We start from the raw sequence: 114,339 nt of genomic DNA, 5'->3' as shown, positions 1-114,339 counted from the left end.
AGTCCAGACGTCGCTGTCGTGCGTGATGGCGGCTACGTCAAAGTAAAAGTCCTGGGTGCGTTCGAAACCAGGGCGGTAGTGGAATTTGCTCACACGCAGGCTGAGCTCTGGCAGGAGCCAGCTCTCCAGGTAACCGAACTCAGGGTGGTTTGCGCCCCGCGCCATGTAAAGGCCAAAGTCTGCGACGGTGTAAGTGTCGACCTTGCGCTCGAAACCTTTCGGATCGACGTTAATTGCCGTCGAAACGTTGAAGGTTTCCTGCTTCACTGGGTGTAGGTCGGTCATCTCGATAGTCCTTGTTCTAATTCACCGTGAATGAGGTGGCAGTTGGGGCGAAAACGCAGGTGTTGGTTGGTGTGCCGTGGTCGTCGGCAAGCGTTACGCCGCCGTCGAGCCAGGCAAGCACCTTGCCGGAACCCGTGTCGGCGGTGCCGGAGAGCGTCGCAGGGCCTTGTGGGTTCATCTCGCCTTTGCTCAGTTTGGTAACTCCAAAACGACCGTTGGAGGTGTTGAGCCAGTGGACGAACATGCCTTGTTGCTCATCTGCGGCAGCGGTGGTTCCGAGAGCGGTGAAAACAAAGGTCGTTTGGCCGGCTGCGGTTCCTGGTAGTGGAAGGGCAGCGGGGCCTGGGACGGCGATGGCGGTGCCGGTAGCTGCCATGGTGCCGCCGATACAGTTCGCCGAGACGGTTGGCCAAATGAATTGGTTCAGCACTGGTGCGCCCTCGGGAAGTGGGACGCCGCCCTTGCCGTCGCCTCGATAGAACGCGACCGCGGCGAGCAGCGCGTTGCGGATTTCGAGTGGCACCAATGGCTGATTGGCTGTGTCTTCCATCTGCTTCAGGATGTGCGGTGCTGGGCGACCAAGGTGGTCAATAGATCCGAAAACGGCTGCGTGCGCTGGGGAAACGACGGTAAAGCTGAGGCCTGCGGTGAGGGCTGCAGCTGCCATCTTCCTTGCAAAATTGCGCACGAAACGTCATCTCTCTTTCACAGTGGGGTACTTGATATGGCCATATCAGGCAATTACAACAAGCACTCTAGCAACATAGGTAAACTTTTGTCACTCTATTCACAAAAGTCGCAAATGCTGCACCGCGGTATTTTTGCTTTCTATCTCCCATGTCGATTCGAGCCCAGCAGGCGTTACATTCGCACTTTGACATCACAAAAGGTGCGCTAGGTGCCTGCAGAGGAGTACGCTGGAAACCCGTCATGTGTGCACCTATTAGATATCAGGGCACGCACCAAAGATTTGCAGGAGATTTTCCCCAGTGACCCATACCGAATTCCGTAACGTAGCCATCGTCGCTCACGTTGACCACGGCAAGACCACTCTCGTCAACGCTCTGCTGGAACAGTCCGGCGTTTTCGGCGACCACGGCGAAGTTACGGACCGCGTCATGGACTCCGGTGACCTGGAAAAGGAAAAGGGCATCACCATCCTTGCCAAGAACACCGCGATTCGTCGCCAGGGTGCCGGCAAAGACGGCCAGGACCTCATCATCAACGTCATCGACACCCCAGGCCACGCCGACTTCGGTGGCGAGGTCGAGCGCGCGCTGTCCATGGTTGACGGCGTGGTGCTGCTTGTCGACGCCTCCGAAGGCCCGCTCCCACAAACCCGCTTCGTTCTCGGCAAGGCACTTGCCGCAAAGATGCCGGTCATCATCTGTGTGAACAAGACCGACCGCCCAGACGCTCGCATTGACGAGGTTGTGGAAGAGTCCCAGGACCTGCTCCTGGAGCTCGCTTCCACTCTGGAAGACCCAGAGGCTGCTGAAGCTGCAGAATCTCTGCTCGACCTCCCAGTTCTGTACACCTCTGGCCGTGAGGGCAAGGCTTCCACTGAAAACCCTGGCAACGGCAACCCGCCAGCAGCTGACAACATGGACGCCCTGGTTGACGTCATTTACAACGTCCTCCCAGAGCCATCCGCAGAGCTCGACGCGCCACTGCAGGCACACGTCACCAACTTGGACTCCTCCTCCTTCCTTGGCCGCATCGGCCTCGTGCGCATCTTCAAGGGCAAGCTGAAGAAGGGCCAGCAGGTCGCTTGGATTCACTACGATTCCGAGGGCAACCAGCACGTCAAGACCGCAAAGATCGCTGAGCTGCTCCGCACCGTCGGCGTGACCCGTGTTCCAGCTGAAGAGGTAATCGCAGGCGACATTGCTGCAATCTCCGGCATCGATGAAATCATGATTGGCGACACCCTCGCCGACGTAGAGAACCCAGTAGCGCTGCCACGCATCACCGTTGACGAACCAGCAATCTCCATGACCATCGGCGTGAACACCTCCCCGATGGCCGGCCGTGGCGGTGGCGACAAGCTCACTGCCCGCGTCGTGAAGGCACGCCTGGACCAGGAGCTCATCGGTAACGTGTCCCTGCGCGTCCTGCCAACCGACCGCCCAGACGCATGGGAAGTTCAGGGCCGTGGCGAAATGGCACTGTCCATCCTCGTTGAGACCATGCGCCGCGAAGGCTTCGAGCTGACCGTTGGTAAGCCACAGGTCGTGCCAAAGATCATCGACGGCAAGACCTACGAACCATACGAGCACATGGTCATCGACACCCCAGCAGAGCACCAGGGCGCCATCACCCAGCTCATGGCTGCTCGCAAGGGCCAGATGCTGTCCATGGACAACACCGGCACCGACTGGGTCCGCATGGAATACAAGGTCCCAGCACGTGGCCTCATCGGCTTCCGCACCACCTTCATGACGGAAACCCGCGGCACCGGCATCGCCAACCACTACTCCGAGGGCTACGAGCCATGGGCCGGCGAAATCAAGGACCGCGCCACCGGTTCCCTCGTCGCTGACCGCTCCGGCCAGATCACCGCCTACGCGCTGCAGCAGCTCGCAGACCGCGGCCAATTCTTCGTCGAGCCAGGCACCGAAGCATACGAAGGCATGGTCGTGGGCGCCAACAATCGTGATGAAGACATGGACATCAACATCACGCGTGAAAAGAAGCTCACCAACATGCGCTCCGCGACGGCTGACGCAACCGTCACCCTGGCCAAGGCCCGCACCCTCTCCCTGGAAGAGGCAATGGAGTTCTGTGGCGGCGACGAGTGCGTCGAAGTTACCCCTGACATCATTCGTGTCCGCAAGGTGATCCTGAACGCCACCGAGCGTAACCGTGCTCGTTCTCGCGCAAAGCAGCTGAACAAGTAAGGAAAAACATCCCCTATTTGGACCGGATTTCTGGCAAAACGCCAGGTCGGAAGGTCTGAATGGGGGATATTTTTGTCTCCTGCGGAAATCTTTCCCCTGTTTGGGCCGGATTTGTCGGGTTTCCCCAGGATGAGTGGCCAGAATACGGGATACTTTTCATTTCCGGCGAAATCTTTCCCGTATTCAGACACAGTCACCTGGGAAAATAGTAGAAATCCTGCCCAATTACGGGAAAGATTTCGCTACGCTGGTCCGGGTGAAGCGCCAGCACCTCCTCCCAGTCGTCGGAACTGCCCTAATGTTCGCCAGCAACGGCGCTCTCTTCGCGAGCGTTCTTCCGTGGTACCCGATATTGATGAGGCAGTGGGGGCTCGGTGAGTCCTATTTCGGGCTGATTGTGGCATGCTTTGCGCTGGGGTCTTTGGCCTCGTCGGCTGTTCCGGCGCCGGTGGTGCGTCGGTTGGGGGCTGTTCCGGCGATGGCTGTGGGCACGGCAGTGATGGCTGTGGTGCTGGTGTTGGCGGGTTTTGTGTTGAGCGGTGGTTGGACACTTGCTCTGATGCTGTTGGTGTTGGGTTTTTTGGATCCGATTGTGGATGTTGCGCAGAATCTGGTGGCTGTGCGAGTGCAGGAGCGGTTGGGGCGTTCCATTATGTCGAGTGTGCATGCTTCGTGGAGTTTGGGGGCTGCGTGTGGTGGTGCGGCGGGCACTGTTGCGGTGGGCAGGATGGAGATGCCTTGGCATTTTCTCGTGGCTTCGATAGTCGCTTGTGGCATTGCTGGGCTTGGCTGCGTGTTGGTGGGGGATGTTGCTGCGGTGGATGATCCTGCCAGCGATGGTGGAGCTGGTATTTCCGGTGTGATGGCGTTGGTTGCGCCTATTGCTGTCGTTGCTATTTCTGGGACGATGGTGGAGGAAGTGGCTAATAGTTGGGCGGGTTTACTTGCTGCTGAGGTAGCTGGAATGCCTGTTGAGAAGGCTGGTGTGGCGCTCACAATCATGTTGTCGGCTCAGTGCGTGGGGCGGTTTGCCGGAGATCCGATGGTCAATAGGTGGGGGAGGATTGGCGTCGCAAAGCTCGGTGGTGCCTGCATTGCTGGTGGGGCGGCAGTTGCGGTGTTGGCACCTGGGCCGGCGTTGTTCTTGTGTGGTCTTGGGGCTGCGGGATTTGGTTGTGCGACGATCGTTCCGAGTGCGTTCACGGCTGCGGCCCAGCTGCCGGGAGTGTCTGAGGGCGCTGGTTTGACGGCGATGTCGTGGCTGATGAGGGTTGGTTTTCTGTCTGCGAGCCCGCTGATCGGTGTGGCGTCGAGTGCGACGGACGTGAGGGCGGCGTTGGTGCTGCTGTTGGTGTGCGGTGTGACGGTGATGGTGCTTGCAAAGCGTTTGGATCCGCGCGCGGGGCTCCAACGATGACCGTGGGGGCTGGTAAAACTAGACAGGTGAAGTTTCATTGGGGTCGTTCAGGAGTCGCCGGGCTGTGCGTGACAGCTTCGGTGGTGTTGTCGGGCTGCGTTGCTCAGCCTGGTCCTGCGCCGGTGGAGCCGGTGGGCAGCGCTGAGTCATCGACCGTGGTGCCCGAGGTTCCGGTGGACAAGAAGAATCGCAACGAGATTGTGGTGGGCATTGACCCGATCCGCACCGGCTTCAACCCACACCTTGCCTCCGACGACTCTGCGTTTGTGCAGTCGATGGCCCGGCTTGTGCTGCCGAGCGCATTTGTCGACGGCCAGATGAACTCCGATGTGTTGCTCAGCGCGGAGGAAATTACTCCTACTTACGGTGCTGCTCAAATGGTGCAATACCGTATCAACCCTTCGGCGCAGTGGTCCGACGGTTCACCGATCACCGGCGGTGATTTCCGCTACCTGTGGGAAAAGATGTCCACCGAAGCGGGAGTTATCGACGCTGCTGGTTATCAGGCAATTTCGGATGTCCGCAGCACCGATGGTGGCCGGGTAGTGACTGTTGTGTTTAAGAACAAGGTGGCCGATTGGAAATCACTCTTCACTAACTTGTTGCCTAGCCACCTGTTTTCGGTGGGCGGAGAGTCTTTTGACAAGGTGCTGGCCACTGATGTTCCTGCCTCGGCAGGCCGGTACATGGTGCGGTCTATTGACCGTAAGCGTGGCGTCGTTGAATTGGCGCGAAATGACCGTTTCTGGGGTGCCGATCCGGCGGACGTCGAGCTGCTCACGTTTCGAGAGGTCGGAAATTTCTCTCAAATTATTGAAATGCTGGGCAATGGCCAGTTGAGCTTCGCTCATGTCACCCCATCCGAGACGAGTGGTTTGGCGTTGTCCTTGGCTTCGGGGCTGCAGTCGCGCACTATCGACCGCAATACCCAGCTAACTGCAACGTTCAACAGTCGCACTTTGACGGATCAGAACCTGCGTGGCGCAATCGCTTCTGTCATCGATGTCCCGTCTGTGGCGAAGCTTGCGGCAGGACGCACGGCGGATGTGGCCATCGCGGAGCAACTGACCCCGGCACACGGGCATGATCTTAAGGCTGCGATCGCTGAGCAAGTGCGTCCGATCAAGGTTGCTGTAGATCCTGAAGATGAGACTGCGCGTGGAGCCGCAATCGCGATGGTGGGAATGCTGACAAAGGCGGGATTCAAGGCCGAGCTGGTGCAAAGCGATCTGGGGGATATCGTCGCCAAGAAGGTGCCTGCCGGTGAAGTCGATGTGGTGGTGTCGTGGCAACGACCAACCACGGATCCGACACCTGCGGCATCCGCTTTCGCATGCCAGGAGGGCAAACCATTGGCAAGCAACGTCTCCGGCTGGTGTGACGAGGATTTGTCCGGATTCCTGGCGGAGGCCATGGCCGGTGCACATGACAGCGAAGCCGTGCGCGAACGGATGGCAACCGTGCAGGCGCAGCATCTTTCCGTCCCAATCTTGGGGGATAGGCGAATGGATATTCTCGGCACGGGTATCGTTGCGGGGGAAAGCGATCTGAACAAGTGGCCCGTGATTGCCGATGCCTCGGTATTGGCCACCGCTTACAAATGGAAAGACGACTAAATGCAGCGAGATCTAATCGGCCTGCGGGTAGTGGCAGTGCATGCCCACCCGGATGACGAAGCATTGTGGACCGGTGGTGCGCTGGCAGGTGTGGCTATGCGCGGGGCAGACGTCACCGTGGTTACCTGCACCCTTGGGGAGCAAGGCGAAGTCATTGGGGATCCGTTTGCTCAGCTGGTCGCGGATCAAGCCGATCAACTGGGAGGGTTTCGCGTCGCTGAGCTAGCTCGCTCCCTGCACGAGCTTGGGGTGCGCGGCGAATTCCTCGGTGGCGCTGGTCGCTGGCGTGACTCAGGCATGATCGGTGACCCAGCGAACGACGACCCGCGAGCCTTCATCCATTCTGGCGAAGAAGCAGAGGCGCAACTCGCCGAGGTCTTCTCCCGCATCAAACCGCATCTCGTCATCACCTATGGTCCCGATGGTGGCTACGGCCACCCTGATCACATTCGCGCGCATGAGATTACCCACGCGGCGGCCACACAATGCGACGTCGCCCCGCAGCGCATCATGTGGGCGGTCACGTCCGCTGAGGCTCTCGCCGCAGGGCTTGCCGACATCGCCTGCATTCCGCATGCTTGGCGACGGCCAGAGGATGGAGAACTCGCGACCGTCGACCAGCACGATGTTGAGCTCATGCTCAGTGACGCAGCCGTGGCCGCAAAACTCCGTGGCATGAAATCTCATCCCACCCAGCTGTGGATCGCAGACGGCAATACCAGCGTGGTGAACCCACAAGCTGCGAGCGCAGGACTGAAGTCCACGGAGCATGCCATCGCTGTTTTCGCGCTCAGTAACCTGATTGCGCAGCCTTTGCTGAAGACAGAGCATTACCAGCTGGGCAGTGGCACGGCGATCACAGATTCGGCATCGCTCACTGCGGGGCTGACGTGGTAGAGCCACAAGGTTTCGTATACACCGACCACAGCAAAGGAGAAATCGCCTTTGGCATGATGTGGCTCTGCCTTGGCGCGCTGATCAGTGTTTTGCTGGAAGTGGTTTACCTCGGAACGTGGATCACACTTCCTAGCGGTGACCGGGTGGCATTCCCTTATCCGGTCTTGTTGGCCTTGCTGTTCAACATGGTGCTTACCAAGACGGCGCGGCTGTGGACTGACCGAATGGGGGTGTATCTGGTCCCGCTGTGCGTCTGGATCCTCGGATTCCTCACCTTGACTTTCTGGGTCAGCATCTCAGGGGATATCCTGGTGGGGTCGAATCCACGCAGCCTGATGTTGCTCGCTGCAGGGATAGTCGGGGGCCTGTGGCCCCTGATGAAGCCAGAAGTGGCAAAATAGACCCATTGAATTCTCGAACTGTGCCCTAAGGACTGAAAGAACCCAATGACTTACACCATTGCGCAACCATGCGTCGACGTTATGGACAAGGCATGTGTTGAAGAATGCCCGGTCGACTGCATCTACGAAGGCAAGCGTTCCCTCTACATCCACCCAGATGAGTGCGTTGACTGCGGCGCTTGCGAGCCAGTCTGCCCAGTGGAAGCAATCTTCTACGAAGACGACGTCCCAGACGAGTGGATCGACTACAACGAGGCAAATGCAGCGTTCTTCGATTCCTTGGGCTCCCCAGGCGGCGCGGCCAAGCTCGGCCCACAGGACTTCGACGCGGAGCTCGTCGCAAAGCTGCCACCACAGGCCTAGATAGCCATGCCCGCACGACCTCGATCCCCGTTAGGCCTCGCTCTTCCCACCTTCCCGTGGGACACATTGACCGAAGCCAAGGACACCGCAGCTGCCCATCCGGGTGGCCTGATTGACCTGTCCATTGGCACTCCGGTTGACGAGGTCGCGCCGGGAATTCAGCTGGCCTTGGCCAGCAACAGTGCCGACCCGGGCTACCCGCCGACTGATGGTTTTCCCGAGCTGCGGGAAGAGATCGTCGCGTGGCTTGATCGGCGATACGGGGTGTCCGGGTTCGAGCCGGACTATGTCCATCCTGTGGTGGGCACGAAGGAAGCCGTTGCTCTCGCACCACTTATGCTTGGCGTGGGGCAGGGGCACACGGTGGTCATCCCTGAGGTTGCCTATCCAACGTACGAAGTTGCAGCCCTGACGTCTGGGGCGAAGGTAGTGCGGGCAGATTCGCTGACCCAGTTGGGGCCGATGACCCCAACGCTCATGTTCATCAACACCCCATCGAATCCCACGGGTAAGGTGCTCGGTCTGGAACACCTGAAGAAGGTCGTGTCCTGGGCGCAGCAGCGCGGCGTCATTGTCATCTCCGACGAGTGCTACATCGGACTTGGCTGGTCGGACACCAATCCGCCGCTTTCAATCCTGGATCCGCGTGTAAATGGCGGGGACATCACGGGACTGCTTGCGCTGCATTCCCTCTCCAAGTCTTCCAACCTGGCCTCCTACCGCTTTGGTTTCTTTGCAGGCGATCCAGCACTCATCGCTGAGCTTTCCCTTGCACGCAAGCACCTGGGTCTCATGGTCCCCACCGCAGTGCAGCACGCAGCGCTTGCAGCCCTCAAGGACGATGACCAAGAGGCGATGCAAAAGCTGCGCTACGCCAAGCGACGCGTTGCGCTCATGAAAGCCCTGATCGATGCCGGTTTTAGCATCGAGGACTCTGAGGCAGGGCTGTACCTTTGGACTACCCGAGGTGAACCTGGCAGGGATACTGTAGCGTGGTTTGCCGAGCGTGGCATTCTCGTGGCTCCCGGGGAGTTTTATGGTGCGAAGGGAGCCCAGTTCGTGCGAATCTCCCTGACGGGATCGGATACCGCAATCGCTGCTGCTTGCGAGCGCCTTGGCTAATTCGCCGCTGCCTGCCAGGGAAGGAATTTCGCCACAACGAGTGGTGTTGCGGGGCACAGTCCCTGCTAGTCCCGACTTTTTTGCAGGCGCTGCGGGCGATAGCCCTTTTTCCTTTGGTGAGCGCATCCCAGCTGGAACAGTCCTCAAGAGCCCGACTCCGGCGTGGTTTCACCCGGAGATCCCCGATGAACCAGCGATCCCCTTCAACGAAGCAGTGCTCTACGAGGGTTGTGGCCTAATGATCGTGGACAAGCCACCATTTGTGCCCAGCACCCCCAACGGGCGCATCATGCGGGAGACAATTCAAACTCGGCAACGCGTGGCCCGCCACAACGATGACATCGTCGCCGTTCACCGGCTCGACCGTCTCACCTCCGGGCTGCTCGCACTCTCCACCACGCCCGAGTCGCGTGGGTTCTACCAGCAGCAATTCGCGCAGCGCATCGCACGGAAACGCTATCGAGCCCTCCTCACAGCGCCCATCGACCTATCCGACACGTGGCAATCGTTTGAAGTGCCGATGCTCAAAATCAAGGGGGAGAGGCAGGTGCGCGTCGATAAGCGCGGCAAACCCACCGTGACCAGGGCGCGCCTTATCGACGACCGCCTCATCGAACTCGAGCCGCGCACGGGGCACACCCACCAACTGCGCGTTCTTTGTGCCCACCTGGGTGCGCCGATTGCAGGAGACGATACCTATCCGGTGGACAAAGGCTTACAACTCGATAACTATTCAGAAGAGCTGAAACTGTGCGCTACCCACCTTGAGCTGCGGTTATGGGGTTCTAATGAGGTGGGTGTGTGGACTTCGTCACGTCTTTTGGAAACTGGGTTTTGGGGCGCAGGATAGTAGGATGATCCGAATACGCCCCCTGTGGGGCCTTTTTATCGTTTCATGAAAGAAAAAGAGCTACCTGTGTACGAACGCCTGATGACGAACACCCGCCAATTCATCAAATTTGGCATCGTCGGTGGTTCCGGAGTTCCCGTCAACCTGATTGTGGCTTTCCTGTCCCTCAAGTTGTCGCTGGCTATGGGCGGTCCAGATTACGACCACGCCCTCTTCGGCCTGCCAGGCACACCGTTTAACATTCGTGGCTACCACCTGTTTCAGGCGATCGCATTCTTTGTCGCCAACATCTGGAACTACCAGCTCAACCGCATGTGGACCTTCGGAAACGTGGAAAAGCGCAGCTGGCTGCGTGGTTTCTTCCCATTCCTGGCCACGGGCCTGCTGGCTTTGGTCGTTCAGATGATCGTGTCCACGCTGCTCATCAACCCGACCTCGCCGATTGCGCTGCCAGCCTTCCTGGATGACTCTTCCGGGCTGAAGAACCGCTTCTACTGGGGCCAGGCGATCTCGATTCTTGTGGCGATGCCGGTCAACTTCATCATCAACAAGCTCTGGGCGTTCCGGGCGAAGAAGCCGACGCGCATCGTGGTGGAGACGGAGCCTAGCTAGGGATCACGGGATGTAGTAATGCAGACTGCCAACTTTGACAGTCTGCATTTCCAGTTCTGCGGCTTTAGTCTTCTAGTTCGCGTTCGATTCGTCGCTCATCGCGTTTGCGCTGCCAGCCGGTAACTACTGGGTAGAGAGTAACTGCGAGGGTTAGACCGACGGCTGCGCCGATAATTCCTCCGGTGTAAGTGGAGAGATCGAATTCTTCCGGCCGCACTAGTCCGGGAAGCCATGCTGCCACGATGATGATCATGAACACCCATTCCCAGCCCCAGACGTAGCGAAAAAAGTTGATCTTTGGTCGGGCCACCGTCTTCTTTAACCAGGAATTGCCGATGATACTGCCGGCGAAGACCGGAAACAGTACCAGGTAGGACAGTCCGGCATGGCTAGCCGGAAGGCTCCAGGCGAGGACTGGCGCCAGGATGAGGATGCCGTAGGAAGACCAGAAGAATGAGAGCATTCCGGCCTTTTCTGATTGGGCTCGCTCGAATTCGTCATTGTAGAGGTCTTCATTTCGGGCGATGATGCGATCGTTGATACTCATTAGTTAGTTTCCTTCCTGTTCGCGTCCGAAGACGCGCTCGACTGTTTCACCAAGTACGTGGCAGATGTCTAACGCAAGATGTACGGAAGGGGAGTAGTTGCCCTTCTCGATGTTGGCGATCGTCTGCCGAGATACGCCCACCTTTTCCGCAAGTTCCGCCTGGGACAGCTCGTTCCAGCGACGGAGCTTCCTCACCATATTGGAGTTAAGTTCTTCTCCCATGTTGACTCCTTTCATTTTCTAAATGTAAAGAATAGTGGACATTCTGTCAAGGGGTGTGGCAAAGAAAAATCCTCCCTGGCTGAGCCAAGGAGGATTCGTAGGGTTTAGTGAGCTAGTTCAGTGGCTTCCTGCCCCAAGGCGATTCGCCCTGCACCTTTGCATTGATGATCGATGCGATGAAGAGGCCGGCGAACATGATCGCTGCAGAGGAGAGCTGGACGCGGGCAGTGGCGTCGCTAAGCATCAGCGCAGCTAGGGCAGTCAGAGCAAGCAATGTAACCCAAGTCAGGGCCGGGTATGCCCACATGCGCACCTTGAGGTCGAAGCGCTTCTCCAGTTCTGGGCGTAACCGCAGTTGAGACACCGCGATGAACGCCCAAACGATCAGCAGGGATGCGCCCGCAGAGTTCAGCATGAATCCGAGCAGCCAGCCAGTATCCAGAATGTTGAGGATAACCATCACGACGCTCAAGATGATCGCGACAACAATCGCAGGCGTAGGCACATCCGAGTGCGACGTCTTAGCGAAAATCGCCGGTGCCTCACCACGCTGCGCCAGCGAAAATAGCATGCGCGAACTTGCAAAAATCTGGGCATTAAACGCAGACAGCAGCGCGAGAACGATCACGACCTCCATCGCCATCGCAACACCCGGAATGCCGGCAAGTTCCAGCACGTGAGTGAACGGGCTGTCTGCAGCGCTCTTTGCCGCGCCTAACGACGACCATGGGAGCAAGAACGTGATGACCAAAACCGACCCCAGATAAAACACCGAAATACGGGTGATGGTGGATTTCACCGCGTTGATCAAGGAATGCTCTGGATCCTCAGACTCGGCAGCGGCAATGGCGACCACTTCAATTCCGCCAAACGCGAAAGCAACGGCCAAAATTGCAGTGGCGACGCCGCCCAGTCCATTAGGCATGAAGCCATCGGCAAGGAAGGTCGATGTGCCAACGAAGGAATGGCCAGGCAGGAGACCAAAAATAAGCAATGCGCCGACAACTAGGAAGAACACCAGGACAGCGACCTTAACGAAGGCGAACCAGAATTCAAACTCGCCGAAGGTGCGCACCCGAAGCAGATTCACCACCGCAAAGAATGCCACGAAGATCGCCGCCGGAATCCACGGTTTCACCCCAAACCAAGCGCCGACAAACGCAGAGGCGCCGGTCAGTTCTGCGCCGAGCACCGCGATCGTGGCGAGCCAGTAGATCCAGCCCTGCACGAAACCTGCCCAACGGCCGATGCCCAACTCTGCGTATTCAGAGAAACTGCCAGATGCAGGGATGACAGATCCGATCTCGCCGAGCATGCGCATAATGAGCACCGCGAGGGTGCCCGCCACAATGTAGGCGAGCAGAACTGAGGGGCCAGCAGCCTTAATGCCGACGCCGGTGCCGAGGAAGAGTCCTGCGCCGATCGTTGATCCGAGCCCCATCATGGTCAGATGGCGGACTTTGAGGCCGTTGCCAAGCGAATTCGGCATGGTGGTGCTCTCACTTTCCAAAAAAATTTTCGAGGGGTTCCCAACTAAATCTTAAGGTGAGAGGCAGGCGCTGGGGAAACCAGGGCTTGGTAAAGATGCAAAAGTGCCCCTCGGCAAAACCGAGGGGCACTGTCGAAGAAGTCTAGCTCTTCTTCCTGGTCAGGAAGCTCAAGGCGACAAGCACCAGGGTGACCACCGTGACGGAGGTGATTTGGCTGCGCGCTGAGGCGTCGAAAAGCATAAGGGCGGTAAGGCCGAGCAGGGCAGCTACGGTGATCCAAGGAAGGACCGGGAAGCCCCACATTCGGACGGAAAGTTCACCATTTGCTTCCATCTCGCGGTGCAGGCGCAGGTGGCTGAAACAGATCATCAGCCAGATGACGATCAGGCAACCGCCGACGGCGTTGAGGAGGAACTCGAGTAGACCGGCAGGGTTCCAGTACTGCAGCGCCACGGAAGCGAAGGCGAAGGCCATCGACAACAGAACTGCGTTGTTTGGGACACGCTGGGAGTTGAGCTTGGCAAAGATGCCAGGTGCGTCCTGCTTCTTAGCCAGTGAGTACACCAGGCGAGAAGTGCCATAGATCTGAGCGTTGAATGCCGACAAGAGTGCCAGGACAATGACAACTTCCATGATCATCGCGATGCCCGGGATGCCAGCCTGGCCGAGGATGATGGTGAACGGAGATTCGGCCGCGGACTTCGCGCCACTGATGCTGTCGTAAGGAAGCAGGAAGCAGATTGCGAGCACGGAACCCAGGTAGAAGAGGGAAATGCGCCAGATCACGGAACGGACGGCCGTAGCGATAGCCTCGGAAGGCTTCTCGGATTCTGCAGCAGCGATGGTCACGATCTCAATGCCACCGAAAGCGAATGCGACCGCGAGAAGGCCACCGGCGACGCCTGGAATGCCATTTGGCATAAAGCCATGCTCACCCAGGAAGTTCTTCGTGCCGACGAATTCGGTGCCTGGGATCAGGCCGAAGACCAGCAGTACAGAGATGACGAGGAAGGCGATGATGACGGCGACCTTGATGAACGCGAACCAGAATTCAAACTCGCCGAAGCCCTTGACCTGCATCAAGTTGATCACCGCGAACAGGACCACGCAGACGAGTGCGGGGATCCACGGATCAACTCCGAACCAGCCACCCATCATGGCAGCGGCGCCGGTCATTTCTGCGCCCATCACCATCACGAGCATGAACCAGTACAACCAGCCCAACGTGAATCCAGCCCAGTGGCCGAAAGCCATCTGTGCGTAAGTAGCGAAGGAGCCGGAGGCTGGGCGGGCAGCAGCCATCTCGCCGAGCATCTGCATGACAAATACGACGATGATTCCGGCGACAATGTAGGCAAGGAGGACGGCAGGGCCGGCAAGCTGAATACCGACGCCGGTGCCCAGAAACAGGCCCGCGCCGATCGCCGAGCCGAGTCCCATCATGGTCAGGTGTCGGGTCTTGAGACCGTTACCTAGTTCTTTCGAAGTGGTGTCCGCGTTTGTCATGTCTCAACTATTCCGTGTTAACCACGATTTCACCAAGCTGAGCCCAGTTAAATTCCAAAAACGGGACAAACCGTCTCATTTTTGCCACATTTTGGGGGTATGCAGACTACTGAATACGACGCGCTACCGGTTCTGAGTGGTGAGCTTCCTTGGCGATTGACCAGTTGTCCTGGCCCTCAATGCTGGATGCCGGGGCCAAAGAATCAGAGTCTGGGAAGTACAGCACGGTATCAGGCTCGACAATCAGGTTCGTTCCGATGTGGCAGTTATCGCCCAGATTCAGGCCAATAACACCAGCGGACACCCCAAAAGTGCAGTTCTTGCCAATGCGTAGCGGGCTGCGCTGGCCATCCGCATGAGTGCGACCCATGACGACGGCGCTAAGCCCCAGCTTGGTGTTTTCGTCAAGAACAACCGACGAAGACAGCCGGCCCTCAATCTTCGCAGGCCCCAGCGAACCGGAGTTAAAGGACACAAAGCCCTCGCGCAGAACGGACGTACCCTCAGCAAGGTATGCGCCCAGGCGAACACGTTCAGCCTCCGCGATGCGCACCCCCGAAGGCACCACGTAGTCAACCATGCGAGGCAGCCTATCGACGGCATAGACGTGAATCAGACCGCGAGAGCGCAAGGCGCCGCGAACGAATTCGAAGTTCGTCGGCAAGCAAGGGCCCTTATTGGTCCACACCACGGTGGACAACAATTTCAGCGTGTTGCTCATGTCCATCTTGCCGGGCTCGATGAGCCGGTGGGAGAGCAGATGGAGGCGCAGGTAGACGTCGTGGGCGTCGATCGCCGGCTGGGACAGATCACGAATCACAGTGTGGACAGCGACCTGCTCCACCATGCGATCTTCGTCCAAACCTACGAGGGACAACATGCGAGGAGTGAGGTCCTGGGCGCCCAGGCGAACGGTGCCACTTTCGGGTGCGTCGTCATCGTCAAAGTACGTCACTTCCGGAGCCTGGTACCAGGTATCCAGGATCGTTCCGTCAGAAGCAATGTTGGCAATTCCCTGCGCTTTTGCACCCATGATTGTCATAACTCCAGTTTAAAGCGTACTGGTCAGCGCAAGCATGTTCGGAGGTGATTAATACTCTTGCCCAGCAAAACACCGCAAAAACAACTAGCGTTAGAAGAGGTACCAAAGAGGCTAGTGGCCAAGTAAGGCCCATGAAAGAGGTGGATCGTGGCTCCAAGCAGGACTCCAAACGAAGAGAAGAGGCGACTGCTGCGAGGACCTGTGTTGCTGCGGCATTCCGGGCCACAGGAAAGCACCACGGACCAACGCCTGCTGGATCAGCAGCACAACATCGACTGGCTGCACACCGACCCATGGCGCGTGCTGCGCATTCAAAGCGAATTTGTTGACGGATTCGGTGCCCTCGCCGAGCTGCCCATTGCCGTGACGGTGTTCGGTTCGGCCCGCATCAAGGAGGGGCACCCTTATTACGCGTGGGGCCAGCAGATCGGTGAAAAACTCGTGGAGGCTGGCTACGCCGTGATCACCGGTGGCGGTCCGGGCCTGATGGAAGCTCCCAACCGCGGCGCATCTGAAGCTGGTGGACTCAGCGTCGGCCTCGGCATCGAGCTGCCACATGAGCAAGAACTCAACCCTTGGGTCGACCTGGGACTGAACTTCCGCTACTTTTTCGTCCGCAAGACCATGTTCCTGAAGTACTCCGAGGCATTCATCTGCCTGCCAGGCGGCTTCGGAACCCTCGACGAACTCTTCGAGGCCCTATGCATGGTCCAGACCGGCAAGATCACCAACTACCCAATTGTCCTGGTCGGCACCGAATTCTGGGGCGGCCTGGTCGACTGGATCCGCGACCGCCTCATCTCCGAGGGCATGATCTCCGAAAAGGACATCGACCTATTCAAAGTCACAGACGACGTCGACGAAGCCATCGACTTCATCGTCGAACGCCACGCCAACCTGCACCAAGAACAGGGACGCGCGACCGCGGACAAGACCGACGCCAGTGAGGTAGCAGCCGGGCTTGTCGACGGCAACTAGCATGCATCCCATTCGATCTGGATTCGCCGATCCTGCACATCCGGATTTGGCCGTGGTCATGGCAATCGTGAACCGCACGCCGGATTCCTTTTACGACAAGGGCGCGACCTACGCCGTCGACAAGGCGCTGGAGGCGGTGGAAAAGTCGGTAATCCAGGGTGCCCGCATTATCGACATCGGCGGAGTGAAGGCGGGTCCTGGCAACGAGGTAGATCCGCGGGAGGAAGCAGACCGGGTGGTGCCGTTCATCGCTGAGATCCGACATCGGTATCCCGACCTGGCAATTTCCGTCGATACCTGGCGCAGTGGTGTGGCGGACGAGGCTGTGCGCGCCGGGGCAACCCTGATCAACGACACCTGGGCTGGGCATGATCCAGAGCTGGTTGAGGTCGCGGGGCAGCACAAGGTGGGCTACGTGTGTTCCCACACTGGTGGCGCGGTGCCTCGGACTCGGCCGTACCGCGTTCATTACGACGACGTTGTCGCAGAAGTGATTGCGGAGACGACGGCACTGGCGGAGAAGGCCGCGAGTGTCGGGGTGCCGGAAAATTTGGTGTTTATCGACCCGACGCACGACTTCGGCAAGAATACTTTTCATGGCCTTGAGCTGCTCCGACGGGTGGATGAGCTGGTAGCCACGGGCTGGCCGGTACTCATGGCGCTGTCCAACAAAGACTTCGTTGGGGAAACCGTCGGGCGCGATGTTGCGGAGCGGGTGCCGGGAACACTGGCTGCTACCTCCTGGGCAGCTGCGCGCGGAGTTGCCGCGTTTCGGGCCCACCAAGTGGTGGAGACGGTGGACACCATCAGGATGACCGCTGCTATCGCCGGGAAGGTGCCACCGGCTAGAACGGTGAGGGGGTTGGTGTGACATCTCAGTTACGCTCCACCAGCGTCATCATCCCGGCTTTGAACGAAGAAGACACTGTAGCCGCGGTGGTGGAATCGGTGCTGGCAGATGAGCCGTTGGAGGTCATCGTCATCGATTCCGATTCGACCGACCGCACAGCCGTCAGGGCGCAGGCTGCGGGTGCCACGGTTCTCAATTGGCGAGATGTGCTGCCCGAGTACCAGCCTCGGACAGGAAAAGGGGAGGCTTTGTGGCGCGGGGTCGCCGCCGCTAGAGGCGACATCGTGGCATTCGTCGATGCTGACCTCATCGACCCTCGCCCCCACATCGTCCGTGACTTGGTCGAACCATTTCACGACCCGGCTATTCAACTGGTCAAAGCGCATTATCGACGCGCGCTGCACGGACAACCAACAGGCGGCGGGCGCGTCACTGAGCTCACGGCAAAACCGCTGCTGAGAATGCTGTTTCCTGAGCTCAGTGCTATCAAACAACCGTTGTCTGGTGAGTACGCGATGCGCAGAACAGCCGCTCGGACAGTGCCTTTTGCGGAAGGGTATGCGGTGGAAGTCGCGATCCTTATCGATGTGTGCGCTCGGTGGGGCATTGGGGCGATCGCCGAGACCGACTTAGGGGATCGGGCTCATCGCAACCGGCCATTGTCAGACTTGAGCGCTATGGCTGATGTCGTGGCTGCCACCATCATTTCGCGTTCTGACCGTGATAAGTATGCTGCCTTAGCACCCCACGAACGGCCCCCGCTTGCTAATATTTTCTGAAGATTCGCGTTTCTACAGTTAAAGGTCTTTTCACATGCTCACTTGGCTGCTTTACATCTCTGGCCTCATTGCCGCCGTCGCTGTGCTGACGTTGGTATTCGGTAAGACCTTGGGGCGGGGCGAGATTATGCCACCATTGGTGGACAATGTCTCCCTGCAAAAGCTGAACCGCGAGGCTGTTGCACGTCACGAATTCGAAGACTTGCGTTTTGACACTGTTGTGCGTGGCTACCGCCAGGACCAGGTTGACGCAGTAATTTCCCAGCTGGTTCAGGAGATCACTTCTCTTCGTGCAGAGGCTGCGAAAGTAACCCCAACTTCTAACGCTCAGTAATTGACTGCCCGCGCAAAGTAGGCTCCTAGCTGCGAAAATTACAAGACTTCCTGCGTCGCTCTGAAAAATTCACCTACAATGGTGTGCAAGATCAACAGCTTGCACAAAGTTAGGAGCTGACTCGCTGTGGCAGCTATGAAGCCAAGGACCGGCAACGGTCCGATGGAAGCGGTTATTGAAGGACGAAAGATCGTCATGCGCATCCCTACGGATGGTGGCGGACGGCTCGTCGTCGAGCTGAATCAAGAAGAAGCCGCTGAGCTCGGCGCTTTGCTGGTAGAAGTATCCAGCTAGATTCTTAAAAGTTAAGTTCGCACCACAACAGCTACTGTTGTGGTGCTTTTTACCACGCGGACCGAAAGGCACGAAACCGATGTTGCGCGACATTATTGACATTCTGGCCGATCCTGCAGATGGAACTGCGCTCACACTAGTCGACGACGATCGTCGCATCGTGTCTGAATCAGGTCATTCCTATGACGTCGCACGCCAGGGGTATGTGTCGCTTGTGGGTGGGGAAGGCCTCAAACACTCAGGTGATGACGCTGACATGATTGCGTCTCGCGAAACCTTCCTTTCTGGTGGCCACTTCGCGCCATTCGTGGAAGCTGTGTCCGCGAAGGTGCACCAGGCGCTCGACGAGGCCGAGGTGTCCGAGGACGCCCAACCGGTGATCGTCGAGATAGGCGCGGGAACCGGCTACTACCTGGCCCATTCACTTGATGACGTCGCAGATTCTCGTGGCGTAGGCATCGACATTTCCGTTCCTGCGGCGAAGCACTTGGCCAAATGCCACCCGCGGGTTGGGGCAGTGGTTGCCGATGCCTGGCAGCGCCTTCCGATCCGGGATGAGTCCGCTGACGTCATCACGGTGATCTTTGCACCTCGCAATCCGCAGGAATTCGCCCGCATCTTGAAGAAGAATGGCCAGGTGGTCGTCATGACGGCTCATCCTGGCCACCTGGATGAGCTGCGCGAACCATTGGGGATCATTGGAGTGGAGCCCGGAAAGATCGAACATCTGCTGGAGAAGTCCGATGGTTTCCTGGAACGCGTCGGCGAGGACGAAATCGTGGAGTTTCCAATGGAGCTCGGTAGGGACGCGATCGCCGCTCAAATTGGCATGAGCCCTTCGGCTCGCCACATTGAAGCCGAAGAACTCAAGCGCAGGCTTGCCAATCTTCCAGAGAAGATGACTGTGACTGCGAAGGCGCAGATCACAAGACTGCGCCGCGCTTAGGTTTTAGAGATCGGCCTCGCCAGGCAACTCTGGTTCGATGCCGTGAAACTTCGGGTATTCGAGTGGGAAAATCTCCGACTCTTGCTCGATCACGGCGTCACCCTTGACGGAGGAGCGGAACTCAGTAATGCGGGCCTGGCAGTAGAGCCGGCTAGCCATCGTCATCGCACCACCGTCCGCGAAGATTTCTACGGCCGAACCGTCAACGATGATGGTGATCGCGTCAGTGTCCGCTGCGATCAGTGGGCCCTCTGCCACGTGCTCACCGGTGTGATTAGGGTTCATGGAACGATCAAAGGTGAGCATGTCGCCCTGATGGGACACAACACCCGCGACGTTGCCTTGGTCGTCGATAAGCTCAACGCGCACCTCGGCGTCGGCGGGGGAGGCGTCGATGAGCGCGGTGTACATGCAGGCACGCTCGGAGGTGCGAACTGCGGTCGGCAGACCAGGTGCCGGCGTTTGGTAGATGAGGCCGTCCTGCAGGGTGGTAACGCGTGGCAGGGACAGGCAGTTGACCCACCCTTCTGTTTCGAGGCTGAGGTGCTCGCTTGGGTCGTCGTAGCGGCCGATGCCGTTCATGAGGCCAAAGATGTTGGCGGATTCGAACGTTGGGTTCGTGTTGTCTGCGAGCGAGATATTGGTGTTGCGAGGGCGTGTGAAGTCGTGTCCGAAATCGAGGCGGGTGAATGGCGTCTTCACAGTGAACTCAGCGCCGGACAGAGTGCCCACCAGGTAGCCCGAGATGTCGATGCCTTCGTGCTCAATGGTGACGAGAAGGATGTCGTAGACAATGCCGTCAACTTCATCGCGCAGGCGAATGATACGAGGGCTCACCAGGCGTTCGACAGCCTCAAGCCCGGTCGTGCCGGCAAAAGTGAGTGGCCCACGGAGATTCCATTCGCGGCGGTCATAGGAATCCAGCACCATGAGCTGCGGATGGTCCTGATCGCCCGCAACCGCGAGCATCAGCCAGCCCTTCAGCGACTCGCCACTATCCTCATCGTGATCCCAGCGAGCAACAACACAAGGGGAGCGGAAGTCGACGAAGCCGTCACGGTTTCCGACGACCTCGCCCACCCGGTGCACGTGCTTGTCGACGGCTAAAGCGTCCTCCGAGATGTCCTCAATAGTGGCGTCGATGTCCTCGATCTCAGCAACGTGGATGGAGGTGCCTTCCTCGGTGATAGAGGTGAAGTACAGTTCTGTGCTGCCACCACGCGTGCCAATGACTGCGCCGGCGCGCACTTTGATCTCGTCGCCTTCTGGAGCGATGGCGTCGTCGCAGATGTCCCAGTCGAAGGGGAATCGGTCAGCGAACTGGTGAGCCCAGCGAGCCGGGGCCCCGAGCTGAGGCTGGTACTGGTGGAAAACATGCCAATGGTCACCACTGCGAAGCACGCCGGCGGGGGCGTTGAGCACGCCTTGTTCTGCCGTGATGTGTAGTTCCGGTCGGTGGGTGAAAAAGCTCATTGACTGTCCTTCTGCTGACCTGGGAATAAGGCTCAAATGGAAGTAGGTACGCTGATTGCCCGCGAGGGGATACAACCAGCGTACCGATTTCGCTAGCGTGGGGGCGGGGCCGTCTACGCAAAGAGGGCGGAGCCAGTGGCTACGCCCTCGTCAACGCATATGTTTCCTACATCAGGGACTTGTACACGTCCACGGTCTGCTGCGCGATGGTTGCCCAGGAGAAGTCGTTGACAGCGCGGTCGCGACCGGCCTGACCCATCTTCTTGGCATTCTCGCGATCCGCGACCATCTTGTTGACGCCCTCGGCGATGCCGCGCTCGAAGCCCTCAGGATCGGATTCGTCGTAGTGGACGAGGGTACCGGTGGTGCCGTCGACAACAACCTCTGGGATGCCTCCGACATCGGAAGCAACCACAGCAGTGCCACAAGCCATAGCTTCGAGGTTCACGATGCCCAGTGGCTCGTAAATGGATGGGCACACGAAGGTGTCGGCTGCGGTGAGGATCTCCTGGATCTTGTCCTTCGGCAGGAAGTCCTGCACCCAGAAAATGCCCTCGCGCTTAGCCTGCAGCTCCTCAACCAGTGCCTTGGTCTCAGCGGCGATTTCAGGGGTGTCCGGAGCGCCGGCGCAGAGCACGAGCTGAACGCCTTCGTCGAACATGGAGGCTGCCTTGACCAAGTGGCCGACGCCCTTCTGTCGGGTGATACGACCGACGAAAGCAACGATTGGCTTGTTCGGATCAACGCCCAGCTCGCGCAGGACGGAATTCTCGGCATCGTCGAAGGTTGGGCGTGGCTGCCACAGCTGCGTATCGATGCCGTTAAGCACGATGCGAACCTTGTCCGGCTCGATGCGTGGGTAAGCGTCGAGGATGGAGTCCTTCATGCGTGCAGACACGGCGATCACTGCATCGGCGTACTCCATGGCGTTCTTCTCAGACCAGGAGGACACTTCGTAGCCACCACCGAGCTGCTCGCGCTTCCATGGGCGGTGCGGCTCCAGGGAGTGAGCGGTGGCAACGTGAGGGATGTCGTAGAGGCGGGCAGCCAGGTGGCCACCGAGGCCTGCGTACCAGGTGTGGGAGTGAACAACGTCAACGTTGTTGGCGGCGTTTGCCATGCGCAGACCCGTGGACAGGGTCTGAATGGACGCATTGGCGTCCTTCAGTTCTGGGTCAACTCCGTGAACGTACACGTTGGCTTCGTCACGAGGCGCGCCCATGCAATGCACGTCTACCTCGGTGATCTCACGCATGTAGCGGGTGAGCTCCGCAATGTGTACACCTGCGCCACCGTAGATCTCCGGTGGGTATTCCTTCGTCATCATTCCAACTCGCATACTTCCGAATGTAGCGACGAACCATTTATGGTGCAGGGCACACGAGCTTTTCGACGGGCGACGCCTCACAAACGGGGGAGGACACCCCACAAAGAGTGGCTTATGAATTTAACTCTGTTGGAGTTTCCCCAGGAAAACTGTGTGAGCTAGTGAAAAACCCTGTGGACCCCTGCAAGGTGTAACGATTGCGGTTACGTTGGAAGATGTGAGAAGCCAACCACATGTCCTAGCAATTGTTCTCGCTGGTGGCGAGGGTAAGCGTCTGTTTCCGCTGACCGCGGACCGCGCCAAGCCAGCCGTTCCATTCGGTGGAACGTACCGCCTCATCGACTTCGTACTGTCCAACCTGGTTAACGCCGGTTTCATGCAGATCTGCGTACTGACCCAGTACAAGTCGCACTCCCTCGACCGCCACATTTCCCAGTCGTGGCAGCTGTCGGGTCTGACCGGGCAGTACATCACCCCAGTTCCAGCGCAGCAGCGTTTGGGTAAGCGCTGGTACACCGGTTCTGCCGATGCGATCCTGCAGTCCCTGAACCTGATCTACGACGAAAACCCTGACTACGTCATCGTTTTCGGCGCAGACCACGTGTACCGCATGGACCCACGCCAGATGCTCGACGAACACATTGCTTCCGGTAAGTCCGTCTCCGTCGCAGGTATTCGCGTTCCTCGCGCTGAGGCCACCGCGTTTGGCTGTATCCAGTCTGATGCCGAGGGCAACATTACTGAGTTCCTGGAGAAGCCAGCAGACCCTCCGGGCACCCCTGATGACCCAGAGATGACCTACGCATCCATGGGTAACTACATCTTCACCACTGATGCGCTGATCGCAGCGCTTACCGCGGACGAAGACAACGAGGATTCGAGCCACGACATGGGTGGCGACATCATCCCTTACTTCGTCTCCCAGGGTGATGCACACGTCTACGACTTCTCCGCCAACCAGGTCCCTGGTTCCACCGACCGCGACAAGGGCTACTGGCGCGACGTAGGTACCATCGATGCCTTCTACGAGGCACACATGGACCTGATCTCTGTGCTCCCAGTGTTCAACTTGTACAACCGCCAGTGGCCAATTCACTCCACTGAGGATGGCAACTTCCCACCAGCAAAGTTCGTGCAGGGTGGCATTGCGCAGTCCTCGATGGTCGCCTCCGGCTGCATCATCTCCGGTGGCACTGTGCGAAACTCCGTCCTGTCCAACAACGTCATCGTTGAAGAAGGCGCAACAGTTGAAGGCTCCGTGCTCATGCCAGGCGTGCGCATCGGCAAGGGCGCTGTAGTTCGCCACGCAATTCTGGACAAGAACGTCGTCGTTTCTGAAGGCGAATTCATTGGTGTCGACCTGGAGCGTGACGCATCTCGCTTCACGATCTCCGCTGGTGGCGTCGTCTGTGTCGGAAAGAACCAGCGCGTCTAACTAGGTTTCTCAATACGAAAAAGCGGGCCGAGGAAACTCGGCCCGCTTTTGAAATCTTTCCCGTGAAAAGACACCTTTTCGGACGTTTCCCCAGGACACTGGGTTCAAATACGGGATGTTTTTCCTGTCGTGAGAAAACTTTCCCCTATTTAGGCAAGCCGACCTGGGAAGACCCCAGGAAACCTGTCCAATTGGGGGAAAGATTTCCTACTTCTTGGTGACGATGGTGATTCCCGCACCAAGTGGCAGACGTGTGACAATGCCGCCGTCGAAGTCGCGGAGGAAAGCATCCATGTCGCGTGCTGCGACGGTGTCGCGGTCGGTTCGCGTGGTGTCGGCCAATGTGCCGTCGAGAAGCGAATCGGCGAGCACGAGCACGCCACCGGAGGCGAGCAGTGGCCAGGCGGCGTCGAAAAAGGCGCGCTGGTCGACGGGCGTGATGTCGCCGTAGACGAACTGGTAGGAGTCGTTGGCGAGGCGGCCCATGACTTCGAGGGGGCGGGAGGGGAGGAAGCGGAAGCTGGAAGATTTGTAGCCGGCTTCTTGGAAGCAGCTTTTTGCCTGGCGCTGGTGCTCGGTTTCAGGGTCGATGCAGGTGAGGTGCCCCTTTGGGCCGAGGCCTTCGAGGAGGTAGAGTCCTACGACGCTTGCTGCGGACGTAACGACGATAGCGCCGGCCGATTCTGGCCTTGCAGCACCGGCAGCGAGGGTGCGGAGCAGTCCGCCGGTGATTGCGTCGGGGGCGCTCAAGTGGAACTCTTCGGCGTGCTGGTAAGCGGAGCCCAGTGCCGGGGAGTTCTCGGTCGTGTTGAGGATGTAGGAGCTCAAAGATTCCATCGCAGTGTCAGTCACAGTGCTTAAGTGTAGGTGGGAAAGTGCAGGTTCTGGTCCATTTACACGGCAAACCTCCCAATCTGTGACAGTTGTTATGTGCTGTGATGGGAGGGGAGATGTTGCGAAGTCGTGACCGGATTTTAGGGTCCTCTTCATCAATTGGGGAACAAAAGCTTAGGCGCGTGCGTTATAACTAGTGTCAACAACGCTAGAAAATAAGAAAACTAGCCACTGGACAGAAAGATCAGGCACAATACCTCTATGAGCTCTTTTGATTCCCCGGACCTGCACCTTGCAGAATCTGCCGAGGAACTTGCCCCTTTGACCGGCACCGCTGCATTTGATGCAGGGCGTTCGGAGATGCCGACCTGGGCGGAACTCGTTGCCGAACACGCAGACAGTGTTTATCGGCTTGCTTTCCGACTTTCTGGCAATCAGCATGACGCAGAAGACCTCACCCAGGAAACCTTCATGCGCGTATTCCGCTCAATCAAGGGCTACCAGCCGGGCACTTTTGAGGGCTGGCTGCACCGCATTACGACGAACTTATTCCTCGACATGGTCCGCCACCGGAGCAAGATTCGTATGGAAGCACTTCCTGAGGACTATGACCGTGTTCCCGGAACCGATCTGACGCCGGAGCAGGCATATTCGGTATCGAACTTGGATCCAGTGCTGCAGGCGGCGCTCGACACTCTGAGCCCAGAGTTTCGCGTTGCAGTGGTGCTCTGTGACGTTCTCGGCCTCTCCTACGACGAAATCGCAGATACTCTTGGCGTCAAACTCGGCACGGTGCGATCCCGCATTCACCGCGGGCGCTCTCAAATTCGGGAGTATCTGGAAAACGCTGCGATCACCAACGAGGACGCGCAGCTATTGATCCCGGCACATGGCTAGGATGGAACTCAAGCAGAAAGTCTGACGGCGAGATAAGGAGGTAGCAACACTCATGATTTCTCGCCCAGAAGGGCATAAGCGCAGGCCGAAGGAGTTTTCCTCCGTCGAGCACCTCAGTGCGGAAGCCGTAGCGGGGTTTGTGGACAACGAACTCCCACCCGTGGCAATGAACCGCGCGCGCATCCACCTCGTTCACTGCGCCGAATGTCGAAAAGAAGTCAATGCCCAGCGTCGGGCCGCCGAACGACTTCGCCAAATCGCCGACGAACAACTTCATGCTCCATCAACGCTGATGGCAAAACTCACCTCAATCGCCCAGACCTGCCCCGAGGGGCCCGACGCCCAAGAAGTTGCCCATCCGAGAGGCGACACGATACTGGCCAGGGTAGAAGTTTTCTATCGCGCTGTGCGCAAGAACCAAGGCAAGTAGGTCATGCGCGACATTTCCGGACCAAGGCACTAAGGTTGTAACAGTGTTTAGCAATGTTGGCTGGGGCGAAGTACTCGTCCTCCTAGTGGTCGGCCTCATCATCATCGGGCCCGAACGACTTCCCAAAGTGATCCAAGACGTTCGCGCTGCTCTTTTGGCTGCTAGAACAGCAATTAACAACGCAAAGCAAGGGCTAAACGACGAATTCGGCTCCGAATTCGACGACTTCCGCAAACCAGTGGCCGAAATCGCAGCCATCACCCGCATGGGACCGCGCGCAGCGCTCACCAAGACCCTTCTCGAAGGCGACGACTCCATCTTCGACGCCTTCGATCCAAAGAAGATCATGGCGGAAGACACCGCCGGCGAGACCGAGCGTGCACGCGCCGCACTCAAGGGAACTGATCCCCAGCAACAAACCACACCCGAAACCACAAAAGTTGAGCGGCCAGACGATGACAAGCCAGCCGCAGGTGGTTTTTCCTGGGCTGACATCACTTAAGCGTCGATAATGGCGCGGGCTGCAGCCTTGGCAAACGGGCTGACACCCAAAATGGTGTCGGCGGCCGGCCCTACCCAATCTCCGTAGCCAACAAAGTGCATCCTCGGCGCAGCAGCAAGTGCGGTGCCACTGAGCTCAATGTCATACCTCGCAAGGTGCTTCAGTGCAGGTTTAAAGCCGGTGCACCACACAACAACGTCGAGTGGCTTTTCGCTGCCATCTGGCCACACCGCTCCAGAAGGAGTGAGGCGCTCAAACATGCCGGTGGCCTGCAAGAGGCCGGTGTCCCTTGCCGCTTTTATCGGTGGCACAACAACGATGTCACCCAGTTCCGACACAGTCGGCCCTTCTTCGCCTCGGACATGCGCGCTTGCTACCTGGAACAAAGCGGCGCCGTCGTAGGAATCCGGCAGAAAACGAGGGGGCCGAAGCGTGCACCACGTCACCTCGGCCACGGACAACAAATCAGCAGCGATTTGAGCGCCGGAATTACCGCCACCAATCACAGCCACGCGCTGGCCACGGAACTGCTCAGGACCACGGTAATAGCGAGAATGCAGCTGTCGGCCGGTGAAGATTCTTTGCCCAGGCACAAAAGGTACATACGGGCGACAAGCATTGCCGGTGGCATTCACAACGAACTCTGATTCCACAGTTTCGCCAGTGCTCAGTTCAGTGATGAAGGGGCCGTTTCCCGACGTGCGTAGGGCGCGGACGGGGCGCTCGACCTTAAAGCCGTAGCGCTGCTCATAGTCCGCGAAGTAGCGAGTGATGTCCAGCGGGGCCGGATACGCATCCTTAGGTAACGCCAGTCGAAGACCAGGCAGCGAAGAAATCCCGGCAGGGGAGAACAACCGGAGGCTCGGCCAGGTGTGGAGCCAGGAACCACCTGGCTGCTCCTCTGCACAGATCTGAAGAACTGTGAGCCCGGACCGTCGAAGATAGTACCGGGTGGCAAGACCCGCCTGTCCAGCCCCAATAATGAGGACATCGATACGGCGGGTCATGTGTGGCTCCCTAAGAAATTAGTTTGGTGTAACCCCAAGGCCAAGGGTCTTTCCTGCGAGCGATTCACGGCGCTTGTGCAGCGCATCTGCAACCTGGTTGATTGCCACTGCGGTTGGGGACTCCGGCGCTGCGATGACCACTGGGACGCCGCTGTCTCCGCCTTCGCGCAGAGCCGGGTCGAGTGGAATTTCACCGAGGAGAGGGACTTCGGTGCCGGTGAGCGTCGACAAGCGCTCGGCCACCGTTGCGCCGCCACCCTCGCCGAACACGGCCATGCGAGAACCGTCAGGCAGCACCATGGCACCCATATTCTCGATAACACCCGCGATGCGCTGATGCGTTTGCAGGGAAGCGGTACCCGCGCGCTCGGCAACCTCCGCAGCCGCGTGCTGTGGTGTGGTGACCACCAGCAACTCAGCGTTCGGGAGGAGCTGGCCGACGGCAATAGCAACATCGCCGGTTCCAGGAGGCAGATCCAGCAGGAGAATATCGAGGTCGCCCCAGAAAACGTCAGCGAGGAACTGCTGGATCGCGCGCTGCAGCATTGGGCCACGCCACATCACAGGGGCATTGCCCTCGGTGAAGTGCGCGATGGAGATCATCTTCACGCCGTGCGCCTGTACCGGCATGATCATGTCGTCCACTGGAGTTGGGCGTTCGTCGGTGCCGAACAAGCCTGGGATGGAATGGCCGTAGATGTCGGCGTCAACAATGCCGACCTTCAGGCCTCGCTGTGCCAGCGCGACAGCCAGGTTGGCTGTCATGGAGGACTTGCCAACGCCACCCTTGCCAGAGGCCACCGCGAACACGCGGGTCGTGGACGATTCCTTGGCGAATGGGATCTCAGGGGTGTCCGCGTGACCGCGCAGGGAGGTGCGCAGCTCGCGTCGCTGTTCGTCAGACATAACATCGGTGGTCACTGACACAGCACCAATGCCCTCGATGTCCTTCAGTGCAGCCTCAACATTGCCCACGATCGTGTTCTTCATCGGGCAACCAGCGATAGTCAAATAGATTTCGACGGCAACATCAGCGCCGGAAATGGCCACAGATTTGACCATTCCCAGTTCGGTGATCGGCTTCCCGATCTCGGGGTCGTCAACGCGCGACAAGGCCGCGCGGACGTCAGATTCTGCAATCATGTGGTTCACAAGGGTCAATCCTACTGCTCGGGAATGGTGGCTAATCTTCAGCCTGAGGCTTATCGGCAATATCGCCGTGACGAGGCTCGGAAAGCTCGGATGCGCTGGAAGAATGCTCGCGTGCAATGCGGGCAGCGGACTCATCATCCAGTTTTGCCTCAATGCGTTTGAGCAAATCGTGGACGTCTTCGAGCTCGCGACGCAAGTAATCTCGAGTCACATTCTCGCCCAAGGAAAGTCGGACACTTGCAAGCTCGCGGGCAAGGAACTCCGTGTCTGCCTTCGTCTCTTCGGCGCGACGGCGATCCTCGGCAAGCACCAAGCGGTCTCGGTCTTCCTGGCGGTTTTGCGCCAGCAGAATGAGTGGAGCCGCATACGCCGCCTGGGTAGAAAAGGCTAGGTTGAGCAGGATAAATGGGTAAGGGTCCCAACTGAACCAGAACCCACCAATGTTCAGTGCAATCCAGATGATGACGAAAACCGTCTGCCAAAACAGGTATTCGCCGGTGCCGAAGAACCTGGCAACTTTTTCCGCAAAGGCGCCGACCGCGTCGGCATCCAGGCGGAACCAACCCTTGCGAGGCCCGATCGCAGGCGTGTCGAGCTGTGAGCGTTTGTCTGCCACGGTGCCTCCTTAAGGGGTGTTAGGTTCAGGGCGAAGTCCCAGCTCGCGCCAGTCTTCGGGGAGCAGATGGTCTAGCAGGTCGTCGACGGCGACCGCGCCGAGAAGGTGATTGTCGCTGTCTAGTACCGGTCCACAGACCAGGTTATACATTGCGAAGAATCGTGCGGCCGTTTCATGCGTGTCATCCGCGTACAGCGGTGGCAGGTCCGGATCCAGGATTCCGCCGACCAGCGAGCTAGGGGGCTCACGCAGGAGCTTTTGCAGGTGTACGCAGCCCAAGTACTTGCCGGTCGGTGTCGCTGTCGGAGGACGCACCACAAAGACCAAGGAACTCAAACTGGTGGGAAGATCCGGATTGCGTGCCATTGCGAGCGCTTCCGCCACGGTCGTCTGTGGCGTAATGATGAGTGGTTCTGGGGTCATGAGCGCGCCCACCGTGTCCGGGGAGAACGTCATCAGGCGACGAACAGGGGCCGATTCCTCGGGATCCATCAACTCGAGCAGGACGTCGGCTTTCGCATCGGGAAGCTCGCCGAGCAGGTCGGCGGCGTCGTCCGGGTCCATTTCTTCCAAGACATCGGCGGCACGCTCGATATCCAGCGATTCGATGAGCTCGGCCTGGTGGTCATCCGGCAGCTCCTGAATAATATCGGCGAGGCGCTCGTCGTCGAGTTCTTCGGCGACTTGCTGTCGCTGCAGGGTGCTCATCTCGTGCATCACGCTCGCGATATCCGCTGGGCGCATGTCATCGAAGGAGGCAATGATCTCGGTCGTGGCATCCGTCTGGCCGAAACCACCAGCGGTGACGCCTAGAACATGCGACCAGGGCACGACATGCAGGTCAGTTCGACGGCCAAACTTTGGGCGTTCCCCAAACACCGCGAGCCTCGTGATCACCCAGTCGCGAGTGCGGGTGCGCTCAAGTTCGACATCGGCAATTTCGAGGGGCTTGCCATGCAAATGGGTAAGTTCAGGATCGTCGACCTGGATTTTTGCCCCGATCAAATCCTCCCGCACCGTGGATTCGCCCGAGCGGGCTTTGAAGGCGCGCATCGACACCGAACCAGACACCAAGGTGATGTCAGTTGGGTCGATATTGGCGACGCGCAACAGCGGCACGAAAATGCGGCGCTTGTTGGTCAGCTCGACGACGAGGCCGAGGGCGCGAGACAGGTGAGAGGTGGGGCGAATACTAACGACAACATCCCGCACTCGACCAATGGGCTCAGCATCGGGGCCACGGACGATCATTCCGTTCAATCGGCCGGCGTATACGCGGGTAGTTGTACTCATATCCAGCCATTGTACGTGGTTTATGGGAACTTACCCGTGGCCTTATTCGTTGGGTAGATAGTTAGCTACGAAAGGACACCATGCAACCGCTCACTCCTGACTCGCGTCCACTTCCGACAGGCTGGCCCATCGGAAGCTTTGGCACATACGTGGAGGCACAAGCAGCCGTCGACATGCTGTCAGACACTGGCGATTTCCCCGTCTCAGAATTGACCATTGTGGGTGTCAACCTCATGGAAGTTGAGCGAGTGATGGGACGCCTCAGCTGGGGGCGTGTGCTCGCAGGTGGCGCTGCCTCGGGCGCTTGGATGGGTGTGTTCTTTGGCTTGTTGATGGGCCTATTTAGCGACCAGTGGGTGGCGCCGCTCATCGCAGGTGTGTGCATGGGCGTGTTCTTCGGCATGACGTCGGCAGCCGCCGGGTACGCCCGCACCGCAGGACGCCGAGACTTCAGCTCCCGGACCCAAATCGTGGCCGGGCGTTACGACGTCCTCTGCGCTCCCGATCATGCTCGAGCTGCTCGCGATTTGATCTCGCAGGCAAACTTGGCAGGCAAGCTTAAAGTGGATTAAAGCCACTTGTTGCGCTTAAAGAACCACCACATAGCAACGGTCGAAGCGAGCATCACGCCGAGAACAACGAAATAACCGTATTCGCTCTTCAGTTCGGGCATGTTCTCAAAGTTCATGCCGTAAATTCCGGCAATCATCGTTGGGATTGCCGCCATACCGACGATGGCCGAGAGGCGACGCATATCGGCGTTCTGCTGCATGGAAACCTTGGCAGCACCGGCGTTGATCAGGGAGGTCAGGCGCTCATCGTGCGACGCGATGAGGTCCATTGCAGAGATCTCATGGTCGAGGACGTCGACGAAGTACTTGCTGATTTGATCGGAAAGCAAGCCTTGCTGATTCGTCGTTAGGGTGCGCAGCGCTGGTGCCAGCGGATCAATGGCATGTCGCATTTCCAGAATCTCGCGCTTGAGGCGGTAGATCTGCTCAATGTCGAAGCTGGTGCCCGGCGCGAACACTTCGTTTTCCAGTTCGTCGACGTCGATCGATAGGAGGCGAGCGATGCGGATGTAGTCGTCGACAAGCACGTCGGAAATGAGCCACGCGACGGCCGACGGACCAAGGGCGCACTGCTCGGGGTCGCGCTCGAGGCGTTTCTTCAGGCCGGTGATGGTGGACTGCTCGCCGTGACGAATGGTGATGATGAAGTCAGGGCCGACAATCATCTGGACCTCGCCGGTCTCGATGATTTCCTTGGCATCGGTAACGATTGCGTCATCGGTGTATTTCACCGCACGAATGACGAAGAAGAACTGATCGCCGTAGCGGTCCACCTTGGGGCGCTGGCGCGCGCCAACGGCATCTTCGACGATGAGTTCGTGCACGTCGTAGGCCTGGGAGATGAGCATCATTTGACGCTCGTCGGGTTCGTATAGCCCGAGCCACACATAGCCAGATCCGGTGCGGCGTACTTCTTCCAGAGCTTCCCGGTAGTTGTAGGAGCCACGGACTGGCATGCCGTCACGGTAAATCACGCAACGCTCAATTGCGCGTTCCACTGGAACTCGCAGTTTTGACCCAGGCTCGGACACAACAGGCGACGGAGGAATCACAGGCCTAGGGCGCTTGGGCAATGGGAAATTGCTGGCCATTGTGAATCCTCCTTTAGGAATTGTGGGGGCGAACCCAACAGACATTACAACCCTAGCTAGGCTGCAACCAACTAGCAGCGCCAGCCACATTTCGGTAGGCAGAGGCGCACAGTAAAGTGGGATGAAAAGTGGCAGTTTTAGTTTGTGAGCAAAGGTGGGTCCGTTTGATGAAACGCAGCACGTCTCGGGGCGTTGTGGGAGCTGTGCTTTGCTTGACCACTGTGCTTGCAAGCTGCGCTGAGGAACCCCGGGGTGAGCTGCATGAATCAGACGTGGATTCGATCATGGTCTCAATTAACGGGGAGCGCTACCAACAATTGGCTGTTGGGGAAGTAGTGACGGGCGCGTTCGTGCGTAGCGGCCGGCAGGCATTCCTTGATATTGAACATAATTCTGCTCAGAAGCCTCGGATCGACCGAGTCACTAACGGCCAGGCCGATGTGGTGGTCGGTTGCACCGGTGAACTCCTGTTTTACATGGACCCGGAGCGCGCTAAAGAACTGTCCGAAAAGTACCAGGAGGACAAGAGAAAGGGACTTGACCCCAACGACGGCACGTGGCGCGACACCGTATACCAGGAGATGGTCGGTGCGCTTCCTTCCAACTTAATGGCTACTGACCCATCGAATGCCCAGGGATGCCCAAATTACGATGGTCCTGAGCTGCCTCAAAACGTCGTTCCAGTGTTTCGGGAGGTCGCGCTTAATCGCCAAGACCGAGTGATCCTGAACAAGATCACCGGTGGCATTACAACGGATGATCTCAAAACCCTGGTGGAGGGCGATCAGAGTAGGGACGCCACTCGGGTTCGGGCTGACGAATTGCTGACCAAGCTTACGTTCTAGCGTGCGGATGCATTTGGATCGAGCCTGCCCGCACGAGAGTGAACGCGAAGGTGAGCTCGACGACGAGTGAAATCACGATAGCCGGAACATAGCTGGAAAACAGTGGAATGTTGACGAAATAGGAAGCCGTCTGGACGACGCCAAAAATCGCATAGGCATAGAACAGCCATGCCAACCAGTTGGTAATCCGGCGATCGCGCTGCAAGCAGCGGGCAATGAAGAACACTGCCAGCGCCATGAGCACTTGAGCGTTGGAAAAAAGCTCGTGGAATGCTTGGTAATCAGGTTGGACGCTCATGATCGCCAACACCGAATTGGTGAAGAAACACATTGCAACGAGATTTAATACCATTTGAATTAGTGCGGACCACCGTGCCGATGTCCGAAACGATACGTACATCAGCACCGCTCCGAGGCCGTAGAGCACCCCGGCAGCTAGTCGCAGCAAAGAACTTTGAATGGAATCGTTACCTAGGAATAAGGCGCCGGATTGAGAGAAGAGATAACCGATCCAAGCAAGCCCCGCGTTAAGCAGGGGGAGGCCGGCGCTTGCACGCGACTCGGACTCATTCGCGCCCTCGATTGCGGGGCTCGCTGCTATTGACAACCTTTCTCCAAACCTGATTTTTTACTGAGGCACTACTAGTTAATCAGAAAAATATCGCTAATGCGTAAGACTAAGCTGGAGAGCATGCAGCGCTGGGTGTTACACATCGATATGGATGCTTTCTTCGCATCTGTCGAACAGCTCACCCGGCCAACTCTGCGGGGGCGCCCCGTGCTCGTGGGCGGACTGGATGGCCGTGGCGTCGTTGCAGGTGCTTCTTATGAAGCTCGTGCGTTTGGTGCTCGCAGCGCCATGCCGATGTATCAAGCCCGAGCTCTGGTGGGCTTCGGAGCTGTGACAGTTAGGCCCCGTCATGCGGTGTATAAGGTGGCGTCGCGACGCGTCTTCCAACTGGTGGGGAAGAAGGCGGGAGTGGTGGAGCAACTTTCCATCGACGAGGCGTTTCTTGAACCTGCGGAACTCGTGGGTGCAAGCGCGGACACGGTGCGGGAGTGGGCGGAGGAGCTTCGGGAGCTTATTCGTGAGGAAACTGGGCTTCCGGCTTCAATTGGTGCCGGTGCAGGCAAGCAAAGCGCAAAGATTGGTTCTGGTGAGGCGAAGCCTGACGGGGTGTTCGTGGTGGAAGCCCACATGCAGCACAAGCTTTTGGATCCGCTCCCGGTGCGCAAACTGTGGGGTATCGGGCCCGTTGCGGAATCAAAACTCCAGCAAGTGGGGGTCGTAACCATTGGGGACTTCGCAGCCTTAAGCAAAAGGGACGTCGAAATTACCTTGGGTAAGAATTATGGTGTCGCGCTGTGGGAGCTCGCCCGGGGCATCGATGAACGCCCAGTTCAGCCCCGAGCAATTGCCAAGCAGATCAGTTCGGAGCATACCTATTCTCACGATCTGACCACGGCGCAGCAGGTTGATGATGCCGTGCTCCGTTCCGCGCGAGAAGCTCACCGACGCTTGCTTCGCGACGGCCGAGGCTCGCGCACAGTAACCGTCAAGACGAAATTGGCATCCTTTGAAACTGAGTCGCGCTCGATGACCCTTTCCTATGCCACCGATGATTTCGCCACCTTGCACGCCACCGCCCGAAAACTTACTAGGTATCCAGCGGAAGTTGGGCCGATTCGCCTCATCGGAGTGTCCTTCTCCGGACTGGAAGATGAGCGCCAAGACGTGATGTTTCCTGAGCTCGACCAAAAGGTCGTAATTGAAACCAACGAAGACTTCGAGGCAGGGGTCCGATCTGCGCAAGGCCCCGATTTTACTGTTAGCTCGCAGCTAGTGACTGAGGACCAAAGCACCTGGTTTAGCACCCAGGATGTCTATCATCCGGAATTTGGGCATGGCTGGGTGCAGGGAGCTGGGCACGGGGTCGTGTCGGTGCGTTTTGAAACTCGTTCCACCCAGCGGGGCCGAACAAAGAGCTTCCCGCTGGACGATCCTCACCTTGTCCCCGCCGATCCCATCGACAGCCTCGATTGGCAGGACTGGCTGGCTACATCAACGTGGCCAGATGACGACCAGTAGCAACCGAAATGGCCAGCAAGATGCGCGCCTGCGGGGCGCGGAAGTACGTGGTTGGGAACGCACCCTTGGCATGCAGCGAGGCGCCGCCACCCACGCCACCGTAACTAGGCAGCACCTCGCCACGTGGAACCCGAGTGGTCAATGCTACGGGGATGCCGGCGTCCAGCACGTCGATAAGCCCGCTAGCAAAATCCGTGCTGACATTGCCGGAGCCCATGCCCTCGACCACGATGCCGTTAACCTTCTTCTCTCGTAGGAAGTCAAGAATGTCGCGGCCGGCGCCGGGGTAGGCATGCACGATGGGGACGTCGAGGCCACCGAGCTTTGCGACGTCCATAGGCGTCGGCCGAGTAGGTTCCTCCGGACCGTTCGTGGCAAACGCTAGCTCATCGGTAGTGTTCCACTTCGTCGCGCCGCGGGCGGGGAGTACCGCGTGGCCAAAGACAATAAGGCATCCGATGCCACGTGCGGAAGAATCGCTGGCGATAACGATCGATTCGAACAGGTTGTTCGGGCCATCAGCGTCTGGATGGTCAAAGGGCTTTTGTGCACCGGTAAAGACCACCGGGCGAGAATCATTGTGGAAGGTGTCCACCGCAATGGCTGTTTCTTCCATCGAATCGGTGCCGTGAGTGACGACCACACCGTCCACGGTGGGATCCTGAAGCACGTCCTGGACAGCGGCAACAATCTCATCGATATCGGAGAGCGTCATCGAAGAGGAATCCAACCGGGTCAGCTCCCGCACCTCAATTTCCATTGTTCCTGGAGCAAACCTGCTGGCCACCGGCCGCACGAGATCCGCACCGGAAACGGTAGGCAACAGCACTCCATTACGGTCCGCAGTGCACGCAATCGTGCCACCAGTGGTAATTACAACAACTTTCTGAGGGGCGGAAACTTCAGTCATACAACAACACTCTCACATTAAATGCTTGGGGATACTCCTGTTGCTCATGTTATTATCGTCGACGCGCCCGTTGTGAGGGCCTCTTCAGCCCACAGCATGTCCAATTGCTCGCCCTCACAAGACATCAATCAGTAGGAGTATTCCTTGAAGTTTTCGACCAAGGCCGCCGCAATCACCATGATCGCTGCCGCTCTGAGCCTTTCTGCCTGCTCCGGCGATGAGCAGCCAGCCAAGAACGAGAAGACCAACAGCGCGACCACCAAGGCAGCCCCAGGCAAGGGAGCCGCTCCAGCACAGCCATCCGCAGCTGACCTCAACGCCATCCTGGCAAAGGCAACCGACCCAGCTGCCAGCGTCGAAGAGAAGACCAAGACTGTCCAGGGCGGCGAAACCGCCCCTGAGCTCTTCGAGACCATGACTCAGTCCAAGGCCGAGTCCGGCGCCAACTTCCAGGTTGTTGACCCAATCCTTCCTGGCTACACCCCAGAATCCGTCCTGGCTACCGTCAACTTCACCATCCCAGGCCGCGAGCCACAGTCCGCTGAAAACGTTGAATTCATCAACGAGGGCGGTACCTGGAAGCTGTCTCAGTCCTGGGCCTGCACCCTGATCAAGAACACCGTTGAGCCAAGCAAGGTGCCACCGATGTGTGAGCAGCAGGCTGGAATGCCTAGCCACTAGTTTTCGGAAATCTTTCCCCTCTTTGGGCTGGTCTTCCTGGCGTTTTGCCGAGAAACAGGTCCTAAGAGGGGAAAGTTTTCTTTGGGGAGGAAAAACGACCCGTAATTGGACTAGCTCTCCTGGGGAAACGGTTGAAAATGCGTCCTAGTGGGGGAAAGATTTACTCCCGCAGCTGCAAGTTGATGTGACATCTACCTCTCCACAGTTCAAATTCTGTCTAAACGATTTAGAATCAGTGACATGAAAACAAATGAGGGAACTGTCGACCGCGCACTGCGTGGCGTTGTGGCTGTTGTCGCTGGTGCTTTGGCGGCGGTTGTCACTTCTGGTGTTACGTCGATCGTGCTGTGGGTTGTTGCAGCGATCATGGCTCTGACGGCGGTCGTGGGATTCTGCCCGCTGTACCGCATCCTCGGCGTCAATACTTGCAAGGTTAAGTAAACTGGCCTAGACCAAAACCCTCGGTGCCTGCCGCACCGAGGGTTTTTGCTATTTGAAGGTGATTCCAGAGTTGAAGTCTTGAAAGACGCGTTTGGTGGAATTGTCTTGTCCGTAGGTCACGCGAGTGGTGAGGGAAAACTTTCCGGCAGTGGGAATAGGTTTGGCGAGGTCGATGGTGAATCGACCGGTGCCTATCGAGTGAGAGTTGATCACCTTGAGCTCTCCCTGTCCGCCTTCGCCGTCTAGGGTTAGTGCGGTCACTGCTGGCCGTTCGGAGATAGTGGCGTCCAGTTCAACGATCGAGCCTTTGTGTGAGACCAATGTATAGGTGGTGCTTCGCAGCATGGTTGAGTCTCCGGCGACGCGGTTTTCTACGGTCCAGGTTGCGCCGGGAGCAACCGGGTCCGTGGGGAAGATGATGGGCTGGGCAAGCAGCTTCATTAGGTAGAGTTCGGCGATAGCGCGGCCCTGGTCGCTGGACTTTTCGGGTGCCTTCAGCTTCACTGTCTCGCTTCGACCTGAGGCTTGCGCGGTCCAACCCAACTCGAATCCTTCTGCGGAGTTCACGTCGGAAGCAAAGGCGAGGTTGGAGTGGTTTGCTTTGCTCATCTTGATGGCGACATCGCGCTTCTCGGAGCCGGTGGTGGAGGCGTTGAGGGTTGCGCTCAGGGTGTCTACGTGCGGGTTCTGTGGCGCCTCCTCGGGCAGGGTGCCGGCTTCACCGGTTCCTTGGTCGAAGCCGTCCGTGAACTCCACGGTGCTTTCTTGGTTTGCACCCGCGTCTTTGTAAGCGATGACGGCTGCTTCGCCCTCTCCCTTGGAAGTCAGCGAAACCTTCGGCGGGTCGACTGACAGTGCGACGGGCTGTTGTTCCGGCGTGGCTGGTTTGTCAGAGCCACAGGCGCTGAGCACGCCGATGGACAACGCGAGGAGCAGGGGGAGCAGCCGTGTTTTCATAACCATCAAAGGTACTAGTTCGTCCCTGATGGGCGAAACACCCCGAGGGGCAAATGGAAAATCGCACGGGGTTTAGGGAATGATAGAACTCGTGAGTGGACAGAGTAGGAGTTATGTCACGTTGATGGCCCTGGTGGCTATCGTGGCCGCAGCCATCGACCAGCTAACCAAAGCCATCATGATGGCGACCCTAGAGCCCGGGGTGCCAATGCCCATCTTTGGCGACTGGTTCCGCTTCTACCTCCTGTTTAATCCTGGTGCGGCATTTTCCATGGGAACCAATTCGACTTGGCTTTTCACCACGATTCAGATCTGTTTCGTGCTCGGAATCGCGTGGTACAGCCGAAAGGTCCCTGAAAAGTGGCAAGCCGTGGGCCTTGCCTTGATTGCTGGTGGCGCGCTTGGCAATCTCATCGACCGCCTTTTCCGCGCCCCTGGGTTCTATTTTGGACACGTCGTGGACTTCATTTCCGTGGGAAGTTTCGCGGTGTTCAACATCGCCGACTCCTGCATCACCATCGGCGTGATCTGTTTCGTACTCGGCATCATGCGAGAGGAGCGGGCACATGCGTGAATCTCGACAGCTTCCAGTTCCTGAAGGACTCGCGGGTATGCGCGTGGACGCCGCGCTGGCAAAGCTCCTCGGGCTATCCCGCACGGTGGCCGCCGACCTCGCGGAAGCGGGCGACGTGCTTATCGACGGCCGTCCGGTCGGAAAATCCGAACGCCTGACGGCTGACTCTTGGCTGGATGTCACATTGCCGGAGCCCCCGGCGCCACTGGTTCCAAAGGAGGAGCTGGTTCCGGGGATGAACATCTTGTACTCGGATGATGACGTGATCGTCGTTGATAAGCCCGTTGGCGTTGCCGCACACCCAACAGTGGGTTGGGAGGGGCCAACTGTGGTCGGCGGGTTGGCTGCCGCGGGATTTCGGATTTCGACGTCGGGGCCTCCGGAGCGCAAGGGAATCGTGCAGAGGCTTGACGTGGGTACGTCCGGGGTGATGGTCGTGGCTGCGTCCGAGCGGGGATACTCCGTGCTGAAGCGGGCGTTTCGGGACCGGACGGTGACCAAGACCTATCATGCGCTTGTGCAGGGGCATCCTGATCCGCTCACAGGAACGATTGATGCGCCAATTGGGCGGCACCCGTCCGCGGGGTGGCGGTTTGCGGTCACTACGGACGGCAAGCCTTCGGTGACGCATTACGAAACCATTGAGGCGTTTCGGGAAGCGACCCTGTTGGAGGTCCACCTGGAAACTGGCCGAACCCACCAGATTCGCGTTCACTTTTCTTCGCTGCACCACCCGTGCTGTGGCGACCCGATGTACGGTTCCGACCCTGGGCTGAGCAAGCGCATGGGACTTATCCGGCAATGGTTGCACGCCGTGAAGTTGGGCTTCCATCACCCTGCTGATGGGCGGTTCATGGAGATCGAATCCCCGTATCCAGCGGATCTACAACACGCCTTGGACGTGCTCCGCGGATGATCCGGGAAACACTAGCGGGACTCAGCTGCCTCGTGATCGCGGGTGCGCTCGTGTGGGCCTCGTTTGACCATTCCGAGGTGGCGCCACGTGTGCGCGGCGATCAGGTCGGTATGGAAGCAGGGGAGAGCTTTGCGACGTATCGGGATCGGGCAGCTGCGTCGGTAGCCGACAGCTCCGGCACAAGTTTTGCTCTCGTCACCTTGTCTGTGTCAGGCGATGTTTCGGCGTTGGATCAGCTTGATGTCAAACGGGTGTGTGCTGCGGTCTCGCTGAATCATGCGCCGGTGCCGCTGCCGGAGCCTGTGGGCGTCGACAAGCGCTCGGATGTGATTCACCGCTGGACTGACGCTGCCGTTACCTCGGTGGTCGTCTATGACGACGCTGAGGCGTTGCAGGCACTATCCACTGCGCCCGGGATTGCTGCGGTGGAGGTGCTACCGCCGGACGCGATCTGGGGCAGATTCGGCATCAGGCCTGTGAAGGTGGATTAGTCTTTCGCTGTTGCTTGCGCTGCAGCCAGATATCGGTGAGGAACACAGAAACCGACACCCAAATGATGCAGAAACCGATCCAGCGGACAGCTGCCAGATCTTCCTTCATCACGACCACCGCCCACAGCATTTGCATCGTTGGAGTCAGGTATTGCAGCATGCCGATGGTGGATAGCGGAATCATTCGAGCTGCCTTGTTGAAGAGCAACAATGGCACAGCAGTGATGATGCCCGAGGAAATCAGCAGCGCTGCGTGCCCAGGGCCTTCAGTGGTGAAGGTAGACGTGCCTTTGAGTGTGAGATAGCCGAGGTATCCCAGGGCGATCGGAAAAAGAACGAGAGTTTCTGCAGACAGAGACGCTTCAGGGGAAAGTTGGATTTTCTTCTTCAGAAGCCCGTAAATGCCGAAGGAGAACGCCAACACCAGGCCCAAGACGGGTGGCTGGCCGGAGAATAGAGCGAGGAGAAGTACTGCTGCAGCTGCGATTGTCACGCTGAGCTTTTGGAGGGGCCTGAGGCGCTCGCCGAGGAACACCATGCCAAGTAGTACGTTGACCAGCGGGTTGATGAAATAACCCAACGCCGCCTCGGCCACGTGACCCGTATTCACTGCGATGACGTAGGCCAGCCAGTTGATGGCAATAAAGAATGACGCGAGGATAACCTGAATCCATGTCGCGCGATCGGCGCGCCGCAATTCCTTGATCGTGCCCCGCACCAGGATGATGGCCAGCATGATGAAGGCCGTCCACACGATGCGGTGGGCGAGAATTTCGAGGGGCTCCGCAGGCTTTAGCAGCGGGAAGAATGCAGCAAACCCTCCCCACAGCAGGTAAGCCAGCAGCGCGTAGATCATGACGGGTGAGTTTACCCGCCCCGGGGGTTAGCTCGCCAAGCGAAGATCGTCTTCGAGGAGGGCGTCCTCAAACTCGGTGTTGAGGGTGTTGTTGGAAGTGGTGCCAAAGTAGTAGTCGGCGAACAGGTCCGCATTGCTTTCTAGCGGAGTGACAAAATTGAACATGATTTCCTCTTAGGATGGGAGGTGATTGCTTCTGTAGTCAATGTTAACCCAAATGTAACAATTAAGGAACGCTTCTTTGGCCTGGTGAGGGGTGTTTTTGGGCACGTTAAAATAGGGGAGTGAGGGCGGTAACAGCCCACGTTCGTCAGAGGCAGCCCAATTCGATAGACTCTGCACCTATGGGCAATTCTTCCTTCGTTCATCTTCACAACCACACCGAGTATTCGATGCTCGACGGAATGGCGAAGATCGACATGCTGGCCGACGAAGTACTCCGGCAGGGTATGCCGGCAGTGGGAATCACCGACCACGGCAACATGTACGGATCCGACGCCTTCTACCGCAAGATGACGGAAGTGGGAGTCAAGCCGATCATTGGCATCGAGGCCTACCTTGCGCCCGAATCTCGATTCAACAAACAGCGCATCCGGTGGGGTGAACCTCACCAGAAAGCCGACGATGTGTCTGCATCCGGCGCCTATCTGCACCAGACGATGCTTGCCGAAAACGTCGAGGGCTTGCGTAATCTCTTCTACCTGTCCTCCATGGCCTCTTATGAAGGCCAATTGGGCAAGTGGCCACGCATGGACGCAGAAATCATCGCCGAGCGCGCCTCTGGCATCATCGCCACCACCGGTTGCCCCTCCGGCGACGTCCAGACCCGCCTCCGCCTCGGACAGTTCAACGAAGCGCTGGAAGCTGCCGCTATGTGGCAGGACATTTACGGCAAGGAAAACTACTTCCTTGAGCTCATGGACCACGGGCTCGAAATTGAAAACCGCGTCCGCTCCGAACTGCTAGAAATCGGCCGCAAGCTCGACCTGCCACCGCTCGTCACCAACGACTGCCACTACGTGCTCGAGTCCCAGGCGCAAGCCCACGAGGCCATGCTCTGTGTGCAAACGGGCAAGACGCTTCACGACGAAGATAGGTTCAAATTCGACGGAACGGGCTACTACATTAAGTCGGCCGCCGAAATGCGCAAGAACTGGGATCACACCGTGCCTGGCGCCTGCGACAACACGCTGCTCATCGCGGAGCGAGTGCAGGATTACAGCGAAGTGTGGGCCGAGCACCCACACGACCGTATGCCAATCGCAGACGTCCCAGAAGGTGAGACCCCAACCTCTTGGCTGTACCACGAGGTGATGCAAGGCCTCCAGGATCGCTTCCCGGGCAAAGACGTACCTCAGGAATACATCGATCGCGCGAAGTACGAGATCGAAGTCATCGATATGAAGGGTTACCCGTCCTACTTCCTTATCGTGGCCGAACTGATCAAGCACGCCCGCTCCATCGGTATTCGTGTGGGACCTGGTCGTGGTTCTGCAGCTGGTGCACTCGTCGCATATGCGCTCACCATCACCAACATCGACCCGATCGAGCACGGACTGCTGTTCGAGCGCTTCCTCAACCCGGAACGTCCGTCCGCACCCGATATCGATATCGACTTCGACGATCGTCGTCGCGGCGAAATGATCCGTTACGCCTCTGAACGCTGGGGTGAGGACAAGATCGCCCAGGTGATCACCTTCGGTACGGTGAAGACCAAGCAGGCGCTGAAGGACTCTGCTCGCGTGCAGTTCGGTCAGCCGGGCTATCAAATCGCCGATCGCATCACCAAGGCCCTGCCTCCCGCGATCATGGCGAAGGACATTCCGCTCTCCGGTATCACTGATCCGGAGCACCCTCGCTATGGCGAGGCTGGTGAGGTCCGAAACCTCATTGAAACTGACCCGGATGTCAAAAAGATCTACGACACCGCTCGTGGCCTCGAAGGCGTCGTCAGGCAGGCGGGCGTGCACGCCTGTGCCGTCATTATGGCGTCGGTACCACTGCTCGATTGCATCCCAATGTGGAAGCGACAGCAGGACGGCGCACTCATCACCGGTTGGCCGTACCCAGCCTGTGAGGCCATCGGCCTGCTGAAGATGGACTTCCTGGGTCTGCGTAACCTCACCGTCATCGGTGATGCCCTGGAGAACATCAAACGCAACCGTGGCATCGACCTGGATCTGGAAGGCCTGACCACCGAGGACGAGGAAACCTACAAGCTGCTCGCCCGTGGCGATACCCTGGGTGTGTTCCAGCTCGATGGTGGCGGCATGCGTGAGTTGCTCAAGCGTATGGAGCCAACCGGCTTCGATGACATCGTCGCGGCACTCGCACTGTACCGACCTGGCCCGATGGGCGTGAACGCCCACCTGGACTACGCCGACCGCAAGAATGGCCGACAGGAAATCAAGCCGATCCACCCTGAGTTGGAAGAACCGCTAAAGGACATCCTGGGCGATACTTATGGTCTGATCGTGTACCAGGAGCAGATCATGCGTATTTCGCAGAAGGTCGCTAACTACACAGCTGGTCAGGCAGACGGCTTCCGTAAAGCCATGGGTAAGAAGAAGCCTGAGGTGCTGGCGAAGGAATTCGTCAACTTCGAGGCCGGCATGAAATCCAATGGCTTCTCCTCCGAAGCCATCAAGGCGCTGTGGGACACCATCGAACCGTTCGCAGCGTACGCGTTTAACAAGTCCCACGCGGCAGGCTACGGCCTGGTGTCCTTCTGGACCGCCTACCTTAAGGCAAACTACACAGCTGAATACATGGCAGCGCTGCTCACCTCGGTGTCCGACAAGAAGGACAAGTCGGCCATCTATCTTGCGGACTGCCGTCACCTCGGTCTGAAAGTTATGCCACCGGATGTCAATGAATCCGTGCTTGACTTCGTGGCAGTCGGCGAAGACATTCGCTTCGGTCTTGGCGCCGTCCGCAACGTGGGTGAAGACGTGGTGGAATCGATCGTCGCCACCCGCACTGAAAAGGGAGCGTTCAAGGACTTCTCCGATTACCTGGACAAGATCGACACCGTTCCGTGCAACAAGCGTGTGACGGAATCGCTGATCAAGGCCGGCGCCTTCGACTCCCTTGGGCATCCTAGAAAAGGCCTGATGCTGATCCATGAGGATGCCGTCGACGCCGTGATCGCCACAAAGAAGGCCGCGGATAAGGGGCAGTTTGACCTGTTCGCAGGTTTCGGGGATTCAGAGGAAGTGGAGAACTTCTTCGCGGTGCAGGTCCCGGAGGAAAACTGGGAGCGTCGCCACGAGCTCGCCCTCGAACGCGAAATGCTAGGCCTCTACGTCTCCGGGCACCCGCTCGATGGCTACGAGGAAGCCCTGGCCGAGCAAACTGATACTGCGCTCACCACCATTCTTGGTGGGGAACTGCGACACGGAGCCGAAGTGACGATCGGTGGCATCATCTCTGCCGTCGATAAGCGCTACAGCAAGAAGGACGGCTCACCGTGGGCCATCGTGACGGTGGAAGACCACAACGGCGCCTCCGTGGAGCTGCTGGTCTTCAACAAGGTGTACGCGCTCGAATCCACGAAGATCGTGGAAGACAACATCATTTTGGCCAAGGCGCATGTCTCTATTCGTGACGACCGCATGAGCCTGTTCTGCGACGCGCTCAAGCAACCGGAACTCGGGATCGGTGGCGGTGCGGGCTTGCCACTGCGCCTCGTGATGCGGACCGATCAGTGCACGATGGAGAACATCGCCAAGCTGAAGGAAGTGCTGCTGGCCAACGCAGGCGAGTCAGACGTTTATCTCAAGCTTGTCGACGGCGAGAACTCAACCACCATGGTCCTCGGCGAACACCTGCGGGTAAACCGAACCGGCAGCCTCATGGGAGACCTGAAGGCCACGATGGGGCCGGGAATCCTGGGTTAACGAATAGCTCCCCGACATATCGTCGGGGAGCTATTGCGTTGGGCTACTAGCGGCCCATTGCCTTGTTCAGCAGGGCCATCAGCTGCTGCTGCAGGCCAGGGAGCTGGAACAGTGCGCCCACTACGCCGAGAACGGCGAGGATAGCTGCAAAGATGCCGCCGGTGGAGGAACCTGCGCTAGAGCCGGAGGATCCCTCGGAGGAGCCGTTGCCGGAATCTGCAACTGGTGCGGTGATCTCGTAGACGGTGGTTGTGCCGGAGACCTCGTTGCCCACGGCCAGCAGAGGCTTGCCGTTAGGGGAGTCCTTGGCTGGGATGAAGGTCAGGCCTTCTGGGCCCAGGTCGCCAGCAGCTGGGGTGGTTGTGTCGGCGGTGAAGTCGCGGTTGTTGATGTAGGCCTCGAACTTCGCGGCGGTTGGATCAGTGATGTCGTAAACCATGATGCCGGAGACGCGCTCCAGGCCGATGAAAGCGTAAGTGCGGTCGCCGATCTTGCCGATGGTGAGGCCTTCTGGCTCTGGGCCCTTGTCGTCGGAGCGGCCGTCAGCTTCGTTTTCGGTGTGGTCGGAGTTGAATAGGACGCCTGGGATGTCCTTCAGAATGGACTCGAACTGGTCGTCGGAGTTGAAGACCAGGTTTCCGGCGGTGTCGAAGATGGAGAAGCCGCGACCACCGAAGGTGTAAAGCTCGTCGAAGGTACCGGCGTCGTTCTTGCCGAGGGAGGTGGTGACCTTCAGTCGGCCGAGGTTCTCTTCCGTCTGCAGCTCGGCGATCTGCTCTGCTGTCAGTCCTGCGAAGTCCTCAGCGAGGTCGAGCTTCTTTACGCGCTCTTCCTCAGAGTAGCCGTCCCAGTCGCGGGAGTCACCCTCGTTAGCGGTGACGAAGTAAGTCTGGCCGCCAGCGGAGTAGGTGCCGATGGAGTCAGGGAGGCGCAGGCCCTTCACCGGCGCGTTGCGCAGCTCGGTCTTGCCGTCCTTGTCGGAGAAGTCGAATGGAACCTTGGAGAAGTCAACGGTGCCCAGTGGCAGGATGTCTTCGACGGTTGCGGTGGCGATGTCAATGACGGCCACAGCGTTGTTTTCCTGCAGGGTGACGTATGCCTTGCCATCCTTAGTGGAGATGTACTCTGGCTCCAGGTTCTGCACATCGGTGCCTTCTGGGCCAAAGACGCGGACGCCTTCAGGGAGGTTGCCTTCGAAAGCGGTGAAGGTTGCGGTGCGGACCTCGGTGGCTGTGGCAACAGTCTTCGGCAGGGTGATGACAGAAACGGAGCCGTCTGGGTCGACGGAGTAGTCATCTGCTGGTTCACCTTCGTTTGCTACGAGAGCGTACTTGCCGTCCTCGGAGATGGTGACCATGTCTGGGAGGGAGCCAACTGGGAGCTGGCCCAGGATCTCGCCGGAGCCTGCTGCGTCGAAGAAAATGACGGAGCCTTCATCGGTTTTGTTGGCAGGCTCGACGGCGGCGACTGCGAGGCCGTCTTCACGCACTGCAACAGAGTTGACGGTGGTGCCTGCACCGGCAGAAACGGTGTGAAGTTCGGTCAGGGCTGCAGGGTTGGATGCGTCGAGAACAGTGATGGCTCCGGACTGGGCATTGACAACCATGAGGCGCTTGGAGGCAGCGTGGAAGGAGACGATTTCGGCTGCGGACTGCTCAAACTGGCCAGTCTCATGCGTGCCAATTGGCTTGATATCGGTGATCGTCGAATCAGCTGCAATGTGGGTGATTGGGTTAGCAACGATGGCAGCGTGTGCAGGTGTGGAAAGGACCAGCGTGGTGCTCGTGGCCAGAGCGGTAGCGATAGCGCCAAAGCGAATCTTCACGACTTCTCGACTCCAGGAAAATAAACGGACGATAACGATTGATTAGTATGGGCCCGCTACATAAAGGTGGCGTATCTACAAGGTAAACCTTGAATGAATTTCAATTTTGAGACGAAGATTTCACTATGTGGGCGTTGTGGGGCGTAGAATAAGTGCATGTCTGATCACCAAAACCTGGAAAAGTCGTTGTCACTAGCAGAGAATGCCGCCATTCGAGCAGCAGATATTCAACTCGCGCAGGCACGAATTTCCACGGTGATCGCCCCGACCCCACTGCAATATTGCCCCCGTTTGTCGGAGGCGACCGGTGCACAGGTGTACCTCAAACGAGAAGATTTACAAGACGTGCGGTCTTACAAGATCCGCGGCGCCTATAACAACATTGTTCAACTTGGCGAGGAGGAACGAGCCGCCGGAATCGTCGCCGCCTCTGCGGGAAATCACGCCCAAGGTGTTGCCTATGCCTGCCATGCGTTGGGAATCAAAGGGCGCATCTACGTCCCCGAGTCAACTCCAAAGCAAAAGCTGAGCCGCATCAAGGTGCACGGCAAAGACTCGGTCGAACTGCGTTTGGTCGGAGCCAACTTTGATGAGGCTGCAGCTGCGGCGCGCGAGGATGCAACGCAAACTGGCGCAACCATGGTCGAACCATTTGACGCGCGAGACACGATCATCGGTCAAGGCACTGTCGCGGCCGAGATCCTCTCGCAGCTCACGGCCATGGGTAAGCACCCCGACGCCGTCGTCGTACCGGTTGGCGGAGGCGGGCTACTTGCCGGAGTGATCTCTTACCTCCATGACATGTCGCCGCGCACCGCGGTCATTGGCGCAGAACCTGCAACGGCTGCATCGATGCAAGCAGCGCTGGACAACAATGGTCCCGTCACCCTTCACGACATCGATCCCTTCGTCGATGGGGCAGCAGTGAAGCGAGTCGGAGACCTGAACTACCACGTTGTAGACAAGCAGCGTTCCCGCTTGCATATGGTGGCAATCTCCGAGGGAGCAGTGTGTACGGACATGCTCGAGCTCTACCAAAACGAGGGAATCGTCGCGGAACCAGCCGGAGCGTTGAGTGTGGCGGCGCTCGGCGCGATGCCAATCACCCCTGGGCAAACCATCGTGTGCATCATCTCCGGTGGCAATAACGACGTGTTGCGCTACAACGAAATCGTGGAGCGATCACTCGTTCACCAGGGGCTCAAACACTATTTCTTGGTTAACTTCCCACAAGAACCAGGCCAGCTCCGCCACTTCCTCAATGAGGTATTGGGCCCGGACGATGACATCACTCGCTTCGAATACCTCAAGCGAAACAACCGAGACACCGGTGCCGCCTTGGTGGGCATTCAACTAGGCCGCGCCAGCGACTTACCAGAGCTCCTGGAACGCATGGAACAATCAAAAATCTATTGCCAGCAGCTGCGCCCGGGAACGCCGGAATACGACTTCCTTACCTAAGGAAGGCAAAACCCCACGGATCGAGCGTCGTCTGCTCCGCACCTACCTGTGGTGAGGTGAATGAGTAGACGAGCTCGCCACCGAAAGGCACAGTGACTGGTTCGTCTGAGAAGTTGGCCACGAAAGTGACATCACCGTGGGAGTGCGCCAGCCAGTTCTCGTCGTAGATGACGTCGAGGTGTTCCAAGTAAGGTCGGGCCAGCTTCAGCTCTTTGCGCAGACGAAGGAGGGTGCGGTACGCCTCAAAAATGTGCTGCTGCTTTTGATCGAAATCCCAATCCAGCTTTGACTTCAGGAAGGTGGCTTCCTCGCCGGGATCTGGGACCTGATTAGCATTCCAACCGCTGCGCTTGAATTCGTTCAATCGACCCTCTCGAGTCATCCGCAGCAGCTCAGGGTCGGAGTGCGACACAAAGAAGCAAAACGGCGTACGCGCGCCGAATTCCTCACCCATGAACAGCATCGGGGTAAATGGCAGGCTGTAGATTACCGCTGCCTTGAGCACCTGCTGGGTAGGGGACAAGTTCATGGAGGGGCGATCTCCAATGGCGCGGTTGCCAACCTGGTCGTGCGTCGTGGTGTACGTGACAAATTTGAAAGCCGGCACGATGGTGGTGTCCAGCCTGCGACCGTGTGTGCGGCCACGGAAGGTTGAAAACGTCTCCGCGTGAAAGAACACCTGCTTGATGGCAGCAGCCAGCACATCAGTGGTGCCGAAGTCGGAATAGTAGGCATGGTTCTCGCCGGAAACCAGCGTGTGCAGCGCATGGTGCACATCGTCAATCCACTGGCCATCGAGTCCGTAGCCCCCAGCGTCCTGCGCGCCGACGAGGCGGGGATCGTTTTGATCAGATTCGGCGATCAACGTGCGCGGAATGCCCGTGGTGGCCTCGACTTCGTTTTTCAGGAAGGTGAGCTGTTCCAGAAGGTGGATCGCGCCGGGATCCCACAGGGTCTGCACTGCATCCAGTCGGATGCCGTCAACATGAAATTCTTCAAACCACATGCGTACCGCATCGTGAATGTAGGAACGAACGGCGTCGGATCCAAAACCGCTGAGGTTGACGATGTCACCCCATGGCGTCTCGCCCGCCTGCGTGTAAGGGCCGAACATGCCGTTGTAGTTGCCCTCGGGGCCAAAGTGATTGAATACGCAGTCCATCATCACTGCCATGCCCTTGTTATGGGCCGCGTTGACGAGCTCCTTCAGACCAGTGCGGCCACCGTATCCCTCGTGCACTGCATGCCACTGGACACCGTCATATCCCCAATTTCGATCACCGGCGAAAGGCTGCACCGGCATCAATTCAATGGTCGTAACCCCAAGGTCCTTCAGGTAGTCGAGCTTGTCTATCACACCCCGGAAAGTGCCATTCGGGGTGAACGTGCCAACGTGAAGCTCGTAAATCACCTGCCCCGGGAGCACACGTCCCGTCCAGCCCTGATCCGTCCATTCGAAATGCGTCTCGCTCACGCGCGATAGGCCGTGAACGCCGTCCGGTTGTTCGGTGGTGCGAGGGTCGGGGACTACGGATGACCAGCTGTTGCCGTCGAAAAGCGAAAACCCGTAGCGCTGGCCAGGCTGCTTTTGTTTGTCGCACTCCCACCAACCATTGTCACGGGCGCGCATTTCAAAGGTAGCGCCGTCCACCTCCAGGCGGACATCGGTTGCGTTCGGGGCCCACACTTCAAAAACAGACATGACTCCCAGGCTAATGATTTTTTCACCTGGCAGCAGCGAAAGCAGCATGGAAAACTTGAAGCCATGAGCCAGGAAAAGGATGTGCTGGAGCAGCTTGAGCTTTCAAGCGAAGAAATACAAGAGCTGAGGCGACGACTAAATTCTTCTGTCGCCTCGTTCGCAGCCTACGCAACGTCCTTGCTTCAGGGGCGGGACTCCGCCACCACCACCGCTCAACAGCTGCGCGGGCTCATCGCGGAAGTGATCGCGCCGGAAGGGGCGTGGAAGCAGCGAGATCTCGCGCGGGTGGGGGAGATCGCCTCGTCTTATCGGCATCACCCCGAAAAGTTAGCTATTACGTGTCCTGATCCGGACACGAGGCTCTGGTTGGCGCGGGCGCTGCAGGTCGCGTTGGACGTTGATCGGCATCCCCATCACGGTGTGTATGCGGTGCGCGCGAACCCAACGCTGAGCGAAGCAGGGGAGATCATCGTTGTAGCCCCTGAGGACCCGCAGGTCAAGGGGTATCCGCGGGTGTTGGTATTCTAGAGCAATGATCACGAAGGTTGAGATCGCTCACCGCGATTCCGTGCCGACGGTCGTCGTCAAGCGCGAGGGCGTGGCGCAGCAGCACCTCCCTGAGCTTTTCGACGCCACCTTCGCCCGCTTCCACGCAGCAATCACCGAAGGCCTGGTGCAACCATCCGGCCCGGCTGTAGCAATGTATACGCGCATGGCGGAGACCCTCGATGTGGAAATTGGCTTTCCGGGGCAGCTGGCAGAGGCGGACCCGAATCTCACAGAGTCCTCGTTGCCCGGAGGCCTAATCGCCCGCGCAGAGTATTGGGGTGGCTACGAAGGATTGCCTCTAGCGTGGGCGGAGTTTGTCAAAGATGTAGCAGCCAAGGGACACGAGCCTGCGGGCCCTTGCTGGGAGCTCTATGTCACCCAGCCGACGCCTGATATGGATCCCGCTGCGCTGCGCACCGATCTGTGTTGCGTGGTCGCTTGAACGAGACAAGTTACCGCCGTCCCGTCGCTGGCGAGGTTTTCCGCAGCGAGCTAGAAATCAAGCGTTCCACTTTTCTGGGATTCATCACGAGGGCAACTGATGAGGCCAGCGCGCGCGAATTCGTCGCTCAGCTGAAGTCGGAATACCCCGATGCGCGTCATCACTGCAGCGCCTTCATTTACCACGTCGACGGCGCCAACCCGGTGGAGCGGTCCAGCGATGATGGCGAGCCCTCCGGAACCGCGGGTTTTCCGATGCTGGACGTGCTGCGCGGCAGTGGGCTCCGGGACATCGTCGCAGTCAGCGTGCGCTATTTTGGCGGCATCAAGCTGGGCACCGGCGGTTTGGTACGCGCCTACTCCGAATCAGTGAACTCCGCGCTTGCCGACGTGCGCAGCACGACCCGAACCCTCAGAGAGCTTTACCTGGTCAGCCTGGACCATGCCATCGCCGGGCGAATCGAGGCCGAGATTCGTGGCCACGGGTTTGACGTAGTAGACACTGCTTATGGATCAATGGTGGACTATCGCATTGGGGTGGCGCCAGGAGAGCTTCCTCGCCTCGAAGCCTTTCTTGCAGAAACCACCCGGGGCAGCGTGACACCTGCGCTTATTGGAACCCAATGGATTGAAGGTCGCTGCTAACATTGGCATCATGACGATGCAACCGTACCCTCGTAATCCCATTGAGCAACGTAAAGCTGCCGTGCGAAAGTACTCCCGCAACGGCGCGATCGCTGTCGCTTCCGGCCTTGTCGGTGGCGTCGCCCTGTGGCTGCTCGTCGATCCAATCTTCCTGGTACTCGGACTGGTCGTCGCTGTTGTGGGCGGTTTTGTGAACTACCGCCGCGTGCAAAAGATCGTTAATCACCGCGATCAGTACTAGTGGCTTCAGTTCGAATTGACGCCTGGGTATGGGCAGTCAGACTCATGAAGACCCGCTCGGCAGCCGCGGAAGCGTGCAAAGCCGGACACGTCAAGCTCAATGGCGTAGCAGTGAAACCTTCGCAGAGCATCGTCCCCGGGGATCGAGTCCGGGTGTGGGTTGACCACAAGCAATGGGATGTCGAAGTGGTGGAAACGATCAACAAACGCGTTGGCGCTCCCATTGCTCGCACCTGCTACATCGACCATTCACCACCCCCACCGCCGAAGGAAATCCTGATGTCCATGCCTCGCCGTGATCGAGGCGCAGGCCGACCTACCAAGAGAGAACGTCGCGAGATCGACAGGTTGATGGGTAGGACATAGAACTAAAAGACCTCCCTCATGCCGAAACTGGCAGGAGGGAGGTCTTTTTAAGCCCTACAAATTACAGCCCGAGACCCCAGTCAGCGGGTGGGAAGTTGATGCCGTACTCGCGGAAGAAATCTGCGATGGTCAGGGCCCAGACGTGTAGAGCATCGGCGAGCTGTGGGAATTCTTGCAGCATGGAACCCATGACGATTGTTACTCCTAGTACGTTGTGATTGTCACTACTGATGTTAAACCTAGTCTACGTCGACGGCAATGCCAGCATCGACCATGACACCGAGTCGTTTCCGTAGTCGCCCCGCGCGCTGAGATGCATGTTTGCCCAGGCCTTGGGTGCGTTCGATATGTGCGTTGCCGAAGCGCCTGAGGAGGAGGTCGTCGATAATGCGTACCTGGCCTGGGACGAATTGGTATTTCAGTGCGCCTTCGACGGCAGCGATGTCGGTGTCGTCGAGGAGATCGCGCAGTTCACTCACCGTGGTGATGCCATTGACCGCGAGGATGTCTTCGAGCCACGAGTAGTATTCGGAGCGCGACTGAGGGAAGCGTTTGCCGACGAGCATCGCCAACACACCCGGCAGGGTTTCTGCGCTGAGCTCGACATCATCACCAGTGGTGGGGGCTTCGCCCTGGATGCGCGCGATTTGGTCGAACTGTTGATCAGCGAGCTCGATGAGCCCGGCAGCCAAGGCAAAGGCCCTATCGATGCGTGGGTCGTGCACGTCGGTGCCTTTGTATCGGATGTCGTGTTCGAATTCGGCCCACGCGTGCTGCAGGACGGTGCGCACCTGCACCTCGAAAATGAGGCCACGGAACTCAGCCAAGTCTTCGGAATCATTCGGGACTTGCAAAACAAGGTGGTGCGAACCGTAGCCGAAACCACCAGCAATGCGGGTTTCCGCCGCCTTATCGACGCTCTTTAACACCGTGAACTGCTTGCCAAGAATGTCGAGCACCACCGGGATATCGGCAGAAAAGTAGGTGGTGATGCGGATGCCTACGATGTCCTTGATGTCATTCCACGGATCGGGGTAGCGAAAGTCTCCCTCCGGGGTGCGTTGCATCGCCTTGGCTTTGAGAGAGCGCCATTCCTTCACCCTGGCAACGACGCGGTCGAAGGAGACGCCAGCGTCGACGAGCATTTCTTCGATGGTGTCTCGAAAAGCGGTGGCAACAGTTGGGTGCGCACGAAGCCATTCGTGGTAGGTGGCACCCAGTTGCGGAATCCGTCTCGTTCCCATGCGTCTATGCTAGCTACGCACCAAGGTAAGCAGTGCGGTCGGCATGAGGCTGAGCAATTCCTCCAACTTCACGGTGCCTCTGAAAGTACGATCCGTGAGTTCCTCATGCCAGGTGCCTTCCGGCAGCGTGAGCGTGGTTTCGCCCCAGCCACCGCCACGTTCCAGAATGATTGGCTTTCGCGTGGCCACTGCAATGACCTGGATATCCCGTTCAGAGGTACCACGGGCCATACCCACCATGTTGGCTTCGGCTGGGCCCACTGCGTATACCGCCTGGTAATCGGCCCCCACGAAGCACTCTGGGCGTTCCTGCCTGGTGCGCAGGGCCGCATTGACTACTGCGAGCTTCTTCAGGTCGGCGTCTGCATCCTCATCCAGTCCGTGCTCCTTGAGGACCGCGAGCTTTTGGCTGCGCGCGGTGTAGTCAACGAAGCGACGGTTGTCAGGGTCCACGAGGGTATCCGTGAAGAATTCGCAGCCCTGGTAAATGTCAGGAACGCCAGCTCCGATGAGCTGCAGCATCTTACGGCCCAGGGAAATATCAGTTGCTGCAGGCGCAATGAGCTGGACGAACTCAGTGAGATGCGCAGTGACTGGGCCGTCGAACAGCGCGTCAACCCAGTGGGAGACAGAGGATTCGAACGACGCATTCGGTTCGGTCCAGGTGGTCTGGACGCCGGCCTCGCGAACGGCCTTCTGCGCATAAGCCTGGAAGCGGTCACGCAGATCGTCGGTCGGCTCGCCGTTTTCGGGCCACACGCCCAGCAGGTTCTGCAACAGGAAGTGGCCGGTCGCGCCGTCCGGCGGCGGGGTGATGGCCGTGATTCGGTTGACGAATTCCACGAATTCGCTCGGGACTTCTGAAAGCTCAATGATCCGGGCGCGGGTATCCTCGCCACGCTTGGTGTCATGGGTCGACAGCGTGGTCATCGCCTTCGGCCAGAGCAGGGCGCGTTCATTCTGGAGCAGATGGAATTCAGCGGCAGAGACACCGAATCGGCCAGGAGCACCACCGACTTCTTGAAGTGCCACGAGGCGCGAGGCCCGGTAGAACATCTTGTCTTCCACGCCCTTAGCCATCACGGCACCACAAACCTGGGCGAAACGGGTGGCAGCTTCGCCGTCGACAAGCAGCGCCGCAGCGATGATGTCCAGTGCGTCGCGGTGGGAAGGGAAGCGCTGCACCATCTGCGCAATGACGGTGGCGGTGACGCGAGAAAGCGAAATGTAGTCCGCGCGGTAAACCGGCATGAAGGCGACGAGCTCGACGATCGTGTCGATGAGCTGTTCCTCCGAGACGTGCGGGCCCGCGGTGGAGAAGTTGTCGCGGCGCATGGCGCGGGCTAGACGACGCACCTCGGCAGCCAGCTCGCTTTCCGCGACCTCGCGCTTGAGCGCATGCTCATTTGCGATCAAGGAGGCGTTATCCCACGGGGATCCGGTGTGCTGCATCGCGAGCATCGACAGCGTGTCGACGCCTTCCCGAGCAACGAAGACACCGTCGAACTCGCGCAGCGCGTCGTAGCCGGTGGTGCCGTCGACGTTCAAACGGGGATCGAGCGGCTCCTCAACGCCCACGATTTTCTCCACGATGAGCCAGCGATCTGGACCCACGACATCGCGGAGGCGATTGATATAGCTGAACGGATTGGCGAGTCCGTCCGGATGGTCAACACGAACACCATCGATCAGGTCGAGCGCCACCAACTCTCGCAACACCTGGTGGGTGTGCTCAAAGACGAGCGGATCCTCCTGGCGCAGGCCCGCGAGCTCGTTCACCGAGAAGAAGCGACGGTAGCCGATGATGCCGTCACGCCAGTACATCAGACGGTAAGACTGCGCGTCGTGCACCTGCACGGGATCCTGACCTTCGGTACCTGGCTTGATCGGGAAGATGTGATCGAAGTAGCGCAGTACCGGTTCGCCGTTGTATTCGTCGATGGTGAGCTTATCGACGTCCTCCGTCGCGCCCAGCACAGGCAGGCCCATTTTCCCGCCGGCGCCATTGTCTTCGTGCCAGTCAATGTCAAAGAAATGCTCGTATTGGGATTCTTGTCCGTGCTTGAGAACATCCCACCACCAGGCGTTGAGCTCCGGCTTTGCCACGCCAACGTGGTTGGGCACGATGTCAACGATGATGCCCAGGCCGAGCGCATGCGCCTTTTCGGCCAGGGTTTTGAACCCTTCCATCCCGCCGAACTCTGGGTTGACCGTGGTCGGGTCAATGACGTCATAGGAGTGGTTCGAGTCTGGTGAGGCAGTGAGGATCGGTGACAGGTAGACGTGGGAAATGCCGAGCTCGGCAAGGTATTCGAGCTGTTCGGCTGCCTCTGCAAAACCGAACGCGCGCCCAAATTCGTCAGCTTTTGGTCCCCTGAGCTGGAGGCGATAAGTGGCTGTAATTGGGCGTCGCATCGTGTCCGTTCGTCCTTTGTGATCTCGGCAGGTTTCGATCTAGTTCCGCATCAAGTCTAGGGAGATTTGACCAGTCGTGCCGGAAAGCGACCCCCCCATCGGCCAGGTGTGCCGACCAGTCGACTACAGGCTGATTGGGACTTCAGCCTGCGGTGCCACCAGCTCGGATGCAACCGGAAATCCCTGGTGAAAGCGTAACTGAGGGAAGAAACAGTCGGGATTGATGTCCAATCCCGTGTGATCCAGCTGATGCACGTCGATGTCGCCCTGGGTTGCCACGACCGCGTCTGGACCCAATACGTGAAAGACGGCGTCGTCGGTTCCGAATACAGTGCTGACACAATGGTGCAGCTGAGTGAAAAGGAGAGGATGTGCAAGCCACTGAGACATAACTTCGGTGCGCGTGCGGATTTGAACAGTGCGAGGCAAATCCGGCGAATGAATGTGGCGCACAAAGAAGGTTTGCGAGTCGCTATCCGAGGCCTCATCGAGCACAGCTCGGGCAGTGCGATTCCATATCTCCAACGCGGTGCCGGTCAGCTCGCCGTGACCAAGGTCAGCCTCCGGCATTCCCACAGTGCTGAAGGCGACTCGAATGTGCTCTGAAAGCGCAATGGTTGCGGGCGCAGTGGCAAAGTTGTCACAGCTGAGCGCGACAGAATCGAGCTGTGCGGTGCTGCGCAGTCGCAGAACGTAAGTAGATGGCAATTTTTCCCCCGAAAATTTCTAAAATGATCCCTCTACTTATTTAGACTGCACCAGCCCCGCAAAAGGTTCCATTTGGGAGGAAAGATTTTCTAAAATGGTGGCTGCTCATCCAGTCCTAGGGCAGCATACAGCTGCTGTTCATCCCACAGGGAGATGTCCTGGCCCTTCTCGATGAGCTCCTCAGCACGCTTTTGTTTCGACGTCTTCGACGCCCACGGACCGCACACCAAAATGGTGGTCTTCTTAGTCACGCTCTTACCGACCGTCGCGCCCTTATCAGCCATCCGTTGCCACAGGTCGCCCTTCTCATAAGGTGCGAAATCGCCCGTCAAAGTGACATTCTGGCCAAACAACGGATTGGCCGGATCCGCGTCCCGGTTGGGATCGGGAATCACCTCAGGGGTGGCCACGCGGGCCCAAGGCGCCGACTGCGCGCGCCGGGGCTTCTCGACGCTCACAGGCGTCTCCACTACAGGCTGAGCAGTTCCCGGGGCACTCGAATCACCGAACTTCTTGCGCTGCAGCGCAATGCCCGCGCCACTGCGGTCGCGAAGAACGGGGTAGACGCGGCTCGGCTCGAGCGTGCCCATGGTGAACCCTCGTGAATAGCAAAACTCGCGAAAACTTCCCGTGTAGGACGCACGCCGTGCCAGCGCAACGGCGATACCGCCACAGGCGGCGGCGTCGGCCGTCGCATCGTGGTGCTTCGACAGCTCTACGCCGAGGCCTGCCGAAACCGTGGGAAGCTTGTTGTTTTCAAAGCCCAGCTGTGCCGCACGGGCCATGAGGAGAGTGCAGCCGAAGTGCATGGTTGGAGCTTCGATGCCACAAGCGGCGCAGGCGCGGGACAGCGCCGTGAAATCAAACTGCGCGTTGTGCGCGACCAGTGGGGAGTCGCCGACGAACTCGACAAACGCTGCGAGGCGTTCCGGAAAATCCGGGGCGTCGGTGACGTCTTCAGCGGTGATGCCGTGGATGGCAACGTTGTCCGGATCGAAGGTTTCCAGGCCTGGTGGCGGGGATACAAGCCAGGAAATTTCGTCGGTGGCGACGCCGTCGACAAAGCGAACGGCGCCCATCTGGCAGATGGAACCCCAATCTGCGTTCGCGGTTTCTACGTCAAAGGCAACAAAGCTCAGACCTGGAATCGGCACCTCAGCTGTGTCGGTGGGGGCTTCGCCACGGCGGGCCGCTTCAATTGCAGCAACGAGCTGCTGGGCCTGTTCGGCTTGCCCTGGTGCGAAATCGATGGTGAGGCCTGGGCCGTCGAAAAGCACGAAGCCGGGAATAACCGGCGTGGGGGCCTGGTGGCGGACATCGGTGATGTCGGCGATGGCAATCGAGTGAGACCGGTGACGCAGCGCTTCCATCAAGGGGGAGTATCGAATGTCCACGCTGGTTGTCGTTACGTTGACGTGGGCACCGTGCGCTGCAATCACTGGGGCATCACTCTTTGCTTGGGTCGTAGAGTCGGGAAGCTACCGCGATTCTACTTGGCTGCGCCTTCTTCAGAGGAATCAGCTGCCTGTGCTGGCGGGGTCATCTGCTTGAGCAGCATTGCGCTACGGGCAGGGACCACAAGGTGGCCAGCAGCTGAGTAGATTTCCTCGTCCGCTGGGATGCCGGTCTCGTCGGTCGTGTCGATTTGGAGCTTCCAGCTGCCACCGAGGCTCGCATCTGGGAGAGTGAAATCGATGTCCTCGTGGTAGGCGTTAAAGCACAGCAGGTAGGAGTCATCTGTGACGCGCTGGCCACGCTCATCCGGCTCTGCAATGGCGTTGCCATTGAGGTAGACCATGATTGACTTGCCAGCGGTGAATCCCCAGTCGCTTTGGGTCATGAGGCGACCTTCTGGGTTCAGCCACGCAATATCGCGATCTTCCATGTCCTCGCCCAGCGGGCCACCCGCGAGGAAGCGACGGCGACGGAAAACTGGGTGATCACGACGAATTTCGAGGAGGCGACGCGTAAATGCCACCAAGTCCTTGTTCTCTTCGACGAACTCCCAGTCCATCCAGGAAATCTCGGAGTCCTGGCAGTAGACGTTGTTGTTTCCACCCTGGGTGCGGGAGAGCTCGTCACCGTGGGCGATCATCGGGGTGCCCTGGGAAAGCAGAAGAGTGGTGAGGAAGTTGCGCTGCTGCTGGCGGCGGAGCTTCTTGATGTCCTCGTCGTCGGTAGGGCCTTCAACGCCACAGTTCCAGGAACGGTTGTGGGACTCGCCGTCGCGGCCGTCCTCGCCGTTGGCCATGTTGTGTTTTTCGTTGTAGCTGACCAAGTCATTGAGGGTGAAGCCGTCGTGAGCGGTGACGAAGTTGATGGACGCGGTTGGGCGACGACCGTTGTTGGCGTAGAGGTCGGAGGAACCAGTCAGGCGGGAAGCAAACTCACCGAGGGTTGCTGGCTCGCCGCGCCAGAAGTCGCGGACGGTGTCGCGGTACTTACCGTTCCACTCGGTCCACAGTGGTGGGAAGTTGCCCACCTGGTAGCCACCTTCGCCGATGTCCCACGGCTCGGCGATGAGCTTGACCTGGGAGACGATTGGGTCCTGTTGCACGAGGTCGAAGAACGCAGATAGGCGGTCGACATCGTGCAGTTCGCGGGCCAGGGTGGAGGCGAGGTCGAAGCGGAAGCCGTCGACATGCATTTCAGACACCCAGTAGCGCAGGGAGTCCATGATCAGCTGCAGGGAGTGCGGGTGGCGGACGTTCAGGGAGTTACCGGTGCCGGTGTAGTCCATGTAGTGGCGCTTGTCGCCTTCTACCAAACGGTAGTAGGCGGCATTGTCGATGCCACGGAAAGCAATGGTTGGGCCCAGGTGGTTGCCCTCAGCGGTGTGGTTGTAAACCACGTCGAGGATGACCTCAATGCCGGCCTCGTGGAAGGCTCGCACCATCCCCTTGAATTCGGATACGGCGCCTCCCGGCTTCGTGGCGGCAGCATAGTCCTGATGCGGGGCGAAGAAGCCGAAGGTGTTGTAACCCCAGTAGTTGCGAAGGCCAAGCTCGCGCAGGCGATCGTCCTGCAGGAACTGGTGTACCGGCATGAGCTCGATGGCGGTGATACCAAGGTCTTTGAGGTAATTGATGATCGCTGGGTGAGCAAGACCCGCGTAGGTACCACGAAGCTCCTCCGGCACGTCTGGGTGCGTCATGGTCATGCCCTTGACGTGTGCCTCATAGATGACGGTCTCGTGGTACGGCGTCTTAGGGGCGCGGTCATTGGCCCAGTCGAAGAACGGGTTGATGACCACTGACCGCATGGTGTGCATCAGGGAGTCTTCTTCATTGCGGCCATCCGGATTATCCGGATCCGTGATGTCATAGGAGAACAGCGATGGGTGACCATCAAACTCGCCGTCAAAGGCCTTGGCGTAAGGGTCAACCAGCAGCTTCGAAGGATCACAGCGGTGGCCGTTTGCCGGATCGTAAGGGCCGTACACGCGGTAGCCATAGCGCTGGCCAGGCTGGACACCAGGTAGGTAGCAGTGCCAAATGTGGGCGTCCACCTCTTCGAGCTCGATTCGCTCCTCGTTTTGCTCGCGATCGATGAGGCAGAGTTCAACTTTTTCAGCGACGTCAGAAAACAGAGCGAAGTTGGTGCCCGCTCCGTCGTAGGTGGAACCGAGAGGGTAAGCCTCTCCTGGCCAGATCTGACGGGTGCTTTCCTGAGGTGTTGTCATGACAGATACTCTACTGAACGTTTGCCCAGTGCACCTGACATGATCAACTCCAGACCCGCGGTGAACACGCGTTCTTCCTGATCTTCAGTGGTGCCTTCTTGGTCGAGTGCTACGGCGAGTTGACGGCGCGATTGCTCCTGGAGTGTGGCTCCGACACAGAAGTTGATGAGGGTGCTTGCAGTCAATTCAGCTAAGTCCGCTGGCAGATCTTTGTCCGCTAGGGCGTCGATAAGCCCGGTGGTGATGCGCGGGGTGATGTCGCCGACCGGCAGCGCAGCGGAGACCACTTCGGCGCCGTCGCGGTGGTCGTTCATGGCGGTGCGGAAGACGCGGCACAGCTCTTGTGCTGAGGGCTTTTCGACGGCAATTGCTTGCCACACTGGGGTGAGGATTTCCTCGGCAATAGCTTCGATGAGCGACTGCTTGTTGGGAATATGCCAATACAGGGCGCCCGGCACGACGTCGAGGTGTTTGGCCAGGCGACGCATGGTCATATCCGCGAGCCCGTAGGTGTCGAGGATGTCGATCGCTGCGCCGATGATGCTTTCACGAGTTAACTGCACGGTTTCTAGAATAGATGGCGTCTTCTGTGGTGGTGGGAGCAAAATCGCCCTACACTACTGATACTTAATGTCCATCAGACAAGGAGATAAGCGGACAATGAAGAATCAAACGGCGCTGCGTCGTACAGGTGCTGCGATTGTGGTGGCCTCGGTACTGGTTGTTTCTGGCTGTGGTTCCAAGGAGGAGTCGAAGCCGGCTGCAACGTCTGCGCCTTCAAGCAGCTCGGCAGCAAAGTCGAGTGCTGCGCCTTCATCGCAGTCTTCGGCTGCGCCGTCTTCATCCTCCAGTGCATCCTCTGCTTCAAAGGCCGAGTCTTCTTCGCAGTCGAAGCCAGCTGCAGCAGCTCCTGTGCCAGGCGGCTTGCCACAGGCTCCAGTGAAGTCCAATGTGGAGCCAGCCGCTCAGGGTCGTCCGGGAACTCCAGAAGAGATTCAGGCGATCACCGAGCGAGTGAAGAAGCAGGAATCTGCAACGACGATTCACCAGTACATCAATACTTTCGTGGACAGCATGTGTACTGAGGTACTCAACCAGCAGGGTGGCGCTGCAGCCTTCAACCTGGCTGGTATTCCAGATGCTCCGCTGACTGTCATGCCTGACTACGCAGCAACGGCCACCAAGGTCACCGATGTTACGAATGTCCTGGTGGAGGGTGATCGTGCGACCGCAAGCATCACCACCGTGACTGGCGCGGGTGAGTCCGCTACCAACACCATGGCATTCCGCAACGAGCAGGGTACCTGGAAGATTTGTAGCTAGGGGTTTGGGCGTTGGTGCCCCCATTTCTTGAACAGTGTTCAAGCGACCGTGTAGTGTGAGCCTGTACACACTCGCCGCTTTGGCGTGTTCAAGATTCCAGACATGAGGGAGCCCCAATGACCACGGTCGATACCGACATCCTCGAATTTGCCCGGGACAAGGTTTTGGAGCGCGGCGAGGGTCTCAATAAAGAAGAGACCCTGGCTGTGCTCAACCTTCCCGAGGACCGCATTCAGGAGCTCCTCGAGCTTGCCCACGAAGTTCGACTGAAGTGGTGCGGTGAAGAAGTGGAGATGGAAGGCATCATCTCCCTCAAGACCGGTGGCTGCCCGGAAGACTGCCACTTCTGTTCCCAGTCCGGCCTATTTGACTCCCCAGTCCGATCCGCATGGCTGGACATCCCAGCGCTTGTGGATGCTGCAAAGCAGACCGCGAAGACAGGCGCCACCGAGTTCTGCATCGTCGCAGCAGTTAAGGGACCGGATGAGAACTTGATGCAGCAGCTGGAAAAGGCTGTCGCCGCCATCAAGTCCGAGGTAGACATCGAAGTTGCCGCCTCCATCGGCATCCTGACTCAAGAGCAGGTTGATCGTCTGGCCAAGGCTGGCGTGCACCGCTACAACCACAATCTGGAGACTGCTCGCTCCTTCTTCCCAAACGTGGTGACTACCCACAGCTGGGAGTCTCGTCGCGAAACTCTGCGCATGATCGCTGAGGCAGGAATGGAAGTGTGCTCCGGTGGCATCCTCGGCATGGGAGAGAGCTTGGAACAGCGAGCAGAATTCGCTCAGGACCTCGCGGAACTGAACCCAACCGAGGTTCCAATGAACTTCCTCGACCCTCGTCCTGGCACCCCTTTTGCTGACCGCGAGGTCATGCCAGCTCAGGACGCGCTGCGAGCTATCGGTGCCTTCCGCCTGGCGCTGCCAAAGACAATTCTGCGCTTCGCAGGCGGCCGCGAGTTGACCCTTGGTGACCTCGGTGTTGAGCAGGGCCTGCTCGGTGGCATTAACGCCATCATCGTGGGCAACTACCTCACCACTCTGGGGCGCCCGCTCGAGCAGGATCTGGACATGATGGGCAAGCTCCGACTGCCGATCAAGGCACTGAACGCAACGGTCTAACTAGCTGATGAAGATCGCTGACAATACGGAGCTGCTGGAAGCGATGCTCCTCGGCACTCCGCCGGTCTTTCATCCGAATACCGGTGAAAAGATCCCCGAAAGTGGGGAATTGACCATCACCCTCAGCCCGAGTGCGCGTGCAGGCCTGGAAGCGCCCCGCTACTGCCAAATCTGCGGGCGCCGGATCGTGGTCCAGGTTCGTCCTGATGGTTGGGACGCGAGCTGCTCTCGACACGGCAGCGTCGATTCCAAATATCTGGAGCGCTAGACTTCATAAGTTATGACAGCTTCTCCACAGCCACGCCCCAAGGTTCCACGCTCCGTCGGGGCATTGTCTGGCCACTTTGTGCTCACTCTTGTTGTGTTTGCAGTGGCGGGGCTTGGCTGGGGTTGGTGGCGACCACTGATGACGGGCACCGTCACCGAAGAGCGTTCCGTTGCCATCACCGACCCGCTGGTTCTCAACGGGAATCTCGAATTCGCCACCTTTGGCGTCATGGTGGCGTGCTTCATCGTGCTGGGAATCGCCCTAGCGATTTACAGTGCGCTGAAGTACCGCCAAAACCTCGGCCTCGGTCATCTGCTTTGGGGCGCCTTGTCGACGTTCATCGGTGAGATCGTCTTCTTCTACATCGGCACCCAATTCGCACTGTCTCGGGTGGGGGTCAACGACCCGGAGCATCTCCAAGTCGGATCTACCGTTGAGTACCTGCCCAGCGTGGATATGGGCATTGCGATACTCGTCGCCCCAGTGACATTTCTCATTACTTTGTGGTGCGCTGCGGTTTTCCAACCTGATGATCACTCATCGAGTGGGGGAATCGACGCTGCTTCTGGCAGCGAGCGTGCTAACGTTTCAGGTTAATTAATTGCCACCTGCGCTAAAGGAGTAGCAGCCAATCATGACTACACTGCAGCCGATTGAATCCGAGCTGATGTCGTCGATAAGCCACGGTGCCAGCGGTTTCGGTGGCGTGGTCGCCGATGATGCGTGGCGGGAAGAAATCGCGCGTTTGAAGCGCGAGCGTGGCGCCGTGATTTTGGCTCACAACTACCAGCTTCCCGAGATTCAAGACATCGCTGACTTCACCGGCGATTCGCTGGCGCTCTCGCGCATCGCAGCGGAAACTGACGCCGACGTCATTGTTTTCTGCGGCGTTCATTTCATGGCCGAGACCGCCAAAATTCTCTCGCCACAAAAGACCGTGCTGATTCCGGACGCCGACGCAGGCTGCTCCCTGGCGGACTCCATCACTGCCGAGCAACTCGCCGAGTGGAAAGCCGAGTACCCGGACGCTGTGGTCGTGTCCTACGTCAACACCACCGCGGCGGTCAAGGCGCTTACCGACGTCTGTTGCACCTCCTCCAATGCCGTTGATGTTGTCGCGTCGATCGATCCTGAAAAAGAGATCCTGTTCTGCCCGGACCAGTTCCTGGGCGCTCACGTAATCCGCGAAACCGGTCGCACCAACGTCCACACGTGGGCAGGCGAATGCCACGTACATGCCGGCATCAGCGCTCGTCAGCTGGAACAAGCTGCTCTCGACAACCCAGATGCCGAACTGTACATCCACCCAGAGTGTGGCTGCGCAAATTCCGCCATTTACCTCGCAGGTGAAGGAACCATTGAGCGCGACCGCGTCCACATGCTGTCCACCGGCGACATGCTCACCTCCGCCCGAACCGTATCCGGTGGCACCACAGTGCTCGTGGCCACCGAACTCGGCATGCTCCACCAACTAAAGCAAGCCGCTCCTGATGCACAGTTCCTACCAGTCAACGAGCGTGCCGAATGTGGCTACATGAAGCGCATCACCCCAGCAGCTCTGTTGCGGTGCTTGGCAGAAGGCGCCGACGAAGTCGATGTTGAACCAGAAGTCGCGGCGAAGGCACGTGCCAGCGTCGAGCGAATGATTACTATCGGAAAGCCAGGTGACGGCGAATAATGCCAGATTTCGGCCTTGACCTAACCGACGCACGCTCCATCATCCGGGTAGCCCTGGACGAGGACTTCGCCTACGGCCCGGACATCACCTCCGTCGCCACTGTCGGCGATGGCCAACGCAGCACTGCGAAGATTGTGAGCCGCGAACACGGAGTCATTGCAGGCAGCGCCTTGATTGGTGAAGTTCTCCGCGAGGTGTGCAAATCCGAGGATTTCGAGGTCACCGTCGCCATCGAGGACGGGCAGTCTGTCATCCCCGGCGACGTGGTCGCCACCATCGAGTGCGGAACCCGAAACCTGCTAGCCGCAGAGCGCACCTTGCTAAATCTTCTCACGCACCTGTCCGGCATTGCGACGGCTACCGCTGCCTGGGTTGAGGCCACCAAGAGTACGAAAACAAAGATTCGCGACTCCCGCAAAACCCTCCCCGGAATGCGCAAACTACAAAAGTACGCAGTCCGCGCGGGCGGTGGAGAAAACCACCGCATGGGGCTCGGCGACCGAGCCATGATCAAAGACAATCACGTCGCCGCAGCAGGATCCGTCACCTCAGCTCTGCGCTGCGTCCGTCACGAATTTCCCGACGTATGGTGCGAGGTAGAAGTCGACACGCTCGCCCAGCTTGACGAAGTACTCATCCTCAAGCCGGACGAAGTACTGCTCGACAACTTCGACCTGTGGGAAGTCCAAGTCGCAGTCCAACGGCGCAATGCGCTATCTCCTGACACTCTGTTGGAAGTCTCCGGCGGTTTGACCATCGACAAGGCAGCCGACCTAGCCAATTGCGGCGTCGATTTCCTTGCCGTCGGAGCACTCACGCACTCTGTTCGGACGCTCGATCTCGGGCTCGACTTCGAGTAGGTGGAAATCTTTCCCGTAATCGGGCCTAACGTCCTGGGGAAATGACAGGAAACCGGACTTTTCAGGGGAAAGATTTCTTCAAGTGGGAAATCTTTCCCCTCTTTGGGCATGCCCACCTGCGGAAATGAAGAAATTCCGGTCCAAAAACGGGAAAGATTTCCCCCTATCCCTCGGGCCAGTGCACGGGCGAGTTCCCGCTGATCTCCAGGCTCAGCGAGTCGATGGCAGACAAGATGTCTTGCGTTGCGCTGGTCAGGAAGAGATCTAGCTGGTCTGGGGTGAGTCCGTTGGTGATGGGGTAGGCGGTTTCCACGCGTAGTTGGAGTTGGTCTTCTTCGGTTACCCAGAGGGCGCGCGTTGTCGGGTGGGCTGTGTTCCAGTCGTTGGCGATGAGGAATGCTTTGAGTGCTTCGGATTGTGGGAGTGCGCAGTCCCAGTGTCCTCGGATCAGGATGGATGGGCCGTTGTCGATGAATGCGGCCATGAGGATGTTGTTGATGCCGGTGACGATGAAGTCGTCGCGGATATCCATGTTTTCAATGCCGCGTTCTTTCCATGCCTCGGCAATTGACTGGATGGTGACTGGCAGTGGTTCTTCGTCGATGAGCACTGGTGGTTCGGTGGAGTCGAGGAAGAAGGACATTGATGGTTCGGCGTCGATGGGGCGCGTTGGGTCCCGGTCAATCCCGTAGGGCTGGAATAGCTGGGCGTGGAGGGCTTTTTCGTCGTCGATGATTTGCGCGAAGTCGTCGAGGGCAATGATGTAGCTGCCGAGTCGGGACTGCAAATCCAAGATCGCCATTTCCGATACGTCGCAGGCGCGGTAGACGAAGTCTGCAAGCTGGTCGAATGAGATGCCTGCGCCGATGGGGAGGTGGGCTGCGAAGGACAGGGAGAGGTCGCCCTCGTTGGTGATACGCATGGCGGCCGTCGGGCTGATTCGTTCGGAGTTCCAGGAGGATACGAAGTCTTTGACGTCGTCAAGCACGCCGAACGGCAGGCGACAGCGCAGCTGAGTGAGCGCGACGACGGCGAGTGGCCCGGTGGCCGGCACGGTGAGCACGATGCGGTGGAGGTCCCACGGCAGCAGGAGTCGGTCGGCACCCTCGTTGAAGGAGAATCCAAGTTCGTCTACGGCGGCTCCCAAGGTGGCGATAGTGGGGAAGACAAGAATCTTCTTCTTGTCCGCTTCGCTGTAGGTCACCTGATACCTCCTTCCGGACATCGCGCCTGTATAATTTGCAGTCTAGTGAAAATTCTAAGCCCCTCGAAAAGGGCCGATTCTTGTAAAGAGTCTAAAATACCAGCATCGTGGAGGCCTAGAATAATCCTTGTTTCCACCTTGCCAGATTGGGACTAGAGAGGCTGAACTACCATGCTAAACACCATCGATGTGCGTGGACAAGAACTGAACATTGGCGCCCTCCGCCGTACCTTGCCACGTGCGCAGATGGATGTTGATGCGGTGCAGTCGACGGTTCGTCCCATTGTCGAGGAGATTCGAGCTCGCGGTGTAGTCGCAGCTTTGGAATACGGCGAGAAGTTTGACGGCATTGTGCCGGAATCCGTGCAGGTGCCGGCGGACGTCGTAAAGCAAGCGGAGGCTGACTTGGACCCGCAGATCAAGCAGGCCCTCATGGAGGCCATCGCCCGGGTACGCACGGTGCACGCTGCGCAGAAGCCGAAGGGTAGCACTGTCACTCTGGGGGATGGGGCAGTGGTGCGTGAGGAGTTCCTGCCTGTTGAGCGCGTCGGCCTGTACGTACCGGGCGGCAATGCTGTGTACCCATCTTCCGTGATCATGAATGTGGTTCCAGCGCAGGAAGCAGGGGTTTCTTCCCTGGTAGTGGCCTCCCCGCCACAAAAGGACTTTGGTGGCTGGCCTCACCCAACTATTCTCGCTGCGTGTTCCTTGCTCGGCGTTGAAGAGGTGTGGGCTGTCGGTGGCGCGCAGGCCGTAGCATTGCTCGCGTACGGTGACAACGAGCTCACCCCAGTCGACATGATTACGGGCCCAGGCAACATCTTTGTCACCGCAGCTAAACGGCTCGTCCGTGGCGTGGTCGGTATCGACGCGGAGGCTGGACCGACTGAAATCGCCATTGTCGCCGACGAAACCGCCAACCCGGTGTACGTGGCCTACGACATGATTTCCCAGGCGGAGCACGACGTCATGGCGGCATCTGTGCTGATCACCACCTCGCCGGAGCTCGCGGAAGCCGTCGACAAGGAAATCGAGGAACGCTACGGCGTGACCCTCAACGCCGACCGCGTCGCCCAGGCCCTTAAGGGCGAACAGTCCGGCATCGTGCTTGTCGACGACATTGACCACGCCATCACGGTGGCCAATGCCTACGCGGCAGAACACCTGGAAATTCATACAAAAGACTCGGCAGCTGTCGCTGCCAGGATCCGGAATGCTGGCGCTGTCTTCGTGGGCGAGCACGCACCAGTTCCTCTAGGCGACTACGCCGCTGGCTCCAACCACGTCCTCCCAACGTCTGGCTCCGCAGCTTACGCTGCCGGCCTGTCCACTTACACCTTCCTGAAGCCGATGCACTTTGTGGAGTACACCGCTGAGGGGCTCAAGGAAATCGGTCAGACGATCATCACCTTGGCAGACGCCGAGCGCTTGCCTGCGCACGGCGAGGCCATCAAGGCACGTTTGGAGGAAAGCTAATGGCACTTCAGGATCTGCCACTGCGCGAGGAGCTGCGCGGAAAGTCTGCCTACGGCGCTCCGCAGCTCAATGTCGACGTCCGACTGAACACCAACGAGAACCCATACTCGCCATCCCAGGCACTCATTGATGATCTTGTCGCCGAGGTCGGAAAACTGGCTGCGGACTTGAATCGCTACCCAGAGCGCGATGCCGTCGAACTACGCACTGCGCTCGCGGACTACGTCACCGAGCAGACCGGTGTAACCGTCAACGTGGACAACCTCTGGGCCGCCAACGGATCCAATGAGGTGCTGCAGCAACTGCTGCAGGCCTTTGGTGGCCCGGGGCGGACAGCCATGGGTTTCGTGCCGAGCTACTCAATGCACCCAATCCTTGCGCAAGGCACGTACACCGAATTCATTGGAATTCCACGTGGCGAAGACTTCCGCATCGATATGGCTGCCTCGCTTGAGGCGATTGCCCAGCACCAGCCGGACGTCATTTTTGTGACGACTCCGAACAATCCGACCGGCGACGTGACCTCTCTCGAAGATATCGAGCGAATCCTCAAAGCAGCTCGAGGAATCGTGATTGTTGACGAAGCGTATGGTGAGTTTTCGCCGTCGCCAAGCGCCACGACGCTGCTTGGAAAATACCCGAATAAGCTGGTCGTTTCACGCACGATGAGCAAAGCCTTCGACTTTGCGGGTGGGCGCCTTGGTTACTTCGTGGCGGATCCAGCCTTCATCGAAGCCGTCATGTTGGTGCGTCTGCCGTACCACCTGTCCACGTTGTCCCAAGCGGCCGCGATCGTCGCGCTGCGCCACCGGGAAGACACGCTGGCGACCGTCGCGAAGCTTGCTCAGGAGCGGGATCGTGTCGTGGCCGGACTCACCGAGCTCGGGTACACCGTGATCCCGAGCGAATCGAACTTTGTGTTCTTCGGTCCGTTCGAGGACCAAAAGGTTGCTTGGCAGCGATTCCTGGACGCGGGCGTCCTCATTCGTGATGTCGGCGTGGCGGGGCACCTGCGCGCTACGATTGGTCTACCTGCAGAAAACGACGCCCTGCTTCGGGCCGCTGAGAAGGGGAAATAACATGCGCATCGGACGGGCTTCACGCACGACCAGCGAGTCTGACATCAAGGTTGAAATCAACCTTGATGGTTCAGGCAAGGTCGACATCGATACCGGCGTGCCGTTCTTCGATCATATGCTCACCGCCTTCGGTGTCCACGGCGCCTTTGATCTGACCGTTCATGCCAAGGGCGATACGCACATCGACGCTCACCACACCGTTGAGGACACCGCTATCGTCCTCGGTCAGGCATTGCTCGAAGCAGTGGGGGATAAAAAGGGAATTCGTCGCTTCGGCTCCGCAATGCTGCCGATGGATGAAACCCTTTGTGAGGCCATCGTCGATATTTCCGGGCGCCCATATTTTGTGATTACCGGCGAGCCTGAGCACATGGTGCACCAGATCATCGGCGGGCACTACGCCACGGTGATAAACGAGCACTTCTTCGAAACTCTCGCGCTGAATTCCCGCATCACGCTGCACGTTCGCTGCCACTACGGACGCGACCCGCACCACATCACCGAAGCGGAGTACAAAGCTGTAGCCCGTGCCCTGCGAGCTGCAGTGGAAAAGGACCCGCGCCTCACTGGCATCCCATCGACTAAGGGCGCGCTGTAGCTCATGGCGGAACTTGTTACAGTGGCTAGCGGTGCATCCGAGCCGAATTACGCATTCGTGTATGTACTGTTCATAGTCGCCGGTCTGTTGGTCGGTGGCGCGTGGTCGGCGTACCAAGCCGAAAATAGGAAAGCAACGTACGCTTTGGCTGTGACATCGGCGCTAGCGCTAGCAGCCGCAGTGATGTTCTTGATGGGAGAAATGACCTAAGTGGTAGCAAAGGCGAAGAATCGGCGGCTGACCCGAGACGAACTCGAGAGCCTCACGAGCATGTGGGAAAGCCCTGGATTCCTCGCCACCATCGTTGCTGTCGCCGCTGCCTTCGGTGGCTGGGCGCTCCTGCTTCCCGTGGTCCCACTCGCCGTCATTCAAGCCGGCGGATCTGATACCTATGCTGGCGCAACCACCGGCGTTTTCATGGCAGCCACGGTTCTCACTCAAATCATCACCCCACGGCTGTGCCGAACTTTCGGCTACATCCCGGTCATGAGCGTCGCCGCGTTCCTGCTGGGTGTGCCAGCAATTGGACTGGCGGTGAGCATTGATCCGCTGCCTGTTTTGCTGGTCAGTGCCATTCGCGGAATCGGTTTCGGAGCGTTGACGGTTGCAGAATCCGCACTAATCGCTGAGCTAGTCCCCATGCGATTCCTCGGAAAAGCCGCCGGCATGCTGGGGCTCGCCGTCGGGCTTTCTGAGCTCATCTTCCTGCCACTGGGCCTTTATTTGGCCCAGCAGGTTGGTTTCAATGCGGTCTATGTCCTTGGGGCTGCCACGGCTCTTGTCGCAGCTCCCATGTGTCTACTGATTCCTCGAATTCGGCCGGAGGGTAAGAACTCCGACACTGAAGTGGAGGAGAAGATGCCGGTACCGATTTGGAAATTGGTGACGGTTCCCGCGGTGGGCATCAGTGTCGCCTCCATGGGTTTTGGCGTTGTGTCCACCTTCCTGCCCGCAGCAGTACGGGAGTCCGATGCGGTCAATGGTGCACTGTTTGCTGGTGTGGTGCTGTCCATCGTGGGTGGGGCGCAAATGGTCTTCCGCTACTTCGCCGGCCTCATCGCGGATCGCCGTGGCCAGGCGGGGCTCGTGATGGCGCCTGGTCTACTTGCAGGCGCACTCGGTCTCGCCTTGATGTCCGTCACCGTGCTCAACGATTGGTCCGTGTGGCTGTTGTTCCTTGCCGCGGTGCTTTACGGTGGCGGTTTCGGCATTGCACAAAACGAGGCCCTGCTCATGATGTTTACCCGGCTGCCACGCAGCAAAGTTTCCGAAGCATCAGCGCTGTGGAACATCGCCTTCGATTCGGGCACCGGCATCGGCTCATTCGCGTTGGGAATGGTCGCAACCGCCTACGCGTATTCGGGCGCTTTCGCCGCCGCTGCTGGAATCATGGTGCTCGGCCTGTTTGCAACGCTTCTCGACGCCGCCCTGGGGCGCCATCGCGTGAGTGAGACCAACAATATTCAGGCCCGACTCAAGCGGGTGTCCCTGCCTCGGCCCGCACGAATGAGGAACAAGCGCAAGTAGTTACAATAACGGGCATGACTACGATCGCCCTGCTTGACTACGGTTCCGGAAACATTCGATCAGCTCAGCGAGCGTTGGAACACGTCGGAGGAGAAGTGATCGTCACTAATGATCCTCAGACTGTTTTGCAGGCCGATGGCCTGCTGGTGCCAGGTGTGGGCGCGTTCGATGCCTGCATGAAGGGACTGAAGAAGGTCCAAGGCCCGCGCCTCATTGGGGAGCGTCTTGCCGGCGGTCGCCCAGTGCTCGGCATCTGCGTAGGCATGCAGATTCTGTTTGAGGAAGGTGTGGAACACGGGGTGACCTCGCAGGGCTGCGGTGAGTGGCCGGGGCGCGTCGAGAAGCTTTCCGCCCGCATCCTGCCGCACATGGGCTGGAACACTGTGGAAGCACCGGCCGATTCCCCGATGTTCGAGGGAATCGATGCGGATGACCGTTTTTACTTCGTGCACTCCTACGGTGTTCGAGACTGGCAGCTGACCACCGATGGCCTCACCACGGCGCCAAGGGTGGCATGGGCGAGCCATGAAGAAGATCGCTTCGTGGCGGCCGTAGATAACGGTGCACTGTGGGCAACCCAATTCCACCCGGAAAAGTCGGGGGATGTGGGCCTGAAGCTGCTGCAAAACTGGGTCCGGAGCCTCTAAACTTCAGTACTATGACTTTCACTCTTCTTCCCGCAGTTGATGTCGTCGATGGCAAGGCAGTTCGCCTCCACCAAGGCGAGGCTGGTTCTGAGACGGTGTACGGCACCCCTCTGGAAGCTGCTTTCATGTGGCAGGAGCAGGGCGCGCAGTGGCTGCATTTCGTCGATTTGGACGCTGCTTTCGGCAGGGGATCCAACCACGAAATGATGGCAGAAGTGGTGGGAAAGCTGGACATCAACGTTGAGCTCACCGGCGGTATCCGCGACGATGCCTCCCTGGAGCGGGCACTGGCAACCGGTGCGCGACGAGTGAACATCGGTACCGCAGCGCTGGAGAACCCGCAGTGGTGTGGTGAAGTGATCGCGAAGTATGGCGATCGCGTCGCCATCGGCCTGGATGTGCGCGAGGTCGACGGCGAGTGGCGTGCGAAGGGGAATGGCTGGGTGTCCGATGGCGGTGACATGTGGGAAGTCCTCGAGCGACTCACCTCTCAAAGTGTCTCTCGACTGGTGGTCACGGATGTCTCCAAGGACGGCACACTGACCGGCCCCAACATCGAACTGCTTCGCGACGTCGCAGCTGCCACCGACGCCCCAGTCGTCGCATCCGGTGGCATTTCGGTGCTTGACGACGTCATCGCTCTGGCACAGTATGAGGACGAAGGTATCGACTCCGCAATTATCGGCAAGGCACTGTACGAAAAGCGTTTCACCCTGCCTGAAGCACTCGCTGCAGTAGCGAAGAATTAAGTCGCCTCATGGATGCGCGAATGCTGCTGGCCATCGCCGAGGCCGTGGTAGATGACTGCGAGAAAGAGTTTCTTGCCGGGCTCGGTGTCGCTGAACGCGTAGCCAAAGGCCCTTATGATTTTGCCACCACCGCGGACTTAAAAATCGAGCTCATGCTGCGACGCGAGCTCACCACCATGACCGGTATTCCTGTCTATGGCGAGGAAGGTGGAGGCAGCCTCGATGATCCAGTGGTGTGGGTCGTCGACCCGATTGACGGAACCTCGAATTATGCCGCCGGCAATCCGATGTGTGCGATCCTGGTGAGCTTGCTCCACCAAGGACGTCCGATCGTTGCATTGTGCTCGCTGCCCACAATGGGCAAACGCCTGACTGCGTTTGAGGGCTCCCCGCTGATGATTAATGGAAAACCTCAGCCGAAGCTTCGTACTCCGGTCCCACAGTTGGTGCAGATCGGCCTGGGGTCTCAGATCGCCATTGATTCGGAAACCCCACAGCTGGCATTACGCCGCGAACTCATGGCCGACTTGGTCCGGTCCCACACCCGACTTCGGGTAACCGGCTCCGTAGGCGTCGATACGGCGTTTACAGCATTGGGAATTTTTGCCGGTTCCGTCACCTTCAGCCCTTTTGCCTGGGATAATGCTGCCGGTGTGCTGCTGGTGCAGGCTGCCGGGGGAACGGCAACTGACTTGGAAGGCAAGCCGTGGCAGCCTCATTCGGTAGGTCTCGTGGTGGGGGCGAAGAATATTCATAGAGAGATCTTGGCTACCATCAATCAGATCTGCGATGAGGAGGAATACAAGGCATGACTGTTGCCGTACGAGTTATTGCATGTTTGGACGTTGATCGTGGTCGTGTGGTCAAGGGCGTAAACTTTGACAACCTCCGCGATGCGGGAGATCCAGTTGAACTCGCAGCTCGCTATGGCACTGAGGGAATCGATGAGCTGACTTTCCTGGATGTGAGCGCGTCAAAGGAAGGGCGTGGAACGATGCTTGACGTCGTGCGACGCACGGCTGATCAAGTATTCATTCCGCTGACCGTGGGCGGTGGCGTCCGCAGTGAGGAAGATGTGGACGAGCTGCTGCGTGCTGGCGCAGACAAGGTGAGCATCAACACCTCCGCTATTCACCGACCTGAACTCATCGCCGAGCTGTCCCGACGTTTTGGTGCGCAATGCATCGTGCTGAGCGTCGATGCCCGTCGCGCTACCGATCAGCCTTCAGGCTTTGAGGTCACCACCCACGGTGGAACGAAGTCGGCTGGACTGGACGCAGTGGAGTGGGCACGCCAGGGCGAAAAGCTGGGGGCGGGGGAGATCCTGCTTAATTCCATGGATGGCGATGGCACCCAGGATGGTTTCGACATCGAACTCATTGAAAAAGTCCGTGCTGCAGTGTCCATTCCAGTGATTGCTTCCGGTGGTGCAGGTACAGCCGAGCATTTCCCGCCAGCTGTCGCAGCTGGTGCAGATGCGGTTCTCGCGGCTTCGGTGTTCCACTTCGGCACCGTTGCTGTGTCTGAAGTGAAGGATGCGCTGGCAGATGCTGGATATGAGGTGCGTCGATGAGCGATCCCGCAACGTTTGATCTCGATCCTCAGCTAGCTGCCGCCCTGAAATTTAATGACGCCGGGCTCATCCCCGTCATCGTCCAGGCTGCGGGCACAAAAGAAGTCCTCATGATGGCGTGGATGGATTCTCATGCGTTGGCGCACTCGCTGAGTACCCGACGGGGCACCTACTTCTCTCGGTCTCGCAACAGCTACTGGATCAAGGGAGAAACCTCAGGGCACGTGCAAGAAGTAGTGAGCATCGCGGCTGACTGCGACGGTGACACCCTGCTCATGACGGTTCGGCAAACCGGCGCAGCCTGCCACACCGGAACCCGCACCTGCTTCGATGATAGGGAGCTGCCGTGCGCAAAGTAGGAACGCTACTCCTGGGTCTTTCCGGTGCTGTGTTGTGGGGAGCTTCCCGACTGACGTGGCTCAAGGTCGCCGTCTTTGACGACAAGTCCGGCGACGCCAACCACGAGATCGTCGGTGCTGTCTGGTCCACCGAGATGACCGCGGTGGCGCTGGTATTGCTGGCTGCGGTCGTCGCAACGCTAGCTTTGCGACGCACCGGTCGCCGGATCGTGGCAGGCATCGCTGCCTTCGCTGCCGCAGCTGCCAGCTGGCGACCACTGGAAGTGCTGCTTTACGGGGCGCAGCCCGAGCGGGTGAAGGAACTGCTCACCAGTGGCGCGGCCTCGCAGCAACAGAATAAGCCCATCACGGTGACCCAATGGGCACAGATCACAGATATTTCCGTGAACAACCTTGGCCCAATCCTCGCATTGCTTGGCTGCGCGCTGGGACTATTGGCTGCGATTTTGCTGCTGCTTAAGCCTGGGGAAGATAAGACCCGGGCCAGCACCTATGAGGTAAAGAAGGCCCGCGAGGAAAAGCTGGCCGACGATCTGTCCGAAGACCCTGACTCACCACGCCTGATGTGGGACGCGCTAGATGCGGACGTTGATCCTACGGATCGTGTTTAGATAAAGCTGCTGGCTAGGCAGTCGGTGCGGAAACGATTTTAACCCTAGACACTGACCGACTAGCCTTAAAAGCGTGCACCAAGAAACTGCGGATTTGCGCCGAAGGACGTGACTGAACGATGTCCGTTTTCGAGCAAATCATTCAAGGCGTCGTGGAAGACGTCGCCTATCGTGAGTCCAGGGTGTCTTTCAAAGAGATCAAGGCGATGTCGCGGGCTGTGGAACCACCCCGCGATGCGTTTGGTGCTCTGATGCAGCCAGGATGTGGCGTCATTCCCGAGATCAAGCGCGCCACGCCGTGTCGCGGACAGATCGCGCAAATCGAACAACCTGCTGATCTTGCGATCCAGTTTGAGGCTGGTGGCGCCCGAATCATTGGTTGTCAGACTGAACGCCGACGATTCATGGGCTCACTTGAGGACTTGGCAGCGGTGAAAGCAGCAGTCTCTGTGCCTGTGATGAGCAAAGATTTCATCGTCGACCCGTACCAAATCCATGAGGCCCGTTATTACGGTGCCGACATGGTTCCTCTGGTTGTCTCCGCCCTTGACCAGGCACGTCTTGAATCGCTTCTTGACCGCATTGAGTCTCTCGGCATGACCGCGCTCGTGGAAGTGCATACTCCCGAGGACGCGAACCGAGCAATCAAAGCGGGCGCGAAGGTAGTTGGAGTCAATGCACGTAACTTGCACTCCATGACGATGAACCCGAGTGCCTTCGGCGAGATCGCTCCAGGTCTGCCTCGGGAAACCATCCGCATTGCGATGTCCGGTGTCCGGAACGCAAAGGATTTGCGCCTCTATGCGAGTGCCGGTGCGGACGCTGTCGTCATCGGCGAATCCCTCGTAACCGCACCCGAACCAATGACGCTGGTTCGCACAATGGTCGCGGTCGGCCAACACCCGGCCACCCCTACAGCTCGCTAAATTTAAGGGGTAATGGGAGCGAAACCCATCTGGGTAAGGCACACTAGTGTGCGTGATGAATCTGGCTTACCTTCCATCTCCTCCGCAGGGCGTGTGGCACGTCGCGGGAATTCCCATTCGCGCTTACGCACTATGCATTGTTGCCGGCATCCTGGTGGCAATTTGGCTGACCAAGCGCCGGTACATTGCTCGTGGTGGCGATGGGGAAGTGGTGATGGATGCAGCACTAATCGCAGTGCCAGCGGGCATCGTAGGTGGCCGTATCTACCATGTCATCACCGACAATGACCAGTACTTCTGCGATACCTGTAATCCCGTCGACGCCCTCAAAATCACCAACGGTGGCCTAGGCATCTGGGGCGCGGTTGCGTTGGGTGCGCTGTGTGTCTGGATCATGATGCGCCTGCGCGGACTGAAATTCGCACCGCTTGCCGACGCCGCGGCCCCCGGAATCATCTTGGCCCAAGCCATCGGCAGGCTAGGAAACTGGTTTAACCAGGAACTGTACGGTCGCCCGACCGATGTGCCGTGGGGGCTTGAGATTTATTACCGTGTCGATGCCAATGGTGCCCTCGCGCCGTTAACCGGTCGCTCGACCGGAGAAGTGCTGTATGTTGTCCACCCGACTTTCCTCTACGAGCTGTTGTGGAATGTCCTCATTTGTGTGCTGTTGCTGTGGGCAGACAAACGCTTCCAGCTCGATCGTGGTCGAGTATTTTGGCTGTACATCGCCGGTTATACAGCGGGGCGCTTCTGGATCGAGCTGATGCGTAGCGATCCTGCAACCCATGTTTTTGGGCTTCGCGTAAATACGATCACCTCGGCTGTGCTTTTCGCCGTGTCGCTGATCGTTGTGATCTTGCTAAATCGTCGGGCTGCAATGGCTGATCGCTCACCTGAACCCCAAGTTTTGTAGCAGGTGAACTCCAACCGGACTAGGGTGGGGGCTGTGAATAGACGAACAAAGATTGTATGTACGCTCGGTCCGGCAGTGGCAAGCAAGGAAGGCATTCTCGGTCTTGCGCAGGCCGGAATGGACGTCGCGCGAATGAACTTCTCGCACGGCGAACACGAAGATCATGCACAGAATTACCGGTGGGTTCGCGAGGCCACCGATGAGACGGGTCAGGCCATCGGCGTTCTTGCCGACCTGCAGGGTCCAAAGATTCGTCTCGGTCGCTTCGTCGACGGTGCAACCGTGTGGGAGACCGGCGAGACTATTCGCATCACCGTAGATGATGTCCCCGGTACCCACGACCGTGTATCCACCACCTACAAGGAACTGGCTAAGGACGCGAAACCAGGCGATCGCCTCCTTGTCGATGACGGCAAGGTCGGTCTGGTGTGCGTCGCCGTTGAAGGCAACGACGTCGTGTGTGAGGTCGTCGAGGGTGGCCCTGTCTCCAACAACAAGGGCGTTTCGCTGCCAGGCATGAACATTTCCGTTCCTGCACTCTCCGAAAAGGACATCCGTGACCTGCGCTTCGCACTCGGTCTGGGCGTCGACTTCGTCGCGCTGTCCTTCGTTCGTTCCCCAGCTGATGTCGAGCTCGTCCACAAGATCATGGACGAGGAAGGCCGACGCGTGCCGGTCATCGCCAAGCTGGAAAAGCCGGAGGCTGTGGAAGCCCTGGAATCCATCATCCTGGCATTCGACGCCATCATGGTTGCCCGTGGCGACCTTGGCGTGGAGGTTCCGCTGGAAGACGTCCCAGGCGTGCAGAAGCGTGCCATCCAGATTGCCCGTGAAAACGCCAAGCCTGTCATCGTGGCAACCCAGATGCTGGACTCGATGATCGAAAACTCTCGTCCAACCCGTGCTGAGGCTTCAGACGTCGCAAACGCTGTCCTCGATGGCGCGGATGCCGTCATGCTCTCCGGTGAGACCTCCGTGGGCAAGGACCCACAGAACGTTGTCCGCACCATGTCGCGCATTGTGACGGCTGCAGAAGCCAACGGCGTTACCCCTGGTTTGACGCACATTCCACGCACCAAGCGCGGTGTGCTCTCTTACTCTGCGCGCGATATCGCTGAGCGTCTGAACGCCAAGGCACTGGTTGCTTTCACCACCTCTGGTGACACGGCTAAGCGCCTCGCACGTCTGCACAGCCGCTTGCCGCTGCTGGTCTTCACCCCTGAGGTTGCCGTTCGCTCCCAGTTGGCACTGACGTGGGGTGCACAGACCTTCCTGTGCCCACGAGTCAGTTCTACCGACGCCATGATGGTGGAAGTAGACAAGGCGCTACTGGCGATGGACGAGTACGACGAGGGCGACGTTATGGTTGTTGTCGCGGGTACCCCTCCTGGAGAGCCAGGAAACACCAACATGATCCACGTTCACATGCTGGGCGAGGATGTCAGCGAGTTGAAGTACTAACTTTTGGACTTCTTCAAGTCGCGGATTTGTCACTTTGTGGCAGAGTTGAAGGCGTGAAACCTTCGAACTCCGTAAATGTAGTCCAAAGTGTCCCCGTCGCCTTGACCCCGCTGTGGCGTCTCGCCATGAATCTGCGTTGGTCATGGCGACGTGAAACTCGCGAACTTTTCAAGGCTATCGATCCTGAAAAGTGGAGCGACTTCGACGAAAACCCTCGTCGCATGCTGATGGAAGCTTCCGCAGATCGCCTGCAGGAGCTCGCGGCAGACGAGGTTTACGTATCCAAGGTACGTGCAGAAGAAGAGAACCTGAACGCATACCTGCAGGATACCTTCTGGTACCAAAACACTCACGCTCAGCACCAGATTGCTGACCAGGCAACCGTAGGGGAGAGCGACCTCGGCCCAGCCGACCCAATCGCCGCCTACTTCTCCATGGAATTCGGTATTCACCCAAGCCTTCCGATTTACTCCGGTGGCCTCGGCGTCCTCTCCGGCGACCACATGAAGTCTGCGTCGGACCTCGGCGTCCCACTCATCGGTGTTGGCCTGCTGTACTCCTACGGCTACTTCACCCAGTACCTGTCCGGCGATGGCTGGCAGGAAGAGCACTACGAATACCACGACCCACACAAGCTCCCGGTCGAGCCAGTGCTCGACGAAAAGGGCAACCAGCTCAAGGTCTCCGTCGCTTTCCCAGAAGGTCGCGACATCGTCATCGCCCTGTGGGTAGCTGCAGTTGGACGAATCCCGCTGTTGCTCCTGGACACCAACATTCCTGAAAACCCACCTGAGATGCAGAACGTGACAGACCGCCTCTACGGTGGCGACAGCGAGCACCGTGTCCGTCAGGAACTGGTCCTTGGCGTCGGTGGCGTTCGCGCAGTCAACGCATTTTGCGACGCCCGTGGCCTCGCACATCCTCGCGTGGCTCACCTCAACGAAGGCCATGCCGGCTTCCTCGGCCTGGAGCGCATCCGAGAACGCATGAACGAAGGCATGTCCTTCGACGCTGCGCTGTCCCAGGTCCGTGCAGCAAGCATCTTCACCACTCACACCCCAGTTCCTGCCGGTATCGACCGCTTTGACATGAACCTGGTTCGTCGCTACCTGGGCGAAGGGTTGCCAGAGGACAAGCGCCTGGTCCCTGGTGTGCCGCTTGATCGCTGCCTGGAGCTCGGTCAGGAGCAGGATCCGCACCGCTTCAACATGGCACACATGGGCCTGCGCCTGGCGCAGAACGCCAACGGCGTCGCAAAGCTGCATGGCGTTGTGTCCCGCGAGATGTTCGCGTCGCTGTACCACAACTTCGAGCCTCACGAGGTGCCGATCGGATCGGTGACCAACGGCGTTCACCTGCCGACCTGGACGAAGCCGGAGATGCTCGCGATCGTTGAGCGCTTTGCCGACGGCCAGGACCTCGCGGTAGCTGACCAGTGGACCAATGTGGATTCTGTGTCTGATGAGGAACTGTGGGCGGCTCGAAACAAGCTCCGCGCAGACCTCGTCGGTGTTGCTCGAAATGCCGTCAAGCAGTCCGGCATCAAGCGTGGTCGATTCGAGGCGCAGCTGAGCTGGACCAACCGTGTACTCGACCCGAACGTACTGACCGTTGGCTTTGCCCGACGCGTATCCACCTACAAGCGCCTGACTCTGATGCTGAAGAATCCTGAGCGCCTGCGCACGATCCTGCTGAACGAAGAGCGCCCAGTTCAGTTCGTCATTGCAGGTAAAGCTCACCCGCACGACATGGGCGGCAAGAAGCTCATGCAGGAAATCGTCCGCTTTGCTGACGAAGCTGGCCTGCGCGATCGCTTCCTGTTCCTGCCTGACTACGACATCGGATTGGCAGGCTACCTGGTATCCGGCTCCGACATCTGGCTGAACAACCCGGTTCGTCCACAGGAAGCCTCCGGCACCTCCGGCATGAAGGCCGTAATGAACGGCTGCTTGACGCTGTCCATTTCTGACGGCTGGTGGGACGAAATGCCTCAGGAAGGTTACGGCTGGACCATTCCGACCGTCGACACCGATGACCAGATGTTCCGCGACCAGCTGGAAGCAGAGGCGCTCTACGACCTGCTGGAGCACGAGATCGTGCCAATGTTCTACGACCGTGACGATGCTGGAGTTCCTCGCGAATGGCTGTCCATGGTCCGTCGTTCCATGACTACGCTGTCCCCAATGGTCACCTGTACTCGTATGGTCCGCGACTACACCGAGCAGTACTACCGTCCAGCCAACCACGCTGCACGAATTATCCAGGGCGACCACGACGCTGCGCAGCAGTTCGTCAACTGGAAGGAACGTGTCTACCAGGGCTGGCCAAATATCCGTCTTTCCGACTTGCAGATCGGTAACGCAACCAACTGGGAGCGTGCGATCACTTCCGGTGAGCCAGCCAACATCTCAGTGGATGTCGAGCTGGGTATGCTGACCGATAACGACGTCGAGGTTCAGGCCATTGTCGGCGCTACGGATCAAGACGGAAACTTCATCGACCCAACGGTGGCAGTGATGAAGGATAACGGCGAGGGACGTTACTGGGCCGAGGTACCAATTCATGAGCCTGGCGACCTTGGATACACTGTGCGAGTGGTTCCGCGTCACCAGCTTTTGCCGAGCCCGGCGGAATTAGGCCTCGTCAAGTTCTATTAATTCATGGGTCAGGGTAAGGTAGGTCGTATGAGTCCACTCGACCCAGCGACTAGCGCTCACCCTGTCACACAGGCTCAAATTGCGTATAACGCACTGCGACGTGCGATCACTTCCGGCGAGCTTCCCGGAGGTGCGCACATCGTTCAATCCGAGTGGGCAGACCGGATCGACGTGTCGATCACGCCGGTCCGAGAGGCCATTCGACGGCTTGAGCAAGATGGTCTCGCTCGCTCGGAAGCCCACAAAGGGACCACTGTCACCACTCTGAATCTTGCAGCAGCGGAGGAGATCTATGCGCTGCGACAAGTAATTGAGCCAATGCAATTGCGTAGGACGCAAGGGCGCCTAGCCGGCACTGTCGAGCAGGCTCGACAGCTGTGCGACCAAATGGCTGCGCAGACGGATCCAGTGGAGTTTTGCGACTACGATCAAAAATTCCACCGCTTGTTCCTAGGGCTTGATGATTCCTGGACATCGCGAGTAACCGGACACCTGCTCATGGCAGCCAGCCCGTACATCACCATTGCACTGAATACGAAGTTGGAGCTCATGGCCGTGGCGAATGAGCAGCACTTTCAGCTGCTGGCAGCTGTGGAAAAGGGAGACCTTGCCGAGCTAATCAGCGTTAATGCCCGCCACCTCACAGAGACGATGGCGGTGCTTGAGGGCGTGACTTTTCCTATTTCGCTAAATAACTCAGCACAGCAGTAGCAGCAGCCAGATTCGAGGCCTTCACCGTTGGCTCAAAGTCAGGGAGGAAGGTGCTCATGTGGTTGGAAGGAATATCTTCCGCCACGCGATCAGCGGCGACGGCTGCTTCCCATTGCGGGCGTGGAGTAGCGCCCACCATCCAGTACAGGTAAGGCGCACCGAATGCGCGCGGGACCTGGGAGAAGTCTTCGGAAGCAGTCCATGGCTTCAGATCGATGGAGTCAGCGCCGAAGACCGCATCAAAGTGTCCGCGCACCTTGTCAAAGACTTCGACTGAATTGTCGGTCAGTGGAGCGTGGTCGGTGTACTCGAAGGTTGGTTCTTGCGGGCAACCCGACGCCTGGCATTCGGCACGAACGACGCGCTCAATGGCCGAGTAGAGGTGATGCTTGATGGCATCGTTGTAGGTACGGCAGTTGAGCACCAAAGTTGCGGTGGCCGGAATCGTGTTGTTTGAGTTGCCAGAAGACAAGGTGCCGACGGTGACCACAGCGAACTCAGATGGCGGAATTTCTCGGCCCACAATGGCTTGCAGACGAACGACGATCATCGCAGCGACGAAAGTTGGATCGATCGACAAGTGCGGCATGGAACCATGCGAAGACCGGCCAAAGATACGGATCCGAATGGTGTCCGCAGCAGCGAGCGCAGGGCCAGGCATGGACATGATCGTTCCGGCTGCACCAGGCCCGATGTGCTGGCCAAACACCACGTCTGGTTGAGGCATGACGTGCTTCAATCCGTCATTTACCATGGCCAGCGCGCCTGCACCGTTTTCTTCGGAAGGCTGGAACAGGGCAACAAAGGTGCCTGACCAATGCTCGCGCATGTCGTCGAGAAGCGCGCAGCAGCCGAGGAGAGCGGTGGTGTGCATGTCGTGGCCACAGGCGTGCATGAGCTTGGTGCGTACGCCCTGCGGGGTGACTCCCTCAGCGACGGATGCATAGTCGACGCCCGTTGCTTCCTCTACTGGGAGGGCGTCGAAGTCGGCGCGCATGACGGCGGTGGGACCGTCCCCGTTGCGAAATACCGCGATAATGCCATGGCCGCCGATGCCGGAGGTCACCTCGCAATTAAAGTCGGCGAGTTTTGCCTGGATTCGGTTGGCGGTGCGCTCCTCTTGCATTGAAAGTTCAGGGTGCGTGTGTAGGTCCCGATAGAAGTCACGCTGCCAAGCGAGATCGGTGGAGGCGGAGGCGAGCAGGGAGGCAATGTCAGTCACGGTGGAGAAACGGTCCTTTCTGTGTTTCAGACCACTTTAACGCAGGACGGGGTTGTACTTCAGGCTGTTTCGCTCAACATGAGCTTCTGTAGCGATGCGGATGTCCTGGGCAATGTGGCCTTGCTCCCGCAGTTCAAACAGCTTTGGCACCACACGGTCGCGGATGTTTTGTGGTGACAGGGTGTTGAGGTAGATCTTCGTGCCACCTTCGAACCCAGCGAGGTTTGATACGCGCCACTTGATCATTACTCGCCACGGCATTGGGATATCGAGGTCGATTGGCTTGTGGTGCCATTCCTCATTGCACGGAACGTTTGCGCCGGTGGCGGCGTGGCAGGCGTGCATCAAATCGCTCATGCCGGCAATTTCCTCGTCGCTTTGGAGCCATGGCTCGGCGGTGGCGGACTTGGAGTATATCTCCAGGGTTGGGTAGCGGTGGCCAAAACCAGCGAAAGCGACCGCGTAGTCGTTCTCCGCGATGATCAGGTTGTGGTAATTCGCAAAGTCGACGGCCCACTCGTTGTACATATTCGGGTTTGCGCGCAGGCGAGTAATTTCCTCTTCGGCATGAACGCCACGCTCATCGATGGCAACGAGCTGCTTATGCAGGTGATCAAAAGACGCGCCGGCTGGCTTCAGCCAGTTCTGGAATACCGCGACGTATGGCGCGTAGCGGTTGCGTGCATAAAGGTCGGCCACCGCTTCAACGGTGAACTTGATCAGCGCGCGGTGCTCGTCCACCGAAAGCGTGCCTGACGACGCCAATTGGTCATCATGCGTGGCGCCGTCGACAAAGTGGCGTCGACCAATGATCAAATCGTGTCCGCCGGCGAAATAGCCTCCGGCGCGTTCAAGCAGCTGGTCCTCCGTGAATGCTTCGAGGTCCTCGGCGGACATGCCGCTAGCCTTCATGCGGGTCTTAACGATGCTGAGCACATGCTCTCGGCCTGCGGGATCCGCGAGATATTCCTGCATCCGCAGTGTGGTCTCGGGATCAATCTGGAAACCGTAGTTTTCCTTCCAGTAATCAAAGGACACGATCTCAAAGAGATTCGGTACGCGACGAAACTCCGCGACGCTTTGATCTAGCTGGGAAGGAAGCAGGCCCGGACGGGAAAACCAGGTGCCGTCTTCGCACACCATGCGTGCCTTCTCCGGAGGGGTATTAAGCAGACGATCGGAGCAAAACGCGCAGGCCGTGGTGTGATCCTCAGCGGAAAGTGGCTTCGGATCTTGCGACGGCGTGGACAGCGGTCGATTGCCGCGGCCCGGAACAGTCCACACCTCAGTTCCAGTGAGGGGATTGACCTGCTTCAGCGTGCCGTCGGCCATGGTGATCAGGGGAGTAGGGCGATTATGTAGAGGTGTGCTCATACCTTCCAAGGGTATTAGCTACTGTGAAGTTATGCCTGAAATCGTCTTTGATGCCCTTGTCCCAGAGGCCGAGATCACCCGCTTATTTGCGCGTTTCCAGCAACTGGCTGAGGCAATGCGCGTGAGCGTTACCCAGATCGAAGATGCCCGCGTCGCGGAAGACGTGGAAGCCCAGCTGCGCGACCAAATCGAAGGCGACACCTCGGATCGCCGCATGGTGCGATTCAGCGTTCATGCCAACAGCAACTTGAACCACACGGCGATGACCTTCGCCAGGCTCCTCACCCCACATGTTGATCTGCCCGCGGAGCCGACGCTGCTGGAAAACGAGGAAGCGTTTGAGGTGGCTGCGACGTATCCGTGGACCGTGGTGATCATTTCCTAGAGCTGGGACGCCAGCCTTCGGCCGGCGTCGATAAGCTGGGTTCGGACGTCAGCATCAATGAGCTCAGCGGTGAGCACTCCCTCGGGCGCGCCATCAATTCCGCCCGCAACAAGTGCAGAGCGCACGTTCGCTTCCCGAGCCATATCCAGCACCATCCCGGTCACCTTTCCGATGGCAGACTGGGCATCGAACGACCCCTCGCCGGTGATCACGAGGTCAGCCTCGGCAAGGTGCTGCGCCAGCCCCATCGATTCCGCAACCACGCGCGCGCCGGGCAAAAGATGCACGGCAGCCTCTGACCCGTGCAGCAGCGTGGACATCCAGGTGAGCGCGATGGGGACGCCACCCGCTGCGCCGAAACCAGGTCGGTTCGGGTCAATGTTGCATCGTTCGCACAGCGTGGCAAGGCCGGCCTCGAGCTTTTCGACGTCTTCAGCAGTCGCTCCCTTTTGTGGGCCAAATACCGCCGCGGCACCTTGAGGGCCAGTCGCTGGAGCTGTGACGTCGGCCAAGAGGACCCATTCCACAGAGGCAGCTGGAATGTTGAGCTGTGCGGTGTCGAAGTGATCGAAGTCCACGAGCGCAGCTCCGCCTTGTCTGAGCGGGTGTCCTTCTTTGTTCATGGCGGTGGCTCCGAGGGCCACCAGAATGCCGGTGCCGCCGTCGACAGTTGCGCTGCCGCCAAGTCCTAGTGTGATGCGACGGGAGCCGCGAGTGACGGCATCGGCGATGAGAACGCCGGTGCCATAGGTATCCCCTGTGGTGGGGACGGGGTTGTCTAGGACCGCTGGGAGACCCGATGCTGCAGCTACGTCGATGAAGGCTTCCTCGGTTTCAGAGTTGTAAATGTAGGAGGCTTCGGTGAGGCGACCCGCTGCGTCTGTGGTGGGCAAAGTGATGGTTTCTCCGGCGAAGCAGCTCGCCGTTCCTTCGCCACCGTCAGCTAGGGGGAGAAGGGTGATGTCCGCATCGGGGAGCACCTCTTGGATACCGGCAGCAATGTACTCAGCGGCGTCGCGAGCCGTGGCAGTTCCTTTGAAGGAATCGGGGGCGATGAGGATACGCATTTTTGTATATTTTCCAGTCTATTGAATATTTGCAGAATTAATTTTATTCTCGAACCGCTCAATCATGTTGAACAATCCGTTTCGCTATTTGAGATGTTCAGGGGCTATTTTTGGAATTTTCCACGTCAACAACCATGTGACCAGCCTCTCAAAAATCGCCTTAAAAGGGGGCTATGCCACAATCGGTCCTGAATGGTTTAAGAATATTCTGATAAAGTTTCCACCGTCACATTGTTGGTTGAAGTAATTCACGAGCAGGTGGTCGCAATATCCGAATGCACTGAACCATAGTGCTCAACATTACCCATCCGATGGGCATGTTTTAAGCGCGATGGGGCAGTGCGAATGTTGAAAGGAATGCAGCATGTCGTCTATCGAGGCACAGGTCTCCGACTACTACAACAAGCTTTTGCTGCGTAACGCTGGCGAGCCTGAGTTCCACCAAGCTGTAGCTGAAGTTCTCGACTCCCTCAAGATTGTGCTCGAGAAGGATCCGCACTACGCCGACTACGGCCTCATCCAGCGCCTCTGCGAGCCAGAGCGTCAGCTGATGTTCCGTGTCCCTTGGGTTGATGACAAGGGCGAAGTTCAGGTCAACCGCGGCTTCCGTGTCCAGTTCAATTCCGCCATCGGCCCGTACAAGGGTGGCCTTCGCTTCCACCCATCCGTGAACCTGGGCATCGTGAAGTTCCTCGGCTTTGAGCAGATCTTCAAGAACTCCCTGACCGGCCTGCCAATCGGCGGCGGCAAGGGTGGCTCCGACTTCGACCCAAAGGGTAGGTCTGACGCCGAGGTCATGCGCTTCTGCCAGTCCTTCATGACCGAGCTCTACCGCCACATCGGCGAGTACCGCGACGTTCCAGCCGGTGACATCGGCGTAGGTGGCCGTGAAATCGGCTACCTCTTCGGCCAGTACCGCCGCCTTGCTAACCAGCACGAATCCGGTGTCCTCACCGGTAAGGGCCTGACCTGGGGTGGTTCCCTCGTCCGCACCGAGGCAACCGGCTACGGCCTGGTGTACTTCACCAAGGAAATGATGGCCGCTCACGGAGCATCCCTCGAAGGCGCAAAGGTCATCGTCTCCGGCTCCGGCAACGTGGCCATCTACGCCATGGAAAAGGCACAGCAGATGGGCGCAACCGTCATCGCGTTCTCCGACTCCTCCGGCTGGGTCGAGACCCCGAACGGCGTCGACGTAGCAAAGCTCAAGGAAATCAAGGAAGTTCGTCGCGAACGCGTCGCCGCCTACGTCAACGAAGTTCCTGGCTCCAAGCTGCACACCGACGGCTCCATCTGGTCCCTCCCATGTGACGTTGCCCTACCATGTGCAACTCAGAACGAGCTCGGTGGCAAAGACGCCACCATGCTCGCAGACAACGGCTGCAAGTTCGTCGCCGAAGGCGCAAACATGCCTTCCACTGCAGCAGCCATCGAGGTCTACCGCAAGCGCGGAATCCTCTTTGCACCAGGCAAGGCAGCCAACGCCGGTGGCGTGGCAACCTCCGCACTGGAAATGCAGCAGAACGCCTCCCGTGACTCCTGGAACTTCGAGTACACCGATCAGCGTCTGCACGAGATCATGTCCGGCATCTTCAAGAACTGCGCAAAGACCGCTGCCGAATACGGTCACGAAGGTGACTACGTCATCGGTGCAAACATTGCAGGCTTCAAGAAGGTTGCAGACGCAATGCTCGCGCAAGGCGTGATCTAGAAAAACATCCCGTATTTGGGCCGGTTTTGGGGTAAAACCCCAGGACAACGTGTCCGAATACGGGATACTTTTCTTTGCGGAGGAAAAACATCCCCCACTAGGGCCAGTTTCGTGGCAAAACCCCAGGAAAGGCTGCCCGAATACGGGAAACTTTTCCCTCCCGCGGTGCGCGTGTAACCCGATTTGCCAGGAGAGCCTAGGTAAGCTGGGCACCATGTACCGCGTTTTCGAAGCTTTGGATGAAATGGTTCAGACCGTCGAGCAGGCCTACGGCGTGCCGATGACCGCAAATTGCATGGTGCCACGCAACGATATGCTGGCGCTTCTCGACGACCTCCGCAACGCTCTTCCAGTCGAAATTGACGACGCACAGGATGTGCTGGATGAGCGTGACGAGATTATCCGTGGCGCCGAAGACAAGGCTGCCGACATTGTGGATGCTGCGGATCGCGAGGCAAGCGACCTCGTGACCCGGGCTCGTGAGGATTCCGAGGCGATGCTTGCTGACGCCGAGAATCGTGCGCATGCGACCGTCGCGAAGGCGGAGGCGGATGCCGACCGCATCGTGGAAGACGCAAGCCGCAACGCCGCAATGATGGTGGACCGTGCGACGGCGGAGGCCGAGCGCCTGGAGAAGCAGGCCCGCGATTCTTACGAGCGCGCGGTGGAGGAAGGCCTGGCTGAGCAGCACCGACTGGTGTCTGAGTCGGAGGTCGTGAAGCGGGCTAATGAGGAGGCGCATCGTGTGGTCGATGCCGCTCATACCGATTCCAATCGTCTTCGCCAGGAATGCGATGTCTATGTCGATGGAAAATTGGCAGAATTTGAGGACTCGCTTTCTGCTACTTTGCGTGCCGTATCCCGCGACCGTGCTGCGATCCGCCGCGGCGCAGGTGCCAGCGGCCACCGTGAGGAAGTCTAAGTGTCCAATCCATTCGTATTTAATGTCGCAGCCTTGCTGCGAGGCAGTGGCATGCCAGAACAACGCACTCAGACCGGTGAAGCGACGGAGCGCATCGGCGTGCAGATGATCGCCATTGAGCCGGGGACCCCGGTGACTGTGGAAGCGACGCTGACGCCGCTGGGCGAGGGCATCATGGTCGATGCTTTGATCAAGACCCAGCTGAAGGGGCAGTGTTCTCGGACGCTCGTCGAGCTCAATCCGGATTACGAGATTTCCGTCAATGAAGTCTTCGCCGCCACCGATACCTTTATCCAAGGTGATGAGGCTGATGAGGACGACGAGATCCCGATGGTGGTCGGCGACAACATTGACCTCACACAAACGGTGATCGATGCGGTGGGACTCGATCTGCCTTTTAACCCGACCTGCGAGTACTTTGGTCTTGAAGCACCAGATGTTGACGTGCCGGCGCCGGACGGGGTGTCCGGTGAGGAAGACCGCCCAGATCCTCGCTGGGCCGGACTGGAGAAGTTTAAGTGAGTCGTAAAAAGCAACGCGTCACGGGTGAGGAAGCCTGGGGCGCGGCCTTTGCAGCAGTCGACCATGCGCCACTGCTGCAGCACCTTGGTGTCGAGCTGGACGATGACAACCTGCGCCACGCCCTGACCCACCGTTCCTTTGCCAACGAAAACGGCATGCTGCCGAACAACGAACGCCTGGAGTTCCTCGGGGACTCCGTGCTGGGCCTGTCCGTGGCCACCAAGCTGTACGAGCAGTACCCGGATCGCCCGGAATCGGATATTTCCAAGATGCGCGCCTCCATTGTCAGCCGTTATGGTCTGGCTGACATTGCTCGCGAAATTGACCTTGGCCAGCATATTCTCCTGGGTAAGGGGGAGGACAGCACCGACGGTCGCAACAAGGACTCCATCCTCGCGGACACCACCGAAGCTCTCTTTGGCGCGATTTACCGCCAGCATGACTTCGAGACCGCCCGCGATGTGATCCTGCGCCTGTTCAAGCACAAGATCGACAACGCATCTGCGCGCGGCCTGCACCAGGACTGGAAGACCACTCTGCAAGAAAAGGTGGCCGAAAAGAAGCTGCCGGCTCCCGTCTACGAGTCCGAGGTGAGTGGCCCCGACCACGACCAGGTGTTTACCTCCCACGTCCTCATCGATGGCGTCAAGCGTGGTACCGGTACCGGGCAGAACAAGAAGCTCGCCGAGCAGCAAGCCGCCCACGAGGCCTTCCTCGCGATTCGCTAATGCCCGAGCTGCCAGAAGTTGAGGTCGTGCGGCGTGGATTGCTGGACCATGTCGTCGGCAAGCGCTTTGCGACGGCTAAAGTCCTCCATCCCCGCACCGCACGGCGCCAACCCGGAGGCGGTGCCGAGCTAGAGGCACGCCTGGCCGGGGCACACGTTGACGGTATTGGTCGACGTGGTAAATACTTGTGGCTCGATACGTCTGCTGGTGCCCTTTTGGTACACCTCGGGATGAGCGGGCAGATGCTGATCAAGTCTGGCTCGCCCGAGGCTCATAAGCATTTGCGAGCGTGGGCCGTCATGGATTCCGGAGACGAGCTGTGGTTCGTGGACCAGCGCACCTTTGGCTATTGGCATATGGGCGAGTTGGTGGATGGGGTGCCGGAGTTAGTGACCCATGTGGCACCTGATCTGCTGGAGCCTGCATTTTCCATAACTGACACCGTGAGACGGATTCGTGCCAAGCGGTCCGGGATCAAACGAGTGTTGCTGGATCAGACGGTCGTGTCGGGTATCGGAAACATCTATGCCGATGAAATGCTCTGGCAGGCGCAGATACACGGTGAGACTCCGGCGTCTGCCTTGGCTGAATCGGAAGTGTCGGATTTGTTGGAAGCTGGCCAAGATGTCATGCGCCGTGCCTTAGAACAGGGCGGCACCTCCTTTGATTCCTTGTATGTGAACGTCAACGGTCAATCCGGATACTTCTCGCGGTCGCTCAATGCCTATGGGCAGCAGGGGAGACCGTGCCTGCGCTGCGGGACGCTGATTGTACGGGAGCAATTCGCGAACCGCGGGTCTCACTTTTGTCCGGAGTGTCAGCGACTTTGACGCGGGAATTCGGCCTCGGTTATGGCTTAGCCTAACGCTCGAGTTGCTAAATATCGTTAAGTTCCGGTTACTCTACCCCTATGGAAAACATCCAAACATACGTCGAGACGTTTAATGAACACTATTGGAAGTTCATGATCGTTCTCTTAGTCGGCGCAGGCCTGTGGTTCTGCGCTACCACCTTCCTGGTTCAAATCCGCTATATCCCTGACATGTTCAAGGCTGTCACTGAGAAGCCTTCGGACATCTCAGATGGCCAAAAGGGAATCTCTGCCTTCAAAGCGTTTACGATTTCCGCAGCGTCGCGCGTGGGAACCGGCAACGTCGCAGGTGTCGCCATCGCAATCGCCACCGGTGGTCCGGGTGCGGTGTTCTGGATGTGGATGCTCGCCCTCATGGGTGGCGCGACCTCCTTCGTCGAATCTACTCTCGCCCAGGCCTTCAAGGTCAAGGACCACGCTTCTTACCGCGGTGGCCCTGCCTACTACATCACCAAGGTGTGGAAGCTGAAGTGGGCAGCGGCGCTGTTCGTCGTGCTCATCACCGTCACCTATGGCTTTGTGTTCAACGCCGTCCAGTCCAACTCCATTTCCGAGGCAATGGTGGAGTCCTTCGACACCAACCCAATGACCACGAAGATTATCGTCGGTGCGGTGCTGGCTGCGCTCACCGGGGTGATTATTTTCGGCGGCGTCCAGCGCATTGCTAAGTTCACACAGGTCATCGTGCCTGTCATGGCGACAATGTACATCGTCATTGGTTTCCTCGTGCTTGCGATCAACGCTGACAAGATCCCAGGCATGGTGTGGTCCATCTGGACCCATGCCTTCGGCATTCGTGAGTTCGCCGGTGCGACCCTAGGTACGGTCATCATGAAGGGTGTCCAGCGTGGCCTGTTCTCCAACGAGGCCGGTATGGGTTCCGTACCAAACGCAGCGGCCACCGCATCTGTGTCCCACCCAGTAAAGCAGGGCCTGATCCAGACCCTCGGTGTCTACTTCGACACGATCATCGTCTGCTCCATCACCGCATTCATCATCCTGCTGGCCCGCGGCGACATCGATCCAGAGCTCACCGGCATGCAGATGACCCAGAACGCACTCGCCTCCAACGTCGGTGCCTGGGGCATTCACTTCCTCACCATGGTGATCGTCTTCTTGGCGTTCTCCTCCGTCATTGGCAACTATTACTACGGCGAGAGCAACATCGAGTTCCTCTCCGAAAGCAAGACCGTTCTCAACGTCTTCCGTGCACTCGTTGTCGTGTGCGTTTTCGGTGGCGCTATCGGATCCGTTCCACTCGTGTGGGCGCTTGCCGATACCTTCTCCGGCCTCATGGCCACCGTGAACCTGCTGGCCATCCTCCCAATGGGCGGCATCGCGGTCGCTCTGCTGAAGAACTTTGCCGAGCAGCGCAAGCAGGGCCTCAACCCCGTCTTCCACCGCGACGATGTCAAGGGCATCCGTGGCTGGGAAGGCATGGAGTGCTGGGACGGGTCTGACCCGATCACGCACCGCTAAAATCTCCTGAAGGATCCCTTTCGAGGGATCCTTTTGCTTTAGCCTGTTACACATGACAGTTTCCCGACTCACCGCATTTGTGCTTGGCGACGTCCAAGGCGTCGGATTCCGCTGGCGTACCCGCTCCCGGGCGCTTGAAATCGGATTAGCTGGAAGAGCTACAAACCTAGTGGACGGTCGAGTGTGCGTAGTAGCTGAAGGCACACGACCCCAATGTGAAGAACTCCTCGCGTGGCTCCGCAGCGGAAACACTCCGGGGCGCGTCGAGACAGTCATAGAGCAATGGCTTGAGCCAAGGGGAGTCAGCGGGTTCGAGATTAGATAGGCGAGCGCAGAATTTGACAGTGCTCATAGCCAAATCCGGGCGGTGTTATCATCTCTTAGGTGCACCTGAAATCGTTGACCCTCAAAGGCTTTAAGTCCTTCGCGTCAGCGACGACCCTAAAATTCGAACCCGGCATTTGCGCCGTGGTCGGCCCAAATGGGTCCGGTAAGTCCAACGTTGTGGACGCTTTGGCTTGGGTGATGGGAGAGCATTCCGCTAAGACGCTGCGCGGCGGCAAGATGGAAGATGTCATCTTCGCTGGCGCGGGTGACCGTAAGCCTCTCGGTCGCGCCGAAGTCACGCTTACTATCGATAACTCTGATGGCGCACTGCCGATCGACTACTCGGAAGTTTCCGTCACCAGGCGGATGTTCCGCGACGGCGCTAGCGAATACGAGATCAATGGCGCAAAGGCCCGCCTGATGGACGTGCAGGAGCTGCTGTCCGACTCGGGTATTGGCCGGGAAATGCACGTCATCGTGGGGCAGGGGCGTCTGGCTCAGATCCTCGAGTCTCGTCCGGAGGAGCGCCGAGCGTTCATCGAAGAGGCCGCCGGCGTGCTCAAGCACCGCCGTCGCAAAGAAAAAGCCCAGCGCAAGCTGGTCAACATGCAGGCGAATCTTGATCGTTTGCAGGACCTCACTGATGAGTTGAAGCGTCAGCTCAAGCCGCTGGCCCGCCAGGCGGAAACTGCGCAGAAGGCTGCGACAGTCCAGGCTGAGGTAAGGGATGCTCGCCTGCGCATCGCCGGTGCAAACCTGGTGGAGCTCCAGGAGAAGCTCGAGGGTGCCGAGGCCCAGGCCAAGATGCTCAAAGAACAGGTGGATAACCTCACCGAGCAGCTGGAAGAGGCCACCGGCGAGTCCATGGAGCTTGAGGCATTGGTGGAGCAAGCCACCAAGGAAGCTGATAACGCTCAAAATTTGTGGTTTCAGCTGTCCGCGCTGGCAGAGCGTGTGTCCGCCACTGTTCGCATCGCAGCTGACCGCGCGAAGGCTAGTCCCGAGGTGCCCTACAGCGGCCCGGATCCGGAGGATCTGGAACGTCGCGCCGAGCAAGCTGACAAGCAACAGGCAGAACTCGATCAGGCAGTCGATATTGCACGTGAGCGCCTGGAATCCATCCGCGAACAGGTGGAAGAGCGCGAAGACGCTCTGAAACAAGCGGACAAGGAACACCTGGCTAGGGTGCGAGCCATTGCGGACCGTCGTGAAGGCGTTGTGCGTTTGCTCGCTGCCGAAGAAACCCACCGCGCCCAGGTAGCCACCAGCCAGGCCGAGGCTGAGCGCTTGGCGGAAGAGTTGGAGCTGACTCTGGAGCGCGCTCAGAAGGCTGCAGGGGAGCAAAGCACCCTGGCCGAGGAAATGGCTGAGCTGCGCAAGGCTCGTCAGCCATTGGAGGACGCACATACCCGGGCAGCTGCAGAGGCCGGCGCCGCTGAGTCCCGACTCGAACAGCTGCGCACCCAGCAGCGCGACCTGGAACGTGCGGTATCCAAATGGGAATCTCGCATTGAAACGCTTCAGCAGACCGCGCCGAAGCACGACGTCAGCCTCGACGGATGGTCGCCAATCACGGACATCATCACCCCGCACAAGGGACGTGAAACCGCACTTTCCGCAGCTCTCGGCCCGATCGCGGAAGCCTTGAGCGGCACCAATCTCACACAAGCCCTGCAAGAGATCGGCTCCCAGGACATCACCCGCACCGTGCTCATCGAAGCCTCCGAGCACCCAGAGTGGCGCATGGACACGAAACTCCCAAAGGGAGCCGCGTGGCTGCTGGACGAGGTGGACGTCGATAAGCGTTTCGTGCGCCCCCTCACGCGCTTGCTTGCCGACGTCGTGCTGGTCACCGACCCTGCGCTCGCCCAGACCGTCGTGGAGCAGGACCCACGCCTGCGCGCCGTGACGCTCGACGGGCAGCTTCGGGGTGAAGGCTGGGTGGCCGTCGGTTCCGGTACTAATGCGGTAGAAACTGCAGCGCACATCGCAGAGGCAAAGGCAGAGCTGGAGAAGGCAAAAGCCGAACTGTCCGACATCGCAGGCACCTTTGAGGGAGCCGTGCAGACCGCGGAAGAAGCCCGCGTAGCAGCAGCCGGCGCCAAGTCCGCGTTGCGGGAACACGATACCCACCTGGGGGCATTGGAACGCGATGCTGCACGCCTTGAGAAGCAGGCAACAGCCAGCAAGAACGAACACGAACGCATGGCCGCGCGGGTGCAACAAGCAGAGCTGCGTGCGATCGAGGCACAGCAGAAACTCGACGAGACTCTCGACCGTCTCGCCCGAGTAGAGGATCAGGACGAAGAGGAACCGTCCACCGAGGAACGCGACGAGGCCCAAGCAGCGCTCAACCAAATCAAAGCCATGGACATGGAAGCGCGCCTGTCCCTGCGCACCGCCGAAGAGCGCGCCGGGCAATCCCGTGGCAGAGCAGATCAGCTGCGGCGTCAGGCACAACACGAACGCCAAGCCAAAGCTCGCCACGAGGCAGCGATGGCATCGCGCCGGGCCGCCACGGAACTGGCGAAAGCTGTGGAGCGAAACGCAATCCTGATCAAGGACCGCGTGGCCGATGCTGTCGTGCGCGCGGAGGCAGGAAAGACGCAGACCGCGGAGAACAAGAGCGCGCTGGTCGCAAAGCTAGCCCAATTGAAGGAACAGGCTCGCGAACTCCAGCTGCAGCTGAACAAGATCAGTGACTCCAAGCACGCCTCGGACATCGCTCGTTCGCAGGCACAGGTGCGCATTGAGGAAGCACACGCTCAGGCGGAGGAACAGCTTGGCGTGCCGGTAGAGGTGCTGCTCAGCGAGTACGCGCCAGGGGAAGACTTTGACAAGGGGCTGGAGCTTGCGCGCCTGAAGAAGGCAGAGAAGGCGCTGTCCTCGTTGGGTAAGGTCAATCCGCTTGCTCTCGAAGAGTTCAAGGCTCTCGAAGAACGCTATGAGTACCTGGCTGGTCAGCTAGCCGACGTGCAGAAAGCTCGCCAGGACCTGACGGATGTGATCGAAGACGTCGATAAGCAAATCCTGCAGCTATTCACCGACGCGTGGCACGACGTCGAGCGCGAATTCCCAGCCGTATTCTCCACGCTGTTCCCGGGTGGCGAGGGACGCCTAGTGCTCACCGACCCAGAGGACATGCTCACCACCGGCATCGAAGTGGAAGCGCGCCCGCCTGGAAAGAAAGTTAAGCGCCTGACCTTGCTGTCGGGTGGTGAAAAGTCGTTGACCGCGCTGGCCATGCTGGTCGCTATTTTCAAGGCTCGCCCGAGCCCGTTCTACGTCATGGACGAGGTCGAAGCGGCGCTGGACGATACCAACCTGCGTCGCCTCATCGCTCTGTTTGAAAAGCTGCGAGAAAACTCCCAGCTCATTGTCATTACGCACCAAAAACCCACGATGGACGTGGCAAATGTCCTGTACGGCGTTACCATGCGAGGTGACGGCGTCACCCGTGTTATCAGCCAGCGCATGAGTCCTGCTACAACTTAAGGGCTAACTTACGAAAGGAAGAACATTGAGCGGCGGCCAGCCAATTGCAGATTTGCAGGATTCCCTCCTCGGATGGGCATCACAGACCGAGCTTGAACTCAGCCAGACTCTCGCCGACATCGACTTCTTCCCAGCCTCCGGCCTCAGCCGCGACCAGCTGCAACGCATTGAGCGATTCTTCGGAACCTTCGTGCGACGTCAGCTGTCTGCCGGCGCCGATATGGCAGCGCTTATCGACGTCATGCCCGCGCTCACCACGACCACGCTGATCAAGCGTGCTTCCCGCATGGTTGAACGCGAAAATGTCTTTGCCGAATACTGCGCAGGTTTGGACATCTCTGCGTCTCTCGCCCCTGTTATTGAGGGCAAAGTCTTTGAGCTCTTGGAAAAGACGGGTCTGTTTGTGGGCTCCGAGGATCCAGTGCTTGCTCTGGAGATTCACACGGGAGTCACCAGCGCGATGATTCCCGATGTACTGGAAGCCATGGACGGCGAATTCGATGCGACTGTCTTGGATATCCCACTCAGTCCCTTCCACGAGCAGCTGTTCGCGGACATCGCCGCGGTCCGCGCGTTTTCCCTTGAACACCCACATTCCTGGCTTGATCGCGACCGCTCCCACCTGACGCTGGCACCGCTTGTCAATGATTCCGTAGTGGAAGAGCTGAAGGAGCGCCCTGCGGGCACCGTCGGCCGTCGAAACGCAGTGGGCGTGGCCACCCGCGAGTTGCGTCCGCGCATCGTGCTCGATGCAGCGCGCCACAAGGTGTGCCTGCGTCTGCCTGAGCAGCGCGTCCCAGAAAGCGGTGAAATCGTGTGGCGAGTGAGCTTGGAGGGCACTACCCGCATTTTCCGCACCGGTCGTCCTTGGGGCGACACCTCTCCGTTCTCAGAGGCTTTGGATATCACGCTCGATCGCCCAATCCGCGAAGTGACCGTGGTGGATTCGACCAACAACATCACGTGGAATGTGCCGGTCATTGACTCGGAAGATCCGGCCTTGGTGTTCAGCCCGAAGGGGCATGACATGTCCGCCAAGGTGTCCCTGCACTACGCATCTCTTTCTGTTGTGGCGCCGTCTGATGCGGAGCTCGTCGATGTCGTCACCTCCAAGCCACTTCCGGAGACAGATTCCTTTGCCATCGAGGGCTGGGACGGCTGGATCTGCCGAGTGCTCGATACTGCCAAGGCCGATTCGATCCAGTTGGTGCGCGCCGGTCAGCAGGTGTCTCCTGTTCGCCCAGTCCGCTCGATCAATCCGCGCCAGCGCGTGACTTTCCGCGATCCGGAACCCGCCATCGACAACATCCGCACGCTTTCCGGCCTGAAGGTCCACAGCGCGAGCCTGATTGCGGATTTCCCGCCAACCCTGTCCGGAGCAGACGAGACCTGGTATCTGTCGATTTCCTCCTTCGGTGGCGCGGGTGCCAGCGGGGAAGAAGTCTCCCAGGAGGAACCTCTCGAAGTCCCGGCAGAAGGCGGCAGCTTCGACATTTTCGATCCCGAGGCCTACGACGATCCATGGGTCGGCGAATACCTGGTGCGTCTGCGCGGTCCACGCAACGAGTCCTTCCGTCACGAGTACGCGATCGTAGAGGGCATGGCAGCCTCAACGGATTTCGCAGGCTTGGTGCGATCGGTGCGGATTCCTGCTGCCGGTGGCCTGTCGGAGGCAGTGCTCCTGGTCAAGCCTACTTTCAAGGATTTCGAAGTAACCCCAGCAGAGATCTCTGTGGCCCCGGATGCAGCTGAAGCAACGTTTGCTATCAGTACTGAAGTTGGCGACCAGCTCCCGCTGCGTTTCACACCGCCACGCCTTAAGTTTGAATTGCCGTTGGTGAATAAGCCGGCTGTGTGGCGCACCTCCCGCATTACCTGCCGAGCTGCGGACATCGATCCAACTCGACCAATTCGCATTCGCGCAGGCCATAACCTCGGCAGGCCGATGGTATCGCTGCGCAACCAGCACGGCGCGCCTGTGCGAACCGTCAAGCTGACGACCGAAGACGACATCACCTACGAGGCACTGCTTCCGGCCACCACGATGATGGGGGGTCGCCTCGAACTCGAATGGACTGATCCACGCAGCAAGAAGCGCGCCTCGGTCAATCTCGCAGACATCACCACCGCCCCTGCGTTTACTTCGCTGGAGCTCGACGGCACAAAGCTGCTTATCGACGGCGACGGGCTCGCCGCCTGGATCTGGCTTGCGGCGGCTCCGTGGGTGCCCGCTCGCTCGATTTCGCTGGCCCGCACCACTGAGTTGCCCGCCGACCTCGTAGGTGCTGGCGATCTGATCATCGATGTCCACTCCGACGATCCGTTCAATATTCTGCGCGCGCCTTATGCTCCTACTGAGGCTGCGGTGCGCCTAGAACAGGACGGTTTCTACCAGGATGCTGACTCAGCATTCGCCGAGCTGTCGGCATTCTTGGCAGGGGAGGCCGAGGAAGCTCCAACTGATCCTCGTCTGATGCCGGTGCTGTGGGACTACTTGGCGTCTTGGAAGGGGCCACACAGCGACCGCGAGGCCGTGCTCACGGCCCTGCGTTCGAATCCGAGCGCCGCTTTGGATGCGCTGTCTAGTTCGCTGGTGCCTGCGGAAAAGCAGCCGGGTCGTATCATTTCCTCCGGATTGATCCTTGGTCCGTTTGCTGCCTCCGATGGCGCGTCGAAGCACCGATCACCTTGGATCGGTGCGCTGGAATTGCTGGGTCAGCTTCCCGCTCTCATCGAGGCTGAACAGCCAGTTCGGCCAGTGGTCAAGGAATTGGAGGAGCTGGCGGGCAAGCGTTTGGTGGAAGCGCTCTCGACTGGTCGTGACAACACTTTGGACACGGCTTGCATCGATCGCAGCACCGTGCAGCTGGCGCAGATGGATGAGGCTCAACAGCAGGCGTTGCTGGGAGTCCTCTTCGCCCAGGGGGACATTGTGCCTGGTGCGCTCATGGACGATTCGTCTCGTCTTCTTGCGGTGATGGAAGCCTTCCACAAGCGAGCCCAGCTCACCACATTGATTGATGAAGAACTCATTCAGGCTGTGGTGAGTACGTTGCGCGCTTTGAAGGGTGCCAACAAGGCTGTGTACGCCTCGGCACGTGTGCGCTTTGACAAGCTCGATGGCGTGGATACGAATGCGCGCGAGAACCACTGGGCACTGGTGCCTGTGGCTTCGATGGTGTTTGCGCTGGCAGCCCGCATGCACGCGCATGGCCTGATGGGGAAGCCGAAGTTGCTGCTGAAGGCCGCAGGGGAGTGGGCCGAGTTGGCGGAGGTTGTGCCTGATCTCGTGACCGCTGACTTGGTTGCAGCCGAGGCCATGGTGTTGGCCGTGAAGTATCCGGGAATGTAGTTAATCCCCGTGGGCTTCGTGCCAGATTTTTTCGCGCAGCGCACTGCGGTAGCGGTGGGCGCCGTCCCCATGGACGTCGCCCGTCACGTGCTCGGCGTGGGAGAGGCCTTCGCTGAGCAGCAGTTGCAGGTGCTCGTCGTCGGCTGAGTAGTACACGAACGTCCCTTCGCGTCGGAAGTTCACCAGCTGCGCCGTCTTGAGCTTTGCCAGGTGCTGGCTGACCACAGACGCAGTGACGTCGAGCGTGTCTGCCAGCTGGTTGACGTTGAATTCGCCCTGCAGCAGGAGCCAAATGATCCGAATTCGGGTGGGGTCGCTGAGCAGTCGGAAAGATTCTGCAGCCACATTGGCGTGCATGAGATCGGGGGCGTGAACAGTATCTTTCTTGTGCATGTGCCTACTATAACCAAAAATACTTGCATACTTGCGCAAGTATGCAGATAATCGGTATATGACAGAACATCATCATGATTGGAAGCACAAGCTGGCTCATGCTGTGACTCCACATTCTCATGATCATTCGCACATGATCAGCGACTCATCGGAGGCCACGCGGGTCGCGACGCGCGCAGCGTGGATCTCCCTCGCCGGCATGGCAGCGACAGCGGTTCTGCAGATTTTCATCGTGGCGATCAGCGGCTCAGTGGGACTACTCGCAGACACGATCCACAACCTCGGTCACCTGATCACTACCATTCCGCTGATCATTGCATTCCGCCTTGGGAATAGGCCCCCAACCTCACGCTTCACCTATGGGCTTCGTCGCGCGGAGGACTTGGTGGGCCTCTTCATTGGCCTCGTGATCGCGGGCTCAGCAGCACTGATCTTCATCGATGCTTTCCAAGCCCTCCGCCACCCCCGTCCGATGGACAACATTGGCTGGGTGCTCGCAGCCGCAATCATCGGCGCACTGGGCAACGAGATCGTCGCGCAGTATCGCATTCGGGCGGGCCGCAAGGTTGGATCCGCGGCGCTCATCGCGGAGGGGCAGCACGCCCGCACGGATGCCTTGACGTCTCTCGCCGTGATCATCGGAGCTCTTGGCGCCATGTTTGGCTTGCCTCGCCTCGACGCGCTGGTCGGCTTGTTCATCGGCGTGATGGTCGTGGGCGTGCTGATGTCCTCATTGCGCACCGTCCTCAGCAGGCTTCTCGACGGCATCGACCCGCACACCGTCGCGGACATCAGCTCGATCGCAGCGAAAAGCGTCGACGTTCACGAAGTCAAAGCACGTTGGCTCGGGCATGAACTCATCGTCGACATTCATGCTCACCTGCCGGAGAACATGACAGTCCATGAGTTGCAGCATCTGCAGGAAGATGTGCACCATGAGCTCAAGGCTCGCTTCCCACGTCTAGAGGAACTGCGGGTGGTCCCGATCCATTAAAAGTGGCAGGAACGTGGTTTTTACTGCCAATATGGACATCATGAATATCACTCTTCCGGTAATGATTATCGCAGCAGCCGTCGTTGTGCTGATTGCCCTCATTGTTCTCGTGATCGTCCTGGGTAATAAGCGCAAGAAGGAAAAGACCATTTCCTTCGATAAGTCGCAGGAGCCTAAGCAGCTCACGCAGGAGGAGAAGAGCGGCAATTACACGCCGGCCGGTGGATTCAACTTTGCGCCCGCTAAGGAAGCAGAACCTGTGCTTCGCGACGGCCAAGAGCTCGGCAACTCTACGAAGGACACTCCGGTAGTTCCACCAGCAGCTGCAGCGGCTGCATCGACGCCGATTGCCGCTGAGGTTGCTGCAGAAACTAAGCCTCAGAAGCTAGAAGAGATCCCTTCACTCGATGACATTGACCGCCCGCGGCCTGCGCCGGTTCAGCCTGCTCCTGCTCAGCCTATTTCTGCGCAGCCTGAGGTAAAGGATCCAACACCGGTTGAGGAAAAGCCTGCTCCGGTTGATAAAGAGCCCGTTGCGGAAGAGCCCGTTGCGGAAGAGCCTGTTGAGGAGAAGCCTGTTGTCGAAGAGCCCGTGGCAGAGCAGCAGGAAGTTGTAGCGGAGGCGGAAGAAGCCGCGGAGGCTGCCGCGGTCACCGCTGACGCTGCGGAGAAGGCGCTGGAAGAGACTCCTGTCCCAGCAACCGAACCAGAACCAGCTCCAGCTCCACTGGATGATATTGAGCCTGCCGCCGGTCGCTTGGGCAAACTGCGTGGCAAGCTCGCCAAGTCCAACAACTTCCTTGGTCAGTCCGTGCTGGGCATGCTCACCGCCGGTGACTTGGATGAGGACGCCTGGGAAGAGATCGAAGACCAGCTGATCATGGCTGACCTCGGTACCGCTACTACCGTGAAGGTGGTTGAGTCTCTGCGCGAGAAGATCGCCGAGCGTGGCGTTTCCTCCGAGGACGAGGCTCGCGCTATGCTTCGCGAAACCCTGATTGAGGTTGGCAAGCCGGAGCTGGATCGCTCCATCAAGGCAATGCCATACGAGGGCAAGCCGGCTGTGGTTTTGGTGGTTGGTGTTAACGGCACCGGCAAGACCACGACGACGGGCAAGCTGGCTCGTGTGCTCGTTTCGATGGGGCACAAGGTGCTGCTTGGCGCAGCCGATACCTTCCGTGCTGCAGCAGCAGATCAGCTGGAGACCTGGGGTCGACGCGTTGGTGCTGAAACCGTGCGTGGCGCCGAAGGTGCAGATCCAGCATCGGTCGCTTTCGATGCTGTGGCAAAGGGCGTCGAGACGCAGGCAGACGTGGTCCTCATCGATACCGCCGGGCGTCTCCACACCTCTGTCGGTCTGATGGATCAGCTGGGCAAGGTCAAGCGTGTGGTGGAGAAGAAAGCCAAGGTTGACGAAGTGCTCCTCGTGCTCGATGCCACGGTCGGTCAAAATGGCCTGATGCAGGCCCGCACGTTCCGCGACGTCGTCGATATCACCGGTGTTGTGCTCACCAAGCTGGATGGCACTGCCAAGGGCGGCATCGTGTTCCAGGTCCAGGAAGAACTCGGTGTGCCAGTGAAGCTGGTTGGCCTTGGCGAAGGTGCCGACCACCTCGCGCCATTCGAGGTCGAAAGCTTCGTGGACGCATTGCTGGCCTAGCCGTCCCCTGAATTTATTGACGGCAGCTTTCCTTTTCCCGGCTTAGGATTTCTTCATCGGGATATAGATGGGCCCAAAGACTGTGAAGGAAGGCCCGTCATGTCTACGGAAGTCTTTGCCAACGAAAGTTGGATGCTCATTTCGACAGCGCTGGTGCTCTTGATGACGCCAGCGCTCGCGCTGTTTTATGGTGGCATGTCCCGCCAAAAGTCCGTGCTGAACATGATGATGGTGGAAACCACTGTTTCCGCAGCGCGTACCGGAAAAGTGGGGGACGGCAAGATCTGGGTGACTTCTGTTGAAGAAGTGATTCGAGTGAGGACAGGGGAGCGCGGGGACGCAGCACTTTAAGTGAATGCTGAGTTTAGGAACCCGAGTTTCGGAGTCATCATAGGCAATCAGGCACCGTTTCTCTCCGAAACTCGGGTTCCTAAACTAATGGCTCTCCAAAGGACACAAGGCCCCGCATTTCCAGTGCTTCGCTTGGCCGACTACCATGGAGCAGAACTGTATTTAGCTAGAGGGAGCAAAAGACGTGTTTGAATCTTTGTCCGACCGCCTGCAATCGGCCCTGACCGGTCTGAGGGGCAAAGGCAAGCTGTCCGAAGCTGACATTAACGCCACGGCACGCGAGATCCGTTTGGCTCTCCTTGAGGCCGACGTTTCCCTGACCGTGGTCCGTGGCTTCATTAAGCGGATCAAGGAACGTGCAGCCGGTGCCGAGGTTTCCGAGGCGCTGAACCCCGCGCAGCAGGTAATCAAGATTGTGAACGAGGAGCTCATTGAGATCCTCGGTGGCGAGACCCGTCGCATTAACCTGGCTAAGAACCCTCCAACTGTCGTTATGCTCGCAGGTCTGCAGGGTGCAGGTAAGACCACTTTGGCAGGTAAGCTCGCCAAGCACTTGGTCAAGCAGGGTCACACCCCGATGCTGGTGGCCTGTGACCTTCAGCGTCCAGGCGCTGTGCAGCAGCTGCAGATCGTCGGTGAGCGTGCGGGCGTGCCGACGTTCGCCCCTGATCCAGGTACCGCCATTGACACCCTCGAGCACGAAATGGGTACCTCCCACGGTGACCCAGTTGACGTTGCCCGTCGCGGTATCGAAGAGGCCAAGCGCCAGCAGCGCGACTTCGTTATCGTCGACACCGCAGGTCGCCTCGGTATCGACGAAACCCTGATGACCCAGGCACGCAACATTCGCGACGCCATCAATCCTGACGAAGTCCTCTTCGTCATCGACGCCATGATCGGTCAGGACGCAGTCCAGACGGCCGAGGCCTTCCGCGACGGCGTTGACTTCACCGGCGTGGTCCTGACCAAGCTCGACGGCGACGCCCGCGGTGGTGCAGCGCTGTCCATTCGTGAGGTCACCGGCAAGCCAATCATGTTCGCCTCCACCGGCGAAAAGCTTGAAGACTTCGACATCTTCCACCCAGAGCGCATGGCCAGCCGAATCCTCGGCATGGGCGATATGCTCACCCTCATCGAGCAGGCCGAAGCCACCCTCGACCACGAGCAAGCCCTGCAGACCGCCCAGAAGATGGGCACCGGCGAGCTCACCCTCGAGGACTTCCTCAACCAGATGCTCATGGTGCGCAAGATGGGCCCAATCGGCAACATCTTGAAGATGCTGCCAGGCGGCAAGCAAATGTCCCAGATCGCCGACATGGTGGACGAGAAGCAGCTCGACCGCATCCAGGCCATCATTCGAGGCATGACCCCAGCTGAACGCCAGGATCCTTCCATCCTGAATGCGTCCAGGCGCAAGCGCATCGCCAACGGCTCCGGCGTAACCGTCTCCGACGTCAACAACCTCGTTGAGCGCTTCTTCGAAGCCAAGAAGATGATGGGCAAGATGGCCGGTCAGATGGGCATGGGCGGCCTGGGTGGCTCCGCCACCAAGAAGAAGCGCACCACCCGCAAGGGCAAGAACGGCAAGAAGAAGCCAATCAAGAACCGCAACCGCGCAGGCATGGGCGGCGGAATGCCAGGCATGCCTTCTATGGAAGAACTGCAGAAGATGCAGGATCAAATGGGCGGCTCCGGAATGCCAGGGATGCCGGGTATGCCAGGCATGCCAAAGATGCCGAAGGGCATGGAGAACATCGATCTGAGCAAGCTCAAGTTTGACTAAATACTGGGCCCTTCGGGGCCCTTTTATTTTGCCCTAAACGCAGGGAGCACGATGTTGTCGACAATATCTGTCACTGCCTCATCTGTAATCTCACCCTTCGTCACGACCTCGGCAATTGCGCAGGCGAACGGAAGCCTCAACAGGCGCTCGGATGGCAGGGGACCGGGTAGTTCGCCATTATCGACGGCCATTTCAACGCATTCCTTGAGGTGAATAAGTAATGGGGAAAACGTTGTATCCGTAATCTGTTGCCGCAGTTCAGGAGTAGCTTCGGCAAATAATGCGAGGCCATTTGAGTATCCGAGTTCGGATACGTTGACATGCATTGCTTGATAGAGCTCAAGCAGATTCTCGCGCAGTGAGTCATGCATTTTTGCTTTAAGTCGGGCGCGGGTTTGGCCTGCAAGTGAAAAGTAAATCATTTGTGCCCTTGTGGAAAACCGCCTGTAAAGCACGGGTTTACTGGTTTGGGCTCTACGCGCGACTCCTTCGTAAGTCACGCCTGCGACGCCGTGCTCGGCAAGTTCAGAGCGGACTGCTTCTGCGATGGCATCGAGTAGTTCTTCGCCAGTGCGGCGCGTTTGTTTCATAATTCCCATCCTAGCTGGGCAAGAATAAGATACGTTGCGTTTCTTGGGTGCGTAGGTTAGTGTAGCAAATAGGAAACGAACCGTATCTAGAGAGGTTGGGAAATGAATCCCCAGAAGCTCCTAAAGCCCGCAGTGATTGCGGCGCTAATCATCACTGTCTTCAGCTGTCTCTTTGCGCCAATGATTCTGATGAAGCCAGGCAACATTCCCGTCGCCGTGGTGAACAATGATCAGGCCATCACCACTCCTGCTGGGCAGATGAAGGTGTCGGAGAAGGTTATTGAAGGGCTGCAGCAGAATCCGATGTTGCAGGTCACCGATGACATTGACGGGGCATACGCCGTTTACACGATTCCAGAAAACTTCACGGCGACTGCGGCGAAAAAGGAAAAGCCTCAGATCAATGTTGAGGTCAATCAAGGTAAGCATCCGATGGTCTCGCAACTGCTGGATGCCGCACTGGCAAAAGCACCTGCAGATGGTCCCACGATCAACGTGACCCACAAGAATGAGGTGCCGTCGAATCTCGGTTTGGCAGCCAGCTTCCTTCCTGCTCTATTCGTATTGCTTACCTTTATTCCGTCGATGATCGGCGGACTGCTGCTCGCTCGGTCGATTGCTGCTCGAAAGATCGGTGCCCAGTTCGCTGCGTTGATTGGCATGAATGTCACTGTTGGGCTGATGGGCATACTGGTGTACTCGCTTCTTTCCCCAGTAAGCGTGCCGTACGCTACGGTCTTCAGCTTTCTCATCTTTGCCAGCTTCGTGGTTGGCTCACTGACTGTCGGCGCTGTGAATTTATTCGGCAAAGGGGGAATGGCAATTCCGGCCCTGGTCTTGATCACAGGTATGGGTTTCATGTCCATGCCTCGAGAATTTTTGCCGATCTTCTGGCGCGAATGGGTCTATCCATGGAATCCGGTTCGGATGATTGCGGAGTCCGGCCGTGAAATCCTGTACCAAGGATCAGGGGTCATTACGAGCCCATTCTGGTTGCTTGTGGTTGTTGCAAGTGTCGGCACTTCGATGATGGCTATCGGGGCTGCCCGTCGGCCCAAGCCGGGCGAGGCAATTTAAGAACTGAGGGACAGAGGGAGATCCAGACGGGCCACACTCTTTGTCTTTGGGGTGTCCATTTGAATCATGAAAACGGCGGGGCAGCTCTCTATCTGTCGAAATCGAAGAATGACTCTTTCCCATTGCAAGCGTGCTGGTCTCCAGTTTAGTGTCAGTGCCAACAAGGCGAACTGCAAAGCCCGTGGCTTTCGCAGAAACAAAGCGGGGCAGTTTAGCTCTCTTTCATTTGAATTTCCATCGGTTCATTCTGCCATTCGTCCGAAATTAGAGCCTCGATGATGACGATGTCTCCGAGAATTCGTTTGTGCTTTTGCCCCATGGAAGCGTCAATGTGACGATCTTCGACCAACGGTGACAGCCGAGGATGTCTTGATCGTTTGCCGCGATTTCTCGGATCTGAAGGCGCTGTTTCGCCTCCAGTGGATACGCAAATTCAGCTCGCAACAGTAGATGCTCGGCGCTGATGATCTCGATGGTCTTAACTTTGGGATTGTGAAATTCGGGTAGCTCCTTGAACAAATTGAGAAAGATCTTGCGATGAGCAGCACTCACATTTTTGAGGACGGAAATATCGAAGTTGTTCAGCTGATACTCGATTGACTGGTTGAAGGGATAGGACTCGTGAGAGGTGACTTCAAACCCAGTAGCGTCCTTTTCTCTCAGGATGTCGAGTAGTTTCCTCAATTCATCCGAGGCTTTCCGTGCCTCCTCTTGCACCATTTGATGTCGACGATTTTGCGTTGTTCCATCTCGATCATTGGGGACGTCCATTTGTCCCGCATAAGCTGCAATAACCTCCAATCTGTTCATTACGGAACTGTTCAGTCCTTGAATGATGTGGAGCCTCTCAGCTGTCTTTACGTCGTTGGCGTAACGTTCAATATCGCTGTCGTTTAGTGTCGCAAATTTAACAATGGAGAGATGTCGTTTTCGGAAATATCGGATAACCAGACCAGTAGCGTACGTGATCAAAATGAGCGTGCAAGTCAAGACCATCAATCTTGAAATTCGGTCAACTGCAGCTCCCTTGGAAAAAGTGTTTACACCAAAGTCGGGGTCGAAATGGCCGGGCAATATGATCTTCGTTAAATGGAAAATGAAATAGGCTGAAATTAAAAAGAGACCCTTTTTGAAAGTATCGCTCATCCGAAGACTTAGTAGGTATAGAGTGGTAGGCACTCCAGAAAGCCCGAGCATTCCGAGGGCTGTTGCTAGCCATCCAGTGAGTGGGGCGTCGATATTCCTTCGCCGTAAATAAAGAAATCGAAGGCAAAGAATTTGAGAAAATGTCCCAAGCGTGGAATGAAATAAAATATAGTAGTATTTCCTCGCGTCGGTGATTAGCTGAGGGTCGATTTTTGGTTTTTCGAAAAGTTCAATGCGGGTAGTAGTGACAGCAAAGAGAATTCCATAGAGGACAAGTAAAAACCACAGCACATAGTGGAAATTTTGGCGAACTAAGTTAAAGATGTAATTGCTCATACTGTCAGTCCTTGGCTGATCTCATTGGGTATTGGTTCTCACGGTGTTTCAAAGCGTTGAGAATTCAGGACTAATCTCAAAGGCGGAGACTCATACGCCTTCGGGCGGTAGGGGAAGCCTCATTGAAGCCGTGAAGGGGCTGGTTGTAACTTCAAACCGCCCGCCTGCGGCTTCAGCTCGTTCCTGTAAGCCCAACAAACCCTTGCCTCGATTGTCGATGGGGGCATCCGATTCGTTTGTTGTTGTCAAACAGAGTTCTTTTTCGTTCAACTCGATTGTCAGAAGGATTTTCTTATCAGCAGCGTGTTTAAGGGCATTTGTGATTGCTTCCCGTACGAAGCTATAGGCGGATTGTCCTATTTGCGAAGGAATATTTTCTAGAGCTTCTGTATTTCCAGCCGCGATTACCGCTTCAACTTCCAACCCGCTGGATTGACCCCTGTTTATTAATTCCTGCAATGTGCTTGCTGTAAGACACGCTGTATCACTTTGCTCAAGAGTGGAGAGTAGCATGTCGATTTCTTCGAGTGCCTTCTTTGTTTCCATCTCCACCAATGAAAGTTGTTGGCTTCGCTGTGCTTCGGTCAAATCTTGACAATATTCCAAGACGCCACTGTAAATGCTGATTAAGCTCAATCGATGGGAAATGGTGTCGTGAACTTCTCGCGCGAGAAACAATCGATCGTCTGACCGTTTTGAATTGGTGCGAGAATATAGTAGTTCCCGATTTTCGTTTGCCTTGGTTTCGGTTTGAAGGCGGTACTCGCTCCATTTCTTGAACAATATCCCGGCGGCAATGAGCGTGGTTAGGATGATTATCTTCTCTTGAATGCTAGTTTCGTCGCCTGAAATCAAAGCAGGCACCTGCTTCGGTAGCGGTGCTAGGTGTGCGAATGTTAAGGAAATTACTAAGGAATAAAAAATTGCAAAATATCTGAATCCCCATTGGATTGAGGCAATAAGTAAATAACAGCCAATTGGGAGTGTGACTACATTTGATGGTGCCAACAGCAAGCAAATCGTAGAAATGAAGTAGGCGCCTAAATCCTTGCTTTTGCGATTTAGAGCTATGAGAAATAGTGCATAACAACCTATGGATAAGAGTGCGTGGAGGGCTAGTAAGTCTGGTTGAATGAAATCTTCCGGCAGAGGGCGGTTAACATATTGGTTTTTAGAGGCGATCGGCTTGTAATTCGTAACGAAGGTCGAGTACAGGAGCACTCCGCCCACAGCCAGGCAATAGAGAGCAGGCTTAGCCCAACTTGATTTGAGGATTTCTGCTTTGATGTTTGAAAGGGTCACTGTTGCTCGCACGTTTGGTGATCAATAAGTCATCACTAAATATAGTGGCATGCCCGAGTGTTGCTGAACCAAGTGAACATCTATTTTGGATCTGCTTCCCAAGTGGTCTACACTATTCAAGTCCTGCGTAATTTCCGCCCCCGGCCCTGGCCGAACGGAGACGTCACACGCAGACCAAATGAAGGGTTGAACCGGCTTCACACAAGGTGGAGTGTCTGTACTGCCCAGTGACTAGAAGGAATACACATGGCTGTTAAGTTCAAGCTGCAGCGTATGGGCAAGATCCGTACGCCTCACTACCGCGTTGTTATCGCTGACTCCCGCACCAAGCGCGACGGCAAGGTCATCGAGAACATTGGTATCTACGAGCCAAAGGCTGAGCCATCTGTCATCAAGATCGACTCTGAGCGCGCTCAGTACTGGCTCTCCGTTGGCGCACAGCCAACCGAGGCAGTTCTCGCTCTGCTGAAGGTCACCGGTGACTGGCAGAAGTTCAAGGGCCTTCCAGGTGCCGAGGGCACCCTGAAGGTTGCAGAGCCTAAGCCATCCAAGCTCGACCTGTTCAACCAGGCTCTCGCCGAGGCTGCTGACGCCCCAACCGCTGAGGCAATCACCGAGAAGAAGCGCAAGGCTAAGGAAGAGGCAGAGGCTAAGGCTGCTGCTGAAAAGGCTGCCGCTGAGAAGGCTGCTGCAGAAGAGGCTGAGAAGGAAGCTGACGCTGAGCTCGCCGAAGAAGCTGCTACCGAAGAAGCTGCTGCAGAGTAAATCCTGCTAGAAGTTAAAGACCGCATCTTGCGAAAGATGCGGTCTTTTTCTATGCCTGCTGCGCTTCCAATGCGATGATTGCGATCTTCACGCGGTTATCGCACCCCAGCTTGTCCATGATCCGGGCGATGTGGGTCTTCACTGTAGAAAGAGAAACAAACAGCTGCTTGGCAATCTCATCGTTGGTGAGGCCTTTTGCGACCAAGCCCGCGATTTCCTTTTCACGGTCGCTGAGCATCGCGAACAACGGGTTGGCCGGCTTCTTGCCGGCCTTCTCCACAAGTTTGGACATGACGGAACCAGTGACGATAGTCTGCCCAGCCGCTGCAGCCTGAACTGCTGCGACCAGCTGCCGAGGGGGAGTGGTCTTCAACAGGAACCCGACCGCACCGTACTTCATCGTTGTCAGGATGTTCTGGTCCGTGTCGAAGGCCGTAAGCATGATGACTTTAGGGGCGTCGATAAGCTGCACAATCTGCTGTAGGGCCTGGATGCCGTCGACGAGCGGCATGCGGATGTCCAGCAGCAACACGTCGCATGATGGCGCAAGTTGAATGGCGTCGCGCCCGTTCTGGCCCTCGCCGACACACACGATGTTTGGCGAGCCCTCGACAATCATGCGCAGGCCCGAGCGGACAAGTGCTTCATCGTCGACGATTGCTACGCGGATGGGTTCCATGGAAGTTCCATTCTGATAGTAAACGGGTGGTCGGACACGCTGACTCTGCCGCCACACAGCGCAGCGCGTTCATTGATTCCAATCAGCCCTTGGCCGGTGCCTTCACCTGAGCGAGAGCCCGGATTGGAGGCGCTGAGGATGAGGTCGTTGTCTTTTGTTACGCGCAGGGTAACTTGCTCGCCAGGAGCGTGCTTTCTCGCATTGGTTAGGGCCTCTTGGACGAAACGATTGATGGTGTGTCGGGAAGTAAGCGGTAGCGCAGCGAGGTCGCGGATATCCAGGCCGTCGACCTCAAGAGTGATGCTCTGGCCAGCAGCGCGGGCCTCCTCAACAAGATCCGTGATCGTGAAGCGCGGATCGGTCTCATAAGGGTTTTCGCGCAACGTGCTTAGCAATTCTCTCAAGTCTTCAGTGGCGAGATTGGCCTGCTGGTTAATTGATTGCAGCAGCTGATGGCGCTCCTCCGGCCGCAAATTGGTCCGAAAATCCAAAGCGCCGGAATGGAGTGAAATGAGGCTCAGGCGGTGGGAGAGGGAGTCGTGCATGTCACGCGAAATACGGAGTCGCTCTTCCATCTTCGCCTGGTGTGCTCGTTGCTCAATCAGTTCAGCATTTAGTTTCGCATTCTGTGCGTCCAGCCGGATTCCGCGACGGAAGTGGGCCAAGAAGAAGGCAATGACGAAAGGCAGAATCAGATTCAAATAGAAATTCGGATTGTTGAAGTAGTTGCGTTCCCCGATGAGGACTAGCGGATCCCCCAAAATCCCCAGAAAGCCGAAAATGACGCAAGGGATCAGGTTTTCTAGCAGCTTTCTTCTGTGTGCAAAATACGCCAGAAATATGTCGCTGATATGGAAATATGCGACTGGCACTCCTAGGGGAGTGGTCGACGCGAAGAACATCAAAATGAACGTTTTTAGCTTGCGTTTTTCAAAGTTGGGCTCTCGAAAAGTAAGGATCACGGAAACTACTATGCACAAGAGTCCAACTATGGCGTGGTAGATGATAAATGACCCGATGATCACCCGTTCTTTAGGAGTGAAGTAGTTCGGATCAACGCCGACTAAGGCCCCATTACCCCAGATGGTGTTGTTGATTAAGCCCAAAAGCAGATAAGTGAACACGGCACTGAGTTTTCGAACAATCAATGGCTTCACCTTTGGTGCAAGTATTAAAGGGGCTCCAATTTATTATCGCTCATTCTTATCTCCAGGCATGTCATTCCAAAGGCTGAATAGTCCAACAACTGCCTACATGTTGTTCCTGGTCTAAAAGTATTTTCTTCAAAACGGGCGTAACTGGTATCACACTATGCCTATACTGTGTGACACAACACATGTCGCATTCGTTAGGGACTGTATGAACCATGATTAAGTTCTTAGTGAAGAAGACGGCAGGCTGGCTGGTCATGATCTTCGTCGCAGTCAATCTGACGTACCTTCTGGCAAACGCCTTCCTCGATCCCCGCAGCAACTACGAGGGGCGCCGGCCTCCTATTCCGGAGGATCGAGTCGATGCCATCCTCACCCCGCTAAACCTCAATGACAAAGAGCCACTCCTGGAACGGTGGTGGACGTGGCTGTCCAACATTGTGCTCCGTTGGGACTGGGGTACCTCCCCAATTGGTGACTCCGTTAACGAGCAGATTTCCTACCGAATTTGGGTCTCCGCACAACTATTGCTCCTGGCCACGATCATTTCGGTGGTGCTGGGCGTTGCCATCGGTGTCTACACAGCTTCCCGCCAGTACAAGACCGGCGATCGCGTTTTCCAAACGCTTTCGATCCTCACGATGAACATCCACATCGTCGTCGCCTCCATCGCCGTGGTGTGGGGCGCTATCAAGATCAACAAGGCGGCCGGTACCAACGTTTTCTTCGTTACTGGCGCAAGTTCTACCGGCGTCACGGGTTTCTTCCCACGCCTCGTGGACACCGCCCAGCACCTAGTCTTGCCGACGCTGTCCTTGGTGATCATTTCCTACGCCGGATACCACTTCATGCAGCGTTCAATCCTGCTGGACAACATCGATGCAGACTACGTGCGAACTGCGCGGGCCAAGGGGCTGACCCGCCCACAAGCAATTCGTCGTCACGCCCTGCGCACTTCCATCATCCCGGTCGCGACCTCGGTTGCGTTCTCCATCCCCGGCATCTTCACCGGCGCCGTCATGACCGAGACGATCTTCGGTTGGCAGGGGATGGGGCAGTACTTCATCCAGACCATCGCGAAGAACGACATTCACGGGGTGGTTGCGGTGGCTGCCTTCGGCGCGCTCATGACCGCCGTCGGAGCACTGCTCTCGGATATCTTCGTTGTCTTCCTCGACCCTCGCGTGCGCGTGAATTAGGAGCCGACCATGCAAAAGGAATACCGAAACGCAGGCAACGACCGCACCGAAAACCTCGCCGAGGGGGTGTCCGCCACCGCTGACTACGCCGCCGGGACCGTGCCCTTGTCGACGACAGGGCTGATCAACACTCGCGAAGAAGAAGTTCACGCCGCCCAGTCCTTCGAGGAAGAAAACCGTTTGAAGACCAAACGGCCGATGAAGAAATACCGGCTCTACGCGCGGCGCTTCATGCGAAATCGCCTGGCGGTTGTTGGGGCAGTGATCTTCCTATTCCTGGTGCTCGTCGCGCTGTTCGGAAATTTGATTACGCCATGGAAATTCGATGAACCTGACTTCCTGGCGCTGTCGGAGCCACCGAGCTCAGAGCACTGGTTCGGCACTTCGTCCTCAGGAACCGATTTGTATGCCATGGTGGTGCATGGCCTGGGACGATCCTTGATCATCGCAGTGCTGGTGTCCTGCGCAACCACAGCCATCGCCGCCTTTGTGGGAGCCGCAGCAGCACTTCTTGGAGGACGTGCAGAACGGGCAATTCTAGGAGTTATTCACTTCCTACTGGTGATTCCATCGTTCCTGCTCATCGCCCTGATGGTTTCGGGTTCGGGTGGAGATTGGAAGATGCTCACCCTTGTGCTGATTCTGTTCGGGTGGGTGTACTACGCGCGAGTGATCTGGTCGATGTGCATTTCGCTGCGCGAACGCGAATACATCCGCGCAGCCCGCTACATGGGGGTCTCCCCACTGAAAACCATTGTGCGCCACATGATTCCCAACATCGGTTCACTGCTCATCATCAATCTGACCCTGGGCGTGGTTTCCACAGTCATGAGTGAAACTGGCCTGTCCTTCCTGGGCCTCGGAGTCAAGATCCCCGATGTTTCCCTTGGCACGTTGCTGTCATCCGGTGCCAACTCACTGGAGTCGTCGCCATGGGAGTTCTACTTCCCAGCAGCCGTTCTCACGTTGCTCACCGTTTCGATGGCCTTCATCGCTGATGGTCTTCGCGACGCCCTCGATCCCAATTCCAACGCCGGAGGTCGTGCGTAAATGTTGAAAGTAAGCGATCTTCGAGTGTCCTTCCCCTCCGAAGCTGGCGTGGTTAACGCAGTGCGAGGTGTAAATTTCGAGCTCAGCCCCGGCAAAACACTGGCCATCGTGGGAGAGTCCGGCTCTGGTAAATCGGTCACGTCCATGGCGATCATGGGGCTGTTGCCCGGCTATGCCGAGTGCACGGGTTCTGTGTCCTTGGACGGCCGCGAATTGCTCGGGCTTTCCGACGTCGAAATGACGAAAATCCGAGGCAATGACATCGGAATGATCTTCCAAGATCCGCTCTCGGCGCTCACTCCAGTCTTCACGGTTGGAGAACAAATTGTTGAGGCGATCCAAGTGCACCGCAAAGTGTCGAAGCAACAGGCGTGGAAGGAAGCGGTTGAGCTCCTTGACCTGGTGGGAATCCCGAACCCGCAGCGTCGCGCCAAATCGTTCCCACACGAGTTTTCTGGCGGAATGCGCCAGCGCGTCGTCATCGCGATCGCCATTGCCAATAATCCAAAGGTCCTCATCGCCGACGAGCCGACCACTGCGTTGGATGTGACCATCCAGGCTCAGATCCTGGAATTGATCAAAGTGGCACAACGCGAAACCAACGCCGCCACCATCATGATTACTCACGACTTGGGCGTCGTCGC

General features: G+C 58.3%; 114 protein-coding genes (2 of these 114 running past the window's edge). 75 read left to right on the top strand and 39 right to left on the bottom strand.

What is annotated here, in order from left to right:
* Together WG939_RS02525 and WG939_RS02520 are read right to left on the bottom strand one after the other, a co-directional pair.
* A protein-coding gene (locus WG939_RS02525; protein ID WP_339982088.1) for a DUF402 domain-containing protein crosses the window boundary here: on the bottom strand, window positions 1-285 show its 5' portion. 249 nt of this gene lie to the left of the window's left edge; only the first 285 of its 534 coding nucleotides appear in the window; the start codon lies at window positions 283-285; its stop codon lies beyond the left edge, outside the window.
* Between the two features lie 16 nt (window positions 286-301).
* Window positions 302-973, bottom strand: coding sequence for an Rv1157c family protein (locus WG939_RS02520; RefSeq protein WP_339982085.1), 672 nt, complete (start codon window positions 971-973; stop codon window positions 302-304).
* A gap of 301 nt (window positions 974-1,274) precedes the next feature.
* Here WG939_RS02520 and typA point away from each other — a divergent pair, with 301 nt between their 5' ends.
* From typA to WG939_RS02475, 9 genes are all read left to right on the top strand, one after another.
* Complete coding sequence (gene typA / locus WG939_RS02515) at window positions 1,275-3,185, top strand: translational GTPase TypA (protein WP_339982082.1); 1,911 nt, start codon at window positions 1,275-1,277, stop codon at window positions 3,183-3,185.
* A 256-nt stretch (window positions 3,186-3,441) separates the two neighbouring features.
* On the top strand, window positions 3,442-4,602 hold the full coding sequence (locus WG939_RS02510) for an MFS transporter (protein WP_339982079.1): 1,161 nt from the start codon (window positions 3,442-3,444) through the stop codon (window positions 4,600-4,602).
* A gap of 26 nt (window positions 4,603-4,628) precedes the next feature.
* Entirely contained in the window at window positions 4,629-6,218 is a 1,590-nt protein-coding gene (locus WG939_RS02505; RefSeq protein WP_339982076.1) for an ABC transporter family substrate-binding protein, read from the top strand.
* Window positions 6,219-7,115, top strand: coding sequence for an N-acetyl-1-D-myo-inositol-2-amino-2-deoxy-alpha-D-glucopyranoside deacetylase (gene mshB, locus WG939_RS02500; protein WP_339982074.1), 897 nt, complete (start codon window positions 6,219-6,221; stop codon window positions 7,113-7,115).
* Between the two features lie 53 nt (window positions 7,116-7,168).
* The gene (locus tag WG939_RS02495; protein WP_339982622.1) at window positions 7,169-7,516 is read left to right on the top strand and encodes a hypothetical protein; all 348 of its coding nucleotides are present in this window, start codon (window positions 7,169-7,171) and stop codon (window positions 7,514-7,516) included.
* A gap of 45 nt (window positions 7,517-7,561) precedes the next feature.
* Window positions 7,562-7,879, top strand: a complete 318-nt coding sequence (gene fdxA / locus WG939_RS02490; protein WP_339982072.1) for a ferredoxin — start codon at window positions 7,562-7,564, stop codon at window positions 7,877-7,879.
* 6 nt (window positions 7,880-7,885) lie between these two features.
* The gene (gene dapC / locus WG939_RS02485; protein ID WP_339982069.1) at window positions 7,886-9,001 is read left to right on the top strand and encodes a succinyldiaminopimelate transaminase; all 1,116 of its coding nucleotides are present in this window, start codon (window positions 7,886-7,888) and stop codon (window positions 8,999-9,001) included.
* Window positions 8,994-9,851, top strand: coding sequence for a pseudouridine synthase (locus tag WG939_RS02480; RefSeq protein ID WP_339982065.1), 858 nt, complete (start codon window positions 8,994-8,996; stop codon window positions 9,849-9,851). The genes dapC and WG939_RS02480 overlap by 8 nt, the downstream gene beginning before the upstream one ends.
* A gap of 45 nt (window positions 9,852-9,896) precedes the next feature.
* Complete coding sequence (locus WG939_RS02475; protein WP_339982063.1) at window positions 9,897-10,463, top strand: GtrA family protein; 567 nt, start codon at window positions 9,897-9,899, stop codon at window positions 10,461-10,463.
* A 64-nt stretch (window positions 10,464-10,527) separates the two neighbouring features.
* On the opposite strand, the gene WG939_RS02470 is transcribed toward WG939_RS02475, so the two are convergent.
* The 5 genes from WG939_RS02470 to WG939_RS02450 form a co-directional block, all read right to left on the bottom strand.
* A complete protein-coding gene (locus WG939_RS02470) occupies window positions 10,528-11,010 on the bottom strand; it encodes a hypothetical protein (protein ID WP_339982060.1) in 483 nt (160 codons plus the stop codon).
* Window positions 11,011-11,013: 3 nt separating this feature from the next.
* Window positions 11,014-11,232: a helix-turn-helix transcriptional regulator gene (locus tag WG939_RS02465; RefSeq protein WP_339982057.1), complete on the bottom strand. Its 219-nt coding sequence runs from the start codon at window positions 11,230-11,232 to the stop codon at window positions 11,014-11,016.
* A 112-nt stretch (window positions 11,233-11,344) separates the two neighbouring features.
* A complete protein-coding gene (locus tag WG939_RS02460) occupies window positions 11,345-12,721 on the bottom strand; it encodes an amino acid permease (protein WP_339982054.1) in 1,377 nt (458 codons plus the stop codon).
* 142 nt (window positions 12,722-12,863) lie between these two features.
* Window positions 12,864-14,228, bottom strand: coding sequence for an amino acid permease (locus WG939_RS02455; RefSeq protein ID WP_339982052.1), 1,365 nt, complete (start codon window positions 14,226-14,228; stop codon window positions 12,864-12,866).
* Between the two features lie 106 nt (window positions 14,229-14,334).
* Window positions 14,335-15,270 (bottom strand): DapH/DapD/GlmU-related protein, encoded by a 936-nt coding sequence (locus WG939_RS02450; protein WP_339982049.1) that lies wholly within the window; start codon window positions 15,268-15,270, stop codon window positions 14,335-14,337.
* Between the two features lie 147 nt (window positions 15,271-15,417).
* Between WG939_RS02450 and WG939_RS02445 the strand changes: the two genes are divergently transcribed.
* From WG939_RS02445 to WG939_RS02420, 6 genes are all read left to right on the top strand, one after another.
* Window positions 15,418-16,248, top strand: a complete 831-nt coding sequence (locus WG939_RS02445) for an LOG family protein (protein WP_339982048.1) — start codon at window positions 15,418-15,420, stop codon at window positions 16,246-16,248.
* Window position 16,249: 1 nt separating this feature from the next.
* Complete coding sequence (gene folP, locus WG939_RS02440) at window positions 16,250-17,119, top strand: dihydropteroate synthase (RefSeq protein ID WP_339982045.1); 870 nt, start codon at window positions 16,250-16,252, stop codon at window positions 17,117-17,119.
* On the top strand, window positions 17,116-17,877 hold the full coding sequence (locus WG939_RS02435) for a glucosyl-3-phosphoglycerate synthase (protein WP_339982043.1): 762 nt from the start codon (window positions 17,116-17,118) through the stop codon (window positions 17,875-17,877). Before folP ends, WG939_RS02435 begins: the two co-directional genes overlap by 4 nt.
* Window positions 17,878-17,911: 34 nt before the next feature.
* Window positions 17,912-18,211, top strand: a complete 300-nt coding sequence (locus WG939_RS02430; RefSeq protein ID WP_339982041.1) for a DivIVA domain-containing protein — start codon at window positions 17,912-17,914, stop codon at window positions 18,209-18,211.
* Between the two features lie 126 nt (window positions 18,212-18,337).
* Window positions 18,338-18,505: a DUF3117 domain-containing protein gene (locus WG939_RS02425; protein ID WP_156192716.1), complete on the top strand. Its 168-nt coding sequence runs from the start codon at window positions 18,338-18,340 to the stop codon at window positions 18,503-18,505.
* 79 nt (window positions 18,506-18,584) lie between these two features.
* Entirely contained in the window at window positions 18,585-19,451 is an 867-nt protein-coding gene (locus WG939_RS02420; RefSeq protein WP_339982034.1) for a methyltransferase domain-containing protein, read from the top strand.
* A 3-nt stretch (window positions 19,452-19,454) separates the two neighbouring features.
* Here the strand turns inward: WG939_RS02420 and WG939_RS02415 are convergent, their stop codons facing one another.
* The gene (locus WG939_RS02415; protein ID WP_339982031.1) at window positions 19,455-20,924 is read right to left on the bottom strand and encodes a GH32 C-terminal domain-containing protein; all 1,470 of its coding nucleotides are present in this window, start codon (window positions 20,922-20,924) and stop codon (window positions 19,455-19,457) included.
* A gap of 166 nt (window positions 20,925-21,090) precedes the next feature.
* A complete protein-coding gene (gene glgA, locus WG939_RS02410) occupies window positions 21,091-22,263 on the bottom strand; it encodes a glycogen synthase (protein WP_339982029.1) in 1,173 nt (390 codons plus the stop codon).
* A gap of 205 nt (window positions 22,264-22,468) precedes the next feature.
* Between glgA and glgC the strand changes: the two genes are divergently transcribed.
* Window positions 22,469-23,686 (top strand): glucose-1-phosphate adenylyltransferase, encoded by a 1,218-nt coding sequence (gene glgC / locus WG939_RS02405; protein WP_445227853.1) that lies wholly within the window; start codon window positions 22,469-22,471, stop codon window positions 23,684-23,686.
* A 207-nt stretch (window positions 23,687-23,893) separates the two neighbouring features.
* Here the strand turns inward: glgC and WG939_RS02400 are convergent, their stop codons facing one another.
* Complete coding sequence (locus tag WG939_RS02400; protein ID WP_339982620.1) at window positions 23,894-24,523, bottom strand: O-methyltransferase; 630 nt, start codon at window positions 24,521-24,523, stop codon at window positions 23,894-23,896.
* Between the two features lie 258 nt (window positions 24,524-24,781).
* Between WG939_RS02400 and sigE the strand changes: the two genes are divergently transcribed.
* Genes sigE through tatB form a run of 3 tightly spaced genes read left to right on the top strand, consistent with a single transcriptional unit; the run spans window position 24,782 to window position 26,349 of the window.
* Window positions 24,782-25,417: an RNA polymerase sigma factor SigE gene (gene sigE / locus WG939_RS02395; RefSeq protein WP_339982026.1), complete on the top strand. Its 636-nt coding sequence runs from the start codon at window positions 24,782-24,784 to the stop codon at window positions 25,415-25,417.
* 52 nt (window positions 25,418-25,469) lie between these two features.
* Window positions 25,470-25,847, top strand: coding sequence for an anti-sigma factor family protein (locus tag WG939_RS02390; protein ID WP_339982025.1), 378 nt, complete (start codon window positions 25,470-25,472; stop codon window positions 25,845-25,847).
* 43 nt (window positions 25,848-25,890) lie between these two features.
* A complete protein-coding gene (tatB, locus tag WG939_RS02385) occupies window positions 25,891-26,349 on the top strand; it encodes a Sec-independent protein translocase subunit TatB (protein ID WP_339982024.1) in 459 nt (152 codons plus the stop codon).
* Here tatB and WG939_RS02380 read toward each other — a convergent pair.
* From WG939_RS02380 to WG939_RS02365, 4 genes are read right to left on the bottom strand one after another with little or no spacing between them, the layout of a single operon-like run.
* Complete coding sequence (locus WG939_RS02380; protein ID WP_339982022.1) at window positions 26,346-27,356, bottom strand: NAD(P)-binding domain-containing protein; 1,011 nt, start codon at window positions 27,354-27,356, stop codon at window positions 26,346-26,348. The genes tatB and WG939_RS02380 overlap by 4 nt on opposite strands.
* Before the next feature lie 18 nt (window positions 27,357-27,374).
* A complete protein-coding gene (locus tag WG939_RS02375; RefSeq protein ID WP_339982617.1) occupies window positions 27,375-28,499 on the bottom strand; it encodes an Mrp/NBP35 family ATP-binding protein in 1,125 nt (374 codons plus the stop codon).
* A 40-nt stretch (window positions 28,500-28,539) separates the two neighbouring features.
* The gene (locus WG939_RS02370; protein ID WP_339982021.1) at window positions 28,540-29,124 is read right to left on the bottom strand and encodes a DUF1003 domain-containing protein; all 585 of its coding nucleotides are present in this window, start codon (window positions 29,122-29,124) and stop codon (window positions 28,540-28,542) included.
* A 9-nt stretch (window positions 29,125-29,133) separates the two neighbouring features.
* On the bottom strand, window positions 29,134-30,417 hold the full coding sequence (locus tag WG939_RS02365) for a magnesium transporter MgtE N-terminal domain-containing protein (RefSeq protein ID WP_339982020.1): 1,284 nt from the start codon (window positions 30,415-30,417) through the stop codon (window positions 29,134-29,136).
* Window positions 30,418-30,497: 80 nt separating this feature from the next.
* Here WG939_RS02365 and WG939_RS02360 point away from each other — a divergent pair, with 80 nt between their 5' ends.
* A complete protein-coding gene (locus tag WG939_RS02360; protein ID WP_339982018.1) occupies window positions 30,498-30,989 on the top strand; it encodes a general stress protein in 492 nt (163 codons plus the stop codon).
* Here the strand turns inward: WG939_RS02360 and corA are convergent.
* Window positions 30,986-32,080 (bottom strand): magnesium/cobalt transporter CorA, encoded by a 1,095-nt coding sequence (corA, locus tag WG939_RS02355; protein ID WP_445227852.1) that lies wholly within the window; start codon window positions 32,078-32,080, stop codon window positions 30,986-30,988. The genes WG939_RS02360 and corA overlap by 4 nt on opposite strands.
* 167 nt (window positions 32,081-32,247) lie before the next feature.
* Between corA and WG939_RS02350 the strand changes: the two genes are divergently transcribed.
* A complete protein-coding gene (locus WG939_RS02350; RefSeq protein WP_339982014.1) occupies window positions 32,248-32,925 on the top strand; it encodes a hypothetical protein in 678 nt (225 codons plus the stop codon).
* Here WG939_RS02350 and WG939_RS02345 read toward each other — a convergent pair.
* Window positions 32,915-33,532, bottom strand: a complete 618-nt coding sequence (locus tag WG939_RS02345) for a hypothetical protein (protein ID WP_339982012.1) — start codon at window positions 33,530-33,532, stop codon at window positions 32,915-32,917. The two genes, WG939_RS02350 and WG939_RS02345, sit on opposite strands and share 11 nt — an antisense overlap.
* Window positions 33,533-33,616: 84 nt before the next feature.
* Between WG939_RS02345 and WG939_RS02340 the strand changes: the two genes are divergently transcribed.
* Complete coding sequence (locus tag WG939_RS02340) at window positions 33,617-35,014, top strand: DNA polymerase IV (protein ID WP_339982615.1); 1,398 nt, start codon at window positions 33,617-33,619, stop codon at window positions 35,012-35,014.
* On the opposite strand, the gene WG939_RS02335 is transcribed toward WG939_RS02340, so the two are convergent.
* Window positions 34,983-35,924: an asparaginase gene (locus WG939_RS02335; protein WP_339982011.1), complete on the bottom strand. Its 942-nt coding sequence runs from the start codon at window positions 35,922-35,924 to the stop codon at window positions 34,983-34,985. The two genes, WG939_RS02340 and WG939_RS02335, sit on opposite strands and share 32 nt — an antisense overlap.
* A gap of 144 nt (window positions 35,925-36,068) precedes the next feature.
* Here WG939_RS02335 and WG939_RS02330 point away from each other — a divergent pair, with 144 nt between their 5' ends.
* Both WG939_RS02330 and WG939_RS02325 read left to right on the top strand, forming a co-directional pair.
* The gene (locus tag WG939_RS02330; RefSeq protein WP_445227851.1) at window positions 36,069-36,605 is read left to right on the top strand and encodes a hypothetical protein; all 537 of its coding nucleotides are present in this window, start codon (window positions 36,069-36,071) and stop codon (window positions 36,603-36,605) included.
* A gap of 240 nt (window positions 36,606-36,845) precedes the next feature.
* Window positions 36,846-37,046 (top strand): YgaP family membrane protein, encoded by a 201-nt coding sequence (locus WG939_RS02325; protein WP_339982010.1) that lies wholly within the window; start codon window positions 36,846-36,848, stop codon window positions 37,044-37,046.
* 48 nt (window positions 37,047-37,094) lie between these two features.
* On the opposite strand, the gene WG939_RS02320 is transcribed toward WG939_RS02325, so the two are convergent.
* The gene (locus WG939_RS02320) at window positions 37,095-38,003 is read right to left on the bottom strand and encodes a hypothetical protein (protein ID WP_339982009.1); all 909 of its coding nucleotides are present in this window, start codon (window positions 38,001-38,003) and stop codon (window positions 37,095-37,097) included.
* Between the two features lie 124 nt (window positions 38,004-38,127).
* Here WG939_RS02320 and lspA point away from each other — a divergent pair, with 124 nt between their 5' ends.
* Genes lspA through WG939_RS02305 form a run of 3 tightly spaced genes read left to right on the top strand, consistent with a single transcriptional unit; the run spans window position 38,128 to window position 39,984 of the window.
* Window positions 38,128-38,577, top strand: coding sequence for a signal peptidase II (lspA, locus tag WG939_RS02315; RefSeq protein WP_445227865.1), 450 nt, complete (start codon window positions 38,128-38,130; stop codon window positions 38,575-38,577).
* Complete coding sequence (locus WG939_RS02310) at window positions 38,570-39,493, top strand: RluA family pseudouridine synthase (protein ID WP_339982007.1); 924 nt, start codon at window positions 38,570-38,572, stop codon at window positions 39,491-39,493. The genes lspA and WG939_RS02310 overlap by 8 nt, the downstream gene beginning before the upstream one ends.
* Window positions 39,490-39,984 (top strand): hypothetical protein, encoded by a 495-nt coding sequence (locus WG939_RS02305; RefSeq protein ID WP_339982006.1) that lies wholly within the window; start codon window positions 39,490-39,492, stop codon window positions 39,982-39,984. Before WG939_RS02310 ends, WG939_RS02305 begins: the two co-directional genes overlap by 4 nt.
* On the opposite strand, the gene rarD is transcribed toward WG939_RS02305, so the two are convergent.
* Both rarD and WG939_RS02295 read right to left on the bottom strand, forming a co-directional pair.
* On the bottom strand, window positions 39,962-40,840 hold the full coding sequence (rarD, locus tag WG939_RS02300; protein WP_339982004.1) for an EamA family transporter RarD: 879 nt from the start codon (window positions 40,838-40,840) through the stop codon (window positions 39,962-39,964). The genes WG939_RS02305 and rarD overlap by 23 nt on opposite strands.
* Window positions 40,841-40,867: 27 nt before the next feature.
* Entirely contained in the window at window positions 40,868-41,005 is a 138-nt protein-coding gene (locus WG939_RS02295; RefSeq protein WP_339982003.1) for a hypothetical protein, read from the bottom strand.
* Between the two features lie 179 nt (window positions 41,006-41,184).
* Here WG939_RS02295 and dnaE point away from each other — a divergent pair, with 179 nt between their 5' ends.
* Entirely contained in the window at window positions 41,185-44,739 is a 3,555-nt protein-coding gene (gene dnaE / locus WG939_RS02290) for a DNA polymerase III subunit alpha (RefSeq protein WP_339982002.1), read from the top strand.
* 46 nt (window positions 44,740-44,785) lie between these two features.
* Here dnaE and WG939_RS02285 read toward each other — a convergent pair whose 3' ends face one another.
* Window positions 44,786-46,564: a choice-of-anchor I family protein gene (locus WG939_RS02285; protein WP_339982000.1), complete on the bottom strand. Its 1,779-nt coding sequence runs from the start codon at window positions 46,562-46,564 to the stop codon at window positions 44,786-44,788.
* Window positions 46,565-46,720: 156 nt separating this feature from the next.
* Between WG939_RS02285 and ilvA the strand changes: the two genes are divergently transcribed.
* Window positions 46,721-48,025 (top strand): threonine ammonia-lyase IlvA, encoded by a 1,305-nt coding sequence (gene ilvA, locus WG939_RS02280; RefSeq protein WP_339981998.1) that lies wholly within the window; start codon window positions 46,721-46,723, stop codon window positions 48,023-48,025.
* Here the strand turns inward: ilvA and treZ are convergent.
* The gene (treZ, locus tag WG939_RS02275) at window positions 48,018-49,727 is read right to left on the bottom strand and encodes a malto-oligosyltrehalose trehalohydrolase (RefSeq protein ID WP_339981996.1); all 1,710 of its coding nucleotides are present in this window, start codon (window positions 49,725-49,727) and stop codon (window positions 48,018-48,020) included. The genes ilvA and treZ overlap by 8 nt on opposite strands.
* A 63-nt stretch (window positions 49,728-49,790) precedes the next feature.
* On the opposite strand from treZ, the gene WG939_RS02270 reads away from it, so the two are divergent.
* From WG939_RS02270 to WG939_RS02250, 5 genes are read left to right on the top strand one after another with little or no spacing between them, the layout of a single operon-like run.
* Window positions 49,791-50,255: a hypothetical protein gene (locus WG939_RS02270; RefSeq protein WP_339981994.1), complete on the top strand. Its 465-nt coding sequence runs from the start codon at window positions 49,791-49,793 to the stop codon at window positions 50,253-50,255.
* Window positions 50,256-50,259: 4 nt separating this feature from the next.
* Window positions 50,260-50,718: a GyrI-like domain-containing protein gene (locus tag WG939_RS02265; protein ID WP_339981993.1), complete on the top strand. Its 459-nt coding sequence runs from the start codon at window positions 50,260-50,262 to the stop codon at window positions 50,716-50,718.
* Entirely contained in the window at window positions 50,715-51,362 is a 648-nt protein-coding gene (locus WG939_RS02260; RefSeq protein ID WP_339981990.1) for a YigZ family protein, read from the top strand. Before WG939_RS02265 ends, WG939_RS02260 begins: the two co-directional genes overlap by 4 nt.
* Window positions 51,363-51,372: 10 nt before the next feature.
* The gene (locus WG939_RS02255) at window positions 51,373-51,603 is read left to right on the top strand and encodes a hypothetical protein (protein WP_339981989.1); all 231 of its coding nucleotides are present in this window, start codon (window positions 51,373-51,375) and stop codon (window positions 51,601-51,603) included.
* Window positions 51,603-51,968 (top strand): RNA-binding S4 domain-containing protein, encoded by a 366-nt coding sequence (locus WG939_RS02250; protein WP_339981988.1) that lies wholly within the window; start codon window positions 51,603-51,605, stop codon window positions 51,966-51,968. The genes WG939_RS02255 and WG939_RS02250 overlap by 1 nt, the downstream gene beginning before the upstream one ends.
* Window positions 51,969-52,029: 61 nt before the next feature.
* Here the strand turns inward: WG939_RS02250 and WG939_RS02245 are convergent, their stop codons facing one another.
* From WG939_RS02245 to WG939_RS02215, 7 genes are all read right to left on the bottom strand, one after another.
* Window positions 52,030-52,158, bottom strand: a complete 129-nt coding sequence (locus WG939_RS02245; protein WP_339981986.1) for a hypothetical protein — start codon at window positions 52,156-52,158, stop codon at window positions 52,030-52,032.
* Between the two features lie 49 nt (window positions 52,159-52,207).
* The gene (locus tag WG939_RS02240) at window positions 52,208-53,212 is read right to left on the bottom strand and encodes a GTP pyrophosphokinase (RefSeq protein ID WP_339981984.1); all 1,005 of its coding nucleotides are present in this window, start codon (window positions 53,210-53,212) and stop codon (window positions 52,208-52,210) included.
* 9 nt (window positions 53,213-53,221) lie between these two features.
* Complete coding sequence (gene treY / locus WG939_RS02235) at window positions 53,222-55,627, bottom strand: malto-oligosyltrehalose synthase (protein ID WP_339981982.1); 2,406 nt, start codon at window positions 55,625-55,627, stop codon at window positions 53,222-53,224.
* Between the two features lie 123 nt (window positions 55,628-55,750).
* Window positions 55,751-56,335: a hypothetical protein gene (locus WG939_RS02230; protein ID WP_339981980.1), complete on the bottom strand. Its 585-nt coding sequence runs from the start codon at window positions 56,333-56,335 to the stop codon at window positions 55,751-55,753.
* Window positions 56,336-56,424: 89 nt separating this feature from the next.
* On the bottom strand, window positions 56,425-57,774 hold the full coding sequence (locus WG939_RS02225) for an exonuclease domain-containing protein (protein WP_339981979.1): 1,350 nt from the start codon (window positions 57,772-57,774) through the stop codon (window positions 56,425-56,427).
* 50 nt (window positions 57,775-57,824) lie between these two features.
* Window positions 57,825-60,017: a glycogen debranching protein GlgX gene (gene glgX / locus WG939_RS02220; protein ID WP_339981976.1), complete on the bottom strand. Its 2,193-nt coding sequence runs from the start codon at window positions 60,015-60,017 to the stop codon at window positions 57,825-57,827.
* Window positions 60,014-60,580, bottom strand: coding sequence for a TetR/AcrR family transcriptional regulator C-terminal domain-containing protein (locus tag WG939_RS02215; RefSeq protein WP_339981975.1), 567 nt, complete (start codon window positions 60,578-60,580; stop codon window positions 60,014-60,016). The genes glgX and WG939_RS02215 overlap by 4 nt, the downstream gene beginning before the upstream one ends.
* 97 nt (window positions 60,581-60,677) lie before the next feature.
* Here WG939_RS02215 and WG939_RS02210 point away from each other — a divergent pair, with 97 nt between their 5' ends.
* The 6 genes from WG939_RS02210 (at window position 60,678) to nadC (ending at window position 65,270) form a co-directional block, all read left to right on the top strand.
* Window positions 60,678-61,340: a hypothetical protein gene (locus WG939_RS02210; protein ID WP_339981973.1), complete on the top strand. Its 663-nt coding sequence runs from the start codon at window positions 60,678-60,680 to the stop codon at window positions 61,338-61,340.
* Window positions 61,341-61,456: 116 nt separating this feature from the next.
* Window positions 61,457-62,464 carry a biotin synthase BioB gene (gene bioB / locus WG939_RS02205; protein ID WP_339981971.1) on the top strand — a complete coding sequence of 336 codons (1,008 nt, stop codon included), beginning with the start codon at window positions 61,457-61,459 and terminating at the stop codon, window positions 62,462-62,464.
* A gap of 7 nt (window positions 62,465-62,471) precedes the next feature.
* Complete coding sequence (bsaP, locus tag WG939_RS02200) at window positions 62,472-62,732, top strand: biotin synthase auxiliary protein BsaP (protein ID WP_339981969.1); 261 nt, start codon at window positions 62,472-62,474, stop codon at window positions 62,730-62,732.
* A 12-nt stretch (window positions 62,733-62,744) separates the two neighbouring features.
* Entirely contained in the window at window positions 62,745-63,329 is a 585-nt protein-coding gene (locus WG939_RS02195) for a hypothetical protein (protein WP_339981967.1), read from the top strand.
* Between the two features lie 37 nt (window positions 63,330-63,366).
* Window positions 63,367-64,410, top strand: a complete 1,044-nt coding sequence (gene nadA / locus WG939_RS02190) for a quinolinate synthase NadA (RefSeq protein WP_445227850.1) — start codon at window positions 63,367-63,369, stop codon at window positions 64,408-64,410.
* Window positions 64,410-65,270, top strand: a complete 861-nt coding sequence (gene nadC / locus WG939_RS02185) for a carboxylating nicotinate-nucleotide diphosphorylase (RefSeq protein WP_339981965.1) — start codon at window positions 64,410-64,412, stop codon at window positions 65,268-65,270. Before nadA ends, nadC begins: the two co-directional genes overlap by 1 nt.
* A 163-nt stretch (window positions 65,271-65,433) precedes the next feature.
* On the opposite strand, the gene WG939_RS02180 is transcribed toward nadC, so the two are convergent.
* Entirely contained in the window at window positions 65,434-66,474 is a 1,041-nt protein-coding gene (locus tag WG939_RS02180; RefSeq protein ID WP_339981963.1) for a YbjN domain-containing protein, read from the bottom strand.
* A 171-nt stretch (window positions 66,475-66,645) separates the two neighbouring features.
* On the opposite strand from WG939_RS02180, the gene hisD reads away from it, so the two are divergent.
* From hisD to WG939_RS02100, 16 genes are all read left to right on the top strand, one after another.
* Window positions 66,646-67,950, top strand: coding sequence for a histidinol dehydrogenase (hisD, locus tag WG939_RS02175; protein ID WP_339981961.1), 1,305 nt, complete (start codon window positions 66,646-66,648; stop codon window positions 67,948-67,950).
* A complete protein-coding gene (locus tag WG939_RS02170; RefSeq protein WP_339981959.1) occupies window positions 67,950-69,029 on the top strand; it encodes a histidinol-phosphate transaminase in 1,080 nt (359 codons plus the stop codon). The genes hisD and WG939_RS02170 overlap by 1 nt, the downstream gene beginning before the upstream one ends.
* 1 nt (window position 69,030) lies before the next feature.
* Window positions 69,031-69,627 carry an imidazoleglycerol-phosphate dehydratase HisB gene (gene hisB, locus WG939_RS02165; protein WP_339981958.1) on the top strand — a complete coding sequence of 199 codons (597 nt, stop codon included), beginning with the start codon at window positions 69,031-69,033 and terminating at the stop codon, window positions 69,625-69,627.
* A 3-nt stretch (window positions 69,628-69,630) separates the two neighbouring features.
* Window positions 69,631-69,837, top strand: coding sequence for a hypothetical protein (locus WG939_RS02160; RefSeq protein ID WP_339981957.1), 207 nt, complete (start codon window positions 69,631-69,633; stop codon window positions 69,835-69,837).
* Window positions 69,838-69,897: 60 nt separating this feature from the next.
* Window positions 69,898-71,154 (top strand): MFS transporter, encoded by a 1,257-nt coding sequence (locus tag WG939_RS02155; protein ID WP_339981955.1) that lies wholly within the window; start codon window positions 69,898-69,900, stop codon window positions 71,152-71,154.
* Between the two features lie 14 nt (window positions 71,155-71,168).
* A complete protein-coding gene (gene hisH, locus WG939_RS02150; protein ID WP_339981953.1) occupies window positions 71,169-71,801 on the top strand; it encodes an imidazole glycerol phosphate synthase subunit HisH in 633 nt (210 codons plus the stop codon).
* Window positions 71,802-71,812: 11 nt separating this feature from the next.
* The gene (gene priA / locus WG939_RS02145; RefSeq protein WP_339981951.1) at window positions 71,813-72,550 is read left to right on the top strand and encodes a bifunctional 1-(5-phosphoribosyl)-5-((5-phosphoribosylamino)methylideneamino)imidazole-4-carboxamide isomerase/phosphoribosylanthranilate isomerase PriA; all 738 of its coding nucleotides are present in this window, start codon (window positions 71,813-71,815) and stop codon (window positions 72,548-72,550) included.
* 8 nt (window positions 72,551-72,558) lie between these two features.
* A complete protein-coding gene (locus WG939_RS02140; protein ID WP_339981949.1) occupies window positions 72,559-73,362 on the top strand; it encodes an inositol monophosphatase family protein in 804 nt (267 codons plus the stop codon).
* Window positions 73,359-74,123 carry an imidazole glycerol phosphate synthase subunit HisF gene (gene hisF, locus WG939_RS02135; protein WP_339981947.1) on the top strand — a complete coding sequence of 255 codons (765 nt, stop codon included), beginning with the start codon at window positions 73,359-73,361 and terminating at the stop codon, window positions 74,121-74,123. Before WG939_RS02140 ends, hisF begins: the two co-directional genes overlap by 4 nt.
* Window positions 74,120-74,482, top strand: coding sequence for a phosphoribosyl-AMP cyclohydrolase (hisI, locus tag WG939_RS02130; RefSeq protein ID WP_339981945.1), 363 nt, complete (start codon window positions 74,120-74,122; stop codon window positions 74,480-74,482). Before hisF ends, hisI begins: the two co-directional genes overlap by 4 nt.
* Window positions 74,470-75,093 carry a TIGR02234 family membrane protein gene (locus WG939_RS02125; protein WP_339981943.1) on the top strand — a complete coding sequence of 208 codons (624 nt, stop codon included), beginning with the start codon at window positions 74,470-74,472 and terminating at the stop codon, window positions 75,091-75,093. The genes hisI and WG939_RS02125 overlap by 13 nt, the downstream gene beginning before the upstream one ends.
* Before the next feature lie 119 nt (window positions 75,094-75,212).
* Window positions 75,213-76,019: an indole-3-glycerol phosphate synthase TrpC gene (gene trpC / locus WG939_RS02120; RefSeq protein ID WP_339981941.1), complete on the top strand. Its 807-nt coding sequence runs from the start codon at window positions 75,213-75,215 to the stop codon at window positions 76,017-76,019.
* Window positions 76,020-76,074: 55 nt separating this feature from the next.
* Complete coding sequence (lgt, locus tag WG939_RS02115; RefSeq protein WP_445227864.1) at window positions 76,075-76,935, top strand: prolipoprotein diacylglyceryl transferase; 861 nt, start codon at window positions 76,075-76,077, stop codon at window positions 76,933-76,935.
* 33 nt (window positions 76,936-76,968) lie between these two features.
* On the top strand, window positions 76,969-78,396 hold the full coding sequence (pyk, locus tag WG939_RS02110; protein ID WP_339981937.1) for a pyruvate kinase: 1,428 nt from the start codon (window positions 76,969-76,971) through the stop codon (window positions 78,394-78,396).
* 53 nt (window positions 78,397-78,449) lie between these two features.
* Window positions 78,450-81,053, top strand: a complete 2,604-nt coding sequence (glgP, locus tag WG939_RS02105) for an alpha-glucan family phosphorylase (RefSeq protein WP_339981935.1) — start codon at window positions 78,450-78,452, stop codon at window positions 81,051-81,053.
* Between the two features lie 27 nt (window positions 81,054-81,080).
* On the top strand, window positions 81,081-81,764 hold the full coding sequence (locus WG939_RS02100) for a GntR family transcriptional regulator (RefSeq protein ID WP_339981933.1): 684 nt from the start codon (window positions 81,081-81,083) through the stop codon (window positions 81,762-81,764).
* Here WG939_RS02100 and WG939_RS02095 read toward each other — a convergent pair.
* Together WG939_RS02095 and WG939_RS02090 are read right to left on the bottom strand one after the other, a co-directional pair.
* Window positions 81,733-82,986 (bottom strand): amidohydrolase, encoded by a 1,254-nt coding sequence (locus WG939_RS02095; RefSeq protein ID WP_339981931.1) that lies wholly within the window; start codon window positions 82,984-82,986, stop codon window positions 81,733-81,735. The two genes, WG939_RS02100 and WG939_RS02095, sit on opposite strands and share 32 nt — an antisense overlap.
* A 36-nt stretch (window positions 82,987-83,022) precedes the next feature.
* Window positions 83,023-84,360, bottom strand: a complete 1,338-nt coding sequence (locus WG939_RS02090) for a DUF4921 family protein (RefSeq protein ID WP_339981929.1) — start codon at window positions 84,358-84,360, stop codon at window positions 83,023-83,025.
* A 31-nt stretch (window positions 84,361-84,391) separates the two neighbouring features.
* Here WG939_RS02090 and WG939_RS02085 point away from each other — a divergent pair, with 31 nt between their 5' ends.
* On the top strand, window positions 84,392-84,745 hold the full coding sequence (locus tag WG939_RS02085) for a hypothetical protein (RefSeq protein WP_339981927.1): 354 nt from the start codon (window positions 84,392-84,394) through the stop codon (window positions 84,743-84,745).
* On the opposite strand, the gene WG939_RS02080 is transcribed toward WG939_RS02085, so the two are convergent.
* Complete coding sequence (locus tag WG939_RS02080; RefSeq protein WP_339981925.1) at window positions 84,742-85,812, bottom strand: glycerate kinase; 1,071 nt, start codon at window positions 85,810-85,812, stop codon at window positions 84,742-84,744. The two genes, WG939_RS02085 and WG939_RS02080, sit on opposite strands and share 4 nt — an antisense overlap.
* A gap of 364 nt (window positions 85,813-86,176) precedes the next feature.
* On the opposite strand from WG939_RS02080, the gene gdhA reads away from it, so the two are divergent.
* From gdhA to WG939_RS02035, 9 genes are all read left to right on the top strand, one after another.
* The gene (gdhA, locus tag WG939_RS02075; RefSeq protein WP_339981923.1) at window positions 86,177-87,523 is read left to right on the top strand and encodes an NADP-specific glutamate dehydrogenase; all 1,347 of its coding nucleotides are present in this window, start codon (window positions 86,177-86,179) and stop codon (window positions 87,521-87,523) included.
* Window positions 87,524-87,737: 214 nt separating this feature from the next.
* The gene (locus WG939_RS02070; RefSeq protein ID WP_339981921.1) at window positions 87,738-88,445 is read left to right on the top strand and encodes a DivIVA domain-containing protein; all 708 of its coding nucleotides are present in this window, start codon (window positions 87,738-87,740) and stop codon (window positions 88,443-88,445) included.
* Window positions 88,446-88,496: 51 nt separating this feature from the next.
* A complete protein-coding gene (locus tag WG939_RS02065) occupies window positions 88,497-88,967 on the top strand; it encodes a YceD family protein (RefSeq protein WP_445227863.1) in 471 nt (156 codons plus the stop codon).
* A complete protein-coding gene (gene rnc, locus WG939_RS02060) occupies window positions 88,964-89,695 on the top strand; it encodes a ribonuclease III (protein WP_339981917.1) in 732 nt (243 codons plus the stop codon). The genes WG939_RS02065 and rnc overlap by 4 nt, the downstream gene beginning before the upstream one ends.
* A complete protein-coding gene (gene mutM / locus WG939_RS02055; protein WP_339981916.1) occupies window positions 89,695-90,525 on the top strand; it encodes a bifunctional DNA-formamidopyrimidine glycosylase/DNA-(apurinic or apyrimidinic site) lyase in 831 nt (276 codons plus the stop codon). Before rnc ends, mutM begins: the two co-directional genes overlap by 1 nt.
* An 80-nt stretch (window positions 90,526-90,605) precedes the next feature.
* Complete coding sequence (locus WG939_RS02050) at window positions 90,606-92,045, top strand: alanine/glycine:cation symporter family protein (protein WP_339981914.1); 1,440 nt, start codon at window positions 90,606-90,608, stop codon at window positions 92,043-92,045.
* 52 nt (window positions 92,046-92,097) lie between these two features.
* Entirely contained in the window at window positions 92,098-92,370 is a 273-nt protein-coding gene (locus WG939_RS02045) for an acylphosphatase (RefSeq protein ID WP_339981912.1), read from the top strand.
* A gap of 59 nt (window positions 92,371-92,429) precedes the next feature.
* Window positions 92,430-95,867, top strand: coding sequence for a chromosome segregation protein SMC (smc, locus tag WG939_RS02040; protein ID WP_339981910.1), 3,438 nt, complete (start codon window positions 92,430-92,432; stop codon window positions 95,865-95,867).
* Between the two features lie 25 nt (window positions 95,868-95,892).
* Window positions 95,893-99,219 (top strand): hypothetical protein, encoded by a 3,327-nt coding sequence (locus WG939_RS02035; RefSeq protein ID WP_339981909.1) that lies wholly within the window; start codon window positions 95,893-95,895, stop codon window positions 99,217-99,219.
* On the opposite strand, the gene WG939_RS02030 is transcribed toward WG939_RS02035, so the two are convergent.
* Entirely contained in the window at window positions 99,220-99,612 is a 393-nt protein-coding gene (locus WG939_RS02030) for an ArsR/SmtB family transcription factor (protein ID WP_339981907.1), read from the bottom strand. It lies immediately after the preceding gene.
* Window positions 99,613-99,745: 133 nt separating this feature from the next.
* Between WG939_RS02030 and WG939_RS02025 the strand changes: the two genes are divergently transcribed.
* The 4 genes from WG939_RS02025 (at window position 99,746) to ffh (ending at window position 104,400) form a co-directional block, all read left to right on the top strand.
* On the top strand, window positions 99,746-100,606 hold the full coding sequence (locus WG939_RS02025; RefSeq protein ID WP_339981906.1) for a cation diffusion facilitator family transporter: 861 nt from the start codon (window positions 99,746-99,748) through the stop codon (window positions 100,604-100,606).
* Window positions 100,607-100,646: 40 nt separating this feature from the next.
* On the top strand, window positions 100,647-102,266 hold the full coding sequence (gene ftsY, locus WG939_RS02020; protein WP_445227849.1) for a signal recognition particle-docking protein FtsY: 1,620 nt from the start codon (window positions 100,647-100,649) through the stop codon (window positions 102,264-102,266).
* Between the two features lie 99 nt (window positions 102,267-102,365).
* A complete protein-coding gene (locus WG939_RS02015; RefSeq protein ID WP_339981904.1) occupies window positions 102,366-102,617 on the top strand; it encodes a P-II family nitrogen regulator in 252 nt (83 codons plus the stop codon).
* A gap of 184 nt (window positions 102,618-102,801) precedes the next feature.
* A complete protein-coding gene (gene ffh / locus WG939_RS02010) occupies window positions 102,802-104,400 on the top strand; it encodes a signal recognition particle protein (protein ID WP_339981903.1) in 1,599 nt (532 codons plus the stop codon).
* A gap of 23 nt (window positions 104,401-104,423) precedes the next feature.
* Here ffh and WG939_RS02005 read toward each other — a convergent pair whose 3' ends face one another.
* Entirely contained in the window at window positions 104,424-104,990 is a 567-nt protein-coding gene (locus tag WG939_RS02005) for a TetR/AcrR family transcriptional regulator (RefSeq protein ID WP_339981902.1), read from the bottom strand.
* A 102-nt stretch (window positions 104,991-105,092) separates the two neighbouring features.
* Here WG939_RS02005 and WG939_RS02000 point away from each other — a divergent pair, with 102 nt between their 5' ends.
* Window positions 105,093-106,067, top strand: a complete 975-nt coding sequence (locus WG939_RS02000) for a YhgE/Pip domain-containing protein (RefSeq protein WP_339981901.1) — start codon at window positions 105,093-105,095, stop codon at window positions 106,065-106,067.
* A 264-nt stretch (window positions 106,068-106,331) separates the two neighbouring features.
* On the opposite strand, the gene WG939_RS01995 is transcribed toward WG939_RS02000, so the two are convergent.
* Together WG939_RS01995 and WG939_RS01990 are read right to left on the bottom strand one after the other, a co-directional pair.
* Complete coding sequence (locus tag WG939_RS01995) at window positions 106,332-107,549, bottom strand: hypothetical protein (RefSeq protein ID WP_339981900.1); 1,218 nt, start codon at window positions 107,547-107,549, stop codon at window positions 106,332-106,334.
* 90 nt (window positions 107,550-107,639) lie between these two features.
* The gene (locus tag WG939_RS01990) at window positions 107,640-108,851 is read right to left on the bottom strand and encodes a sensor histidine kinase (protein ID WP_339981899.1); all 1,212 of its coding nucleotides are present in this window, start codon (window positions 108,849-108,851) and stop codon (window positions 107,640-107,642) included.
* Between the two features lie 246 nt (window positions 108,852-109,097).
* Here WG939_RS01990 and rpsP point away from each other — a divergent pair, with 246 nt between their 5' ends.
* Complete coding sequence (rpsP, locus tag WG939_RS01985) at window positions 109,098-109,616, top strand: 30S ribosomal protein S16 (RefSeq protein WP_339981897.1); 519 nt, start codon at window positions 109,098-109,100, stop codon at window positions 109,614-109,616.
* 49 nt (window positions 109,617-109,665) lie between these two features.
* Here rpsP and WG939_RS01980 read toward each other — a convergent pair whose 3' ends face one another.
* A complete protein-coding gene (locus WG939_RS01980) occupies window positions 109,666-110,295 on the bottom strand; it encodes a response regulator transcription factor (protein ID WP_339981895.1) in 630 nt (209 codons plus the stop codon).
* The gene (locus tag WG939_RS01975; protein WP_339981893.1) at window positions 110,277-111,452 is read right to left on the bottom strand and encodes a sensor histidine kinase; all 1,176 of its coding nucleotides are present in this window, start codon (window positions 111,450-111,452) and stop codon (window positions 110,277-110,279) included. The genes WG939_RS01980 and WG939_RS01975 overlap by 19 nt, the downstream gene beginning before the upstream one ends.
* A gap of 209 nt (window positions 111,453-111,661) precedes the next feature.
* Between WG939_RS01975 and WG939_RS01970 the strand changes: the two genes are divergently transcribed.
* The 3 genes in view from WG939_RS01970 to WG939_RS01960 are tightly spaced (at most 9 nt apart) and all read left to right on the top strand, a layout consistent with a single transcriptional unit that may run on beyond the window.
* The gene (locus WG939_RS01970; RefSeq protein WP_339981891.1) at window positions 111,662-112,645 is read left to right on the top strand and encodes an ABC transporter permease; all 984 of its coding nucleotides are present in this window, start codon (window positions 111,662-111,664) and stop codon (window positions 112,643-112,645) included.
* A 9-nt stretch (window positions 112,646-112,654) separates the two neighbouring features.
* A complete protein-coding gene (locus WG939_RS01965; protein WP_339981889.1) occupies window positions 112,655-113,695 on the top strand; it encodes an ABC transporter permease in 1,041 nt (346 codons plus the stop codon).
* Window positions 113,696-114,339, top strand: partial view of a dipeptide ABC transporter ATP-binding protein gene (locus WG939_RS01960; protein ID WP_339981887.1) — the 5' portion only. The gene runs 1,378 nt beyond the window's last position; 644 of the gene's 2,022 nt are visible here — the first part of the coding sequence; it begins with the start codon at window positions 113,696-113,698; its stop codon lies beyond the right edge, outside the window.

The sequence above is a fragment of the Corynebacterium sp. H130 genome (genome assembly GCF_037572395.1).
Taxonomy (GTDB): Bacteria; Actinomycetota; Actinomycetes; order Mycobacteriales; family Mycobacteriaceae; genus Corynebacterium.
The sequence above is the reverse complement of the archived record's forward strand: the minus strand, read 5'-3'. Positions and strand labels throughout refer to the sequence as shown.

Bases quoted from the DNA above. Each gene is read 5' to 3' on its own strand.
- mshB (WP_339982074.1), top strand. From the start codon at position 6,219: ATGCAGCGAGATCTAATCGGCCTGCGGGTAGTGGCAGTGCATGCCCAC.
- WG939_RS02495 (WP_339982622.1), top strand. From the start codon at position 7,169: ATGATGTGGCTCTGCCTTGGCGCGCTGATCAGTGTTTTGCTGGAAGTG.
- fdxA (WP_339982072.1), top strand. From the start codon at position 7,562: ATGACTTACACCATTGCGCAACCATGCGTCGACGTTATGGACAAGGCA.
- dapC (WP_339982069.1), top strand. From the start codon at position 7,886: ATGCCCGCACGACCTCGATCCCCGTTAGGCCTCGCTCTTCCCACCTTC.
- WG939_RS02475 (WP_339982063.1), top strand. From the start codon at position 9,897: ATGAAAGAAAAAGAGCTACCTGTGTACGAACGCCTGATGACGAACACC.
- WG939_RS02470 (WP_339982060.1), bottom strand. From the start codon at position 11,010: ATGAGTATCAACGATCGCATCATCGCCCGAAATGAAGACCTCTACAAT.
- WG939_RS02465 (WP_339982057.1), bottom strand. From the start codon at position 11,232: ATGGGAGAAGAACTTAACTCCAATATGGTGAGGAAGCTCCGTCGCTGG.
- WG939_RS02460 (WP_339982054.1), bottom strand. From the start codon at position 12,721: ATGCCGAATTCGCTTGGCAACGGCCTCAAAGTCCGCCATCTGACCATG.
- WG939_RS02455 (WP_339982052.1), bottom strand. From the start codon at position 14,228: ATGACAAACGCGGACACCACTTCGAAAGAACTAGGTAACGGTCTCAAG.
- WG939_RS02450 (WP_339982049.1), bottom strand. From the start codon at position 15,270: ATGACAATCATGGGTGCAAAAGCGCAGGGAATTGCCAACATTGCTTCT.
- folP (WP_339982045.1), top strand. From the start codon at position 16,250: ATGCATCCCATTCGATCTGGATTCGCCGATCCTGCACATCCGGATTTG.
- WG939_RS02430 (WP_339982041.1), top strand. From the start codon at position 17,912: ATGCTCACTTGGCTGCTTTACATCTCTGGCCTCATTGCCGCCGTCGCT.
- WG939_RS02420 (WP_339982034.1), top strand. From the start codon at position 18,585: ATGTTGCGCGACATTATTGACATTCTGGCCGATCCTGCAGATGGAACT.
- WG939_RS02415 (WP_339982031.1), bottom strand. From the start codon at position 20,924: ATGAGCTTTTTCACCCACCGACCGGAACTACACATCACGGCAGAACAA.
- glgA (WP_339982029.1), bottom strand. From the start codon at position 22,263: ATGCGAGTTGGAATGATGACGAAGGAATACCCACCGGAGATCTACGGT.
- WG939_RS02400 (WP_339982620.1), bottom strand. From the start codon at position 24,523: ATGGAATCTTTGAGCTCCTACATCCTCAACACGACCGAGAACTCCCCG.
- sigE (WP_339982026.1), top strand. From the start codon at position 24,782: ATGAGCTCTTTTGATTCCCCGGACCTGCACCTTGCAGAATCTGCCGAG.
- WG939_RS02390 (WP_339982025.1), top strand. From the start codon at position 25,470: ATGATTTCTCGCCCAGAAGGGCATAAGCGCAGGCCGAAGGAGTTTTCC.
- WG939_RS02380 (WP_339982022.1), bottom strand. From the start codon at position 27,356: ATGACCCGCCGTATCGATGTCCTCATTATTGGGGCTGGACAGGCGGGT.
- WG939_RS02375 (WP_339982617.1), bottom strand. From the start codon at position 28,499: ATGATTGCAGAATCTGACGTCCGCGCGGCCTTGTCGCGCGTTGACGAC.
- WG939_RS02365 (WP_339982020.1), bottom strand. From the start codon at position 30,417: ATGAGTACAACTACCCGCGTATACGCCGGCCGATTGAACGGAATGATC.
- WG939_RS02360 (WP_339982018.1), top strand. From the start codon at position 30,498: ATGCAACCGCTCACTCCTGACTCGCGTCCACTTCCGACAGGCTGGCCC.
- corA (WP_445227852.1), bottom strand. From the start codon at position 32,080: ATGGCCAGCAATTTCCCATTGCCCAAGCGCCCTAGGCCTGTGATTCCT.
- WG939_RS02350 (WP_339982014.1), top strand. From the start codon at position 32,248: ATGAAACGCAGCACGTCTCGGGGCGTTGTGGGAGCTGTGCTTTGCTTG.
- WG939_RS02340 (WP_339982615.1), top strand. From the start codon at position 33,617: ATGCAGCGCTGGGTGTTACACATCGATATGGATGCTTTCTTCGCATCT.
- WG939_RS02335 (WP_339982011.1), bottom strand. From the start codon at position 35,924: ATGACTGAAGTTTCCGCCCCTCAGAAAGTTGTTGTAATTACCACTGGT.
- WG939_RS02325 (WP_339982010.1), top strand. From the start codon at position 36,846: ATGAAAACAAATGAGGGAACTGTCGACCGCGCACTGCGTGGCGTTGTG.
- WG939_RS02320 (WP_339982009.1), bottom strand. From the start codon at position 38,003: ATGAAAACACGGCTGCTCCCCCTGCTCCTCGCGTTGTCCATCGGCGTG.
- lspA (WP_445227865.1), top strand. From the start codon at position 38,128: ATGGCCCTGGTGGCTATCGTGGCCGCAGCCATCGACCAGCTAACCAAA.
- WG939_RS02310 (WP_339982007.1), top strand. From the start codon at position 38,570: ATGCGTGAATCTCGACAGCTTCCAGTTCCTGAAGGACTCGCGGGTATG.
- WG939_RS02305 (WP_339982006.1), top strand. From the start codon at position 39,490: ATGATCCGGGAAACACTAGCGGGACTCAGCTGCCTCGTGATCGCGGGT.
- rarD (WP_339982004.1), bottom strand. From the start codon at position 40,840: ATGATCTACGCGCTGCTGGCTTACCTGCTGTGGGGAGGGTTTGCTGCA.
- WG939_RS02295 (WP_339982003.1), bottom strand. From the start codon at position 41,005: ATGTTCAATTTTGTCACTCCGCTAGAAAGCAATGCGGACCTGTTCGCC.
- dnaE (WP_339982002.1), top strand. From the start codon at position 41,185: ATGGGCAATTCTTCCTTCGTTCATCTTCACAACCACACCGAGTATTCG.
- ilvA (WP_339981998.1), top strand. From the start codon at position 46,721: ATGTCTGATCACCAAAACCTGGAAAAGTCGTTGTCACTAGCAGAGAAT.
- treZ (WP_339981996.1), bottom strand. From the start codon at position 49,727: ATGTCTGTTTTTGAAGTGTGGGCCCCGAACGCAACCGATGTCCGCCTG.
- WG939_RS02270 (WP_339981994.1), top strand. From the start codon at position 49,791: ATGAGCCAGGAAAAGGATGTGCTGGAGCAGCTTGAGCTTTCAAGCGAA.
- WG939_RS02265 (WP_339981993.1), top strand. From the start codon at position 50,260: ATGATCACGAAGGTTGAGATCGCTCACCGCGATTCCGTGCCGACGGTC.
- WG939_RS02255 (WP_339981989.1), top strand. From the start codon at position 51,373: ATGACGATGCAACCGTACCCTCGTAATCCCATTGAGCAACGTAAAGCT.
- WG939_RS02245 (WP_339981986.1), bottom strand. From the start codon at position 52,158: ATGGGTTCCATGCTGCAAGAATTCCCACAGCTCGCCGATGCTCTACAC.
- WG939_RS02240 (WP_339981984.1), bottom strand. From the start codon at position 53,212: ATGGGAACGAGACGGATTCCGCAACTGGGTGCCACCTACCACGAATGG.
- treY (WP_339981982.1), bottom strand. From the start codon at position 55,627: ATGCGACGCCCAATTACAGCCACTTATCGCCTCCAGCTCAGGGGACCA.
- glgX (WP_339981976.1), bottom strand. From the start codon at position 60,017: ATGACAACACCTCAGGAAAGCACCCGTCAGATCTGGCCAGGAGAGGCT.
- WG939_RS02210 (WP_339981973.1), top strand. From the start codon at position 60,678: ATGAAGAATCAAACGGCGCTGCGTCGTACAGGTGCTGCGATTGTGGTG.
- bioB (WP_339981971.1), top strand. From the start codon at position 61,457: ATGACCACGGTCGATACCGACATCCTCGAATTTGCCCGGGACAAGGTT.
- bsaP (WP_339981969.1), top strand. From the start codon at position 62,472: ATGAAGATCGCTGACAATACGGAGCTGCTGGAAGCGATGCTCCTCGGC.
- WG939_RS02195 (WP_339981967.1), top strand. From the start codon at position 62,745: ATGACAGCTTCTCCACAGCCACGCCCCAAGGTTCCACGCTCCGTCGGG.
- nadA (WP_445227850.1), top strand. From the start codon at position 63,367: ATGACTACACTGCAGCCGATTGAATCCGAGCTGATGTCGTCGATAAGC.
- nadC (WP_339981965.1), top strand. From the start codon at position 64,410: ATGCCAGATTTCGGCCTTGACCTAACCGACGCACGCTCCATCATCCGG.
- hisD (WP_339981961.1), top strand. From the start codon at position 66,646: ATGCTAAACACCATCGATGTGCGTGGACAAGAACTGAACATTGGCGCC.
- WG939_RS02170 (WP_339981959.1), top strand. From the start codon at position 67,950: ATGGCACTTCAGGATCTGCCACTGCGCGAGGAGCTGCGCGGAAAGTCT.
- hisB (WP_339981958.1), top strand. From the start codon at position 69,031: ATGCGCATCGGACGGGCTTCACGCACGACCAGCGAGTCTGACATCAAG.
- WG939_RS02160 (WP_339981957.1), top strand. From the start codon at position 69,631: ATGGCGGAACTTGTTACAGTGGCTAGCGGTGCATCCGAGCCGAATTAC.
- WG939_RS02155 (WP_339981955.1), top strand. From the start codon at position 69,898: ATGTGGGAAAGCCCTGGATTCCTCGCCACCATCGTTGCTGTCGCCGCT.
- hisH (WP_339981953.1), top strand. From the start codon at position 71,169: ATGACTACGATCGCCCTGCTTGACTACGGTTCCGGAAACATTCGATCA.
- priA (WP_339981951.1), top strand. From the start codon at position 71,813: ATGACTTTCACTCTTCTTCCCGCAGTTGATGTCGTCGATGGCAAGGCA.
- WG939_RS02140 (WP_339981949.1), top strand. From the start codon at position 72,559: ATGGATGCGCGAATGCTGCTGGCCATCGCCGAGGCCGTGGTAGATGAC.
- hisF (WP_339981947.1), top strand. From the start codon at position 73,359: ATGACTGTTGCCGTACGAGTTATTGCATGTTTGGACGTTGATCGTGGT.
- hisI (WP_339981945.1), top strand. From the start codon at position 74,120: ATGAGCGATCCCGCAACGTTTGATCTCGATCCTCAGCTAGCTGCCGCC.
- trpC (WP_339981941.1), top strand. From the start codon at position 75,213: ATGTCCGTTTTCGAGCAAATCATTCAAGGCGTCGTGGAAGACGTCGCC.
- lgt (WP_445227864.1), top strand. From the start codon at position 76,075: ATGAATCTGGCTTACCTTCCATCTCCTCCGCAGGGCGTGTGGCACGTC.
- WG939_RS02100 (WP_339981933.1), top strand. From the start codon at position 81,081: ATGAGTCCACTCGACCCAGCGACTAGCGCTCACCCTGTCACACAGGCT.
- WG939_RS02090 (WP_339981929.1), bottom strand. From the start codon at position 84,360: ATGAGCACACCTCTACATAATCGCCCTACTCCCCTGATCACCATGGCC.
- WG939_RS02085 (WP_339981927.1), top strand. From the start codon at position 84,392: ATGCCTGAAATCGTCTTTGATGCCCTTGTCCCAGAGGCCGAGATCACC.
- WG939_RS02080 (WP_339981925.1), bottom strand. From the start codon at position 85,812: ATGCGTATCCTCATCGCCCCCGATTCCTTCAAAGGAACTGCCACGGCT.
- gdhA (WP_339981923.1), top strand. From the start codon at position 86,177: ATGTCGTCTATCGAGGCACAGGTCTCCGACTACTACAACAAGCTTTTG.
- WG939_RS02070 (WP_339981921.1), top strand. From the start codon at position 87,738: ATGTACCGCGTTTTCGAAGCTTTGGATGAAATGGTTCAGACCGTCGAG.
- WG939_RS02065 (WP_445227863.1), top strand. From the start codon at position 88,497: ATGCCAGAACAACGCACTCAGACCGGTGAAGCGACGGAGCGCATCGGC.
- mutM (WP_339981916.1), top strand. From the start codon at position 89,695: ATGCCCGAGCTGCCAGAAGTTGAGGTCGTGCGGCGTGGATTGCTGGAC.
- WG939_RS02050 (WP_339981914.1), top strand. From the start codon at position 90,606: ATGGAAAACATCCAAACATACGTCGAGACGTTTAATGAACACTATTGG.
- WG939_RS02045 (WP_339981912.1), top strand. From the start codon at position 92,098: ATGACAGTTTCCCGACTCACCGCATTTGTGCTTGGCGACGTCCAAGGC.
- WG939_RS02030 (WP_339981907.1), bottom strand. From the start codon at position 99,612: ATGCACAAGAAAGATACTGTTCACGCCCCCGATCTCATGCACGCCAAT.
- WG939_RS02025 (WP_339981906.1), top strand. From the start codon at position 99,746: ATGATCAGCGACTCATCGGAGGCCACGCGGGTCGCGACGCGCGCAGCG.
- ftsY (WP_445227849.1), top strand. From the start codon at position 100,647: ATGAATATCACTCTTCCGGTAATGATTATCGCAGCAGCCGTCGTTGTG.
- WG939_RS02015 (WP_339981904.1), top strand. From the start codon at position 102,366: ATGTCTACGGAAGTCTTTGCCAACGAAAGTTGGATGCTCATTTCGACA.
- WG939_RS02005 (WP_339981902.1), bottom strand. From the start codon at position 104,990: ATGAAACAAACGCGCCGCACTGGCGAAGAACTACTCGATGCCATCGCA.
- WG939_RS02000 (WP_339981901.1), top strand. From the start codon at position 105,093: ATGAATCCCCAGAAGCTCCTAAAGCCCGCAGTGATTGCGGCGCTAATC.
- WG939_RS01995 (WP_339981900.1), bottom strand. From the start codon at position 107,549: ATGAGCAATTACATCTTTAACTTAGTTCGCCAAAATTTCCACTATGTG.
- rpsP (WP_339981897.1), top strand. From the start codon at position 109,098: ATGGCTGTTAAGTTCAAGCTGCAGCGTATGGGCAAGATCCGTACGCCT.
- WG939_RS01980 (WP_339981895.1), bottom strand. From the start codon at position 110,295: ATGGAACCCATCCGCGTAGCAATCGTCGACGATGAAGCACTTGTCCGC.
- WG939_RS01970 (WP_339981891.1), top strand. From the start codon at position 111,662: ATGATTAAGTTCTTAGTGAAGAAGACGGCAGGCTGGCTGGTCATGATC.
- WG939_RS01965 (WP_339981889.1), top strand. From the start codon at position 112,655: ATGCAAAAGGAATACCGAAACGCAGGCAACGACCGCACCGAAAACCTC.